At 71.4% G+C, this 115343-nt stretch carries 95 protein-coding genes and 2 riboswitches (2 of these 97 cut by a window edge); of the genes, 65 read left to right on the top strand and 30 right to left on the bottom strand.

Annotated elements, in window-relative coordinates:
• The 8 genes from pcrA to BGP79_RS15020 form a co-directional block, all read left to right on the top strand.
• Nucleotides 1-2296, top strand: the 3' portion of a protein-coding gene (pcrA, locus tag BGP79_RS15085; RefSeq protein ID WP_083701979.1) for a DNA helicase PcrA. Its footprint begins 317 nt before the window's first position; only the last 2296 of its 2613 coding nucleotides appear in the window; its start codon lies beyond the left edge, outside the window; the stop codon is at nucleotides 2294-2296.
• A gap of 338 nt (nucleotides 2297-2634) precedes the next feature.
• Nucleotides 2635-3798 carry an ADP-forming succinate--CoA ligase subunit beta gene (gene sucC, locus BGP79_RS15080; protein ID WP_076696832.1) on the top strand — a complete coding sequence of 388 codons (1164 nt, stop codon included), beginning with the start codon at nucleotides 2635-2637 and terminating at the stop codon, nucleotides 3796-3798.
• Between the two features lie 18 nt (nucleotides 3799-3816).
• The gene (gene sucD / locus BGP79_RS15075; protein ID WP_076696830.1) at nucleotides 3817-4731 is read left to right on the top strand and encodes a succinate--CoA ligase subunit alpha; all 915 of its coding nucleotides are present in this window, start codon (nucleotides 3817-3819) and stop codon (nucleotides 4729-4731) included.
• 205 nt (nucleotides 4732-4936) lie between these two features.
• Nucleotides 4937-7153, top strand: coding sequence for a M12 family metallo-peptidase (locus tag BGP79_RS16250; protein WP_083701978.1), 2217 nt, complete (start codon nucleotides 4937-4939; stop codon nucleotides 7151-7153).
• Nucleotides 7154-7296: 143 nt separating this feature from the next.
• Nucleotides 7297-7569, top strand: coding sequence for a hypothetical protein (locus tag BGP79_RS17135; RefSeq protein WP_369800242.1), 273 nt, complete (start codon nucleotides 7297-7299; stop codon nucleotides 7567-7569).
• A 60-nt stretch (nucleotides 7570-7629) separates the two neighbouring features.
• On the top strand, nucleotides 7630-8490 hold the full coding sequence (locus BGP79_RS15030; protein WP_076696826.1) for a fumarylacetoacetate hydrolase family protein: 861 nt from the start codon (nucleotides 7630-7632) through the stop codon (nucleotides 8488-8490).
• A gap of 183 nt (nucleotides 8491-8673) precedes the next feature.
• A riboswitch (SAM riboswitch) is annotated at nucleotides 8674-8790 on the top strand.
• Between the two features lie 36 nt (nucleotides 8791-8826).
• On the top strand, nucleotides 8827-10245 hold the full coding sequence (locus BGP79_RS15025; protein ID WP_076696824.1) for an MFS transporter: 1419 nt from the start codon (nucleotides 8827-8829) through the stop codon (nucleotides 10243-10245).
• On the top strand, nucleotides 10238-11620 hold the full coding sequence (locus BGP79_RS15020) for an LLM class flavin-dependent oxidoreductase (RefSeq protein WP_233121584.1): 1383 nt from the start codon (nucleotides 10238-10240) through the stop codon (nucleotides 11618-11620). The genes BGP79_RS15025 and BGP79_RS15020 overlap by 8 nt, the downstream gene beginning before the upstream one ends.
• A 77-nt stretch (nucleotides 11621-11697) precedes the next feature.
• Here the strand turns inward: BGP79_RS15020 and BGP79_RS15015 are convergent, their stop codons facing one another.
• Nucleotides 11698-13608, bottom strand: a complete 1911-nt coding sequence (locus BGP79_RS15015; RefSeq protein WP_076696823.1) for a BCCT family transporter — start codon at nucleotides 13606-13608, stop codon at nucleotides 11698-11700.
• Between the two features lie 81 nt (nucleotides 13609-13689).
• On the bottom strand, nucleotides 13690-14028 hold the full coding sequence (locus BGP79_RS15010) for a bifunctional 3-phenylpropionate/cinnamic acid dioxygenase ferredoxin subunit (protein WP_198928492.1): 339 nt from the start codon (nucleotides 14026-14028) through the stop codon (nucleotides 13690-13692).
• Nucleotides 14029-14268: 240 nt separating this feature from the next.
• Between BGP79_RS15010 and BGP79_RS15005 the strand changes: the two genes are divergently transcribed.
• The 3 genes from BGP79_RS15005 (at nucleotide 14269) to BGP79_RS14995 (ending at nucleotide 19458) form a co-directional block, all read left to right on the top strand.
• Nucleotides 14269-15645, top strand: a complete 1377-nt coding sequence (locus BGP79_RS15005) for an NAD(P)/FAD-dependent oxidoreductase (protein WP_233121582.1) — start codon at nucleotides 14269-14271, stop codon at nucleotides 15643-15645.
• Between the two features lie 127 nt (nucleotides 15646-15772).
• On the top strand, nucleotides 15773-16921 hold the full coding sequence (locus BGP79_RS15000) for an aromatic ring-hydroxylating dioxygenase subunit alpha (protein ID WP_076696817.1): 1149 nt from the start codon (nucleotides 15773-15775) through the stop codon (nucleotides 16919-16921).
• On the top strand, nucleotides 16918-19458 hold the full coding sequence (locus BGP79_RS14995) for an FAD-dependent oxidoreductase (RefSeq protein WP_076696815.1): 2541 nt from the start codon (nucleotides 16918-16920) through the stop codon (nucleotides 19456-19458). The genes BGP79_RS15000 and BGP79_RS14995 overlap by 4 nt, the downstream gene beginning before the upstream one ends.
• Nucleotides 19459-19502: 44 nt before the next feature.
• Here the strand turns inward: BGP79_RS14995 and BGP79_RS14990 are convergent, their stop codons facing one another.
• Nucleotides 19503-20147 carry a GntR family transcriptional regulator gene (locus tag BGP79_RS14990; protein ID WP_076696814.1) on the bottom strand — a complete coding sequence of 215 codons (645 nt, stop codon included), beginning with the start codon at nucleotides 20145-20147 and terminating at the stop codon, nucleotides 19503-19505.
• A 128-nt stretch (nucleotides 20148-20275) separates the two neighbouring features.
• On the bottom strand, nucleotides 20276-21415 hold the full coding sequence (locus BGP79_RS14985) for a VIT1/CCC1 family protein (protein ID WP_076696812.1): 1140 nt from the start codon (nucleotides 21413-21415) through the stop codon (nucleotides 20276-20278).
• A 147-nt stretch (nucleotides 21416-21562) separates the two neighbouring features.
• Between BGP79_RS14985 and BGP79_RS14980 the strand changes: the two genes are divergently transcribed.
• Entirely contained in the window at nucleotides 21563-22135 is a 573-nt protein-coding gene (locus BGP79_RS14980; RefSeq protein ID WP_076696810.1) for a helix-turn-helix domain-containing protein, read from the top strand.
• Nucleotides 22136-22238: 103 nt separating this feature from the next.
• Here BGP79_RS14980 and BGP79_RS14975 read toward each other — a convergent pair whose 3' ends face one another.
• Nucleotides 22239-23816 carry a sodium:solute symporter gene (locus BGP79_RS14975; protein ID WP_083701977.1) on the bottom strand — a complete coding sequence of 526 codons (1578 nt, stop codon included), beginning with the start codon at nucleotides 23814-23816 and terminating at the stop codon, nucleotides 22239-22241.
• Nucleotides 23817-24068: 252 nt separating this feature from the next.
• On the opposite strand from BGP79_RS14975, the gene speB reads away from it, so the two are divergent.
• Nucleotides 24069-25097 (top strand): agmatinase, encoded by a 1029-nt coding sequence (gene speB, locus BGP79_RS14970; protein WP_076696807.1) that lies wholly within the window; start codon nucleotides 24069-24071, stop codon nucleotides 25095-25097.
• Nucleotides 25087-26751 (top strand): thiamine pyrophosphate-binding protein, encoded by a 1665-nt coding sequence (locus tag BGP79_RS14965; protein ID WP_076696805.1) that lies wholly within the window; start codon nucleotides 25087-25089, stop codon nucleotides 26749-26751. The genes speB and BGP79_RS14965 overlap by 11 nt, the downstream gene beginning before the upstream one ends.
• Before the next feature lie 118 nt (nucleotides 26752-26869).
• Here the strand turns inward: BGP79_RS14965 and BGP79_RS14960 are convergent, their stop codons facing one another.
• On the bottom strand, nucleotides 26870-27583 hold the full coding sequence (locus BGP79_RS14960; protein WP_076696803.1) for an ABC transporter ATP-binding protein: 714 nt from the start codon (nucleotides 27581-27583) through the stop codon (nucleotides 26870-26872).
• Nucleotides 27580-28656, bottom strand: a complete 1077-nt coding sequence (locus tag BGP79_RS14955) for an ABC transporter permease (protein ID WP_076696801.1) — start codon at nucleotides 28654-28656, stop codon at nucleotides 27580-27582. Before BGP79_RS14955 ends, BGP79_RS14960 begins: the two co-directional genes overlap by 4 nt.
• Nucleotides 28657-28862: 206 nt before the next feature.
• Here BGP79_RS14955 and BGP79_RS14950 point away from each other — a divergent pair, with 206 nt between their 5' ends.
• Genes BGP79_RS14950 through BGP79_RS14940 form a run of 3 tightly spaced genes read left to right on the top strand, consistent with a single transcriptional unit; the run spans nucleotide 28863 to nucleotide 31609 of the window.
• Nucleotides 28863-30215 (top strand): sensor histidine kinase, encoded by a 1353-nt coding sequence (locus tag BGP79_RS14950; RefSeq protein WP_076696799.1) that lies wholly within the window; start codon nucleotides 28863-28865, stop codon nucleotides 30213-30215.
• Nucleotides 30212-30841, top strand: coding sequence for a response regulator transcription factor (locus tag BGP79_RS14945; protein ID WP_076696797.1), 630 nt, complete (start codon nucleotides 30212-30214; stop codon nucleotides 30839-30841). Before BGP79_RS14950 ends, BGP79_RS14945 begins: the two co-directional genes overlap by 4 nt.
• Nucleotides 30842-30901: 60 nt before the next feature.
• Nucleotides 30902-31609, top strand: a complete 708-nt coding sequence (locus BGP79_RS14940; RefSeq protein ID WP_143588448.1) for a hypothetical protein — start codon at nucleotides 30902-30904, stop codon at nucleotides 31607-31609.
• 19 nt (nucleotides 31610-31628) lie between these two features.
• Here the strand turns inward: BGP79_RS14940 and BGP79_RS14935 are convergent, their stop codons facing one another.
• On the bottom strand, nucleotides 31629-32420 hold the full coding sequence (locus tag BGP79_RS14935; protein ID WP_076696794.1) for an IclR family transcriptional regulator: 792 nt from the start codon (nucleotides 32418-32420) through the stop codon (nucleotides 31629-31631).
• A 61-nt stretch (nucleotides 32421-32481) separates the two neighbouring features.
• Here BGP79_RS14935 and BGP79_RS14930 point away from each other — a divergent pair, with 61 nt between their 5' ends.
• Nucleotides 32482-34089, top strand: coding sequence for a phospholipase D-like domain-containing protein (locus BGP79_RS14930; protein WP_076696792.1), 1608 nt, complete (start codon nucleotides 32482-32484; stop codon nucleotides 34087-34089).
• Nucleotides 34090-34110: 21 nt separating this feature from the next.
• Here the strand turns inward: BGP79_RS14930 and gdhA are convergent, their stop codons facing one another.
• From gdhA to BGP79_RS14905, 5 genes are all read right to left on the bottom strand, one after another.
• Nucleotides 34111-35451 (bottom strand): NADP-specific glutamate dehydrogenase, encoded by a 1341-nt coding sequence (gdhA, locus tag BGP79_RS14925; protein WP_076696790.1) that lies wholly within the window; start codon nucleotides 35449-35451, stop codon nucleotides 34111-34113.
• An 85-nt stretch (nucleotides 35452-35536) separates the two neighbouring features.
• A complete protein-coding gene (locus tag BGP79_RS14920; RefSeq protein WP_076696788.1) occupies nucleotides 35537-36793 on the bottom strand; it encodes an aminopeptidase P family protein in 1257 nt (418 codons plus the stop codon).
• Nucleotides 36790-37776, bottom strand: a complete 987-nt coding sequence (locus BGP79_RS14915) for a polysaccharide deacetylase (protein ID WP_083701976.1) — start codon at nucleotides 37774-37776, stop codon at nucleotides 36790-36792. Before BGP79_RS14915 ends, BGP79_RS14920 begins: the two co-directional genes overlap by 4 nt.
• Nucleotides 37757-39337, bottom strand: a complete 1581-nt coding sequence (locus BGP79_RS14910; protein WP_076696786.1) for a cytosine permease — start codon at nucleotides 39335-39337, stop codon at nucleotides 37757-37759. Before BGP79_RS14910 ends, BGP79_RS14915 begins: the two co-directional genes overlap by 20 nt.
• A 61-nt stretch (nucleotides 39338-39398) precedes the next feature.
• Nucleotides 39399-40751, bottom strand: coding sequence for an MFS transporter (locus BGP79_RS14905; protein WP_076696784.1), 1353 nt, complete (start codon nucleotides 40749-40751; stop codon nucleotides 39399-39401).
• A gap of 367 nt (nucleotides 40752-41118) precedes the next feature.
• Between BGP79_RS14905 and BGP79_RS14900 the strand changes: the two genes are divergently transcribed.
• On the top strand, nucleotides 41119-43332 hold the full coding sequence (locus BGP79_RS14900) for an HNH endonuclease signature motif containing protein (RefSeq protein WP_158067202.1): 2214 nt from the start codon (nucleotides 41119-41121) through the stop codon (nucleotides 43330-43332).
• A gap of 186 nt (nucleotides 43333-43518) precedes the next feature.
• Here the strand turns inward: BGP79_RS14900 and BGP79_RS14895 are convergent, their stop codons facing one another.
• The gene (locus BGP79_RS14895; RefSeq protein ID WP_076696780.1) at nucleotides 43519-44181 is read right to left on the bottom strand and encodes a GntR family transcriptional regulator; all 663 of its coding nucleotides are present in this window, start codon (nucleotides 44179-44181) and stop codon (nucleotides 43519-43521) included.
• 223 nt (nucleotides 44182-44404) lie between these two features.
• Between BGP79_RS14895 and glyA (BGP79_RS14890) the strand changes: the two genes are divergently transcribed.
• From glyA (BGP79_RS14890) to purU (BGP79_RS14860), 7 genes are read left to right on the top strand one after another with little or no spacing between them, the layout of a single operon-like run.
• On the top strand, nucleotides 44405-45760 hold the full coding sequence (glyA, locus tag BGP79_RS14890) for a serine hydroxymethyltransferase (RefSeq protein ID WP_233121643.1): 1356 nt from the start codon (nucleotides 44405-44407) through the stop codon (nucleotides 45758-45760).
• On the top strand, nucleotides 45757-46977 hold the full coding sequence (locus BGP79_RS14885; protein WP_076696778.1) for a sarcosine oxidase subunit beta family protein: 1221 nt from the start codon (nucleotides 45757-45759) through the stop codon (nucleotides 46975-46977). Before glyA (BGP79_RS14890) ends, BGP79_RS14885 begins: the two co-directional genes overlap by 4 nt.
• 30 nt (nucleotides 46978-47007) lie before the next feature.
• Nucleotides 47008-47439 carry a sarcosine oxidase subunit delta gene (locus tag BGP79_RS14880; protein ID WP_076696775.1) on the top strand — a complete coding sequence of 144 codons (432 nt, stop codon included), beginning with the start codon at nucleotides 47008-47010 and terminating at the stop codon, nucleotides 47437-47439.
• Nucleotides 47440-47443: 4 nt separating this feature from the next.
• Entirely contained in the window at nucleotides 47444-50398 is a 2955-nt protein-coding gene (locus BGP79_RS14875) for a 2Fe-2S iron-sulfur cluster-binding protein (protein WP_076696772.1), read from the top strand.
• Nucleotide 50399: 1 nt separating this feature from the next.
• A complete protein-coding gene (locus BGP79_RS14870; RefSeq protein WP_076696770.1) occupies nucleotides 50400-51047 on the top strand; it encodes a sarcosine oxidase subunit gamma in 648 nt (215 codons plus the stop codon).
• Between the two features lie 15 nt (nucleotides 51048-51062).
• The gene (locus BGP79_RS14865; protein WP_076696768.1) at nucleotides 51063-52436 is read left to right on the top strand and encodes an L-serine ammonia-lyase; all 1374 of its coding nucleotides are present in this window, start codon (nucleotides 51063-51065) and stop codon (nucleotides 52434-52436) included.
• Complete coding sequence (gene purU, locus BGP79_RS14860; protein WP_076696767.1) at nucleotides 52430-53308, top strand: formyltetrahydrofolate deformylase; 879 nt, start codon at nucleotides 52430-52432, stop codon at nucleotides 53306-53308. The genes BGP79_RS14865 and purU (BGP79_RS14860) overlap by 7 nt, the downstream gene beginning before the upstream one ends.
• Nucleotides 53309-53392: 84 nt before the next feature.
• Here the strand turns inward: purU (BGP79_RS14860) and BGP79_RS14855 are convergent, their stop codons facing one another.
• Nucleotides 53393-53800, bottom strand: a complete 408-nt coding sequence (locus BGP79_RS14855) for a hypothetical protein (protein ID WP_076696765.1) — start codon at nucleotides 53798-53800, stop codon at nucleotides 53393-53395.
• Nucleotides 53801-54015: 215 nt separating this feature from the next.
• Between BGP79_RS14855 and BGP79_RS14850 the strand changes: the two genes are divergently transcribed.
• From BGP79_RS14850 to BGP79_RS14810, 9 genes are all read left to right on the top strand, one after another.
• Nucleotides 54016-55095, top strand: coding sequence for a LacI family DNA-binding transcriptional regulator (locus BGP79_RS14850; RefSeq protein WP_076696764.1), 1080 nt, complete (start codon nucleotides 54016-54018; stop codon nucleotides 55093-55095).
• Between the two features lie 8 nt (nucleotides 55096-55103).
• Nucleotides 55104-56429 (top strand): extracellular solute-binding protein, encoded by a 1326-nt coding sequence (locus BGP79_RS14845; RefSeq protein WP_369800235.1) that lies wholly within the window; start codon nucleotides 55104-55106, stop codon nucleotides 56427-56429.
• A gap of 98 nt (nucleotides 56430-56527) precedes the next feature.
• Nucleotides 56528-57442 carry a carbohydrate ABC transporter permease gene (locus BGP79_RS14840; protein ID WP_083702014.1) on the top strand — a complete coding sequence of 305 codons (915 nt, stop codon included), beginning with the start codon at nucleotides 56528-56530 and terminating at the stop codon, nucleotides 57440-57442.
• Between the two features lie 185 nt (nucleotides 57443-57627).
• The gene (locus BGP79_RS14835; protein WP_083702013.1) at nucleotides 57628-58383 is read left to right on the top strand and encodes a carbohydrate ABC transporter permease; all 756 of its coding nucleotides are present in this window, start codon (nucleotides 57628-57630) and stop codon (nucleotides 58381-58383) included.
• 4 nt (nucleotides 58384-58387) lie between these two features.
• Nucleotides 58388-59497 carry a glycosidase gene (locus tag BGP79_RS14830; RefSeq protein WP_076696762.1) on the top strand — a complete coding sequence of 370 codons (1110 nt, stop codon included), beginning with the start codon at nucleotides 58388-58390 and terminating at the stop codon, nucleotides 59495-59497.
• A 202-nt stretch (nucleotides 59498-59699) separates the two neighbouring features.
• Nucleotides 59700-61748 (top strand): hypothetical protein, encoded by a 2049-nt coding sequence (locus BGP79_RS14825; protein ID WP_076696760.1) that lies wholly within the window; start codon nucleotides 59700-59702, stop codon nucleotides 61746-61748.
• Nucleotides 61749-62066: 318 nt separating this feature from the next.
• Nucleotides 62067-62633 (top strand): hypothetical protein, encoded by a 567-nt coding sequence (locus BGP79_RS16515; protein WP_143588445.1) that lies wholly within the window; start codon nucleotides 62067-62069, stop codon nucleotides 62631-62633.
• Nucleotides 62630-63700, top strand: a complete 1071-nt coding sequence (locus BGP79_RS14815; RefSeq protein ID WP_076696756.1) for a hypothetical protein — start codon at nucleotides 62630-62632, stop codon at nucleotides 63698-63700. Before BGP79_RS16515 ends, BGP79_RS14815 begins: the two co-directional genes overlap by 4 nt.
• Nucleotides 63701-63814: 114 nt before the next feature.
• Nucleotides 63815-64045, top strand: coding sequence for a hypothetical protein (locus BGP79_RS14810; RefSeq protein ID WP_076696754.1), 231 nt, complete (start codon nucleotides 63815-63817; stop codon nucleotides 64043-64045).
• A 19-nt stretch (nucleotides 64046-64064) separates the two neighbouring features.
• Here the strand turns inward: BGP79_RS14810 and BGP79_RS14805 are convergent, their stop codons facing one another.
• Nucleotides 64065-65300: a glycosyltransferase family 1 protein gene (locus BGP79_RS14805; RefSeq protein WP_076696752.1), complete on the bottom strand. Its 1236-nt coding sequence runs from the start codon at nucleotides 65298-65300 to the stop codon at nucleotides 64065-64067.
• Between the two features lie 196 nt (nucleotides 65301-65496).
• Between BGP79_RS14805 and BGP79_RS14800 the strand changes: the two genes are divergently transcribed.
• The 4 genes from BGP79_RS14800 to BGP79_RS14785 all read left to right on the top strand — a co-directional run bounded on the left by BGP79_RS14800 (nucleotide 65497) and on the right by BGP79_RS14785 (nucleotide 69392).
• A complete protein-coding gene (locus tag BGP79_RS14800) occupies nucleotides 65497-66828 on the top strand; it encodes a DUF6350 family protein (RefSeq protein ID WP_076697172.1) in 1332 nt (443 codons plus the stop codon).
• Between the two features lie 110 nt (nucleotides 66829-66938).
• The gene (gene purN, locus BGP79_RS14795; protein ID WP_076696750.1) at nucleotides 66939-67553 is read left to right on the top strand and encodes a phosphoribosylglycinamide formyltransferase; all 615 of its coding nucleotides are present in this window, start codon (nucleotides 66939-66941) and stop codon (nucleotides 67551-67553) included.
• A gap of 76 nt (nucleotides 67554-67629) precedes the next feature.
• Nucleotides 67630-68859, top strand: a complete 1230-nt coding sequence (gene manD / locus BGP79_RS14790) for a D-mannonate dehydratase ManD (protein WP_076696748.1) — start codon at nucleotides 67630-67632, stop codon at nucleotides 68857-68859.
• Nucleotides 68856-69392: a gluconokinase gene (locus tag BGP79_RS14785; RefSeq protein WP_233121579.1), complete on the top strand. Its 537-nt coding sequence runs from the start codon at nucleotides 68856-68858 to the stop codon at nucleotides 69390-69392. Before manD ends, BGP79_RS14785 begins: the two co-directional genes overlap by 4 nt.
• Nucleotides 69393-69503: 111 nt before the next feature.
• On the opposite strand, the gene BGP79_RS14780 is transcribed toward BGP79_RS14785, so the two are convergent.
• A complete protein-coding gene (locus tag BGP79_RS14780; RefSeq protein ID WP_076696746.1) occupies nucleotides 69504-70889 on the bottom strand; it encodes an MFS transporter in 1386 nt (461 codons plus the stop codon).
• Nucleotides 70890-71037: 148 nt separating this feature from the next.
• Between BGP79_RS14780 and BGP79_RS14775 the strand changes: the two genes are divergently transcribed.
• Nucleotides 71038-71739, top strand: coding sequence for a hypothetical protein (locus tag BGP79_RS14775; protein WP_143588444.1), 702 nt, complete (start codon nucleotides 71038-71040; stop codon nucleotides 71737-71739).
• Nucleotides 71740-71748: 9 nt separating this feature from the next.
• Here BGP79_RS14775 and BGP79_RS14770 read toward each other — a convergent pair whose 3' ends face one another.
• Nucleotides 71749-72684, bottom strand: coding sequence for a hypothetical protein (locus BGP79_RS14770; protein WP_076696742.1), 936 nt, complete (start codon nucleotides 72682-72684; stop codon nucleotides 71749-71751).
• Between the two features lie 281 nt (nucleotides 72685-72965).
• Between BGP79_RS14770 and purH the strand changes: the two genes are divergently transcribed.
• The 8 genes from purH to BGP79_RS14730 all read left to right on the top strand — a co-directional run bounded on the left by purH (nucleotide 72966) and on the right by BGP79_RS14730 (nucleotide 83290).
• Nucleotides 72966-74597: a bifunctional phosphoribosylaminoimidazolecarboxamide formyltransferase/IMP cyclohydrolase gene (gene purH, locus BGP79_RS14765; protein ID WP_076696740.1), complete on the top strand. Its 1632-nt coding sequence runs from the start codon at nucleotides 72966-72968 to the stop codon at nucleotides 74595-74597.
• A 128-nt stretch (nucleotides 74598-74725) separates the two neighbouring features.
• On the top strand, nucleotides 74726-76948 hold the full coding sequence (locus tag BGP79_RS14760; protein WP_076696739.1) for an NADP-dependent isocitrate dehydrogenase: 2223 nt from the start codon (nucleotides 74726-74728) through the stop codon (nucleotides 76946-76948).
• A gap of 100 nt (nucleotides 76949-77048) precedes the next feature.
• A complete protein-coding gene (locus BGP79_RS14755) occupies nucleotides 77049-77675 on the top strand; it encodes a histidine phosphatase family protein (protein ID WP_076696737.1) in 627 nt (208 codons plus the stop codon).
• A gap of 188 nt (nucleotides 77676-77863) precedes the next feature.
• Nucleotides 77864-79093, top strand: coding sequence for a branched-chain amino acid ABC transporter substrate-binding protein (locus BGP79_RS14750; RefSeq protein ID WP_233121577.1), 1230 nt, complete (start codon nucleotides 77864-77866; stop codon nucleotides 79091-79093).
• A 109-nt stretch (nucleotides 79094-79202) separates the two neighbouring features.
• Nucleotides 79203-80213 (top strand): branched-chain amino acid ABC transporter permease, encoded by a 1011-nt coding sequence (locus BGP79_RS14745; RefSeq protein WP_076696733.1) that lies wholly within the window; start codon nucleotides 79203-79205, stop codon nucleotides 80211-80213.
• Nucleotides 80210-81439: a branched-chain amino acid ABC transporter permease gene (locus BGP79_RS14740; protein ID WP_076696731.1), complete on the top strand. Its 1230-nt coding sequence runs from the start codon at nucleotides 80210-80212 to the stop codon at nucleotides 81437-81439. Before BGP79_RS14745 ends, BGP79_RS14740 begins: the two co-directional genes overlap by 4 nt.
• 299 nt (nucleotides 81440-81738) lie before the next feature.
• Nucleotides 81739-82590, top strand: a complete 852-nt coding sequence (locus BGP79_RS17015) for an ABC transporter ATP-binding protein (protein WP_369800241.1) — start codon at nucleotides 81739-81741, stop codon at nucleotides 82588-82590.
• Complete coding sequence (locus tag BGP79_RS14730) at nucleotides 82583-83290, top strand: ABC transporter ATP-binding protein (protein WP_369800240.1); 708 nt, start codon at nucleotides 82583-82585, stop codon at nucleotides 83288-83290. Before BGP79_RS17015 ends, BGP79_RS14730 begins: the two co-directional genes overlap by 8 nt.
• A gap of 123 nt (nucleotides 83291-83413) precedes the next feature.
• Here BGP79_RS14730 and BGP79_RS14725 read toward each other — a convergent pair whose 3' ends face one another.
• The 6 genes from BGP79_RS14725 to BGP79_RS14700 all read right to left on the bottom strand — a co-directional run bounded on the left by BGP79_RS14725 (nucleotide 83414) and on the right by BGP79_RS14700 (nucleotide 90726).
• Nucleotides 83414-84505 carry a Gfo/Idh/MocA family protein gene (locus BGP79_RS14725; RefSeq protein WP_076696727.1) on the bottom strand — a complete coding sequence of 364 codons (1092 nt, stop codon included), beginning with the start codon at nucleotides 84503-84505 and terminating at the stop codon, nucleotides 83414-83416.
• 187 nt (nucleotides 84506-84692) lie between these two features.
• The gene (locus tag BGP79_RS14720; protein WP_076697165.1) at nucleotides 84693-85796 is read right to left on the bottom strand and encodes a sugar-binding protein; all 1104 of its coding nucleotides are present in this window, start codon (nucleotides 85794-85796) and stop codon (nucleotides 84693-84695) included.
• A 42-nt stretch (nucleotides 85797-85838) separates the two neighbouring features.
• A complete protein-coding gene (gene mmsB, locus BGP79_RS14715) occupies nucleotides 85839-87113 on the bottom strand; it encodes a multiple monosaccharide ABC transporter permease (protein ID WP_076696725.1) in 1275 nt (424 codons plus the stop codon).
• Between the two features lie 47 nt (nucleotides 87114-87160).
• Complete coding sequence (mmsA, locus tag BGP79_RS14710) at nucleotides 87161-88708, bottom strand: multiple monosaccharide ABC transporter ATP-binding protein (RefSeq protein WP_076696723.1); 1548 nt, start codon at nucleotides 88706-88708, stop codon at nucleotides 87161-87163.
• Between the two features lie 172 nt (nucleotides 88709-88880).
• Complete coding sequence (locus BGP79_RS14705) at nucleotides 88881-90140, bottom strand: ROK family transcriptional regulator (protein ID WP_143588443.1); 1260 nt, start codon at nucleotides 90138-90140, stop codon at nucleotides 88881-88883.
• Nucleotides 90141-90207: 67 nt separating this feature from the next.
• Nucleotides 90208-90726 carry a gamma carbonic anhydrase family protein gene (locus BGP79_RS14700; protein WP_076696721.1) on the bottom strand — a complete coding sequence of 173 codons (519 nt, stop codon included), beginning with the start codon at nucleotides 90724-90726 and terminating at the stop codon, nucleotides 90208-90210.
• An 84-nt stretch (nucleotides 90727-90810) separates the two neighbouring features.
• Here BGP79_RS14700 and BGP79_RS14695 point away from each other — a divergent pair, with 84 nt between their 5' ends.
• Nucleotides 90811-91635 carry a nitrilase-related carbon-nitrogen hydrolase gene (locus BGP79_RS14695; RefSeq protein WP_076696719.1) on the top strand — a complete coding sequence of 275 codons (825 nt, stop codon included), beginning with the start codon at nucleotides 90811-90813 and terminating at the stop codon, nucleotides 91633-91635.
• A 54-nt stretch (nucleotides 91636-91689) separates the two neighbouring features.
• Here the strand turns inward: BGP79_RS14695 and purU (BGP79_RS14690) are convergent, their stop codons facing one another.
• Complete coding sequence (purU, locus tag BGP79_RS14690) at nucleotides 91690-92559, bottom strand: formyltetrahydrofolate deformylase (RefSeq protein ID WP_076697162.1); 870 nt, start codon at nucleotides 92557-92559, stop codon at nucleotides 91690-91692.
• 30 nt (nucleotides 92560-92589) lie between these two features.
• Nucleotides 92590-92677: riboswitch (ZMP/ZTP riboswitch) on the top strand.
• Nucleotides 92678-92728: 51 nt separating this feature from the next.
• Between purU (BGP79_RS14690) and glyA (BGP79_RS14685) the strand changes: the two genes are divergently transcribed.
• Entirely contained in the window at nucleotides 92729-94021 is a 1293-nt protein-coding gene (gene glyA / locus BGP79_RS14685) for a serine hydroxymethyltransferase (protein WP_076697159.1), read from the top strand.
• Nucleotides 94022-94055: 34 nt separating this feature from the next.
• Here glyA (BGP79_RS14685) and BGP79_RS14680 read toward each other — a convergent pair whose 3' ends face one another.
• Nucleotides 94056-95498: an FAD-binding oxidoreductase gene (locus tag BGP79_RS14680; RefSeq protein ID WP_076696717.1), complete on the bottom strand. Its 1443-nt coding sequence runs from the start codon at nucleotides 95496-95498 to the stop codon at nucleotides 94056-94058.
• A gap of 167 nt (nucleotides 95499-95665) precedes the next feature.
• Here BGP79_RS14680 and BGP79_RS14675 point away from each other — a divergent pair, with 167 nt between their 5' ends.
• From BGP79_RS14675 to BGP79_RS14645, 7 genes are all read left to right on the top strand, one after another.
• Nucleotides 95666-96640, top strand: coding sequence for an ABC transporter ATP-binding protein (locus BGP79_RS14675; protein ID WP_076697157.1), 975 nt, complete (start codon nucleotides 95666-95668; stop codon nucleotides 96638-96640).
• A 28-nt stretch (nucleotides 96641-96668) separates the two neighbouring features.
• Nucleotides 96669-97526 (top strand): ABC transporter permease, encoded by an 858-nt coding sequence (locus BGP79_RS14670; RefSeq protein WP_076696715.1) that lies wholly within the window; start codon nucleotides 96669-96671, stop codon nucleotides 97524-97526.
• On the top strand, nucleotides 97523-98356 hold the full coding sequence (locus tag BGP79_RS14665) for an ABC transporter permease (protein WP_076696713.1): 834 nt from the start codon (nucleotides 97523-97525) through the stop codon (nucleotides 98354-98356). Before BGP79_RS14670 ends, BGP79_RS14665 begins: the two co-directional genes overlap by 4 nt.
• Nucleotides 98357-98420: 64 nt before the next feature.
• Nucleotides 98421-99122, top strand: coding sequence for a hypothetical protein (locus BGP79_RS14660; protein ID WP_233121574.1), 702 nt, complete (start codon nucleotides 98421-98423; stop codon nucleotides 99120-99122).
• 135 nt (nucleotides 99123-99257) lie between these two features.
• Nucleotides 99258-100112 (top strand): exodeoxyribonuclease III, encoded by an 855-nt coding sequence (locus BGP79_RS14655; protein ID WP_076697154.1) that lies wholly within the window; start codon nucleotides 99258-99260, stop codon nucleotides 100110-100112.
• Between the two features lie 56 nt (nucleotides 100113-100168).
• A complete protein-coding gene (gene trpS / locus BGP79_RS14650; protein WP_076696709.1) occupies nucleotides 100169-101221 on the top strand; it encodes a tryptophan--tRNA ligase in 1053 nt (350 codons plus the stop codon).
• 2 nt (nucleotides 101222-101223) lie between these two features.
• On the top strand, nucleotides 101224-101742 hold the full coding sequence (locus BGP79_RS14645) for a 2'-5' RNA ligase family protein (RefSeq protein ID WP_083701967.1): 519 nt from the start codon (nucleotides 101224-101226) through the stop codon (nucleotides 101740-101742).
• Nucleotides 101743-101835: 93 nt separating this feature from the next.
• On the opposite strand, the gene BGP79_RS14640 is transcribed toward BGP79_RS14645, so the two are convergent.
• From BGP79_RS14640 to sdhC, 4 genes are all read right to left on the bottom strand, one after another.
• Entirely contained in the window at nucleotides 101836-102618 is a 783-nt protein-coding gene (locus BGP79_RS14640) for a succinate dehydrogenase iron-sulfur subunit (protein ID WP_076696707.1), read from the bottom strand.
• On the bottom strand, nucleotides 102618-104393 hold the full coding sequence (gene sdhA / locus BGP79_RS14635) for a succinate dehydrogenase flavoprotein subunit (RefSeq protein WP_076696705.1): 1776 nt from the start codon (nucleotides 104391-104393) through the stop codon (nucleotides 102618-102620). The genes BGP79_RS14640 and sdhA overlap by 1 nt, the downstream gene beginning before the upstream one ends.
• Nucleotides 104394-104481: 88 nt before the next feature.
• Nucleotides 104482-104964, bottom strand: a complete 483-nt coding sequence (locus tag BGP79_RS14630) for a succinate dehydrogenase hydrophobic membrane anchor subunit (RefSeq protein ID WP_076696704.1) — start codon at nucleotides 104962-104964, stop codon at nucleotides 104482-104484.
• Nucleotide 104965: 1 nt separating this feature from the next.
• Nucleotides 104966-105358: a succinate dehydrogenase, cytochrome b556 subunit gene (gene sdhC, locus BGP79_RS14625; RefSeq protein WP_369800233.1), complete on the bottom strand. Its 393-nt coding sequence runs from the start codon at nucleotides 105356-105358 to the stop codon at nucleotides 104966-104968.
• Between the two features lie 331 nt (nucleotides 105359-105689).
• On the opposite strand from sdhC, the gene BGP79_RS14620 reads away from it, so the two are divergent.
• From BGP79_RS14620 to BGP79_RS14585, 8 genes are all read left to right on the top strand, one after another.
• Nucleotides 105690-106859 (top strand): mannose-1-phosphate guanylyltransferase, encoded by a 1170-nt coding sequence (locus tag BGP79_RS14620; protein WP_083701966.1) that lies wholly within the window; start codon nucleotides 105690-105692, stop codon nucleotides 106857-106859.
• Nucleotides 106860-106925: 66 nt separating this feature from the next.
• A complete protein-coding gene (locus BGP79_RS14615; RefSeq protein ID WP_083701965.1) occupies nucleotides 106926-108254 on the top strand; it encodes an amidohydrolase in 1329 nt (442 codons plus the stop codon).
• A 218-nt stretch (nucleotides 108255-108472) separates the two neighbouring features.
• Nucleotides 108473-109588, top strand: a complete 1116-nt coding sequence (locus BGP79_RS14610) for a BMP family protein (protein WP_076697147.1) — start codon at nucleotides 108473-108475, stop codon at nucleotides 109586-109588.
• 199 nt (nucleotides 109589-109787) lie between these two features.
• Nucleotides 109788-111389: an ABC transporter ATP-binding protein gene (locus BGP79_RS14605; protein ID WP_076696700.1), complete on the top strand. Its 1602-nt coding sequence runs from the start codon at nucleotides 109788-109790 to the stop codon at nucleotides 111387-111389.
• Complete coding sequence (locus tag BGP79_RS14600; RefSeq protein WP_369800232.1) at nucleotides 111386-112804, top strand: ABC transporter permease; 1419 nt, start codon at nucleotides 111386-111388, stop codon at nucleotides 112802-112804. Before BGP79_RS14605 ends, BGP79_RS14600 begins: the two co-directional genes overlap by 4 nt.
• Nucleotides 112801-114111, top strand: a complete 1311-nt coding sequence (locus tag BGP79_RS14595) for an ABC transporter permease (RefSeq protein WP_076696697.1) — start codon at nucleotides 112801-112803, stop codon at nucleotides 114109-114111. Before BGP79_RS14600 ends, BGP79_RS14595 begins: the two co-directional genes overlap by 4 nt.
• Nucleotides 114112-114113: 2 nt before the next feature.
• On the top strand, nucleotides 114114-114533 hold the full coding sequence (locus BGP79_RS14590) for a cytidine deaminase (RefSeq protein ID WP_369800231.1): 420 nt from the start codon (nucleotides 114114-114116) through the stop codon (nucleotides 114531-114533).
• An 11-nt stretch (nucleotides 114534-114544) separates the two neighbouring features.
• Nucleotides 114545-115343 carry the 5' portion of a thymidine phosphorylase gene (locus BGP79_RS14585; RefSeq protein ID WP_076696693.1) on the top strand. Its footprint extends 542 nt past the window's final position, so 799 of the gene's 1341 nt are visible here — the first part of the coding sequence; the start codon lies at nucleotides 114545-114547; its stop codon lies off the right edge, out of view.

The following is a 115343-nucleotide window of genomic DNA, read 5'->3' as shown; positions in this document are numbered from 1 at the left end:
GGAGGCGGCGGTCACCCACGCGGGCGGCCCGCTGCTCATCGTCGCCGGTGCCGGCTCGGGCAAGACCCGGGTCCTGACGCACCGGATCGCCTACCTGCTGGCCACCCACCGGGCGCATCCCGGCGAGATCCTCGCCATCACCTTCACCAACAAGGCCGCCGCCGAGATGCGGGACCGGGTGGAGGAACTGGTCGGCGGCCGGGCGAAGATGATGTGGATCTCCACCTTCCACTCGTCCTGCGTGCGCATCCTGCGGCGCGAGGCGTCCTCCGTGGGCCTGAACTCCAACTTCTCCATCTACGACGCCGCGGACTCCCTGCGCCTGATCACCCTGGTGGCCCGCAATCTGGACCTGGACCCCAAGCGGTTCCCGCCCCGGTCGATCCAGCACCGCATCTCCGCGCTGAAGAACGAGCTGGTCGACGACGAGGAGTTCGGCGGCCGCGCGGACCTGACCAACCCGATGGAATCCGCGGTCGCCGAGGTGTACCGCGGCTACACGCAGCGGCTGCGCCAGGCCAACGCCATGGACTTCGACGACCTGATCGCCCAGACGGTCTACCTGCTGCGGGCCTTCCCGGCCGTCGCGCAGTCCTACCGGCGGCGGTTCCGGCACATCCTCATCGACGAGTACCAGGACACCAACCACGCGCAGTACGCGCTGGTGCGCGAGCTGGTCGGCGACAGCGAGCACGAGGGCGAGGAAGCGGGGGAGCTGACCGTCGTCGGCGACTCGGACCAGTCGATCTACGCCTTCCGCGGCGCCGACGTGCGCAACATCGTCGACTTCGAGAAGGACTACCCGCAGGCCCGCACCATCCTGCTCGAACAGAACTACCGCTCGACCCAGACCATCCTCTCGGCCGCGAACGCTGTGATCTCCCTCAACCCGGACCGGCCGGAGAAGCGGTTGTGGACCGCGGAGGGCGCCGGCCCCCGGATCATCGGCTACGCGGGGGAGAACGAGCACGAGGAGGCCCGGTTCATCGCCACCGAGATCGACCGCCTCCAGGACGAGGAGGGCATCCGGCCCGGCGACGTCGCGATCTTCTACCGCACCAACGCGCAGTCCCGCTCCATCGAGGAGATCCTCATGCGGGTCGGCCTGCCGTACAAGGTGGTCGGCGGCACCCGGTTCTACGAGCGCAAGGAGATCAAGGACGCGCTCGCGTACCTGCGGGTGCTGGTGAACCCCGACGACGACGTCAACCTCCGGCGCATCCTCAACGAGCCGAAGCGGGGCATCGGGGACCGGGCGGAGGGTGCCGTCGCGGCCCTGGCCGAGCGGGAACGGATCTCGTTCATGGCCGCGCTGCGGCGCGCCGACGAGGCGCCCGCGATGGCCACCCGCGGCGCGAAGCTCGTGGGCGAGTTCGTCCAGCTGATGGACGACCTGGCCGAGGTCGCCGCCTCCTCCGGTGCGGCCGCGGCGCTGGAGGCGATCCTCGAGCAGACCGGCTACCTCGAGGCACTGCGCCGCAGCCACGACCCGCAGGACGAGTCCCGGGTGGAGAACCTCGCCGAGCTGCTCGCCGTGGTGCGCGAGTACGAGCAGGAGAACCCCGAGGGCACGCTCGCGCAGTTCCTCGAACAGGTCTCCCTCGTCGCGGACGCCGACCAGATCCCCACCTCTCCGGACTCGGTGGAGGCGGAGGTCGCCGAGGCGAAGCGGCTCGGCGTCGTCACCCTGATGACCCTGCACACCGCGAAGGGCCTCGAGTTCCCCGTCGTCTTCCTCACCGGCCTGGAGCACGGCGTGTTCCCGCACCAGCGGTCCATGACGGACCCGGCCGAGCTGGCCGAGGAGCGCCGGCTCGCCTACGTCGGCCTCACCCGGGCTCGCCGCCGTCTCTACCTCACGCGCTCGGAGTACCGCAGCCTGTGGGGCCAGACCCAGTACTTCCCGGCCAGCCAGTTCCTCGAGGAGGTGCCCGCCGACCTGATCGACTGGAAGCGGCAGGGCTCCACCACGAACGCCCAGCGGATGGCGGCCACCACGTGGGACAGCGCCGAGAAGGCCGGCTCCTGGTGGGGAGCCGGGAGCTCGCGGGGAGCCAGATCCCGGTCCGCCGCCGGTAGCGCCGGTACGCCCCGCGCCGCCGCCGTCGGGCGGGTGCAGCCGGCCAAGGAGGTGCCGCACCTGACCCCGGGGGAGCGGGTGCAGCACACGACGTTCGGCCCGGGCACCGTGGTCAGCGTCGAGGGCGCCGGCGACAAGAGCGTCGCGAAGGTTTCCTTCGCCGTGGGCGAGAAGCGGCTGCTGCTGCGCTACGCCCCGCTGACGAAGCTCGACTGACCGGACTCGGCCGACGCCACTCGGCCGGTGAAGCTCGGCCGGTGACGCTCGGGCGGTGAAGCTCGGCCGGTGACGCTCGGGCGGTGAGCGTGACGACGGCCCGCGGCGCCCCGATCGCCGCGCCGACGCGCTGAGGCGGGCGTCGTCACACGGCTGTGAGACGGCTCACGCGCACCCGTCATCGAGCGGGGCCGTCCCCGCCCGGGCGATACACTGACCGACGGAGCACCTGAGTGCCACCGCTCCACCGCCCCGGTCGCCGGGGGCGCAATCCGCCCAGCTTCGTGCAGGTGACCGGTCCGGACCGCAGACGACTTCGACGTAGAAGGACACTTTCCGTGGACCTGTTTGAATACCAGGCGCGCGATCTCTTCGAGGCACACGGGGTTCCCGTGCTGGCCGGGATCGTGGCGCAGACCGCAGACGAGGCTCAGGCGGCCGCAGAGAAGATCGGCGGCGTGACCGTCGTCAAGGCACAGGTGAAGGTGGGTGGCCGCGGCAAGGCCGGCGGCGTCAAGGTCGCGAAGACCGCCGACGAGGCCCGGTCCCACGCGGAGCAGATCCTCGGCATGGACATCAAGGGCCACGAGGTCAAGCGGGTCATGATCGCGCAGGGCGCCGACATCGCCGAGGAGTACTACTTCTCCGTGCTGCTGGACCGCTCGAACCGCAACTACCTGGCCATGTGCTCCGTCGAGGGTGGCATGGAGATCGAGCAGCTCGCCGTGGAGCGGCCCGAGGCCCTCGCCCGCATCGCCATCGACCCCGCGGTCGGCATCGACGACGCCAAGGCCGCCGAGATCGTCGACGCCGCCGGCTTCGCCGCCGACATCCGCGACCAGGTGATCGCCACCATCACGAGCCTGTGGACCGTCTTCACCGAGGAGGACGCGACCCTCGTCGAGGTGAACCCGCTGGTCAAGACCGGTGACGGCAAGATCCTGGCGCTGGACGGCAAGGTCTCCCTCGACGAGAACGCCTCCTTCCGCCACCCCGGCCACGAGGCCCTCGAGGACAAGGCTGCCGCGGACCCGCTCGAGGCGAAGGCCAAGGCCGCCGACCTGAACTACGTCAAGCTCGACGGCGAGGTCGGCATCATCGGCAACGGTGCCGGGCTGGTCATGTCCACGCTCGACGTCGTCGCCTACGCCGGTGAGAAGCACAGCAACGTCAAGCCGGCCAACTTCCTCGACATCGGTGGTGGCGCCTCGGCCGAGGTGATGGCCGCCGGCCTGGACGTCATCCTGAACGACCCGCAGGTCAAGAGTGTGTTCGTCAACGTCTTCGGAGGCATCACCGCGTGCGACGCGGTCGCCAACGGCATCGTCAAGGCCCTCGAGATCCTCGGCGACGAGGCCACCAAGCCGCTCGTCGTCCGCCTGGACGGCAACAAGGTCGACGAGGGCCGGAAGATCCTCGACGACGCCGCCCACCCGATGATCACACAGGCCGCCACCATGGACGAGGGCGCCGACAAGGCCGCCGAGCTCGCAGCGAAGTAAGGGACGAGAACAACCACCATGTCGATCTTTCTGAATTCCGATTCCAGGGTCATCGTCCAGGGCATCACCGGCGGCGAGGGCACCAAGCACACCGCGCTGATGCTCAAGGCCGGGACCGCCGTCGTCGGCGGCGTCAACGCCCGCAAGGCCGGCACCACTGTCAGCCACACCGACAAGGACGGCAACGCCGTCGAGCTGCCCGTCTTCGGCTCCGTCGCCGAGGCCATGGAGAAGACCGGGGCCAACACCTCCGTGCTGTTCGTGCCGCCGGCCTTCACCAAGGACGCCGTCATGGAGGCCATCGACGCGGGCATCGGCCTCGCGGTGGTCATCACCGAAGGCGTGCCCGTGCAGGACTCCGCCGAGTTCTGGGCGCACGCCCAGGCCACGACGGACGAGAACGGCAAGCAGCGCACCCAGATCATCGGGCCGAACTGCCCCGGCATCATCACCCCGGGTGAGGCCCTCGCCGGCATCACCCCGGCGAACATCACCGGCAAGGGCGGCGTGGGCCTGGTCTCCAAGTCCGGCACCCTGACCTACCAGATGATGTACGAGCTGCGGGACCTCGGCTTCTCCACCGCCATCGGCATCGGCGGCGACCCGATCGTGGGCACCACCCACATCGACGCCCTCGCCGCGTTCGAGGCGGACCCGGAGACCAAGGCCATCGTGATGATCGGTGAGATCGGCGGCGACGCCGAGGAGCGGGCTGCCGAGTACATCAAGGCCAACGTCACCAAGCCGGTCGTCGGCTACGTCGCGGGCTTCACCGCCCCCGAGGGGAAGACGATGGGCCACGCCGGCGCCATCGTCTCCGGCTCCGCGGGCACCGCGCAGGCGAAGAAGGAGGCCCTCGAGGCCGCCGGCGTCAAGGTCGGGAAGACCCCGTCCGAGACCGCCGCGCTGCTGCGTGAGGTCTACTCCGCCTGACCTGCCAGCACCAGCACCGCACCACCACGGTCGGCCCGTCCCCGCTTCCCGGGGGCGGGCCGTCGTCGTGTGAGGGCCCGTCCGCGGGCCACCGGACGGTGCTGCCGCGATCGGTGGGAGTCGGGAAGGCGCCGATCACCTAACAGAGAGGCGCCGTCGTGCCGAGAGAGGGGGATGACACCTGTCCCCTCTCCGAGAGAGATCGATGCGTCACCTGCGCCGTTCCGCCGCCCTGCTCACCGCTCTGCTGCTGAGCCTGACCGCCGCCGGGACGGTGCCCGTCTCGCCGTCGTCGGCGGCCACGCCACCCGCTCCCGGCGTCGTGCCCGTCAGAACCGACCCGGGCACCCCCCACTCCGAGCACGTCTTCACCGGTCCCGTCGGCACCGCGCCCAAGGGCAGCACGACGGAGCAGGCCAGGGAGGCCGCCGGCACGACGGCGCCGCGGGCCGGAATCATCCAGGTCACCCTGGCGACCGCGCAGCTCGCGGACACGACCACCACGCAGGTGAACGCCATCGACGTCACGGCGGCGAAGAACGCGGTGGCGGCGGCGAGCGGCTACTGGAAGACCATGACCAACGGCCGGATCTCGCTGAGCGTGGCGTCCACGCTCACGGCCGTGAAGTCGGCGGCCCTGTCGACCCAGGGGTCCTACAACATCCTCACCACCGTGAGCAACGAGCTGGCGAAGGCCGGCAAGTGGACCGCCGGCGACTACCGCGCCCTCGTGGTGGTCGTCCCGGGTGCTCAACTGGAGAACGGCACGCTCGGCTTCGGCATGACCAGCAACGGCACCGGCGGCCGGGTGCTGTTGCCCAACCCGGGAACGTACACCTACACGAACAACGTGACCGCCCACGAATTCGGCCACACGCTGGGGCTGATGCACGCGGACGCGCTCCAGTGCGGCAGTGGCGCCCAGGACGTCGGCTCCAACGCGGACGGCTCCTACACCGACAGCAGCTGCTACATCCGCGAGTACGGCGACACCACCGATCTGATGGGCGCGGCCCAGAACTCCCTGCCGACCATCAGTTCCAGCTTCTGGGACTACGGGGGCTTCGGTCGCGGGGACGAGATCCTGAACGCCGGGGTCGCCACCGGCAGCAAGAGCTACACCCTGACGGCCTGGGCGGGAACCGCGGCCAACCGCGCCGTGAAGTTCACCGATCCGCGCAGCGGCGAGGTCTACTACCTGGAACTGCGCCTGCCCGTCGGATATGACGCCAACACCGCGGTCAACGGCAACCGCGGCGTCAAGATCGTCCAGCTCGGCGGGGCGACGGCGGCCAGTTCGCTGATCCTGATGCCGGACACTCACCCGTTCCCCGGTTACTACAGCTACAACGCCAGCCACGCCTGGCAGGCCGGCACGACCTTCACCACCCATGCCGGAACGAAGGTGACGATCGGCTCGATCGGCGCGACCTCCGCCACCGTGACGGTCACGGCTCCCGTCGCGGTCACGCCGACCCCCTCCCCGACCCTCACGCCGACCCCGGTTCCGACGCCGACCCTGACCCCGACGCCGACGCCGACGCCGACCCCGACCCCGGTTCCGACGCCGACCCCGACGCCGACGCCCACGCCGACCCCGACCCCGACGCCGACGTCGCCGGGCCTCTCCCTGATCTCCGCGGCCGCGGCGAGCAACAAGCTCGGTCCGGCCATCGGCGCCCCCGTCACCGGCCTGCGCAACGGCGGCGTGTCCCAGGCCTACCAGGGCGGGGTGGTCGTGTGGTCTCCGGCCACCGGCGCGCACGTGTCCAAGGGAGCGATCCGGGGCGCGTGGCTGCAGCTGGGGGCGCAGAACGGCAGTCTGGGCTACCCGTTGACCGATGAGGTCACCGGCCTGCGCAACGGCGGCGTGTCCCAGACCTATCAGGGTGGGGTGGTCGTGTGGTCACCGGCCAGCGGCGCGCACGTGTCCAAGGGTGCGGTCCGCAGCGCCTGGGGACGCCAGGGCTTCGAGCAGGGCCGGCTGGGCTACCCGATGACCGACGAGGTGGGCGGCCAGCCCGCCGGCGGCGTCCAGCAGACCTACCAGGGCGCGACGATCGTCTGGTCCTCCGCCACCGGCGCCCGCATCTCCGAGGGTGCCATCCGCGGGGCATGGGGCCGGCAGGGCTACCAGAGCGGGCGCCTGGGCTACCCGGTGACCGACGAGGTGCGCGGCCTGCGCAACGGCGGCGTCTACCAGACCTACCAGGGTGCGGGCATCATCTGGTCCTCGGCCAGCGGCGCGCACACCGTCCAGGGCGCCATCCGCGCCGCCTGGGCTAAGCTCGGTTCCCAGGACGGCCGTCTCGGTTACCCGTTGACCGACGAGTACCGCAACGCCGTCGGGCAGATCCAGCAGGACTACCAGGGCGGGCGCATCATCTGGTCCGCGTCCACCAGCACACGCGTGGGGTACTGACCGCACTCAGCACGCACGACGACGGCCCGCTCCCGGTCACCCGGGGCGGGCCGTCGTCGTCAGTGGGCTGACCTCGCCCGCGCCAGCGCGGGCTCGGGCCGCAGGGCGTCGTTGAGGCGGGCAGTGGCCGCGATGTCGCCTCCCTGTTCGACCTGCTGGGCACCGGATACACGCTCCTGAGCACCGACGCCGGCGGCGATCGGATCGACACCGAGCCCTGGCGGCGGGACGCGGACCGGCGCGGCCTGCCGCTGACGATCGTCGACCCGCGCCGGCACGGGTTCGCCGCGATCGCGGGCGATGCCGCCGTGCTCGTCCGGCCCGACCAACACATCGCCTGGATCGGCCCCGTGTCGGCCGACCCCGTCCCCGTCCTGGACGACGCCGTCACCGGCGTGCTGCCCACCGTGCCCTGACCACGCCGACCCGTCCGTCCCTGCATCACCATCTCGACTCACCCCAGCGGAAGGAACGCCATGCGCTTCGCCAACCTCGACGGTCGCGCCGTCCTGCTCCAGGCCGATCGCGCCCTCGACATCGCCACGGCGAGCGACGGGCGCTTCCCGGCGGACCCGAGCCTCGTGTTCGACCGGTGGGACGACCTGCGGGCGTGGGCCGACACCGTCGACGTCGCCGGTCACGAGGCAGCCCAACCATTCGACCCGCAGCGCCTGGCCGCGCCGTCGCCCCGGCCCCGGCAGGTGATCGGCGTCGGCCTGAACTACGCCGACCACGCCGCCGAGTCGGGTCTCGCCCTGCCCGAGAAGCCCGTCGTCTTCACCAAGTTCGCCTCCTCGATCGCGGGGCCCGACGTCGAGGTGTCCCTGCCCGGCGACACGGTCGACTGGGAGGCGGAGCTGGTCGTGGTGATCGGCCGCGGCGGCCGCGACATCCCCGAGGCCGAGGCGCTGGACCGGATCGCGGGCTTCACCGTGGGTCAGGACCTCTCCGAGCGGACCGTCCAGTGGGAGGGCGAGCCGGCCCAGTTCAGCATGGGCAAGTCCTTCGCCTCCTTCGCCCCGACCGGACCGGCCGTCGTGACGCTCGACGAGTTCGCGGACCCCGCCGCCCTGGCCGTCACCGCGACCATCGTGGGGGAGGACGGGCAGGAGAGCCGGGTGCAGGACGGCAACACGGACCAGCTGGTGTTCGGGGTCGCCGATCTGGTCGCCCGGCTGTCGGCGACGCTGGACCTGCTGCCCGGCGACCTCATCTTCACCGGTACGCCGCCGGGTGTCGGGGCCGGCATGAAGCCGCCGCGCTTCCTGCGCGCCGGCGAGACGCTGACCACCGAGATCGAGGGGATCGGCACCATCACGCAGCGCTTCGTGCGCTGAGACGTCGCCGTCAGCGGCCCGTCCCCGTGATCCGGGGGCGGGCCGTCGTCGTTCGCAGGGCTTGGCCGTTCGCAGGGCCTGGTCGTCGTTCCGGGGCATGGTGGCGGACGCGCAGCGAATGACGAAACGTGACGGGTGCCGGTCGCGGCCGGCCGCCGTCGGCGTCTAGCGTGGCGCACGAAGAATCATGAGTTCCAGCCACGCGGCCCTGGCCGGCTGGACGGCAACCCTCGCCGCTGTCGCGGGGTGCCCCAGGTGACGATTCGGCCCGCGCGCCAACGCCGTGGGCAAGGATGGCGGCCTGACGGGCACGCCCGGACTCCCCAGGGAGAAACCATGCTCCAGGCCAGCAGGAGCGCGCTCACCCGCAAGCGCGTCCTCGGATCGGCATTCGTCGGCACCACCATCGAGTGGTACGACTTCTACCTCTACGGCACCGCCGCTGCCCTGATCTTCTCCACCCAGTTCTTCCCGCAGGGCTCGGCGCTGGGCGGCATCCTCGCCTCCTTCGCGACGTTCGCCATCGCCTTCTTCTTCCGCCCGATCGGCGGCATCATCGCCGGGCACCTGGGCGACCGGATCGGACGCAAGTCGCTGCTCGTGATCTCGCTGCTCACCATGGGGGTCGCGACGACGGGGATCGGGCTGCTCCCGGCCTTCTCCGTCGGGGGCTGGTTCACCGTCGTCGCCCTGATCGTGCTGCGTCTGGCGCAGGGCCTCTCCGCCGGTGCGGAGTGGGGCGGCTCCGCCCTGCTCTCCGTCGAGCACGCCCCCGCCCGGCACCGCGGCTTCTTCGGCAGCTTCACCCAGATCGGTTCGGCCGCCGGGATGCTGCTGGCCACCTCGGCGTTCGCGGGCACCCGTGCGGCGGTCGGCGAGCAGGCGTTCCTGGTCTGGGGGTGGCGCCTGCCCTTCCTGGCCAGCGCCGTCCTCGTGGCCGTCGGCCTGTGGATCCGCCTCGGGGTGAAGGACGCCCCCGAGTTCGCGGAGCTGCGCGCCGCCGAGAACACCGCCCACGCCCCGGTCCGCGAGGTGCTGCGCCATCACCGCCGCGGCGTGCTCGTCGCCATCGGGCAGCGGCTGGTGCAGCCGGCCATCTACTCGATCCTGACCGTGTACACGCTGACCTACGTCAGCGCGAAGCGCGGCGACGCCGGCAGCGTTCTCGCGGCCGTGCTGATCTGCTCCGCGCTGGGGCTGCTGTCCGGGCCGTTCTGGGGCAACCTCTCCGACCGGTGGGGTCGGCGCCGCATCAGCCTGATCTCCGCGGCGCTGGGCGGCGTGCTCGTCTGGCCCTACTTCGTGTTCCTGGACAGCGGTCCGCTCGCGCTGCTGCCGCTGGTCTACATCCTGGCGATGAACGGCATCCACGACTCCATCTACGGGCCGCAGGCGGCATGGTTCGCCGAGCAGTTCCCGGTGCACGTGCGCTACAGCGGGGTGAGCCTGGGCTACCAGGTGGGCACGATCCTCTCGGGTGGCCTGACGCCGTTCATCGCGGCGGGCCTGCTCGCCCTCGGCGGCAACGCGCCGTGGCTGATCTGCGCCTACATCAGCGTGCTCGCGGTCGTCAGTGTCATCTCCGCGGTGGCCGCGGCGGATCCGGTCGGCGACGCCCGTCGCACCGGGCTGAGCCTGGACGCCGACGCACCGACCGACGCCGCACCGGTCGCCGTCCCGACGACGGCGAGCGCGACCGCGACACCGACCGAGACCGCCGAGACCGCCGAGACGAAGGGGTACAGCCGTGCCTGAGAGCTCCACCCGACCCATCCTGCTCAGCGCCTTCGACATGCCCACCCCGGTGCACCAGAGCCCGGGCCTGTGGCGCCACCCGGAGGACCGCAGCAGCGAGTACACCGACATCGCCTACTGGGTGCAGCTCGCGCAGACCCTGGAGCAGGGCGGCTTCCACAACCTGTTCTTCGCGGACGTGCTCGGCCAGTACGACGTGTACCGGGGCGACGCCGACGAGGCGGTTCGCGGTGGGGTGCAGTTCCCCCTGCTGGACCCGACCGTGTTGGTGCCCGCGCTCGCACAGGCCACCACGCGGCTCGGCTTCGGCGTCACCGCGTCCACCGGCTACGAGCACCCGTACCTGCTCGCCCGCCGCCTGAGCACCCTGGACCACGTCACCCGGGGCCGGCTGGCCTGGAACATCGTCACCTCCTACCAGGATTCCGCCGCCCGCAACCTGGGGCTGGACCGGCAGCTCGGTCACGACGCGCGGTACGAGCGGGCCGAGGAGTACCTCGACGTGCTCTACCAGCTGTGGGAGGGCACCTTCGACCCCGGCGCGGTGCGCCGCGACCGGGAGTCCGGCGTCTACACCGACCCGGCGGGCGTCCACGGCGCCACGCACGACGGTGAGGCGTTCACCGTCCCGGGCCCGGCACTCGTCGAGCCCTCCCCGCAGGGCACCCCGTTCCTGTTCCAGGCCGGCGCCTCCTCCCGCGGGCAGCGGTTCGCCGCCCGGCACGCGGAGGCCATCTTCCTGATCGGGCACACCCCGCAGGTCGTCGCCGGCTGGGTGCGGACCATCCGGGAGGAGATCGCCGCCGCCGGGCGCGACCCGCGCAGCGTCAAGATCCTCGCCGGTGTCACCGTGATCGCCGACCGCACGGACGACGCGGCCCGGGAGCGGCTGGAGAGCTACCGGCCGTACATCGACGTCGAGGCGGCGCTGGCGCTGTTCGCCGGCTGGACCGGGGTCGACCTGTCCACGGCCGACCCGGACGCCCCGCTGACGCACGCCGTCACCGACGCCAACCAGTCCGCGCTCGCCGCCTTCACGAAGCTGGACGCGGACGCCCGCTGGACGCCGCGCCGCCTGGCGGAGTTCGTCGGGATCGGCGGCCGCGGCCCGGTGATCACCGGGTCGGGCAGCACGGTGGCCGACGAACTGGAGCGGTGGGTGGCCGAGGCCGACGTCGACGGGTTCAACGTCATCTCCGCGGTGCGGCCGGCGGACACGGAGTCGTTCGTCCGCCGGGTCAGCCCCGAACTGTTCCGGCGCGGCCTGCTCGAGCCACCGCGGCCCGGGGCGACACTGCGCGAGACGCTCTCCGGTGCCGGCCCGTCCCTGCCCGCAGACCACCACGGGGCCGGCTTCCGGCGCGCCCGCGTCTGAGCACGGCAGCACCACCAGCACGAAGGGCGGTCACCTCGAGGGTGACCGCCCTTCGTCGTCCGTCGGATCCGCCGTTGTCAGTCCCGCTGCCAGGGGAAGCGGACGCGCCGGCTGCGCCTGGTGTAGATCGGCTCGCCGCCGGCGGTCGCGTCGACGGCGGGGAAGCTGCCGGTCTCCGGGGCATCGGACCGGCGGGTGACCAGGTCGAACTTCTGGTGCCCGTGCTCCTCGACCCCGTCGCGGATGGTCCGCCGCAGGATCGACTCGGAGAGCTGCCGGCGCAACCAGATCGGGTCCCGCTGGAGGTCCTTCACCAGGGCCACGCACAGCAGGATCATCACGATCACGAACGGCAGCGACGAGACGATCGTGATGTTCTGCAGGCCGGTCAGGGCCTCGTCGGGTTTGTCGCCACCGGCCAGGAGCATGACGGCCGCGACGGCGCCCATCAGCACACCCCAGAACACGACGAGCGGCTTCTTCGGCTCCATGGTGCCGTTGGAGGACAGCGACCCCATGACGATCGACGCCGAGTCCGCGCCGGTCACGAAGAAGATCGCGGTCAGGACCATCGCCAGGATGACCAGGGCCCCGAGCAGCCCGGGCGCCAGGTTCAGGTTCTGGAACATCACGTAGATCGTCGAGCTGGAGTCGCTGATCGCCTCGGCCAGGCCCCCGTCCGGGTTCTGCTGCAGCTGGAAGATCGCCGTCCCGCCGAAGATGGCGAACCAGATCACCGAGATCACCGACGGCACGAGCAGCACGCCGGTGACGAACTGCCGGATGGTGCGGCCGCGGCTGATGCGGGCGATGAACAGCCCGACGAAGGGCGTCCACGAGATCCACCACGCCCAGTAGAAGATGGTCCAGCCCGAGAGCCACGTGGCCAGCCCGTCGCCGCCGGTGGCGGAGGTCCGGGACGCCATCTCGGCCAGATCCCGAAAGTAGTCGCCGACCGCCGCCGGGATGAGGTTGAGGATGAACATCGTCGGGCCCACGACGAAGATGAAGACCGCCAGGATGACGGCGAGGACCGAGTTGGTGTTGGCGAGCCACTGGATGCCGCGCTCGATGCCGGAGACGGCCGACGCCACGAAGGCGGCGGTCAGCAGGGCGATGATGAGCACGAGCACCGGGGTGGCGCTCTCGCCGATCACGCCGTTGAACTGCAGCCCGGCGCCGATCTGCAGGGCGCCGAGGCCGAGCGAGGCGGCGGAGCCGAACAGCGTCGCGAAGATCGCGAGCATGTTGATCACCTTGCCGCCCCAGCCGTCGACGCCGCGGCGGCCGAACAGCGGCACGAACGCCTCGGAGAGCAGGTTCTTCCGTCCCAGCCGGAAGGTGCTGTAGGCGATGGCGATGCCGACGACGGCGTAGATCGCCCACGGGTGCAACGTCCAGTGGAACAGGGACGTGGCCATGGCGGTCTGGATCGCCGCGGAGGTCTGCCCGTCGACGGTGCCCGGTGGGGGAGTGACGAAGTGGGTCAGCGGCTCGGCGACCCCGAAGAACATCAGGCCGATGCCCATGCCGCACGCGAACATCATCGAGATCCAGGACCCGGTCCGGAACTCCGGGGCCTCCCCGTCGCGGCCCAGCGGGATCCGGCCGTACCGGCCGAGCGCGAGCCACAGGACGAAGACGACGAACAGGGAGGCCACCAGCACATAGAGCCAGCCGGCCGAGTCGAGCACCCAGGTCAGGGCGCCGGAGGCGACGGAGGACAGGCTGGTGGGGCTCAGGAAGCCCCAGACCACCAGGCCGAGGACGAACGCGCCGACGATGCCGATGATCCACGGGTCGAGCCGGCCCACCTCCTCCCCGTTGGCGAAGCCGCGGCGCGCCTCGCGCCGGGTCTGCTTGAGGGTGTCGAGCAGGTCGGTCTCCTGCTCGGCGACCGAGTCGGAGCTGTCCAGCAGGACCGGAGGCACGTCCTCCGGTGGGGCGTCACCCGGAGGCGACGTCGTCTTGTCGTGGTCGATACTCATCGAGGTTTCCTCTCGAGGGCGCGCTGCTGCACCCCGTGATCGCGGGTCCGTGACGTCCCTCGACGTTACGCCCCGGGGACCTCACAGGCTCAATCCCGGGGGAAGGTTGGGTGCCTCGGCGGACTCCTCGACCAGCACGACGCCGTCCACCACCTCGACGCGGTGGGTGCGGACGGGGCGCTTGGCGGGGGGTGCGTCGACCTCACCGGTGCGCAGGTCGAACCGGGACGCATGCAGCGGACACTCGACCTCGCATCCCTCCAGCCAGCCGTCCGCGAGGGAGGCGTCCTGGTGGGTGCACGTGTCGTCGATGGCGAACACGTCGCCGTCGTCGGTCCGGAACACCGCGATCGGGGGGCTGGTCTCCAGGCGCAGCGATTCTCCCGGAAGCAGCTCATCCAGTGAGCAAGCACGGTGCACGGTGACTCCCTTCTCGGGGCCGGCGGGAGCTCCCGATGACGAGACCAGCATCCGCGTCCGGGAAAGGGCCGTCAACCCCTGTCAGGTCAGCAATATGTGACAGATATACAAGATCGCGGAAACATCAATTCTACTTCGGAGAATGCTTGACAGCCGTGCGATCGCACCGGCACGCTGGACCGCATCGGCGGCCGGCGCGGGACCTGCGGAGCCGGCCCGTCGATCCCAGAGCACCAGTGCATGAAGGCGGGTCGTGTGCAGTCGATCATCATCGTCGGAGCCTCCCTGGCCGGACTGAGCGCGGCCCGCGCCCTGCGAGCCGGCGGCTTCGGCGGAGAGCTGACCGTGGTCGGGGCGGAGCACGCCCGGCCCTACGACCGGCCTCCGTTGACGAAGGACTTCCTGCGCGGCAGCTGCTCGACGGCGGACCTGGCGCTGGAGGCGGACGAGGACCTGGGAGCCCGGTGGCTGCTGGGATCGGCCGCGGTCTCCCTCGACGCGGCGACCCGCACGGTCGGGCTCGCCGACGGGACCACGGTGCGCGCCGACGGCGTGGTCCTGGCCACCGGCGCCGACGCCGTCGACCACCCCCTCCTGCCGGTCGGGCCGAACGTGCACACCCTGCGCACGATGGCGGACGCCGAGCGGCTGCGGGCCGAACTCGGCGACGGGCGCCGGCTCGTGATCGTCGGGGCCGGGTTCATCGGCACCGAGATCGCGGCCAGCGCGGCGGCCCTCGGCGCGGACGTCACCCTGCTCAGCCAGGACGCCGTGCCGCTGCGGCGCGCGCTCGGGGAACCGATCGGCGACTTCCTCGCCGCCGAGCACCGGGCGCACGGCGTCCGCGTGATCGCCCCGGCCCGCATCACCGACGTCGACCGTGCCGGCCGGGCCGACGAGCCTCCCGGCGCGGTCACCGCCCTGCGCCTGGCCGACGGGACGGTGCTGCCGGCCGACGTGGTCGTCGTCGGCATCGGGTCCCGGGCCGCGACCGGCTGGCTCGCCGGCTCGGGCCTGCGGCTCGCCGCGGACGGCGGGGTGCTGTGCGACGAGTCCGGCCGGGCGCTCGCCGCCGAGGACGCCGACACGGACAGGATCGATCCTGGAACCGTCGATGCTGGAGCCGGCGGTGCTGCAGCCGTCGTCGACGGGGTCGTGGCCGTCGGCGACTGTGCGGCCTGGTGGGACCCGTACCGCGGCACCCACCACCGGCTCGAGCACTGGACCGGCGCCGTCGAGCGGGCCGGCATCGTCGCGGGCGTCCTGCTGGACACGCCGGGACGTCCCTGCCGCGCCCCCTACTTCTGGTCCGACCAGTACGACCTGCGGCTGCAGGTGGCCGGGGTCGTGAGCGGGCACGACGAGCTGCGGATCGAGGAGGGCAGCGTCGCCGGTCGCTCCTTCCTGGCCCGCTACTACCGGGCGGGCGAACCGGTCGCGGTGCTCGGCGTCAACCAGCCGCGGCTGTTCACCCGCGCCCGGCGCTCTCTCGGTGCCGGCCCCGCCGCCGGGCCCTCCGCGGTCAGCGCGGGCGCCGGCATCGGCACGAGCGGCAGTGCCGCCGACGGCAGCGTCGGCAACACGGTCGACGGCACCGGAACCGCGCTCGCGTCCTGACCCGGACCGCCTGTCCACGCGTCGCACCCGACCGGGCAGCGTGGGCGGGCAGCGTTCCCGTCCTCCGTCGAACCGTCCCACGCCTCCCGTCACCTCCCGTCCCGTCACCTCCTGAGCGGAGCACCCCATGAACCCCCTGGCCCGGATCTCCGAGAGCCTGATCCCCACCCTGCCCGGCCACACCTACGTGGACCCGGCCGTCTTCGCCGCGGAGCAGGACCGCATCCTCGAGCAGATGTGGTTCTGCGCCGTCCGCGCCGACGACCTGGACAAGCCCGGCGCCTGGCGCACCGCCCAGATCGGCCGCGAGTCCGTCGTCATCACCCGCAACCGGAAGATGGAGCTGCGGGCGTACTACAACATCTGCCGTCACCGCGGGGTCAAGCTGTGCATGGAGGACGCCGGGCAGGCGAACCGGGCGTTCCAGTGCCCGTACCACGCCTGGACGTACGACCTGGACGGGAAGCTGATCGCCGCGCCCAACCTGACGAAGATGCCCGACATCGACCGGAAGACCTACGGTCTGGTCGACGTGCCGGTCCGGGAGTACCTCGGGTATGTGTGGGTGTGCCTGGCGGAGGAGCCGCCCTCGTTCGAGGAGGACGTGGTCGGCGCCATCGAGGAGCGGCTCGGCGACGCGCACGCCATCGACGGCTACGACGTCGAGCACCTGAGCCTCGGCCGGCGCATCGTCTACGACGTCAAGGCCAACTGGAAGCTCATCATCGAGAACTTCATGGAGTGCTACCACTGCGCCACCATCCACCCCGAGCTGACCGAGGTGCTGCCGGAGTTCGCCGACGGGCTGGCCGCCCAGTACTTCGTCGGCCACGGCGCGGAGTTCGGCGGGGACGTGCAGGGCTTCACCATCGACGGGTCCGCGGGCGTCGACAAGCTGCCCGGCGTCGACGACGACCACGACCGGCGCTACTACGCGGTGACCATCAAGCCGACGGTGTTCGTCAACCTGGTCCCCGACCACGTCATCATCCATCGCATGTTCCCGCTCGCCGTCGACCGGACGGTGGTCGAGTGCGACTGGCTCTACCTGCCGTCGGTCGTCGAGTCCGGCCGGGACCTGGACGCCTCCGTCGAGCTGTTCCACCGCGTCAACCAGCAGGACTTCGACGCGTGCGAGCGCTGCCAGCCGGCCATGGGCTCGCGGATCTACGCCGACGGCGGCGTGCTGGTGCCGAGCGAGCACCACATCGGCCTCTTCCACGACTGGGTGCTCGAGCGCCTGGCCGGCCTCGAGCAGACGACGGGATCGCGATGAGCCCGGCCGGCGCCCCTTCGCGCGGCAAGCGGGTCGTCATCATCGGCGCGGGCATCGTCGGCGCGAACCTCGCCGACGAACTCGCTGCCCGCGGCTGGACGGACGTGACCGTGATCGACCAGGGGCCACTGCCCCTGACCGGCGGCTCGACGTCGCACGCCCCCGGGCTCGTCTTCCAGATCAACACGTCGAGGACCATGACGAAGCTGGCCACCTACACCGTGGAGAAGCTGACCGGGCTGGACGCGTTCGCCGCGGTGGGCGGCCTCGAGGTGGCGACCACGCCGGAGCGGCTCGCCGAGCTGCACCGCAAGCACGGCTGGGGCCGTTCGTGGGGTGTGGACGCCACGCTGGTGGACCCGATCGAGGCCGGCCGGCGATTCCCGCTGCTGGACGCGGACCGGGTGCTCGGCGCCCTGCACATTCCCTCGGACGGGCTGGCGTCGGCCGTCCGGGCGGTGGACGCCCTGATCGCGCGGGCGGGCGCACGCGGCGTGCGCTTCGTCGGCTCGACCCGGGTGACCGGCGTCGACGTGCGCGACGGGCGGGTCCGCGGCGTGCGGGTGATCCCCGCCGGTGGCGCGCCCGGGGCAGGGGCCGCAGATCGAGCGTCCGGGGGAGTGGAGGACACCGTCGACGCCGACGTCGTCGTCTCGTGCGCCGGTTTCTGGGGTCCGCAGGTCGGCGACCTGGTCGGCCTGTCGGTCCCGCTACTGCCGATGGCGCACCAGTACGTCACGACGACGCCGCTGCCGGACCTGGCCGCGGTGCCCCGGCCCGCCGGGGTGGACGCCGTCCTGCCGATGCTGCGGCACCAGGACCGCGACCTCTACTACCGGCAGTGGGGCACGACGATCGGCATCGGCAGCTATGCGCACCGGCCGATCCCGGTGGATCCGGCGGAGATCGCCCGCACCGACCCTGCCGCCGTCACGCCCGACGCGATGCCTTCCCGGCTGGACTTCACCCCCGAGGACTTCGAGCCGTCGTGGAAGGAGAGCGTCGAGCTGCTGCCGGCGCTCGGTGCCGCCGGCATCGCGGACGGTTTCAACGGCGTCTTCTCCTTCACGCCCGACGGCGGGTCGCTGGTGGGGGAGTCCCCGCAGGCGCGCGGCTTCTGGATCGCCGAGGCCGTGTGGGTGACGCACTCGGCCGGCGTCGCCCGGTCCGTCGCCCAGATCCTCGTCGACGAGCACCCCGAGGTGGATCTGCACGAACTCGACCTCGCGCGGTTCGAGGCGGTGCAGCTCGACGCGGCGTACGTCCGCGAGACGTCGTCGCAGAACTTCGTCGAGGTGTACGACATCATCCATCCCCTCCAGCCGCGGCTCTCCCCGCGGGACCTGCGGCTCTCCCCGTTCCATCCCCGCCAGGTGGAGCTCGGCGCGGTGTTCCTGGAGGCCGGCGGGTGGGAACGGCCGCACTGGTACGAGGCGAACGCGGCCCTCGTCGACGCCCTGCCGGAGGACTGGACGCCGCGGGCGCGGGATCCGTGGGCGGCCCGGTTCCACTCGCCGATCGCGGCGGCCGAGGCGCACGCGACCCGCACCTCGCTGGCGATGTACGACATGACGCCGCTGAAGCGGGTCGAGGTCGCCGGGCCGGGGGCGTGTGCGCTGCTGCAGCACCTGACCAGCGGGAAGATCGACAAGTCCGTCGGTGCGGTCACCTACTGCCTCGCGCTCGACGTCACCGGCGGCATCCGCTCGGACCTGACCGTCGCCCGGATCGAGGACGAGCTGTTCCAGGTGGGGGCGAACGGCGGCATCGACGTCGACCTGCTGGTCAAGGCGGCCGCCGACGCGATGGCCGCCGGCGGGCCGCCGGTCACCGTCACCGACATCACGGACACGACCTGCTGCGTCGGGTTCTGGGGTCCGAACGCCCGGGCGTCGCTCGCGACCCTGACGGATGCGGACCTGACCAACGAGGGGATGCGCTACTTCCGCGGGGCGACGATCGAGATCGCCGGGATCCGGGTGCGGGCGCTGCGCCTCTCCTACGTCGGTGAACTCGGCTGGGAGCTGTACGCCGCCACCGAGGACGGGCTCGCCCTGTGGGACGCGCTCTGGGAGGCCGGCCGGCCGTTCGGCGTCGTGGCCGCGGGCCGGGCCGCGTTCAACGCCCTGCGCCTGGAGAAGGGCTTCCGCTCGTGGGGCACGGACATGACCACCGAGCACGGACCGGAGGCGGCCGGCCTGGCGTTCGCCCTCAGCCCCACGACGACGGCGGACTACGTGGGCCGGACGGCCGTGGCGGATCGCGCCGACCCGCTGCGCCTGACGTGCCTGACCGTCGACGACGGGCTGAGCGTGCCGCTGGGCAAGGAGCCCGTGCTCGTGGACGGGTCGCCGGCCGGGTACGTCACGAGCGCCGCGTTCGGTTACACCGTGGGCCGGCCGGTCGCCTACGCGTGGCTGCCGGACGGCCTGGCGGTGGGGGACCCGGTCGCGATCGAGTACTTCGGCCGGGCGGTCCCGGCGACGGTCGCGGCCGAGCCGCTGGTGGACCCGGCGGGGGAGCGGGTGCGCGGCTGACCGCGGACGGCGTCGTCGGTGAAGGTGGTGTGGTGCCGTCGTCCTCAGAGGGACGCGCGCACCGTGGCCTCGAAGTGGGTGACGTGCTCCTCGGCGAGCCGGGCGGCGGTCTCAGCGTCGGCGTCGAGGATGGCCTGCAGCAGGTCGGCGTGCTCGGTGACGTTCTCGTTCATCGGGGGCATCCGGTCGAGCACGTAGTTCCACAGCCGCAGGGCGACGTCGAAGTAGTGGCTGAGGGTGTCCTCGAGGTACGAGTTGCGCATCACCGCCCAGATGACCTGGTGCACCTCACGGTCGAACACCATGGCCTGCGCGGTCGACACCTGGGCCACCGAGGGCACCCGGTCGAGCAGGTCGGTGATGCGGGACCGGTCCCCGTCGCCGAGCCGGGTCGCCGCCGTGCGGGCCGCGAAGGCCTCCATCACGCGGCGGGCGTCGGAGATGGCCCGCAGGTCCAGCAGGCTGACCTCGGTGACGATCGTCCCGCGCCGCGGGTACACCTGGACCATCCGCTCGGCCTCGAGCCGCTTGACGGCCTCGCGCATCGGCGTCCGGCCGACCCCCAGCTCGGTGCGCAGCCGGTCCTCGTCCAGCGCGGTGCCCGGCGGCAGGCGCAGATCGATGATCCGGGCGCGCAGCTCGTGGTAGGCGCGCTCGGCCATGGATCCGGTCACTGACGGCGGGGTCATGCGGCTCCGATCGGCTCAGGGGCTGCGGTACAGAAGTCCACCGTACGCTGATATGTCTGTCCGCTCCCCGGCCTCGTCGCCCTTGTTCGCGACGTTCGCGACATCTCACCGACGCCGCGGATCGGGCGTCAGATGCCGGCCGCGCCGAACAGCAGGCCGAGCACGTAGGTGACCAGCGCCGCCCCGTACCCGATGGCCAGCTGACGCAGGCCGCGCAGCAGCGGGGACGCGCCGGAGAGCAGCCCCGTGATGCTGCCCGTGACGAGCAGGGCGAGGCCGACGAGGACGGCGGCGACGACGAGGGCCGCGAGCCCGGTGAGCCCGAGCAGGTAGGGCAGGATCGGGATGAGGGCGCCGGTCGCGAACAGGAAGAACGAGGACGTTGCCGCGGACCAGGCCGAGCCCAGGGCCTGCAGGTCCTCGGTCGGCAGGTGCGCCGGGTGGGCGGAGCGCGACGGGTCGCAGTCGCAGGCGTGCGCGCCGAGCCGCTCGGCCGCCCGGTGCTGGGCGTCCTCGGCGCTCATCCCGCGGGCGCGGTAGACCAGTTCGAGCTCGTTGGCGTCGATGTCCAGGTAGGGGGCGGCCTCGAGGGTGATCTGGGTGGGCCGGGACGCCAGCAGCAGTTCGCGCTGCGACTTGACCGACACGTACTCGCCCGCGGCCATGGACAGCGCCCCGGCGAGCAGGCCGGCGACGCCGGTGGCCAGGACGACGCCGTTGCCGACGCCGGTCGCCCCGATGCCCATGATGAGCGCGAGGTTGGAGACCAGGCCGTCGTTCATCCCGAAGACCGCGGCACGGAACGAGCCGGAGAGCTTGGCCCGGCCCCGGGTCGCGAGCGCCCGGACCACCTCACCGTGCACCTTCTCGTCGGCGGCCATGGAGTCCGTGGCGTGCTTGTCCGCCTCGTACGGGGAGCGGGCCTCCGCGTTCTGCACGAGGGCGAGGACGAAGACCAGCCCGAGATGGCGGGCGAGGAAACCGAGCAGCCGTGACCGCGGCGAGGGGCGCACGGCCCGGCCGGCGCGGTCACCGAGCAGTCCGGCCCAGTGGTCGGCGTGCCGCTGCTCGGCGCTGGAGAGGCCGAGCAGGATGTCCCGCTCCTCGCCCTGGCGACGGGCGGCCAGGTCGCGGTAGAGCGCACCCTCGGCGCGCTCCTCGGCGAGGTAGCGGCGCCACCGCCGGATGTCCCGCGGCGTGGCCTCCGCGGTCGGCAGCTGGTCGCTGCGCCAGAGGGGGTCGGAGGGCTGGGGAGCTCGGTTCGGCACCGCAGAATTCTACGCGGGCTCACCACGGCGTGGGCGGGTCTGTGGCCGACGTCATGGCCGGTGAGGCAGCTGGGTGCTTCCCCGTCCGCCGTGTACCTTGAGGCCATCCCCGGGACCTGCCGGGTTCCGTGACGTCGAGGGGCGCAGATGAAGAAACTGCCGGTGGCGCCGAGCAGCGCGCCCGTGCTGATCGGAGCGCGGCTGCGAGCGGTGCGGCAACGGCAGCGGCTGACCATCGAGGAGGTCGCGGCGGCCACGGGCCTGACCAAGGGCTTCCTCAGCCGGGTCGAGCGCGACCTCACGTCCCCGAGCGTCAGCTCCCTGGTGACCGTCTGCCAGGTGCTCTCCATCCCGGTGGGAGACCTCTTCACCACCCCGCACACGCACCACGTCCGGCTCGCCGACGCCCCGCGCATCTCGCTCGGCGGCGAGGGCATCGCGGAGCGGCTGCTGACCGACCGCGCGGAGCGGCGCGTGCAGATCCTGCACGCCACGATCGTCGGGCACGGCCGCGGAGAGTCCGAGCTCTACGCGGTGGACTGCGATCTCGACGTCATCCACGTCATCCGCGGGCGGCTCGTGCTCGTCCTGACCGACCGGCAGATCGAGTTGGACGAGGGGGACACCTACTCCTTCCCCGGTCGCGAGCCGCACAGCTGGTACAACCCCGATGCGGCCGAGGCCGTCGTGACCTTCACGCTGGTGCCCGCCGCCACCTGACGGCCGGCCCGCGCCGCCGGAGACGACGGACCCCGCCGGACCCGGGCCGGGAGGGGCCGGGTCCGACGGGGTCGGCGTAGCTGTCGGTGGGTCAGTGCGTCGGTCAGCGCGTGGGCCGATCGACGTCGGCCGCCGTGGCACCGGATGCGCCTGAGGCGTCGGCCGGCGTCGTCGTGCGCAGCGTCGCGGTGCGCGGGTCCGCCGCGGCGTCGAAGAACCCGCGACCGGCCCGACGCTCGTCCCAGTTCGTGAGGATGGCGTCCGGGGTGCGGGGCGTGAGCAGGGAGACGACGACGTAGCTGACGGCCGAGGCGATCAGGCCGTAGTAGATCGGCTCGTTGGCGTAGACCCCGTCCAGCGGCACGGCGGCGTTGATCTCGAGGATCGTCATGGTGCCGAGCGTGACCACGGTGCCGACGACCATGGACACGGCCGCGCCGGTCCCGGTGCCGCGGCGGAACACGAGGCCGCCGAGGATCGCGACGAGCAGGCCGCCGACGAGGATGTCGTAGGCGATGGTCAGGGCCGCGACCACCTCCGTCACGACGATGGCCAGCACGATGGCGACGACGCCGAGGATGAGCACCCAGGCCCGGTTGCCGCGCACGTCGTGCTCCGGGTCGGCCGTCGCGTCGACCTCGACGCGCTTGCCGAACCAGCTGGCCACGAACGGCACCACATCGGTGCGGGCCACCGTCGCGGCGGCGATCAGCGCGCCCGAGGCGGTGGACATCATCGCCGCGACGGCCGCGGCGAGGACGATGCCGCCGATGCCGATCGGCAGGATGTTCTGCGCGACCTCCGCGTAGACGTCGTCGCGGACCTTGATCTCCCCGAGCGCGACCTTCGCGGCCATGCCGATCAGCGCGCCGGCGATGCCGTAGAGCACGCAGTAGATGCCGGCGGTGGTGCCGCCCCAGCGGGCGACGGTGGGGGTGCGCGCCGTGAACACGCGCTGCCAGATGTCCTGGCCGATCAGCAGGCCGAACGTGTAGACGACGAACTGGGTGATGATCCACTGCACGCCGGCGCCGTCCCAGGCGAAGAAGGAGGACTCGAGACGGGCGGACATACCGCTGAATCCGCCCGCGGCGTTGAGGGCGAACGGCAGCATGAGGAAGAAGACGCCGATGGTCTTGATGACGAACTGCACCTGGTCGGCCAGGGTGATGGACCACATGCCGCCGATCGTCGAGTAGATCAGCACGACGATGCCGCCGACGGCGATGGCCAGCCACCGGTCCCAGCCGAACAGGACGACGAAGATGGTCGCGTAGGCGCTGGTGGAGGTCGCGCAGAGCATCACGGTGTAGGCGAGCATGACGACGGAGGAGGTCTGGGTGGCGACCCGGGAGCCGTAGCGCAGTTCGAGCATCTGCGAGACGGTGTAGACGCGCAGGCGCTGGATCGCGGGGGCGAACAGGAGGCTGAGCAGGATCACGCCGGTGCCGATGGCGACGACGAGCCACATGCCGGAGATGCCGTACTTGTAGCCCAGGCCCACGCCGCCCACGGTCGACGCGCCGCCGAGGACGACGGCGGCCATGGTGCCGGTGTAGAGCAGGGGTCCGAGGCGCCGGCCGGCGACGAGGAAGTCCGAACTGGTGCGGGTGCGGGTGCGTCCCCAGAACCCGAACGCCAGCATGGCGACCAGGTAGAGGATGACGATGGCGATGTTCATGAGGGCTCCGGATGACGGGCGGGCCTGCACGGCCCGGGAGGATCGGACGGATGAAACGCACCGGGCGCTGCCCTGCTCGTGCTGTCCCCACGATGACACTCGGGTGTTTCCCGGACGTATCGCTCGCGAAAATTCGCTCTAGGTGCAACGATTGTTACGCATGACACAACTACTCGTCCAGTGGTGCCGGTCCGGACGCCAGTCCGGACAACCGCCACGGCACGACGGGACGACCGGCCAGGAGGCACCAGCATGAACCCCGAACGCGTGATCGACAATGGCAGGATCGGACCGGTGAACGCGGCCCTCGTGCCCCGCTACGCCGGACCTGCGACCTTCGCGCGGCTGCCGCGCCTGGACGAGCTGCCCGGCGGGACCGGCAGCGCCGACATCGTCGTCGCCGGCGTCCCCTTCGACACGGGCGTCTCCTACCGGCCCGGCGCGCGCTTCGGCGCCAACCACGTGCGCGAGTCCTCGCGGCTGCTCCGGCCGTTCAACCCGGCCCTGAACGTCTCACCGTTCGCGACCGCGCAGGTCGCCGACGCCGGGGATCTCGCCGTCAACCCGTTCGACATCGAGGCGGCCCTGCAGACCGTCGACGAGGGCGTCACCGCGTTGATGGCCGACGGCGCGCGCGTCGTCACCATCGGCGGGGACCACACCATCGCGCTGCCGCTGCTGCGGGCCAACGCCCGCCGCCACGGCCCGGTCGCGCTGCTGCACTTCGACGCGCACCTGGACACCTGGGACACCTACTTCGGCGCGGCCTACACCCACGGCACCCCGTTCCGCCGGGCGTTCGAGGAGGGCATCATCGACACCGACGCCGTCTGCCACGTGGGCACCCGCGGGCCGCTCTACGGGACGGCGGACCTGGACGACGACGCCCGCTTCGGCTTCGGCATCGTCACCAGCGCCGACGTATTCCGGCTCGGGGTCGACGCCGTCGTCGCCCTGCTGCGCGAGCGGGTGGGCGACCGGCCGCTCTACGTCTCGGTGGACATCGACGTCCTCGACCCGGCGCACGCCCCCGGAACCGGCACCCCCGAGGCCGGTGGCATGACCAGCCGCGAGCTGCTCGAGATCCTCCGCGGCCTGCGCGGGATGAACCTGGTCGGCGCCGACGTCGTCGAGGTCAGCCCGCCCTACGACCACGCGGAACTGACCGGCGTCGCCGCCGCGCACGTCGTCTACGACCTGATCAGCGTGATGGCTCTCGGCGCCGGTGCGGCCCCGGGTGGCCCGGCCTACGGCGAGGCAGGCACCACCTATGGCAACTGAGGCCCCCGGAACCACCGACGCCCCGGTCTCGCGCCGCAACGGTGGCGACCTCGTCGTCGAGACCCTGTCCGCGCTCGGCGCCCGGACCGTGTTCGGCATCCCCGGTCAGCACGCCCTCGGCCTGTTCGACGCGCTGAGCCGGTCGGACCTGAGCTTCGTCAGCGCCCGGGTGGAGAACAACGCCGCCTTCGCCGCGGACGGCTACGCCCGCGCCACCGGCGAGGTGGGCGTCCTCTTCCTCTCCACCGGCCCGGGCGCCCTGACCGCGCTCGCCGGCCTGCAGGAGGCGTACGCGACCGGCGTCCCGATGATCGTCGTCGCCAGCCAGATCCCGCTGGCGGGACTCGGCGCGCGGCGCAAGGGCATGCTGCACCAGCTCGACGACCAGAAGGCCTCGGCCGCGAACGTCACCAAGAGCCAGCGCACCGTGCACCACGCCTCGGGCATCCCGTCCGCCATCCAGGACGCGTTCAGCGACGCGCTGACCGTGCCGCACGGACCGGTGTGGATCGAGATCCCACAGGACGTGCTTTTGAACGAGGTGTTCGTCCCGCCCGTGCACGACGCCCTGGCCGAGGTGCTCGAGCAGCCGGCCCGCGCCGAGCTGGTGGACGAGTCCGTGCACTGGCTCCGGGACGCCGAGCGGCCGGTGATCGTCGCCGGTGGCGGCGTGCGCCGGGCCGGCGCGGAGGCCGAGCTGCTGACCGTGGCCGAGGCCCTGCGCGCTCCCGTGGTCTGCTCCCCGGGCGGCAAGGGGGCGTTCCCCTGGGATCACGCGCTGTCCCTGCAGTCCTGGGTCGAGGACCGGCTCGTCACCGAGGTGCTCGAGGACGCCGACGTCCTGCTCGTCGTCGGGTCCTCCCTGGGCGAGGTCACGAGCAACTACTTCAGCCTCGCCCCGCGCGGGCGGCTGATCCAGATCGACGCCGAGCCGCGGGTGCTCGAGTCCAACCGGCCGGCCCTCGGCGTGCGCGCCGACGCGCGCCTGGCGCTGACCCAGTTGGCGGAGCAGCTGCCCGCCCGCCTGGCGGACGGCCGGGCCGAGGAGACGGTGCGGCAGACGCTCGCCGCCGTCCGGGAGCGGCTCGACGGGCAGGACCTGGACCGGGAGCAGGGCTTCATGGCCGGTATCCGGGACGCGGTGCCGGACGACGCGCAGACCTTCTGGGACATGACGATCGCCGCCTACTGGGCGTGGTCCTGCTGGGACGCGCGCACCGGCGGGTTCCACTCCGCGCAGGGCGCCGGCGGGCTCGGTTTCGGCTTCCCGTCCGGCATCGGCGGGGCGCTCGGCACCGGCCGGCGGGTACTCGCGGTCTCGGGTGACGGGTCCGCGATGTACTCGATCGCCGAGCTCGCCACCGCCGTCCAGCACCGCGCGCCGGTGACCTGGCTGATCGTCGACGACGGCGGCTACGGCATCCTGCGCGAGTACATGCAGGACACCTTCGGCAAGGCCACCGCGACCGAGCTGGCCCGGCCGGACTTCGTCGCACTCGCCGGTTCCTTCGGGGTGCCGGCCGAGCGGGTCGCCCCGGAGCAGGTGGGCGACGCGCTGCGCCGGGCCTGGCAGGCCGAGGGCCCGAACGTCGTGGTGGTCGAGACGCTGCTGCGCATGTTCGCCCCGACGCACCTCGTGGAGGACCTCGACTGACCCCGCTCTGACGCCAGCTCGTCAGTAGATGTCCTGGAAGGGCCCCCGGACGGGCCGGATGCGACATCTCTTGACGAGCTGGCGTGCGTCCGGCGGGCGTGAGGCTCGGGCGCCCGGCTCAGGCCGCGACGTCGGCCAGCTGCGCCGGGGTCATCGCGCTGAGCCGCCCGTCGACCATCCGCCACGCGCTGTCCATCCGGGGCAGGATGCGGGTCTCGTGGGTGACGAGCAGGGTCGCCGTGGAGAACCGCTGCGTCAGCTCGAGGATGAGGTCGACGATCTGGGCGCTGCGCTCGCGGTCCAGCGCGCTGGTGGGCTCGTCCACGACGAGCACCGCGGGGTCGTTCATCAGCGCCCGGGCCACGTTGACCCGCTGCCGCTGACCGCCCGAGAGCTGCGCGGGTCGCTTGCCGGCGTGCTCGGCCAGGCCGACGGCGTCGAGCAGGTCCTTCGCCCGGCTCTTCACGGCCGACCGGGCGGCCCGGCGGGAGCCGGACGTCGTCAGCTCGTTCATCACCTGCAGCTGTTCCAGCGCGGTCAGGGACGGCAGCAGGTTGGCCTGCTGGAAGACGAGCCCGATCCGGGACCGGCGCAGCTGTGCCCGCTCGGGCAGGCTCAGCGCGGTGGCGTCGATCCCGTCGATGGTCACGGACCCGCTGTCGGGCGTGATCAGCGTCGAGGCGAGTGCGAGCAGGCTCGACTTGCCGGAACCGGACGGGCCGGTGATCCCGGCGGCGGAGCCGGCCGGAACGGTCAGGCTCACGTCGTCGACGGCGGTGATGACACCGTCTCCGTCGGGGAAGGTCAGGGTCAGGTGGGACAGGTCGATCATCGGGCACTCCCCAGGGCGATCAGCGGGTCGGTTCGGGTGACGGAACGGGTGGCGACGGCGGCGCCGGCGAGGCCGAGCACCGTCATCGCGAGGGCGGGCAGCACGGTGGTGACCGGGCTGAGCAGGAACGGCAGGGCCGAGCCGGCGGCGATCCCGCCGAGCACGGTGATGCCGAGGCCCAGGCCGATGCTGACCAGGAGCACCAGCAGCGCCTGACCGAGGGCGTCGGTGACGAGCATCCGCGGGCTGGCGCCGAGCGCGGTCAGGACGGCGACGTCGGCGCGCCGCTGGATCGACCACACCGTGAAGAACGCGCCGACCACCAGGGCCGAGATGCCGAACAGCAGGCTCACCATCAGCAGCAGCGACCCCACCTCGGAGCGGAACGTCGACAGCGCGGTCAGCGAGCCGAGCACCGTGGTCGAGGTGGTGCCGGCGGCCGCGTCGGCGGCAGCGGTGTCGATGCCCGTGCCGTGCACGAGCAGGACGGTGCCGGCCGCGTTCGTCGTGCCGCCCGCACCGGGGCGGTTCCCGGTGCCGGTCGCGGCCAGGGCGCGCCAGTCGGCGGCGCCGAGGGAGACGACCGGCTGGTGCGAGTACCAGCGCTCGGGCCCGACCGCGGCCACCGTGAAGGTGCGCCCGGCGAGGGTCACGGTGTCCCCGGCGGTGACGTCGAGCCGGTCCGCGGTCTGCGCCGGGAGCACGACGTGCCCGGGGGCGAGGCGGGCGTCGGCCCCGCCGAACAGGGCGACCGCCTCGGTCCGGGCACCGGCGACCGCCCGGGCCGGGGAGATCCCGAGCGGCTCGACCGCGGTGACGCCGGGCCGGTTCTTCCAGGTATCGGCCTGGGCGTCCGTCACGGTCGAGTCGGCGTAACTGGCCTTCCCGTCCGCGTCGGGCGTGAAGACGACCCGGTCCGCGGTCAGCGCGGTGATCGCGGAGATGTTCTGCTGCACCAGGCCGCCGGTCAGGCCGCTGAGGAAGGTGACGAGCACGGTGATGAGGGTGACCACGGCGCCGATGAGCAGGAAGCGTCCTCGGGCGGCTCTGAGGTCGCGCCACGCGACGAACATGAGGATCCTTTCGGTCCGGGCGGTGCCGGACGGGTGGTGCGGTGCCCGTGCCGGGCCCCGCGTTTCTTCGGTGCCTCCAGCGTCCCGCGCGGCCGGGGGTGCGGGCATCGTGCGGACGGGCGTTCCTGCGGCGCCGTCGGGTGGAGATCCGGATCCACCTTTCGGACGATGCCCGCAGGCGGGTGTGCCCGGTACCTTGTCTCTTCATGGGGGAGATCGACGGAACGGGCGGCGGCGCGACCGCGGCCGATGTCCGCGCGGGTTCGTCGCTGACCCGCATCTCCGTGACGCTGGCAGTGGCCCTGCACGTGCTCGTCGTGGGCCTGTGCGTCGTGATCGTCGTGAACGCCCGCGACGACGGCCTGCCGGCGGTCGCCCTCGAGCTGGCCCTGGTGCTCGTGTTCCTGGCGGTGTGGTTCACCGGGGTCGCGATAGCCCGCGCCCGTCCCCCGGGGCGAGGGCGACCGGGGAGACGGCGACCGGGTCGACGGCGACGCGGGGCGCCGGCCGTCTGGCTCGCCGTCCTGTCCCTCGCCTGGCTGCTGCTGATCCTCGTCAGCGACGACGCCGTGTACCTGGCCTTCCCGCTCTTCTTCGTCCTCCTGCACCTGTTGCCGGTCGCGCGCGGGGTGGTCGCGGTGATCGTCGCGACCGTCGTCGCCGTGCTCGCCTTCGCCCGGCATCGCCCGGACGCCGGTTTCGCGGGGGTGCTCGGGCCGGTGATCGGGGCCGCGGTGGCCGTCGTCATCGCCTCCGCCTACCGGGCGCTCCTGCTGCAGATCCGCGAGCGGCAGCGGCTGATCGAGGACCTGACGGTGACGCGGAGCGCGCTGGCCGCCGCGGAGCGTGACGCCGGCGCGGCGCAGGAGCGGGCCCGGCTGGCCCGGGAGATCCACGACACCGTTTCGCAGTCGCTCTCCAGCATCATCCTGCTGCTGCACGCGGCGGACCGGGCCCCGGAGCCGGCGCGGGCGCAGCGCGTCGCGCAGGCGCGGGAGGCGGCGCAGGACGCGCTCGCCGAGACGCGGCAGTTCATCGCCGCCCTGCAGCCCGCGGCCCTGCACGGTCGTGGCGTCGCGACGGCGTTGACGCGGTTGGCGGACCGCACCCGGGCCGAGACCGACCTCGCCGTCACCCTGACGCTGCCGCCGGACCTGGCCGACCTGGCCGCCGTGCCCACGCCCGTGGAGGTCGGCCTGCTGCGGGTGGCGCAGAACGCCGTCGCGAACGTCGTCCAGCACGCGCGGGCCCGTCGGCTCGACCTCACGCTCAGTGCGCTCGAGGGGCAGATCGTGCTCGACGTCGTCGACGACGGCGTCGGCTTCGACGTGGATGCGGTGCTCGCGGACCGGCCCGGGGCGGACGACGCCGCCGACGCGGAGCGGGTGTCCTTCGGCCTGCGCGGCGTCCGGGACCGGGTGAGCGCCCTCGGCGGGGAGTTCGTCGTCGAGAGCGGACCCGGGCAGGGGACCAGCGTGGTGGCGGTGTTCGATGTCGACGGTGTGAGCCAGGACGGCGTGAACCGGGACAGCGGTCCTGGAGCGGAGTTGCCGTCATGACGCTGCGCGTGCTGATCGCGGACGACCATCCGGTGATCCGGGCGGGTCTCAGCGCTCTGTTCGACTCGGAACCGGACATCACGGTGGCCGGAGCCGTCGGTACCACCGCCGCAGCGCTCGAGGCGGCGCGGGAGCTCGGCCCCGATGTCGTGCTGATGGACCTGCAGTTCGACCACCGCTTCGAGGGAGCGGACGCGACACGGGCGATCCGGGCGCTGCCTCATCCGCCGGCCGTCCTCGTGCTGACCAACTTCGACACGGACAGCGACATCGTCTCGGCGATCGAGGCCGGGGCGGCCGGGTACCTGCTCAAGGACGCGCCGCCGGCGGAGATCGTGGCCGCGGTGCGGGCGGCCGCCGTCGGGCAGACGGCCCTCGCCCCGGCGGTCGCCTCCCGGCTGCTGACCCGGATGCGGCAGCGCCCGACCGCGCTGAGCGCCCGTGAGCTGGAGGTGCTCGACCTCGTCGCCGGCGGCCGGAGCAACACCGAGATCGCGCGGACGCTGCACGTGAGCGAGACGACGGTGAAGTCGCACCTCGCGCACATCTACCCGAAGCTCGGGGTCAACTCCCGGACGGCCGCGGTGGCCGCGGCGCGGGAGGCGGGATACCTCCGGCGCGGCTGAGAGCGTATTTCCAGCTCCGCCCACTGGTGGCCGGTGCCGTGGCGTAGCACGATGGTCGGCATGGATCATTGGGCGAACTTCCCCTGGTGGCTCATCTTCCCGATCTGGGCGATGGCCGGCGGCGGGTTCGCGGCGCGTCGGCGGGGCCGTCGGCGGACGCAGGAGCTGTCGCACGGCGGCGGTGCGCCGTCCCGGCCGCCCGCCACCGACGTCCGCGCCGATCGGCGCGCTCAGCAGGAGCGCCGGGTCGCGTCCGCGCGGCAGCTGATCGCCGACCACGACGCCGTCAACGGACGCTGGCTCGCGTACGAACTCGACGTCGCCCGGCTGATCGACTTCCCGATGATGACGGACGTGCGCGAACCGCTGACCGTCGACTTCATCCGCGCCAAGCGCGCGGCGGACGGGCTGCGGCCCGGCAGCCCCGAGGCCCTGCTGGCCGACGACGGGGTCGCGGAGTACCGGGAGGCGGTGCGCCGGTACGAGGTGGCGTTCGACCTCGCGGAGCGGGAGGCCGTGCGTCTGCGGGACGCCCACTACTCCGAGGGGGAGCAGCGCCGGCTGGCGCAGGCCCGGCAGCTGCTGCGCGTGGCGGTCGACCCCGGCGCCAGCGCCAACGAGCGCCAGGTGGCGTACACCCGAGTGCGCCGGGAGCTCGAGGGCATCATCGTGCTGCCGGTCGAGGCAGTGGCGGCGCTGGAACGCCGCGTCGTCCTCGGCCTCCCGTCCGGCTCCAGCGGCCGCCGTCCGACCGACGGCGCGGCCTGACGCCCCTGGCTGGTCCGCCCTACGGCCGCCAAGGACGGCCGCCGAGCCGTCCCGAGACGGCGTCGGCCGCCTCCCGGCACGTCAGCCCGAGGGCGGGGATCGCCTCCCGCGGCGTGCGATAGCGAGGGGCGGAGACCAGCACCGCGGCGACCACGGTGCCCCGGTGGTCCTGCACCGCGGAGGCGACGCCCACCTCGTCGTCCGACGTCATCCCGTAGTTGACCGCGTAGCCGTCCGCCCGGACCGTGGCGAGCAGGTCCGCCAGGTCGCCGAGCGCGTCGTCGTGCTGCGGCCCGGTCACCGCGCCGTCGCGCAGCAGCGTGCGCACGTCCTCGTCCGGCATCGCCGCGAGGAACACCTGCACACTCGCGCTGCCGGTGGTCGCGTAGCGGCTGCCGAGCGCCGCCGTGTGCTTGATCAGCCGGGTGCTCGGGATCTGTTCGACCGAGACCGAGCCGTGCCCGTCCCAGACCATCAGCGCCGCCGTCTCCCGGGTCCGCTCCGCCAGCTCGGTCAGCACCGGGTAGGCCACCTGCCGCACCTCGAGCCGGGCCAGCAGCGGCCCGGCGACGGCGATGATGCCCAGGCCCAGCCGGAACCGCCGCGTCACCGGGTCCCGCTCCACCAGGTCCTCCGCCTCGAGGTTGGCGAGCACGCGGGACACCGTGCTCTTGTGCACCCCGATCCGGGCGGCGATCTCGGTCACCCCGAGGCTCGGTTCGTCCACCGTGAAGCACCGGAGGGCGGCCACCGCATTCGTGATCGCCGAGGGCCCCCGGCCGCCCAGATCGTCGTCGCTGCCCATGCTCATCTGCCCATTGTGCTGTCCCGGCGTCCCGGAACCGCAGGTGGGCGGGGCATAGCATGGTCCCGTGTCGACGTCCTGGTATCTCACTGCTCATGAACGGGACAACCGGCACACCCTGCTGGACGACCCGCATCCGGGCCAGCAGGCCCATTCCTCCGGCAACCTGGTGCGCCCGCTGATCCACGGCGCGGTCTACTTCGCGGAGCTGTACGAGCGCATCGAGGCGATGCGTCCCGGGGACCTGCTGCTCTTCACCGACTGGCGGGGCGACCCCGACGAGCGGATGACCGGTGAGCCGGGCAGCGAGGTCTCCCAGGTGCTCGGCCGGGCCGACGAGCGCGGGGTCGACGTGCGCGGCCTGGTGTGGCGCTCGCACTGGGACAAACTGCACTTCTCCGCCGAGCAGAACCGGCACCTCATCCAGGCGCTGCAGGACCGTGGCGCGGAGACGCTGCTGGACATGCGCGTGCGCACCATGGGCTCGCACCACCAGAAGTTCGTCGTGCTGCGGCACCGGGACCGGCCCGAGGACGACATCGCCTACGTGGGCGGCATCGACCTGTGCCACTCCCGCCGCGACGACGCCCGGCACGGCGGCGACCCGCAGCCCCAGGCGATGGCCGACGAGTACGGGGACACCCCGCCCTGGCACGACGTGCAGCTGGCCATCCAGGGACCGGCGGTCTACGACGTCGAGACCGTGTTCCGCGAGCGGTGGGAGGACCCCACGCCGCTGACGCGCTCCCCGCTGCGGCGGCTGCGCGACGCGCTGGCCCGCGACGACACCACCCCGGATCCCCTGCCCGAGCGCACCCCCGCGCCCGCGCCGGTCGACGGCGGCACCCAGCACGTGCAGCTGTTGCGCACCTACCCGGACCTGCGCTGGGGCATGGACTACCCGTTCGCCGTCGGCGGCGAGCGCTCGGTGGCCCGCGGCTACACCAAGGCGCTGGATCACGCGCGCAAGCTCGTCTACATCGAGGACCAGTACCTGTGGTCCACCGACGTCGCCGACCGGTTCGACCACGCCCTGAACATCCGCGACGACCTGCACGTGCTCGGCGTGCTGCCCCGCTTCACCGATCAGGGTGGGGCGACGGGGCGCCTGCCGCAGATGGTCGGCCGGGAGCGGGCGCTCCGCGCGATGTCCGCCTCGGCCCCGGAGCGGGTGGCGTTCTACGGGCTGGAGAACCGGGCAGGCCGGCCGGTGTACGTCCACGCCAAGGTCTGCATCATGGACGACGTCTGGGCCTCCGTCGGCTCCGACAACTTCAACCGACGGTCCTGGACCCACGACTCCGAGCTCTCCGCCGCGGTGATCGACGATGCGGGGGAGGGCCACTCCGCCTACGCGCGCCGCCTGCGGCTGCGCCTGGCCGCCGAGCACCTGGACCGGGAGCTGCCCGACGGGGTCGACGACGACGGCATCGCCGAGATCATGGCGGACTGCGTCGACGAGCACGGCATGTTCGCCGCCTATCGGGAGGCCGTGGACCGGCTGGAGCACTGGCACGACGGCGGCGGGCGTGGGGAGCGGCCCCCGGGGCGCCTGCGCCGGCTGCAGGCGCCGCGCCTTTCCCCGCTGACGAAGGCGTGGGCCGAGGTGCTCTACCGCACGGTGCACGATCCGGACGGCCGCCCGCGCGGACTGAAGGTTCGCGGCCGGTTCTGACGGATCCGCCGCGCCCCCCGGTCAGATGACGCCGAGGGCGACCATCGCGTCGGCCACGCGCAGGAAGCCGGAGATGTTCGCTCCCACGACGTAGTCCCCGGGCGCGCCGTACTCGTCCGCCGTCGTCGCGCAGCGGTCGTGGATGTCCTTCATGATCTGCGCGAGACGGATCTCGGTGTGCTCGAAGGTCCACGAGTCACGCGACGCGTTCTGCTGCATCTCGAGCGCGCTCGTCGCCACTCCGCCGGCGTTGGCCGCCTTGCCCGGCGCGAATGCCACGCCGGCGCCGGTCAGGACGCGCAGTGCCTCCGGCGTCGTCGGCATGTTGGCGCCCTCGGCGACGTAGCGGCAGCCGTTGGCGACCAGGGCGGCCGCACCCGCCTCGGGCAGCTCGTTCTGCGTGGCCGACGGGAGCGCGATGTCGCACGGGACGTCCCAGATCGAGCCGCCCGTGACGAGCCTCCCGCGGTGCTCGGCGTAGGCACTCACGCGCTCGCGCCGCACCTCCTTGACCTCCTTGAGCAGCTCGAGGTCGATGCCGTCCTCGTCCACGAGGTAGCCGCTGGAGTCGGAGCAGGCGACGACGGTGCCGCCGAGCTGGTGCACCTTCTCGATCGCGTAGATCGCCACGTTGCCGGAGCCGGAGACGACGACGCGCTTGCCGTCGAAGGACTCCCCGCGGGCGCGGAGCATCTCCCCGGTGAAGTACACGGTGCCGTACCCGGTGGCTTCCGTCCGCACCAGCGACCCGCCCCACGTCAGGCCCTTGCCGGTGATGGCGCCCGACTCGTAGCGGTTCGACAGTCGCTTGTACTGCCCGAACAGGTAGCCGATCTCGCGGCCGCCGACGCCGATGTCGCCCGCGGGGACGTCCACCTCCTCGCCGATGTGGCGATGGAGTTCCGTCATGAACGACTGGCAGAAGCTCATCACCTCACGGTCGGACTTGCCCTTGGGGTCGAAGTCGGAGCCGCCCTTGCCGCCGCCGATCGGCATGCCGGTGAGGGAGTTCTTGAAGATCTGCTCGAAACCGAGGAACTTGACGATGCCGAGGTTGGCGCTCGGATGGAAACGCAGACCGCCCTTGTAGGGCCCGAGTGCGGAGTTGAACTGCACCCGGAAGCCACGGTTGAGCCGGACGCGGCCCGCGTCGTCGACCCACGGCACCCGGAAGATGACCTGCCGTTCGGGCTCGCAGATCCGCTGGATGATCGCCGCGTCGACGTACTGGGGGTGCCTGGCGACGACCGGGGCGAGTGACTCCAGCACCTCCTGCACCGCCTGGTGGAACTCGGGCTCGGCCGGGTTGCGGGCGAGGACCTCCTCGTGGACGGCGCGCAGGTGGGAATCGGTGATCGGCACGGGAAGCTCCTCGGGTACGGCGGTGTCTTCTCACCGTAACGACGACGCCCCGGACCGCGCGGTCCGGGGCGTCGTCGTGACGTGCTCAGGCGTCGACGATGTTGTTGTCCGGGCCGTAGCCGAACTTCGTGATGTTCTCGGCGCCGTCCTCGCCGACCACGAGGATGTCGTGCTCGCGGTAGCCGCCGGCACCGGGCTCACCCTCGGCCACGGTGATCATCGGCTCCATCGAGACGACCATGCCCGGCTCGAGCACCGTGTCGATGTCCTCCCGCAGCTCCAGGCCGGCCTCGCGACCGTAGTAGTGCGAGAGCACACCGAAGGAGTGCCCGTACCCGAAGGTGCGGTTGGGCAGCAGGCCGTAGCCGGTGTAGATCTTGTTCAGCTCGGCGGCGATGTCGCTGCACACGGCGCCGGGCTTGATCAGTTCCAGGCCCGCCTCGTGCACCTCGACGTTGATGTTCCACAGCTCGAGCGACTTCGCGTCGGGCTGGCCGAGGAACATCGTGCGCTCCAGCGCGGTGTAGTAGCCGCTGGTCATCGGGAAGCAGTTCAGGGACAGGATCTCCCCGCGCTGCAGCTTCCGCGTCGTGTTCCAGTTGTGGGCGCCGTCGGTGTTGATGCCGGACTGGAACCACACCCAGGTGTCGCGGATCTCCGAGTCGGGGAAGGTCCGGGCGATCTCGTGGGTCATCGCCTCGACGCCGATGAGGGCCACCTCGTACTCGGCGATGCCTTCCCGCAGCGCGGCCTTGATGGCCTCGCCCCCGAGGTCGCCGATGCGGGCGCCGTGCTTGATCACCTCGATCTCCTCGGCGGACTTGATCATCCGCTGGCGCATCGCGGCCTGGGAGATGTCCACCAGCGTGGCGTCGGCGAAGGCGTCCTGCAGGCGCTGCCGGTGCAGCACGGGCAGCGTGTCGTCCTCGACGCCGAGCCGGCGGGCGTTGATGCCGCGGGTGCGCAGCACCTCCTGCAGGGCGAACTGGAAGTTGTCCCGCCGCCAGTCCGTGTAGACGACGTTCTCGCCGTAGCTGCGCCGCCACGGCATGCCGGCGTCGATGTTCGCGGTCACCGTCACCTGGTCGGTCGGGGTCACGACGAGGGCGTACGACCGGCCGAAGTAGGTGAAGAGGAAGTCGCTGTAGTACTTGATGCCCTGGTAGCTGTTGAGGATCACCGCATCGAGACCCTGCTCGGCCATGATCTGCCGCAGCCCGGCCAGGCGACGCTCGAACTCGGCGTCGGAGAAGGTCAGCGGCTCCTTGGTGCCGTTGTGCAGGACCTTGAGGCGCTCCAGTTCGCTGACGTCGCTGATGGGGGCATTCGTGGTGGTGCTCATTGCTCTCCTGTCATGGTGCTGACGAACCGGGGGTCGCTGTCCGTGGCCGGCAGCTCCTGCGCTGCCGGCGCGACTGTGCCGGTCGTGGTGCTGCCGGGCTGGCCCGGCAGCGGTCCGGGGTCGGGCAGCCGCTGGTGCCGGTACACGTCGGTGATGACCGTGCGTGTGTGCTCCGCGATCTGCTCGAGGGTCGTGATCCACACGCCGTCCAGCTCCTTGACCCGTTCGATCAGGGTCTCCAGAGCGGTCAGGCGGGAGGGGCGGCCCGAGATGAAGGGATGGTTGGTCAGGACGAAGGCGCCGCCGGCCGCGTTGGAGGCCTGCGCCTCCAGGCTCCACAGCTCGAGCGCCTTGTTCGGCGACTCGATCACCCCGGACCCGGTCCAGCCGGGGTAGAAGGCGTACTGCTCCCAGTCGTCCAGGGCCCAGTCGATCGGCACCTCCACGAGGGCCTGCGCGTCGGTCATGCCCTCGCCGGCGAACAGGTAGGGGGCGTCGCCGTCGAGCAGGCTCGAGTCGTACCGGAACCCACGCTCGGCCAGCAGCTTCGTGGTGTGCCAGTTGTACTCCCACCACGGGGCCCGGTAGCCGACCGGCCGGACGCCGGCGACGGCGTCGAGCGCCTCCAGCCCCCGGTCGATCATGGCCGCCTCGTCCGCCTCGGACATGCCCTTCGTGTTCTCGTGCAGGTACCCGTGGTGGCCGATCTCGTGGCCGTCGTCGATCAGGGCCTTGACGACGTCCGGGTGCAGCTCGGCGGTGTAGCCGGGGACGAAGAACGTGGCCTTGACGTCCTGCCGGCGCAGCATCGCGAGCAGTTTCGGCACCGCCACCGTGGGCCCGTACTGCTGATGGGTCATCAGCGACATCCGGTCCACGTAGGTGTGGTCGAAGGCGATGGCCCCGGCCTCGGCGTCGACGTCGAAGGTGAAGGCGGCGGCGCTGCGGTGCGCGCCGGGCCACTCAGGCGTGGACAGGGGCATTGCCGGGTCCTTCCGTATCGGCGGGGGTGGCCCCGGCGGGCACCTGGTCCGGGCGGGGGACGATCGCGTTGCCGCGGGTGTTCAACACCTCGCTGTCGGACAGGTCCTGCCGGATGCCGATCGGCACGCCCGCGTGGATCCGGGACTTGAACCGGGGCCAGCCGAGCGCGAGGTAGAGGCCCGCGGCGACCACGGTGCCGGCCAGCCACGAGAGGTCCACGCCGCCCATCGCGGTGGCGATCGGGCCCTGGAACGCCGGGATGATGCCGTACATGAACAGCCAGGTGGCGATGATGCCGGCGAAGAAGGAGACGAAGGCGATCGGGTTGAAGGCCTTGAGGTGGGTGTCGGTGGGGGAGAGGAAGAGGTAGCTGAAGTCCTGGTGCTTCCGCTCGAACACGAAGTAGTGGACCGCGATGATGCCGCCCCAGGTGGCGACCCAGGCGACGATGCTGACCAGCCAGGCGTCGAGGGTCTCCCCGAAGTCCGGGGTGAGGGTGAACAGGTAGACGCCGGCCATCGCGAGCACGCCGACGACGACGGAGAGGGCCTTGCGGGAGATCTTCACGTCGAGGGCCTGCACCGCCACGGAGAACGTGTACATGTTGATGATGTTCGTGGCGATCGGGCCGTGGATGACGAGCAGGATCACCGGGATGGCCATCACGCCGAAGTTGGAGACGATGAGCTCGCCGGGGTCGGCCTGGCCGTTCTTGGTGGCCAGGCTCGCGCCGAGGATGCCGAGCCAGATGACGGGCAGGAACTGGCCGAGGGCGCTGACGGCGAACAGCTTCGCCGGCTTGACGGAGCGGCTGACGAAGCGGGAGTAGTCCGGCGCGTAGGTGAACCAGCCGATGCCCCAGCCGATGCCGATGGCGGTCATGATGCCGGACATGGCGGCGAAGCGCTCCCCGCCGGAGAGGACGGCGCCGGCCGGGCCCTGGTAGCCCCAGTCGATGTTCAGCTGGGTCCAGGCGATGATCGACATCACGACGAGGACGACCAGGGTGGGGGGCATCGTCCAGCGCTCGAAGCGGGCGATGGCCTTGTAGCCGCGGAAGCAGATGATGACCTGGATGGTCATGATGACGGCGGCGACGCCGAGGCGCCAGCCGAGGTTGGGCTGCGCGGGATCGACCCAGCCGATCAGGCCGAAGAGGGCCATCACGAGGTCGAGGATGATCCAGGTGTTCACGGCGGCCCAGCCGATGGCCACGATGGCCTGGATGGCGGCGGGCAGGTAGGCGCCGCGGCGGCCGAACGCGCCGCGGGCGAGCAGCATGCCGGTGGCCCCGGTCTTCTGTCCCAGCAGGACGAAGAAGCCGAACCCGGCCATGCCGATGAGGTTGCCGACGATGAGAACGGTCATCGTGTCGGCGAAGCTCAGGCCGAGCTGGATGCCCAGGGCGCCGAGGATCCAGTTGATCGGGGCGACGTTGGCGCCCGCCCAGATCCAGAACTGGCCGGACAGCTTGGTGGTGCGGGCGTGCTCGGGGACGGGCTGCAGGGTGTCCTCGACCTCCTGCGTGACGGTCTCCGAGCTGGAGGGTGCTTCCTTCATGATCGACCCTTCGTGAGGTTGCGGTGAACGCATCTGGGACGTGCGGGGTGGGGAGTGGGTTTCAGGATTCGCGCAGCGGTGTGCGCGAGGTCTCGCGTGCGCAGAGCACGGCGGCCAGGGACACGACGGCGGCGGCCATGAGGTAGAAGCCGGGCGCCAGGTCGTTGTGGGTCTGTCCGATCAACCAGGTGGCGACGAACGGGGCGGTGCCTCCGAAGAGGGCGTTGGACAGGTTGAAGCTGACGGCGAATCCGCTGTAGCGGACGGTGGTGGGGAACAGTTCGGCGAGGAAGCTGGGCAGGGTGCCGTCGTTCAGGGTGAGCATCGCGCCGAGGAACACCTCCACGACCAGGATGGCCAGGAAGTTGCCGGTCCCCAGCAGCATGAAGGCCGGCACGGTGAAGACCACGAAGCAGATGCTCGCGGCGATCAGCACGCGCTTGCGGCCATAGCGGTCCGAGAGGGCGCCGGTGAGGAAGATGAACCCGATGTAGGTCAGCAGCGCGATGCTGGTGGCCAGGAAGGACGCGGTGGCGTCCAACCCGATCTCCTCGGCCAGGTAGGTGGGCATGTAACTGAGGATCACGTAGAAGCCGACGGCGTTCAGCAGGACGGCACCGGCGGCCAGCAGGAGGGTCCGCCAGTGGTCCCGGAACATCGCACGGGCCGGGGCCTTGACGGCGTCGTCCTTCTCGGCCAGATGGCGGAAGGCCGGAGTGTCCTCGAGCCGGGTCCGGATGTAGCGGCCGATCAGGCCCATGGGCGCCGCGAGCAGGAACGGCAGGCGCCAGCCCCATTCGGAGAGCTGGGCCGAGCTCAGCGTGGCGGTCAGCAGCGCTGCCAGCAGGGACCCGAGCAGCAGGCCGGCCGCCGTGGACGCCGGAACGACGGCGGCATAGATGCCGCGCCGATTCGCCGGAGCGTACTCGACGAGGAAGGCGGAGGCACCAGCATACTCACCCGAGGCGGAGAAGCCCTGGACGACCCGGACGAGCAGGAGCAGGAGCGGGGCCAGCACGCCCACGAGCGCGTAGGTGGGGAGCAGGCCGATACAGAAGGTGGCCACCGACATGATGAGGATCGACCAGGAGAGGGCGGCGCGGCGGCCGATCCGGTCACCGATGCTGCCCCAGAAGAACCCGCCGATGGGCCGGACGATGAACGAGATGGCGAAGATCGCGAAGGTCGACAGCAGCTGCGTCTGCCGATCCGACTCCGGGAAGAACACGGCGCCGATGACTGCGGCCAGGTAACCGTAGACCGCGTAGTCGAACCACTCGACGAAGTTTCCGATGAAGCTGGCACCGACGACGCGGCGGCGCACGCCGGCGTCCACGGTAATGACCGCGGCCGTGTGCGGGCCGGGGCCGCTGGACGTGCCTGCGTCCGCGGGGCTGAGGGGTGAGGACGTCACGGGTGACCTCTTCCGGTTGTCGGTTCCGTCTCTTCCCGAGACGCTGGGAGAAACGTTGTTGCAGGCAACGCAACAGTGATGCGTCACACAGTAGGCACGTTGATGCGGCGGCGACAAGAGGGGAGCGCGGGTTTCTTCGTTCTGATCGCCATATTTCACACCACTGATATGTCAGGCAGGAGGAGGAAACCCGTCGGTAACGTCGCCCGCACCGCCCGCACCGCCCGGCCGCGCGGTCGTTCGGGGCACCCGGCGGGCGACGGGTGTCGGCACCGGACGCGCGTTCTGTCGGTGGTGGCTGGTTGAGTGAGGTCATGGAAGCCCCCTCGGGTTCGTCGCTTCTCCGGCCGCCGCCACAACGCCCGCCGTGTCGTGGCCGGTTCGCGACGTGGTGCTTTCTGGTACGGGCTCGTTCGGTGGCGTGCCGGTGGAAGCGGACCTGGTGGAGCTGCCGTCGTCGGCTTCGTCTCTCGTTTCTTCGACTGATCCGTGCGATCGCGGGACGAGTTCTGTCGGTGGCGGCTGGTTGAGTGAGGTCATGGAAGCCCCATCGGGTTCGTCGCTTCTCCGGCCGCCGGCCCACCGCCCGCCGGTGCTGGGGCACGCGCGCGACGTGGTGCTTCCCGGTACGGGGTCGTTCGGTGGCGTGCCCGCGGCTACGGACGTGGTGGAGCTGCCGTCGTCAGCTTCGTCTCTCGTTTCTTCGACTGATCCGTGCGATCGCGGGACGAGTTCTGTCGGTGGCGGCTGGTTGAGTGAGGTCATGGAAGCCCCCACGGGTTCGTCGCCTCTCCGACCGCCGGCACACCGCCCGCCGGTGATGGCGGCTGAGGAAGCGTTGTTCGTGCCGGCCGAGCTGCCCGGCGCTTCGCCTGTGGACGCCGTGCTGGACGTGAGCGATGAGCTGCCGGCCGCCGAGGTCGCGGCCCGGCTGACCCGGGCGGGGGAGAGTGGAGTGACGCTGGAGTCCGGCGCCGCCGCGCTGGAGGACGTGCGCCGGCTGGAGGCCTGGTTGCTGTGGGTGAAGCACCGGCTGGTGGCGAGGACGGCGAGTGCGGCCGCCGAGGAGCAGGCGCGCTGGGTGGAGCTCCATCCGATCGGTTTCGACGACGAGGTCGACGCCCTGCCGGGACGGCGTGGGCTGTCGCGGGCGGAGCGTCTGGGCGTGGGGGAGCGGGCCGGTGTCGCGGAGGTGGCGTGCGCCCTGCGCGCCGGTGAGGCCGAGGTCCACGGTCTGTTGCGGCGGGCCGAACGACTGACCGATCTGCTGCCGGCGACCGCGGGAGCACTGCGGGCCGGCTCGATCACGACGGCGGCCGCCACGGTGATCGCCGACGAGACCGACGAGTACGCCGACGCCCTCGCCTCGAGTGGCACGGATCGTCTGGGCGTGGAGCTGCTGACGACGGCGATCAACGCCACCGAACGGGGGCTGCTCGACGCTGCGAGGGCGGGTCGGACGCCTGCCCAGTTGCGGTCCCGTGCGAGGCGTATCCGCAACCGCACCCACCCGCAGACGTTCCCCGAGCGGGAGCGGGCTTCCCGCGCGAACCGGTATGTGCGGATCAGCCCGGACCGGGATGGGATGGCGCGGTTGAATGCGTTGTTGCCCGCGGCGGTCGCGTGGCGGATCGACGGCAGGCTCTCGTCCCTGGCTCGAGCGCTGCAGGAGTCCGTCCATTCGGCCGACAGTGCGGATGACGCCGCGTCGATTGCGGCCAGCACCGCGGTCGGTGATCGCCCCACGATCGGGCAGCTCCGCGCCGACGTCCTCGCCGACCTGCTGGCCGGCATCGGTGCGCATCCGTGCGCTCCAGGCGTACCGAAGGCTGACGGCGCCGACCAGGATGCACGGGTCGATGGCGTCTCTGACGGTGGCAGTGCGGCCGTGGCGTCGACGACCGGTGGGGCCACTGCACGGTGCAGTGGTGGTGATGATGAGCCGGTGCCGCGGGTGTTGGTGACGGTGCCGGCGGCGACACTGCTCGGTGGAGACGAGCCGGGGGAGTTGGGCGAGTTCGGGTTGATCCCGGCCGCTGATGCCCGGGAGTTGGCCGCCCGTGCCGGATCGTTCCTGCTCGGCGTCACCGCCGGGACGGTGCCTGACGGGACCGACTGTTCGGGCTGGGGCGTCGGATCCGGGGTCGGCGTCGGGCAGGTCGTGCCGGTGCTGGTGACGACGGGTCACCTGTACCGGATCCCGGCGGCGGTGCGGCGGGCGCTGCAGGTTCGTGATGGGACGTGCCGGTTCCCGGGTTGTCGGCGGAACGCGGCCGGTTGCGACCTCGACCATGTGACGGCCTGGGCCGAGGGTGGCACGAGTGAGGCGTCCAATCTGGCGCACCTGTGCCGGAAGCATCACGTCCTCAAGCACCACTCCGGCTGGACCGTCAGCACCGACCCGCCGCCGACATGGTCACCGACATCCGCAAGGCCGAGCACGACGATCGAAGGAGACTCCGGCCACGGAGCCGCGCTCCCGGGGTGCGGGCCGTCCGGACCCGGAACGACGAGCGTGTTGACCTGGACGTCACCGGCCGGCCGACGCTACGTCAGCGAACCGGACCCGCCACCCTTCTGAGTGGAATCGTCCTCGGAAGCGCCGTGATCTGAGCCGGACCGTGGTGCTCGGCGGCCCGTGGGCCGTGCAGCGCTGGGAGCCGAGCAGCGCCGGCGTGCTGACGAGCATCGTGCCGTGGGTGGCGCGGGTGGCGCGGGTGCCGTCGCTGTCCGGCTGCACCGGTCGCCGCACGGCCGGACGCGAACCTCAGAGCACCGCGCGGATCGACGCCTCGAAGTGCTCCACGTGCTCGCCGGCCAGGGCAGCGGCACGGGCGCCGTCACCCGCGGCGATCGCGTCCAGCAGAGCCACGTGCTCCCGGATGTGCTCCGAGACCGACGGCATCCGATGCAGCACCAGGCACCAGATCCGGGTGACGAGGTTGTCCAGGCGGACCAGCGTCTCCTCCAGGTGCGGGTTGTCGGACGCCCGGTAGATCAGCCGGTGCACGTCGACGTCGTACTCCATCAGCGCGCGGTTGTCCTCACCGGCCCCCGTCATGGACTCGATCTGCCGCGCCTTCGCCGCGATCGCCGCCCGCTGCTCGTCCGTTGCGTTCGACGCCGCCCGCTCGGCCGCCAACGGTTCCAGCACCCGCCGCAGATCCGAGATCGAGGCCAGGTCGGTGATGTCGACCCGTGTCGCGAACGTGCCCCGCCGCGGGTAGGAGACCACCAGGTGATCCGTCTCCAGGTTCTTCAAGCTCTCCCGCACCGGCGTGCGCCCGATGCCGAGTTCGGCCGCCAGTGCCGCCTCGTTGATCGCCGTGCCCGGAGGGATGTCGAGCATGATCAGCCGGTTGCGCAGCACGAGATAAGCCTGATCGGCCAGCGACAGATAGGGCGAGATCTCGGACTCGGCAACGCTCATCGGTGCCTCCTGGCGGCGTGATGACGGTGGTGACAGGCAGTGGTGGCAGGCAGTGGTGCTGATCGGTGGGGCAGACGGTGGTGACGCGCGGGTCGGCAGCAGATCGTCCGCCGGACGCGAGGGTGTTGACCACCGCCGTGACTCAGCATACTATCGGTGCACGCTTGATATATCAGTTACCGACAAGACGAGTTCTCGTCCGTCAGGAGGTCCCATGACTTCGATCACCGCCCCGGCCGGCGTCGGCGCACTCGACCGCGATGCCAGCGTCCTCGACAGCGACACCGCCGTCCTCGACGCGGACCTGGCGACCCTCGATCCCGAGGTCGCCGCCGCCATCGACGCCGAGCTGATCCGCCAGCAGTCCACCCTCGAGATGATCGCCTCCGAGAACTTCGCCCCCGCCGCGGTGATGGCCGCCCAGGGCTCGGTGCTGACCAACAAGTACGCCGAGGGCTATCCCGGCCGGCGCTACTACGGCGGTTGCGAGAACGTCGACGTGATCGAGAACCTCGCCATCGACCGGCTCAAGGCCCTCTTCGACGTCGGCTTCGTCAACGTCCAGCCCCACTCCGGCGCTCAGGCCAACGCCTCCGCGATGCACGCCCTGATCCAGCCCGGCGACACCATCCTCGGCCTCAACCTCGCCCACGGCGGTCACCTGACCCACGGCATGAAGCTGAACTACTCGGGCAAGCTCTACAACGTCGCCGCCTACGGCGTGGACGAGCAGACCCACCTCGTCGACATGGACCAGGTCGCCGCGCTGGCCCGCGAGCACGCCCCGTCCCTGATCATCGCCGGCTGGTCCGCCTACCCGCGCCAGCTCGACTTCGCCCGCTTCCGCGAGATCGCCGACGAGGTCGGTGCCCTGCTGATGGTGGACATGGCTCACTTCGCCGGCCTTGTCGCCGCGGGCCTGCACCCCTCCCCGGTGCCCCACGCCCACGTCGTCACCTCCACCACGCACAAGACCCTCGGTGGCCCCCGCGGCGGCGTCATCATGACCAACGACGCCGCCATCGCCAAGAAGGTCAACAGCGCGGTCTTCCCCGGCCAGCAGGGCGGCCCCCTCGAGCACGTGATCGCCGCCAAGGCTGTCGCCTTCAAGGTGGCTGCGAGCAAGCAGTTCGCCGACCGGCAGCGCCGCACCCTCGAGGGCGCCTCGATCCTCGCCGAGCGGCTGACCGGCGACGACGTCGCCGCCCGTGGCATCACCATCCTCACCGGCGGCACCGACGTCCACCTCGTCCTCGTCGACCTGCGCAACTCCGACCTGGACGGTCAGCAGGGCGAGGACCTGCTCCACTCCATCGGCATCACCGTCAACCGGAACGCCGTGCCCTTCGACCCGCGCCCCCCGATGGTCTCCTCCGGCCTGCGGATCGGCACCCCGGCCCTGGCCAGCCGCGGCTTCGACGCCGAGGCCTTCACCGAGGTCGCCGACATCATCGCCGCCGCCCTCACCGGGGACGGCAGCGAGGACGCCCTCGCCCCGCTGCGGGCGCGCGTCACCGCCCTGGCCGACCGCTTCCCGCTGTACCCCGCCCTGCCGCTGCTCTCGAAAGGCGACCGATGAGCGTCCGTGAACTGCCGGAGCATCCGGCCCACCTCTGGGACAACCCCGAGCCGAAGTCCGGCTACGACGTCGTCATCGTCGGCGGCGGCGGGCACGGCCTGGCCACCGCCTACTACCTCGCCAAGAACCACGGCATCACCAATGTCGCCGTGCTCGAGCGGGGCTGGCTGGCCGGCGGCAACATGGCCCGGAACACCACAATCATCCGCTCCAACTACCTCTGGGACGAGAGCGCGGGCATCTACGAGCACGCCCTCAAGCTCTGGGAGGGCCTGGAGGAGGAGCTGGACTACAACATCTTCTTCAGCCAGCGCGGCGTGATGAACCTGGCGCACACCCTGCAGGACGTGCGGGACAGCGTCCGCCGGGTCGAGGCCAACAAGCTCAACGGTGTCGACGCCGAGTGGATCGATCCGCAGCAGGTCAAGGACCTGTGCCCGATCATCAACATCGACGACGACATCCGCTACCCGGTGATGGGCGCGACCTACCAGCCGCGCGCCGGCATCGCCAAGCACGACTGGGTCGCGTGGGCCTACGCCCGCCGGGCCAGCGAACTGGGCGTCGACATCATCCAGAACTGCGAGGTCACCGGCTTCATCAAGGACGGCGAGCGCGTCGTCGGCGTCGAGACCACCCGCGGCCGGATCAATGCCGGTTCCGTGGGCCTGGCGGCCGCCGGGCACTCCAGCGTCCTCGCCGAGCTCGCCGGGTTCCGGCTGCCCATCCAGTCCCACCCGCTGCAGGCGCTGGTGTCCGAGCTGCACGAGATCGTCCACCCCACCGTGGTGATGTCCAACCACGTGCACGTCTACGTCTCCCAGGCCCACAAGGGCGAACTGGTGATGGGCGCCGGCGTCGACCCCTACAACGGGTACGGCCAGCGCGGCTCCTTCCACGTGATCGAGCACCAGATGGCCGCCGCCGTCGAGCTGTTCCCGATCTTCGCGCGGGCCCACCTGCTGCGGACCTGGGGCGGCATCGTCGACGTCACGCTCGACGCCTCCCCGATCGTCAGCACCACCCCGGTCGAGAACATGTATGTCAACTGCGGCTGGGGCACGGGTGGCTTCAAGGCGGTGCCGGCGGCCGGTTCGACCTTCGCCCACACCATCGCCACTGGTCAGGCGCACCCGCTGAACGCCCCGTTCGCGCTGGAGCGCTTCGTCTCCGGCGCCCTGATCGACGAGCACGGCGCCGCCGCCGTCGCCCACTGAGCGCACCGAGAACATCGCGAGAGGATCGACATGCTGATCATCGACTGCCCCTGGTGCGGTCCCCGTCAGGAGACGGAGTTCGGGTACGGGGGACAGGCGCACGTCGCCTATCCCGAGGACCCGCACGCCCTCGACGACGCCGCCTGGGCCGAGTACCTCTTCTACCGCGACAACCCCAAGGGCATCTACGCGGAGCGCTGGGTCCACTCCGTGGGCTGCCGCCGCTGGTTCAACGCCCTGCGCGACACCCACACCTACGACATCGTCGCCATCTACCGGATGGGCGAGCCGCGGCCCGACGTCGCCAGCCCGAACGGCCCGCAGGACTCCGAGCTCCTCCAGTCCACGGTCGTGCCCGGCACGCCGGGCAGCGGGGCCTCGGAGACCTCACCGGAGGCCGGGCCGGAGCTGCAGCCGGCCGCGACGACGACCACCACGTCCACCGAAGGAACGGGGAAGTAGAACCATGAGCACCCCTGCATCCCAGCCCGCACCGTCTCACCGCCTCGACAGCGGCGGCCGGATCGACCGGGACACCACCCTGACCTTCACCGTCGACGGCACCACCTACACGGGCCACCCCGGTGACACCGTCGCCTCCGCGCTGGTCGCCGCCGGTGCGCTGCGTGTCGGTGACTCGATCTACAAGGGCCGCCCCCGCGGCATCGTGGCCGCCGGCGTCGACGAGCCGAACGCCCTGATCCGTGTTCGCGGCGACGTCAACGAGTCCATGCTGCAGGCCACCGCGGTCGAGCTGACCGACGGCATGGAGATCGACCTGCTCGACGGCATCGGCATCCTCGATCCCCGGGAGGACAACGCCCGTTACGACAAGAAGCACGTCCACGCCGACGTCGTCGTGATCGGGTCCGGCCCCGCCGGCCTGGCCGCTGCCCGCATCGCCGCCGCGACCGGCGCCCGCGTCGTCGTGGCCGATCAGGACGCCTCGCTCGGCGGCTCCCTGCTCTCGCAGCCGCGCACCACCGTCGAGGGCACCCCGGCTCCGGCCTGGGCGGACGGCGTCGTGGCGGAGCTCGCGGCGCAGCCGGAGACCACCCTGCTGCCGCGCACCGTCGTCTTCGGCAGCTACGACAACAACTATCTGCTCGCCGTCGAGACGGTGACCCCGGGCCCGACCCGCACGGCGGAAACGCAGGGCTCGGCGATCCCGCGGCAGCGGCTCTGGCACATCACGGCGAAGCAGGTGGTCCTCGCGACCGGCGCCATGGAGCGGCCGCTGATCTTCGCGAACAACGACCGGCCGGGCATCATGCTCGCCTCCGCCGTGCGGTCCTACGTGGGCCGCTGGGCGGCGCTGCCGGGCCGCCGGGTCGCCGTGTTCACGACCAACGACAGCGCCTACGACACGGTCGACGAGCTGCTCGCTGCCGGCGTCGAGGTCGCCGCCGTGATCGACGCCCGGATCGAGCCGAGCGAGCGGGCGGCCGCGGCCGTCGCCGCCGGGGTGGACGTGCGGACCGGCTCGGCCGTGGTCGACACGACCGCCTCCGCCGACGGCTCCCGGCTCGCCTCCGTCACCGTGCGGGGCCTCGCCGAGGACGGCACCCTGACCGGCGAGCCGCAGACCGTGGACGCCGAGGTACTCGCGGTCTCCGGCGGCTGGACCCCCACGGTCCACCTGCACAGCCAGCGGCAGGGCCGGCTGACCTGGCGCGACGACGTCGCCGGCTTCGTGCCGACCGTCGCCGTGCGCAACCAGCACCTCGCCGGCGCGCTGAACGGCACCTACGACACGGCCCACGCCGTCGCCGAGGGCGCCGCCGCCGGTGCCGCCGCGGTCACCGCCGCCGGTTTCGAGGCGGGCACGCCCGAGGAGAAGGACAGCGCCGTCCCGAGCGACGCCGAGCGCTTCGCCGCGGCCGGTCCCGTCCGCCAGGTCTGGGTCGTCCCCGGCCAGGACGCCGACGCCGAGCTGATCGACCACGTCGTCGACCTGCAGCGGGACAACACGGTGCGGGACGTGCTGCGCGCGACCGGCGCCGGGATGCGCTCGGTCGAGCACGTCAAGCGGTACACCTCGATCAGCACCGCCGCGGACCAGGGCAAGACCAGCGGCGTCAACACGATCGGCGTGATCGCCGATGCGTTGAAGGTCGAGCTGGGCGTGGACGGCACCGCCCCGACCGTCGGCGAGATCGGCACCACCACCTACCGTGCCCCGTTCACCCCGATCGCCTTCGCGGCGCTCGCGGGCCGGGGCCGCGGGGACCTGTACGACCCGGCGCGCGTCACCGCGATCCAGCCGTGGCACGTCACCCACGGCGCGGAGTTCGAGGACGTCGGGCAGTGGAAGCGGCCCTGGTACTACCCGCAGGACGGGGAGGACATGGAGGCCGCGGTCGCCCGCGAGTGCCGTGCCGCCCGCACCGGCGTCGGTTTCCAGGACGCCAGCACGCTGGGCAAGATCGAGATCCGCGGCGCCGACGCGGGGGAGTTCCTCAACCGCGTCTACACCAACGGGTTCGCCAAGCTCAAGCCCGGCAACGCCCGCTACGGCATCATGTGCCGGCCCGACGGGATGGTGTTCGACGACGGCGTGACCCTGCGCGTCGCGGACGACCGGTTCGTCATGACCACGACGACGGGCGGCGCCGCGAAGGTGCTCGACTGGCTCGAGGAGTGGTCCCAGACCGAGTGGCCCGAGCTGGACGTCACGTTCACCTCGGTGACCGAGCAGTGGTCCACCGTCGCCGTCGTCGGGCCGAGGTCCCGCGAGGTGATCGCGAAGCTGGCGCCGGACCTGGACGTCTCGGCGGAGGCGTTCCCGTTCATGGCGTTCCGCGAGACGACGCTGGCGTCGGGCCTGTGGGCGCGGATCTGCCGGATCTCCTTCTCCGGGGAACTGGCCTACGAGGTCAACGTGCCGGCCTGGTACGGACTGGCCGTGTGGGAGCAGGTCGCGGAGGCCGGTGCCGAGTTCGGCATCACGCCGTACGGCACCGAGACGATGCACGTGCTCCGCGCCGAGAAGGGCTTCCCCATCGTCGGGCAGGACACCGACGGCACGGTCAGCCCGCAGGACCTCGGGATGGACTGGATCATCTCCAAGTTCAAGGATTTCATCGGCAAGCGTTCGTACAGCCGTCTGCACAACGCGGAGACGACGCGCAAGCAGATGGTCTCCGTCCTGCCGGTGGACCGCTCGACGCTGCTGCCCGAGGGCACCCAGCTGATCGAGCCGGGCACCCCGACGGACGTGTTCCCGGTCCCCATGGTCGGGCACGTGACGTCGAGCTACCGCAGCCAGACGCTGGAGCGCCCGTTCGGTCTCGCCCTGATCAAGGGCGGCCGCGAGCGCATCGGTACCCGGTTGCTCGCGCCGGTCGGCGCGGAACTGATCGAGGTGGAGGTCGGCGACACCGTGTTGTACGACCCCGAGGGAGCACGGAGGGATGGCTGAGATGAGCACAGTGACGGAGTCACGAACGAGCACGGCCGGAGCAGGCACGAGCGCGGCCACCCGGTACCGGCGCAGCCCGGGCGCCGCCCTGGCCGGGACGATGACCGCCGGATCGGGTGACGCCGTGCGGCTGCGGGAGATCCCGTTCCAGACCATGGTCGCCCTGCGGGTGGCGCCGGGCTCCGACGCCGCGGGCCGGATCGAGGCTGCCCTCGGCGTGCCCCTGCCGGCCGCGTGCGGGGACGTCACCGGCAGCACCGACGGCACCGGGACCGCGGTGCTGTGGCTGGGGCCGGACGAGTTCCTCGTCGTCGGTCCCGAGGAGTCCCTGCCCGCCCCGGCGGAGCTGACCGGACAGCTGGCGGACGCGCTCGGGGAGGACCCGGGCCAGGCGGTCGACGTCTCGGCCAACCGCACCACCCTGGAGCTGGCCGGCACGTCGGCCCGGGAGGTGCTGGAGAAGTCGGTGACGTTCGACCTGCACCCGCGGGCCCTCGCCGCCGGACGGGCCTACGCGACCCTGCTCGGACCGGTGCAGGTGCTGCTGTGGAAGACTCGGGACGAGCCCGCGTTCCGCATCCTGCCGCGGGGCTCCTTCACGGAGTACACCGTCACCCTGCTGCTGGACTCCATGGCTGAATACCGCTGAAAAGGTGATCCCTTCATGGCTCTGAGCGCCCTCGACCTGTTCTCGATCGGCATCGGCCCGTCGTCGTCCCACACGGTGGGGCCGATGCGCGCGGCCCATCGCTTCGTCACCCGCCTGGACGAGGCGGGCCGGCTGACCGAGGTCTCCCGCATCTTCGTCCAGCTGTTCGGTTCCCTCGGGGCCACCGGCCACGGGCACGGCTCGCCCAAGGCCGTCATCCTCGGCCTCGAGGGGGAGAATCCCGAGACCGTCGACACCGGCGACGCCGACCGGCGGGTCCTGCGGATCCGGCAGGACCGCACCATCACCCTGGCCGGGCACCACGCCATCGCGTTCGACCCGGACGAGGATCTGATCATGCACCGGCGCAAGTCCCTGCCGGCGCACCCGAACGGGATGACCTTCGCCGCGTTCGACGCCGCCGGGGAACCGATCGTCGAGCGCACCTACTACTCCGTGGGCGGTGGCTTCGTCGTCGACGAGCAGGCCGCCGGGGCGGACCGGATCGTCGAGGACGAGACGCCGCTGCCGTACCCGTTCACGACGGGGCAGCGGCTGCTCGAGATCTGCGAGCGCGAGAACCTGTCGATCGCCGAGGTGATGCTCGCCAACGAGCTCTCCTGGCGGACGGAGGACGAGTTGCGGGCGGAGCTGCTGAAGATCTGGGCGGTGATGCGCGAGTGTGTGACCAACGGCTGCGCCCAGGAGGGCGTGCTGCCCGGGGGACTGAAGGTCAACCGCCGTGCGCCGCGCCTGTTCGCCGAGCTGAGCGCGCGGACCGACGAGTCCGATCCGATGCGGGCGATGGACTGGGTCAACCTCTTCGCGCTCGCGGTCAACGAGGAGAACGCCTCGGGCGGCCGGATCGTCACCGCCCCCACCAACGGGGCGGCCGGCATCATCCCGGCCGTGCTGCACTACTACGAGATGTTCATCCCGGGCGCCGACGAGGACGGCGTGGTGACGTTCCTGCTCACCGCGGCGGCCATCGGCATCCTCTACAAGGAGAACGCCTCGATCTCCGGCGCGGAGGTCGGCTGCCAGGGCGAGGTGGGCTCGGCGTGCTCGATGGCGGCCGGTGCCCTGTGCGCCGTGATCGGCGGCGACCCCCGCCAGGTGGAGAACGCCGCCGAGATCGGCATGGAGCACAACCTGGGTCTGACCTGCGACCCCGTGGGCGGCCTCGTGCAGATCCCGTGCATCGAGCGGAACGCCATCGCCAGCGTCAAGGCGATCAACGCGGCCCGCATGGCCCGGCAGGGCGACGGCACGCACAAGGTGTCGCTCGACAAGGTGATCAAGACGATGCGCGACACCGGCCGCGACATGAAGGTCAAGTACAAGGAGACCAGCCGCGGCGGCCTGGCCGTGAACGTGATCGAGTGCTGACGCCGGTGGAGTACGTGCTGACGCTGGACTGCCCCGAGCGGCTCGGCATCGTCCACGCGGTCACCGGCTTCCTGCTCGAGCACGGCTGCGACATCGTCGACAGCAAGCAGTTCGACGACCGGCGCGACGGGCACTTCTGCCTGCGGCTCGAGGTGGCGGGCCCGGCGAATGCCGGAGAGAACGATGCGGTGCCGGAGCTGGCCCGCCTGCAGGAGGACTTCGCGCCGATCGCCGACGAGTACGGGATGACCTGGACGCTCGTGCCGAAGGGGACGCGGACCCGGGTGCTGATCATGGTCTCGCGGTTCGGGCACTGCCTCAACGACCTGCTCTACCGCACCCGCAACGGGGAACTGCCGATCGAGATCGTCGCCGTCGTCTCCAACCACGAGGACCATGCCGGCCTCGTGGGCTGGCACTCCATCCCGTTCTTCCACGTCCCGGTCACGGCCGCGACGAAGCCCGCGGCGGAGGCGCGGCTGCTGGACCTGGTGGACCGGTTCGACGCCGAGCTCGTGGTGCTGGCCCGCTACATGCAGGTACTCAGCGACGACCTCTCGGCGGCCCTGAGCGGACGCTGCATCAACATCCACCACTCGTTCCTGCCCTCGTTCAAGGGGGCCAAGCCGTATCACCAGGCGTGGGAGCGGGGCGTCAAGATGGTCGGCGCCACCGCGCACTACGTCAACGCGGAGCTGGACGAGGGGCCGATCATCGCCCAGCAGGTGATCGACGTCGACCACACGCACGCCCCCGAGGACCTGGTGGCCGTGGGTCGTGACGCGGAGGTCGCCGCCCTCACCCGGGCGGTGCGGTGGCACGCCGAACGGCGCGTCGTCCTGCGCGGTCAGCGCACCGTCGTCCTGCGCTGAGCGGACGTCTCCACTGATGACAGAGGTCCCGGCTGATCGCGGCGGCCGGGACCTCTGTCACTGCCGGGTGGTACCCGGGTGCGATTACTTGCGCTTGCTGCCGCCGAGGATCAGCGACGCGGCGATGCCGGCCATCCACACGTCCTTCGCCACCGCGGTGCCCTGCTGGCTCGGCCGGATGCCGTCCGCCTGGGTCATGCCCTCGGTGCGGAAGTACATGGTGAGCATGCCGGCGGAGAACGCGCCGAGGGCCAGGCCCGCCAGGCGTGCCGGCACAGCCGGGAACAGCAGCGCAGCGCCGACGGCGATCTCCGAGTAGCTGATGAACTTGCCGAAGGTCTCCGGCTTCATGTCCTTCAGCTCGGGGATGGCGTTGGCCGCCATGCCCTGCAGGCCGGCCGCGGAGTTGCCGTCCAGGTCCAGCTTGCCGATGCCCGAGTTGAGGATGAAGGCGCCGGTCGCCAGTCGCAGCGGAATGTTGCTCAGTTTCATGGCCGTCTCCCGGTCTCGTGAACGTGGTCGTGGGAACCCGCGGGCCCCTGCCCCAGCATAACGACCCACGTCCGCGGCGGCCCTCCGCTCATGGCGCCTCTTGACACCCGACTCACTGAACCGGTTAAGTGAGCCACATCACTGCGCCGCGGGGCAGCAACCGACACCAGCGGGACAGTGACCGGCAGCAGTCGGATCTCCAGCGGGGAGCGCACATGGGCGTGACCATCGCCGACGTCGCACGGGCGGCGGGCGTGAGCAAGGGAGCGGTCTCCTACGCCCTGAACAACCGCCCCGGCGTCAGCGAGGCGACCCGCTCCCGCATCCTGGCCCACGCCCGCGAACTCGGGTTCAAGCCCAACGCGCAGGCGCGCTCCCTCTCCTCCTCCCGGGCCTTTGCGATCGGTCTGGTGATCGCGCGGGATCCCGCCCTGCTCGGTTCCGACCCGTTCTTCCCCGGCTTCATCGCCGGCCTGGAGACGGTGCTCGCGGACGAGGACGTCACTCTCGTCCTCACCGTCGCCACCCGTCCGGGCGCCGAGGAACGCGCCTACCGGCGGTTGGCCGACGGCGGCCGGGTCGACGGCTTCGTGCTCAGCGACCTGCGGTGCGCCGACAACCGGATCGCGCTGCTGCGGGAGACCGGGCTGCCCGTGGTGACCCTCAACCGGCCGGACACCGACTCGCCCTTTCCCGCCGTCCTCGTCGACGACACCGCGGGGGTGCGCAACGCCGTCGAGCACCTGATCGGCCTCGGGCACCGTCGGATCGGGCACGTCGCGGGGCCGCAGGACCTGATCCACGGGCGCAGCCGGTTCCGCGCCTGGCGGGACACCATGACGGAGCACGGTCTGGACGCCGATCTGGTCGCGTTCACCGACTTCGGGGCCGGCAGCGGAGTGGCGGGGACCGAGGAGCTGCTCGCCCGGACGGATCCGCCCACGGCGCTGGTGTACGCGAACGACGTGATGGCGATCGCCGGCATGTCCGCGATCGCCGCCGGCGGCCGGTCCGTGCCCGGGGACGTCTCCGTCGTCGGCTACGACGACGCGCCCATCGCCGGCCACCTCAACCCGGGACTGACGACGGTCGCCACCTCGCCCGTGCACTGGGGGGAGCTGACCGCGCGGGTGCTGCTGCGCGCGATCGAGCACGGCCCGCACCTGCCGGACGTGACCATGGCCCCGCCCGCCCTCGTCGTGCGCGGGTCCACCGCACCGCCGCCGGCCCGCCGTCGTCCCGCGTCCAGCACCACCACACGTCACCGATCCGCATCCAGCACCGTTCGAGAGTGAGGACCGTCATGAAGAGAGCACTGAAGAAGGCCGTCATGAAGCACCCGCTGGCCACCCGGCTCGGTGCCGGGCTGGCCGTCACCGGGCTCGTCGCCACGCTCGCCGGCTGCGGCGGGTCGGGCGGCGGCCAGACGGGCGGCGGCAGCGACACCAGCGCGAAGGGCCCCATCACCATCTGGTACTCCAACAACGCGGCGGAGGTGAAGTGGGGCAAGCAGATGGTCGCCGCCTGGAACGCCGCCCACGAGGACCAGAAGATCACCGCGCAGGAGATCCCGGCCGGCAAGAGCTCGGAGGAGGTGATCGGCGCGGCGATCACCGCGGGCAACGCCCCGTGCATCGTGCTCAACACCGCACCCGTCGCGGTCCCGCAGTTCCAGCAGCAGGGCGGTCTGGTGGCCGTGGACTCGTTCCCGGACGGCGCCCAGTACATCAAGGACCGCACGGGCGACATCGCGAGCCAGTACACGTCCTCGGACGGCAAGTTCTACCAGGTGCCCTGGAAGTCCAACCCCGTCGTGCTCTTCTACAACAAGGACATCTTCACCAAGGCGGGCATCGACGCGGACAAGCCGCCGCTGGCCACGCGCGACGAGGTGCTCGCGGCCGCGCGGAAGGTGGTCAAGTCCGGCGCGGCGAAGACGGCGATCTGGCCTTCCCCGGCGAGCGACTTCTTCCAGTCCTGGTTCGACTTCTACCCGTTCTACGCGGCGGCCACCGACGGCCAGCAGCTGGTCAAGGACGGGAAGGCGACCTTCGACTCGACCGAGGGCAAGGACGTCGCGACCTTCTGGCGGACCATGTACCAGGAGGGCCTGTCCTCCAGGGAGGCGTACAAGGGCGACTCCTTCGCCGACGGCAAGGCCGCGATGGCGATGTCCGGGCCCTGGGCGATCGACTTCTACGGCAGCAAGGTCAAGTGGGGCACCGTGCCCGTGCCGGGTTCGACGGCGAAGGACTCGACCTACACGTTCTCGGACGCCAAGAACATGGCCGTCTACAGCGCCTGCAAGAACCCCGGCACCGCGTGGGACGTGATCAAGTTCGCCACCAGCAAGGAGCAGGACGGCAAGCTGCTGGAGATGACCGGGCAGATGCCGATGCGCAAGACGCTGACCACGGACTACGCCGACTACTTCACCAAGCACCCGGCCTACAAGCAGTTCGCCGACGAGGCGACCCGCACCGTCGAGGTCCCCAACGTCACCAACGCCGTCGAGATCTGGCAGACCTTCCGCGACGCGTGGAGCAAGTCGGTGATCTTCGGCAACCAGAGCGTGGACGACGCCGTCAAGGGCGCATCCGACAAGATCAACCAGCTCGCCGGCAGCTGACCGTGGCGACGGTGACGGCTCCGGGCACCCCGGGGAAGAAGGCGCCGGGGAGAGGTACGAGGAAGAAAGCGCCGGGGAAGGGCTCACCGGGCGGGCGCCTGCGACGGCCGCGGCCCTTCGTCGGGAGCACGGCGCACCCCCTGCGGCGGCAGCTGGCCGGCTGGCTGTTCAGCGCGCCGTACGTGGTGTTCCTGCTCGCGGTGTTCGCCTATCCGCTCGGCTACGCGGTGTACATCTCGTTCCACAAGTTCTTCTTCACCGCGCCGGGCGTCTCGGTGCCCCGGCCCTTCGTGGGGCTGCAGAATTACGTGACCGCGATGAGCGACCCGGCGGTGCTGCGGTCGTTCGCGAACATCGCCGTCTTCCTCGTCATCAACGTCCCGTTGACCGTGATCCTGTCGCTCGTGCTCGCCAACGCCCTGAACCGGGTGGTGCGGATGCGCACGTTCTTCCGGGTCGCCTTCTACGTGCCGTACGTGACCGCGTCCGTCGCCGTCGTCGGCGTCTGGCTGTTCCTGTTCCAGCAGGACGGCCTGGTCAACCGGCTGCTCGGCCCGCTCGCGCCGGACCCGAGCTGGCTGGTCAACTCGTGGCTGGCGATGCCGACGGTCGCCCTGTACGTGACGTGGAAGCAGCTGGGCTTCTTCATCCTGCTCTACCTCGCCGCCCTGCAGAACATCCCGGGGGAGCTGTACGAGTCGGCGGCCGTCGACGGGGCGTCCCGCTGGGGCCAGTTCCGGCACGTGACGGTGCCCGGGGTCCGGCCGGCGACGTTCCTGGTCACCCTGCTGGCGACGATCGCCGGGGCCAACCTGTTCACCGAGCCCTACCTCCTCACGGGCGGCGGCGGGCCGGACGGGGCGTCGTCGTCGCCGGTGTTCATCATCTACCAGAAGGGCATCCTGCAGCAGCGGCCCGACGTGGCGGCCGCCCTCGGCGTCGTCCTCGTCCTCGGCGTGCTCGTGCTCGCCCTGATCCAGCGCCGGTTCCTCGGCCGTGAGGAGGAGTCATGAGCATCCAGCAGCAACCGGTGGCCGGGCCCGTCCCGCCGCCGGGCGACGGGACCCTCGGCGACGGTGACGGCGACACCACCGGCCGCACCGCGGCGGGGCAACGATCCGGGGCCGGTGGCCTGCGGCCCGGCAGCGTCGTGGTGCTGGCCCTCGGCGCCGTCGTCTTCCTGTTCCCCTTCTACTACATGGTGGTCGGCTCCCTGCAGCGGGATCCGGACACGTCCGTCGGCGGCGCGTTCCCCGACCCGTCGAACCTGACGGGCGAGAACTACGGCGCCATCAACGGGTCCATCGACCTGCTCCACGGCGTCGTGAACTCGGGGATCTTCACGGGCGGGGTGATTCTGTGCACCGTGATCTTCGGCGTCCTCGCCGGATACGCGCTCGCCCTGATCCGGTTCCGCGGCCGCGGCTTCGTGTTCGGCATGATGCTGTTCGTCCAGATGATCCCGTTCCAGCTCCTCCTCATTCCGCTGTACGTGATGATCGTGCGGGACTACCGGCTCGGCGACACCTATGTCGGCATGATCGCGCCGTTCGCCATCAACTCCACCGCGGTGTTCATCTTCCGCCAGTACTTCCTCCAGCTGCCCTCCTCGCTGTTCGAGGCGGCGCGGATGGACGGCGCGGGGGAGCTGCGGATCCTGTGGACCATCGCCCTGCCGATGGTCCGGCCGGCCCTGGTCACCGCCATCCTGGTCACCTTCATCGGCCCCTGGAACGAGTTCCTGTGGCCCTTCCTCGTGACCAAGGACGCGTCGATGCAGCCGCTCGCGGTGTCGCTGGCGAACTACATCTCCAACATCTCCTCGGCGACGGCCAACCCGTTCGGGGCGATCCTCGCCGGGGCCTGCGTGCTGGCCGCCCCGGCCATCGCGCTGTTCGTCGTCTTCCAGCGCTACTTCGTCTCGACCGACATCGGCTCGAGCGTGAAGGGGTGAGGTCATGACCGCGATCGATCACGCCGGCCGGCCCGTGAGCACGGACGTGCCCTTCACCCTCGTGCGCTGCGGCACCGTGATGGTGCCCGAGGCCGGCAACCCGCTCGAGGCCGAGGGCGTGCTGAACCCGGCCAGCGGGCGGGACCCGGACGGCCGGCTCTACCTGCTGCCCCGGCTCGTCGCGGCGGGCAACGTCTCCCGGGTGGGGCTGGCGGAGGTCGTGCTGACCGACGGGGTCCCCACCGGGGTGCGGCGCGAGGGTGTGGTCCTCGCGCCCGACGCCGGGTGGGAACGCGGCCTGGCCAACGCGGGCACCGAGGACCCGCGCGTCACCTGGATCCCGGCGCTCGGCCGGCACGTGATGACCTACGTCGCGTATGGGCCACTGGGGCCGCGACTCGCGCTCGCCGTCTCGGAGGACCTGCGGCACTGGGAGCGACTCGGCCCCCTGCTGCTGGACTACCAGGCCGATCTGGACACGGACCTGAACCTGTTCCCCAACAAGGACGCCGTGTTCTTCCCCGAACCGGTGCCCGCGCCGGACGGCGTGCTCTCCTTCGCGCTGCTGCACCGGCCGATGTGGGACCTCGGCTGGATCCGCGACGGCGAGGGGGAGCACCTGCCGGCCGGGGTCACCGATCCCCGGCCGGGCATCTGGATCTCCTACGTCCCGGTCGAGGAGGTGGAGCGGGATCCACGCCACCTGGTCCGGCTCGGCCAGCACCAGCTGGTGGCGATGAGCCAGTACCCGTGGGAGAGCCTGAAGGTCGGGGCCGGACCCGCCCCGATCCGTGTCCCCGAGGGATGGCTGCTGCTGCACCACGGGGTCTCCGGGCACATCGACGGGTCCGCGTTCACCCCGCAGCAGGGGGTGCGGTACGCCGCCGGGGCGATGATCCTCGACCCGGAGGACCCGTCCCGCGTGCTGGCCCGCACGAGCGAGCCGCTGCTCACGCCCGACACCGACGACGAGCGGTCCGGCACCGTGCCGAACGTCGTCTTCCCGACCGCGATCGAGGAGATCGACGGCACGCCCTACGTGTTCTACGGCATGGCCGACGCCCGCATCGGTGTCGCCCGACTCGACCGCACGGCGCCCGCGCCCACGGTCTGACGACCCGACCCGGGTCCCCTGTCACCGATCCGGCCGACCCGGCCCGGCATGTCCGGTCCGGTCCCGGCCGATCTCGGCCCCTTCCTCCCGGCTCCGCCGGGCTGCCCGAGAGGTTCCCGCGATGCGCCCTGCCCCTTCCGGTTCCTGGTCCCGTCCGTCCACCCGATCCCGTCCGTCCCGCCCCTTCCTCCGCTCCCGGCTGATGCGCCTGCTCGCACCGCTCGTCTGCCTCCTCCTGGTGCTGCCGACGGGGGCGGCCACGGCCGCACCCGCCTCCTCCGCCGCTCCGGTGATCCCCGGCGCCGTGCTGGCCGCACCGGGACCGCTGACCAACCTCGCCCACCTGGACTTCCTCCTCGCGGGCGTCCCGTTGCGTCCGGTCCCCGGCCACACCACGTGGCGGATCGCGCAGCAGCCGACCGGGCAGGCCCCGTGGACCTACGCGAACCGGAGGAACGACGGCAGCTTCGAGCGCGTCGGCGGCGGCACGATCGACCCCGTCACCGGGTACTGGAGCCAGGGCGCCTTCAACGCCGACGACATCTCCCGTGCCGCCGTCGTCTACGTCCGGGACTGGCGCCAGAACCATCGCACGTCCAGCCGCGACCGGGCCGTGCAGCTGCTCCGCACCCTGACCTACCTGCAGACCAGCTCCGGTCCGAACGCGGGCAACGTCGTGCTGTGGCAGCAGGCCGACGGGACGCTGACCCCGAGCGCGGAACCGGTCGAGCTGCCCGACCCGTCCGACTCCGCGGAGTCCTACTGGGTGGCGCGCACCGTGTGGGCCCTCGGTGAGGGATACGCCGCTTTCGCCTCGGCCGATCCGGCGTTCGCGTCCTTCCTGCGGGACCGGTTGCACCTCTCGCTCGGGGCCCTCGAACGGCAGTCGCTGGCCCGGTACGGCACCTGGAACGTGTCCGACGGCGCCCGCGTGCCGGCGTGGCTGATCACCGGGGGCGCGGACGCGACGGCGGAGGCGGTCCTCGGGTTGAGCGCCTACCTGGCCGCCGCTCCCACGGACACCCGTGCGTTCCGTGGTCTGGCCCGGTACAGCGAGGGCATCGCCGCCATGGCCGCCGGCGGCCGCGCACAGTGGCCGTTCGGCGCGATCCTGCCGAGTGTCACCACCCGCAGCCTGTGGCACGCCTGGGGCGGGATGGCGCCCGCGGCCCTGGCGCGCGCGTCGACGGCCCTGCACCGGTCCGACCTGCTGGCGACGGCCGTGGCCGACGGCGCCGGCTTCACCGCCCAGCTGCTCGCGGCCGGCGGTGCGGACAACGCCTGGAGCCCCGTGCCCGCCGAGGCGCAGATCGCCTACGGCGTCGACTCGCGGATCGCCTCCCTGCTGGCCACCGCCGACCGCAGCCGGGCGCCCGGACTGGCGGTCCTCGCCGCCGCCTTCGGCGCCTGGTACTTCGGCGCCAACCGTGCCGGGGTGCCGGTGTACGACCGGTCCACGGGCGTCTGCGTCGACGGCATCGAGACCGACGGGCGGCTCAACCGGAACTGCGGCGCCGAGTCCGTGATCCACACGCAGCTGTCCATGCTCGCCCTCGACGCCCATCCGGCCGTCAAGGCGCTCGCGGTGTCCCTGGGCGGTCCGCACAGCACCGACGGGCTGCGGGTGGTCGAGGCCGAGTCGGGCACGCTGAGCGGAACCGCCACCGTGGTCGTCCCGCCGTCGCCGTGGACCGGGGAGGCCAACTGGTCCGGGAAGGCCTGGGTGCGGCTGGGTGTTGGGGGATCGGTCACCATTCCGGTCCCGGCGGCCTCCGGCACCGGCGGGGAGCGCCGCGTGTATGCGGTCGCCGAACGGCGGGAGGGTCCCGCCGGGCAGCTGACGGTGCGGACCGGTGGCGGTCGGCTGCTCGGCAGCATCGCCAACGGGGGCGCGGGCGCGCAGGGCGTCAGCGCCGCGCCGGGCATCCTCGCCCCGTGGGCCCTTCCGGCCACCCTGCGCCCCGGCGACACCACGGTGACGGCCACCGCGACGGGCGAGGGCCGGCTCGACGCCCTCCTGCTGCAGCCGCTCGTCTCCACGGTGACCCTGAGCGGTCCCGCCGGGACGCTCCGGCTGTTCATCAGCGCCGCGACGTCCACCCGCTCGGTGACGGTGCCCGGCTCCGGCCGGGCCGTGGCCGCCCGGTTCGACGACCACGGGCGGTTCGTGGGCGCCGGCATCCCGGCGCGCTCGCGCACGGTCGCGGTCCCGGCCGGCGGCATGACGGCGGTGTGGTCCCCGACCCGCTGAGGCTCTGACCGCTGAGGACCCGACCCGCTGAGGACCTGGCCGCTGGGACGGTCTCGGCCACCGACCGACGCACCGCCGGCTTCCCCCTGTCGGCGGTGCGTCGCTGTGTCCGGACACCGCGGGCGACGCGGTGGACCGGTGACGGGCCGGTGCCGAGCGGGGTGCGTCGCGGCGGTGTCAGCCGTCGGTCAGTTCTGTCGGTGGTGGACGGGATGCTGGTGACAGGCCCCGGGGACAGGGGCGACAGAGACCGAGAACAGACAGACCGAGAACAGACACGAGGGACACGGTGGGGGCCGGTGAAGGAGGTGAGCACCGATGCGCGCATCACTGGTGGGCGGGGGGCTGCTGCTGTCCGCATTCGGCCCGCTGGCCGCGCTCGTCCTGCTGGCCGGATCCCCGCTGCCGGTGGCCTGGTGGAACATGGCCGGCGCCGTCCTGATGCTCGCGGTCACGGCCCTGGCCGGGACCGTCGTGCGGGCAGCCCGGGGCAGCCAGGCGGTACCCCTGCGCTGCGTCGAGGTGCGGCAACGGGACAGCGACCTGCTCAGCCTGCTCGGTGCGCAGATGGTGCCGGTGGTGCTCGCGGTGTTCGCCGGTTCCGACCCCGCCCGGCAGGTGGCGATGGTCCTCTACCTGCTCATCTTCGCCGTCGTCTACGTGCGTGGCCGGCTCTACTACCTCAACCCCGTGCTCGCCCTGGCCGGCTTCCGGATCTGGGAGCTGGAGCTGGAGAACGGCGCCGCCGTCCGGCTGCTCAGCCGCGCCGAGTTCCTACCGCAGCACGGGGTCGTCCGCGCCCACCGGCTCGCCCCGGGGGTCTTCATCGCCTCGCGCCGGGACCGCCCCGGCCGCCCGACCGTCACCCAGGAGGACCGACCGTGACCAGCGCATCGACCCACGCGACGCCGACCACCGGCGCACCGACCCACGCTCCGCCGGCCCGCGCGACGCCGGAGCAGGCGACGCCGGCCGCCGGCCCGCACACCACGACGCCGGACGCCCTCGTCGCCGCCCGCGCGGACCTGGAGGCCCTGTTCACCGAACCGACCCTGAGCACCGCCCTGGTACGCCACAGCCTCACCGAGCCGATCGTGAGCGCAGTGGACTTCACGGTCGGCCTGGCCGAGGACGTGGTCACGGACGTGCAGGCCTACGTGCTGGGCCTGCTCGAGAAGGAACTCGCGCCCTACGACCCGTCGTACCGTCCCGGCAGCCACGAGGTGCTGGTCGACGAGCTCGCCAACGCGCCCGCGCTGGCCGACCTGCACGCCCGGCTGCTCACCGACGACCTGCCGCTGGACCGCGGTGACGCGCCCGAGCCGGTCGTCGCGATGGCGCACGTCCTGACCGGGGCGGACGGGGACCGGGTCGCGGTGTACCGGCTCAAGGGGGAAGGCATCGCGACGCGGCGGGTCCGCGGCGTCCGGGCGCTCCTGCCGCGGGACGGGTACTGGGAGCCGGTGCCGACGGACCGGTTGCTCTACTACTCGCCGCGGTTCGACGCCGCGGTCATCGGTGAGCACGTCCTGTTCACCGCCGTCACGACCCTGGCGCAGCAGCTGCAGGCGCCCGACCGGGCGCAGCGGATGGCCCGCACCACCTTCGCCACGGCGACGGCCGCGGTCGCCATCGAGGGCGTCGACCAGCTCACCGAGGCGGTCTCGACCGAGCCGGCGATGATCGCCAAGATGGCGCAGCTCTCGCGGCTGCTGACCGCCGACCCGGAGTACGCGAGCGCGCTGACCACCCCGAACCTCGTCTCCTTCGTCGACCGGAACCCGCAGTTCGGGGTGGAGACCACGGGGGAGGGGGAGCAGCGCCGGCTCGTGTACGAGGCCGCGCCGCAGACCCGGTTCCTCATCGTCAAGCTCCTCGCCGACGATCTGCTCCGCTCGGACCTGACGGATCGCCGCTACGAGGCCGGGACCAAGCACCGGGTGGCGGACTGAGCAGGGGAGAGCCGGGCCGCACTACGCTGGAGTCACCTCGTGGGGCGCCGGTGGGTGCCCCGCCGCGGCAGTGGCGCCCGGCACACGGCCGGGCCCCAGGGAAGGGAGCGAGCCATGAGCGAGACCCAGAACCAGTCCGGCCAGAACGAGTCCGGCCAGCGCGATCCGGACCCGTCGAACATCCCCGGCCACGAGGACGGCGTCGGCATCGGCGCGACATCCGAGGCGAACACGCACGAGCCGGAGGACGACCGGGAGGCCGCCGAGGCCGCGGCCCGCGAGACCGGCCGTGAACCCGAGCGCGCCGGGCGCACCGACGACGGGCCCGACACGCTCGACGACTGACGACTGACGGCCAGCGGCCTCAGCCGCGCCGGAGCCTCAGCGCGGGTCGGCCGGCCACCGGCCGCACGTCGTGGTGCATCGCGATGGCCTCCTCGTAGTGCCCGATCAGCTGGTCGGAGAGCACCGGCCAGGTGCGGCCCTGCACGGACGCGTGCGCGGCGCGCGCGAACGCGGCCCGCTTGGCGTCGTCGCCGACCAGGTCGAGCACCCGGTCCCGCAGACCCGCCAGGTCCCCGGGCCGGTAGAGCCATCCGGTCCGGGAGGAGTCGACCAGGTCGAGCGGGCCGCCACGTCCCGTCGCCACGACCGGCACCCCCGAGGCCATCGCCTCCTGGATGGTCTGGCAGAAGGTCTCGGACTCGCCGGGGTGGACGAAGACGTCCAGCGACGCCACGATCCGCCCGAGGTCCGCGCCCGAGCGGAAGCCGGCGAACCAGGCGCCGGGCAGCTTCTGGCGCAGCGTGTCCTTCAGCGGTCCGGAGCCGACGACGACGAGCCGCACGCCCGGCGTGTTTGCGAGCACGGCCAGATCCTCGACCTGCTTCTCCGCGGCCAGCCGGCCGACGTAGCCCACCAGCTTCTCGCCATTCGGCGCCAGCTCGGCGCGCAGCTCCTCGTCCCGCCGCCGTGGGCTGAAGCCGGTGGTGTCCACCCCGCGGCGCCACAGCCGGAGCCGGGGGATCCCGTGCTCCACGAGCTGATCGTGGGCGAAGGAGGAGGGGGCCAGCGTCACGGTCGAGGCCCGGTGGATGTCCTGGACCCGCTGCCACAGGCGGGGTTCCAGCCACGGCACCCCGTACCGGGAGGCGTAGGCGGGCACCTCGGTCTGGTAGACGGCCGCGGTCGGGATGCCGAGCTGGTTGGCGGCCTGCACCCCGCGCCAGCCCAGGATGAACGGAGACGCCAGGTGCACGACGTCGGGGGCGAAGTCGGCCAGCAGGCGCCGCACCCGTCCCACCGTCCCCGCCGCGACCCGCACGTTCGGGTACCCGGCCAGCGCGAACGACGGCAGCCGGTGGACGGGGAAGCCGTGCACCCGGGTCGGCCCCTCGTCCTCCATCACCACGGAGGACAGCGGTGCCGGCAGGAATCCGGCCAGCTGGTCGGGTATGTAGGGAGCCACGGTCGCGCCGGACGGCGCCACGACGAGCACGTCGTCGCCGCGTCGGGCGAAGTGCTCCAGCACGTGGAGGAGGGAGTTGGTGACGCCGTTCATGTGAGGCAGGAAGGATTCGGCCACGATCGCGATGCGCACGAGTCCAGCGTCACCGGCGGAGACGACGGGCCGGGCAGGAGCCGGCAACGCGTTCGTGAACGGCCCATGAATCCGCATCGATGGGTGTCGTGGCCGGTCGCCCGGCCACGATCCAGTTCCTCGGCGCACGGCGTTTCCACGGCTCGGCGGCGTTGCCTGCCCGGCTGCGGCGTCCGCTGGTGGGACCATGTACGCGATGAAGATGACACTGGGGCCGCGCGGCCACCGACACCTCCCGATGCCCCTGTGGCTGCAGGGCGCGATCGTGTTCCTCCAGGCCGCCCTGATCACCGCCGTGCTGGTGCTCGTGCCGGTCTTCGCGGCCTGGTTCGCCGGCGGTTTCGCGGACCGCTCCGCCGCCTCGACCGCCCGGCTCGCCGGGCAGGTGTGGCTGCTGCTGCACGGCACCCCGCTGACGGTCTCCGGCGGCGGGACCCCGGGGGTCTTCTCCCTCATCCCGCTGGGTGGCACCCTGATCCCGCTGCTGCTCGCGTGGCGCGGTGGCCGCCGGCTCGCCCGCGCCTCCTACACGGACCAGCTCTGGCAGGGCGCCGTCGGTGCCCTCGCCGTCTATGCGCTCGCGGGCATGGGCACGGCCTACATCTGCTCCACCCCGGAGGTCGCCGTGCCGACCCCGCTCGGCGCGCTCGTCCCCCTGGTCCCCGTCGCGATCGGCCTGGTCGCCGGTGCCCGGCAGGAGGCCGGCTCCTGGGCCCGGTTGATCGGAGTCGACGCGGCCGACTGGATCGCGCGCAGCAGCCAGCGCTCCCGCTGGGCCGGCTCCTACCTGTGGTCCGTGGCGCGGGCCGGCACCCTCGCCGTCCTGGCGACGCTCGCCGCGTCCGCCGTCCTGCTGACGGTGATGCTCGCGGTGCACTGGGCGGACATCATCACCATCGTCGAGGCCCTCCACCCGGGCGCGGTCGGGGCCGCCGCCCTCACCGTCGGCCAGCTGTGCCTGCTGCCCAACCTCGTCGTCTGGACCGCGTCCTACACCTCCGGTGCCGGTTTCGCGCTCGGCGCCGGCACCACGGTCAGCCCGTTCGCCACCGACCTCGGCCCCATGCCCGCCGTCCCCGTCCTGGGTGCGGTGCCGACGTCGACCCCGATCTTCGCCCTGCTCACCCTGCTCATCCCGGTGGTCGCCGGGATGCTCGCGGGCTGGTGGTTCCTGCGCGAGGCGGAGAACCACTTCGACGACTGGCTGGCCCTGCGGATCCGGGTGCGCTGGCTCTCCGCGACGCTCTCGACCCTGGCCCTCGGGGTGGCCGCCGGTGTCGTCGCCGGGCTGTTGATGGGCCTGGCCGCCTGGCTCTCCGGCGGCGGGATCGGCCTCGGCCGGCTCACCGACCTGGGGCCCCACGTCGCCCTCACGGCCGCCCTCACGGCCGCCGAGGTGGCCGTCGGTGTCGTCCTCGGCTACGTCGTCGGCCCGTGGCTCGAGCGCCAGCCGCCGATCGAGGACCTGCCGGCGCGCGAACCGGTCTCCGCGACGGTCGACGTCGAGGACCTGCAGCCCACGTCCTGAACACGGAGCTCAGGTACACCGCGCTCGTGACAGCGCTGCGGTCCCCGTCGACCTGTGGCGCCGACCCGGGCCGGCGGACCGTCGTCCGGGCGAACTCCTAGACTGGCCCCATGCGTCTGCTCGTCATGGTCTCCGGGTCCGGCACCGGGCTGCAGTCCGTCCTCGACGCGGTCGCCGCGGGCTCGCTGCCGCTGACGGTCGTCGCGGTCGGCAGCGACGTCCCCGGCTGCTCGGGCCTGGACCGGGCCGCCCGTGCCGGTGTCCCCACCTTCACCGTCGCCCGGAACGCCTTCGCCGACCGGGCCGCCTGGAACGACGCCCTCGAGGCGGCCATCGCCGAGCACGAGCCGGACCTCGTGCTGTTCGCCGGATTCATGCGTATCGTCGGGCCCGGCGTCGTGCGCCGCTTCCGCATCATCAACACGCACCCCGCCCTGCTGCCGGCCTTCCCGGGGGCCCACGGCGTGCGGGACGCGCTCGCGTACGGGGCGAAGGTCACCGGCGTGACCGTGCACCTGGTCGACGACGGCGTCGACACCGGCCCCATCCTGGCCCAGCGCGCCGTGGACATCGCCCCGGGCGAGGGCGAGGAGTCGTTGCACGAGCGCCTGAAGGCGGTCGAGCACCGGCTGCTCGTCGAGGTGCTCGCCGAGCTGGCCACCGGGCACGCCGACGCGTCGCCCGCGGAGACCGCGACCGGACCCGCCGACGTCTCCGTCCGCTGAGGGCCCGACCGTGAGCGACGACGGCCCGGAGCCGGCCCGTGCCCGCCGCCCCGCACGACCCTGAAGGAGAACCAGCATGAAGATCGTCGCGGTCGACGTCGTCGTCACCAGCCCGACCCGCAACTTCGTCACCCTCAAGGTGACGACGGACGAGGGGGTGACCGGTCTCGGGGATGCCACCCTGAACGGCCGTGAACTCTCCGTCGCCGCGTACCTGAAGGAGCACGTCGTCCCGCTGCTGCTGAACCGGGACCCGGCGAACATCGAGGACACCTGGCAGTTCCTCTACCGGTCCGGCTACTGGCGGCGCGGGCCGGTGACGATGGCCGCGATCGCCGCCGTCGACATGGCCCTGTGGGACATCAAGGGCAAGGTCGCCGGCATGCCCGTCTACCAGCTCCTCGGCGGTGCCTCCCGCCGCGGCCTGTCCACCTACGGCCACGCCTCCGGCCGGGACCTGCCCGAGCTGTTCGACTCCATCCGGCACGAGAAGGAGCACGGCTTCTCCGCGATCCGGGTGCAGACGTCCGTGCCCGGCATCACGGCGCTCTACGGGGTGGCCGCCCAGACGCAGGCCTCCGGCGAGCGGTACGACTACGAACCCGCCCAGCGCACCGCTCTGCCGGTCGAGGAGGACTGGGACACCCGGGCCTACCTGCGGCACCTCCCCGGCGTGTTCGAGGCGGTGCGCCACGAGTTCGGTCCCGACCTCGCCCTGCTGCACGACGGGCACCACCGGATGACGCCGCTGCAGGCCGCGAGGCTCGGCAAGGACCTGGAGCCCTACGACCTGTTCTGGCTGGAGGACTGCACCCCGGCGGAGAACCAGGAGGCGCTGCGTCTCGTCCGGCAGCACACGACGACGCCGCTGGCCATCGGCGAGGTCTTCAACTCCATCTACGACATCAAGGACCTGATCACCGAGCAGCTGATCGACTACGTCCGGTGCGCCTCCACCCACTTCGGCGGCATCAGCCCGCTGAAGAAGGTGATGGACTTCGCCGCCGTCTACCAGGTCAAGTCCGGCTTCCACGGTCCCACCGACGTCTCCCCGGTCGGCCTGGCCGCGCAGATGCACGTGGGCATGGCGATCCACAACTTCGGGCTGCAGGAGTACATGGAGCACTCGGAGAGGACGAACGCCGTCTTCGAGCAGTCGCTGACCTTCGTCGACGGTCTGCTGCACCCGGGCGATCAGCCCGGTCTCGGCGTCGAGCTGAACGAGGAGGAGGCCGCGAAGTACGCGTACCAACCGGCCTACCTGCCCTACAACCGGCTCGCCGACGGCACGGTGCACGACTGGTGAGCGGCACCGATTCCGCCCCGGCCGGCGGGCACACGGCCGTACCACGCGTCGTGGTGATGGGCGTGTCCGGGTCCGGCAAGACGACCATCGGCGCGCTGATCGCCGACGAGCTCGGCGTCCCGTTCGTCGACGGCGACGCCCTGCACCCGATCGAGAACGTCCGGAAGATGGCCGCGGGGACACCGCTGACCGACGAGGACCGCTGGCCGTGGCTGCGCCGGGCGGGGGAGGAGCTGGTGGAGGCCGGCGACGGCCTCGTCGTCGCCTGTTCGGCGCTGAAGGTGGTCTACCGCACGGCCATCGCCGCCGAGGCGCCCGGCACGGTGTTCGTGCACCTGGCCGGCACGGTCGAGGTGCTGCAGGAGCGGATGGAGGGCCGCAGCGACCACTTCATGCCGCCGAGCCTGCTCCGCTCCCAGCTGGCGACGCTCGAACCGCTCGGCGCCGAGGAACCCGGCTTCGTGCTCGACATCGCCCAGCCGGTGGACGGCCTGGTGCGGCAGGCGGTGGCCGGCGTGCGCGCCCGGCTCTGAGACCATCCGCTCTGACGGCGCCCCGCGAACTGCACTCGTATCGACAGCGACGACGGCGGCCCCGGGAATCACGCGATTCCCGGGGCCGCCGTCGTTCGTCGACCGGAAGTGTCAGTGCTCCAGCGTCGCCAGCTCGCGTCCGCGGGTCTCGGGCGCCCACACCGCCATGATGACGACGGCGACGACGACGAGCGCGCCGGTGACGGCGAACGTCAGCGGCAGTCCGAGGACCGGCCACAGCAGCGACCCGAAGATCAGCGGGACCAGCCCGGCGCCGACCCGCGACGCCGTCGACGCCCAGCCGAAGCCGGAGCCGCGCAGCTGCGTCGGGTAGAGCTCGGAGACGTAGGTGTAGAGCACCGGAATGGCGACCTGGACGATGAAGCCGAAGAACAGCAGCATCGCGTTGGCGGCGACCGGGGCATCGGCGTCGAGGAACAGGGCGAACACCACCAGGCTGAGGGCCGACAGCGGGCCCGCGACCGCGAGCATCCACTTCCGGCCGAGCCGCTCGACGAGGGCGGCCGCGACGAGCGCACCGACCAGGCCGATCGCCGTCATGCCCGCCGTGCGCAGGAAGGCGCTGGACTCGGGGTAGCCGGCCTTGACCAGGATGGACGGCATCCACGTCAGCGCGCCGTAGTAGACGAGCAGGATGGTGACGAACAGGCTCCACGCCGTCAGGGTGATCTTCCAGTCGAACCGCCACAGCAGGCCGACCTGCTTCGTGAGCGACCCGATCGCGAGCCTGGGCGCCTCCTCCGGGTCCGGCAGCCGCCACGGGCCGACGGTCGCGCCGGTGCGGGCGATCAGGCCGTCGATGACCCGCTTCGCCTCGTCCCGCCGGCCCTTGCTGACGAGGAACAGCGGCGACTCCGGCACGCCGGTGCGCACCCAGAAGACGAGCAGCGCCGGGATGATCATGACGAACATGAGCGGACGCCAGTCGTGGACCACGGCGACGAGCGCGGCGGAGACGACGCCGCACAGGGTCGCGCCGATCGGCCACCAGCCGTCCATGGCGGTCAGGACCCGGCCGCGTTGCCGGCGCGGGGTGAACTCGCCGACGAGGGCGTAGTCGACGGGGATGCAGCCGCCGAGCCCGAAGCCGGCGATGAACCGGAACACGCAGAACCAGAGCAGGTCGGGGGAGAGGGCGCCGAACAGCGTGAACACCGAGAAGATGAGCAGGGTCAGGGTGAACGCGCGCTTCCGGCCCACGGCGTCGGCGATCCCGCCCCACGCGAAGGCGCCGACGGCCATGCCGATGAGGTTGGCGGTGCCGACCCACGCGGCCTGACCCGGCGTGAGGTGCCAGTCGGCCGAGAGCAGCGGGATGAGGAAGCCGTTCAGGGTGACGTCCCAGGCGTCGAACATGAAGCCGAGGCCGCCGATGAGGAAGATCTTGCCCTGGACGCCCCAGCGCCAGGGAAGGTCCTGGACGACGGCGTCGCCCGCGGGGAGCGGGGCATTCTGGGTATGGGTAGGACTGGTCACGGTGGACCTCTTTCCTGGCGTGATTCCCGCGACGAGCGGGTGACCTCCGACCGGGATAGCATGCTGCGTCACCACGGGCCGCCGGAAGTGGACATCACTGTAGCGCATGTCCGGCGTGTTGTGCGCCACTCTCGCCTACGCTCTGATCATGACCGACGACGCGGGGGACGCCGATCGGCCGGCCGACGAGCCGGCACCCATCTCCGGAGGCACGACCGGCCGACACCGGTGGCCGTGGTCCCGGCTCGTGACCGCGCTCGTGGGCCTCGGCCTGCTCGTGGCGGGGATCGTGACGATGGTCGTGGCGAATGTGGCAGCGACCACGGGTACCGGGCCGCGTCGCTATGCCGAGTACGCGGTGTCCGACGAGCCCGCCGTCCTCTACTCCGGCTCCTCCGAGCCGCTGCAGCCCGGTGACTGGCTGCCGGGGTCCGGACCTGCCGACCTGGTCGGACCCCTGCTGGTCGTCGTGGGCGCCGTCGTCCTGGTGTTCACCTTCGGCTGGACACTGGCGCAGCATGCCGTCGCAGCGAGGGCGCGACCCGTACGGGAACTGCTCGCCGGCGCGGGCATCGGCTTCGTGCTCGTCGTCGCAGGTCTCGCCGTCGGTCTGCTGGCGGCCCCGCAGCGCACGTTCGGATGGTTCGCCTACGCGCCTCTGTCCAACGAGTACTTCGCCCCGGCTGTGCCGGAGGCGCCAGTCCTGTTCTCCCTCGCCCTGGTCACCGCGGGCCTCGGTGTCATCGTCGTCACCTGCGGCTGGTGGTTCGGCTGGATCGTCGGCACGGGCGCTGGGCGGCGTCACCCCCGCCGTCCCCGGACTCCCGGGTCCGACGCCGGTATCGCCTGAACCGGTCCCTCAGCCGTTGACGTGGTCGGCGTCGCGGCCGAGGTCGTCCTCGGGGCGGACGATCAGCGCCTCCACCTCGTCCGACCGGACGATCGCGGTGATCGCCTCCGCCGAGCCGGCCACCACGGTGCTGTCGACATCGATCTCACTGCCGATGCACCACGCCCGATCCGCCGGCCACACCAGCGCAGGCATCGGGCCGCCGTGTCCGATCCAGCCCGGTCCGGTCGTCCATCCCAGCCCTGCCCGCTCGGGCCAGGTCGGGTCGGCGAGCTCGTCGACCGTGGTGGTCAGCAGGACGTACTCCCGGTTCGGCAGCTCCAGCAGTCCACGTCGACGGCGCACGGCGCTCGCTACGGCGGGATCCAGCGCCTCCTCGCGCTCGCGGCGGGCCTCCTCCTCCGCCCGCAGCCGCTCGCGGCGGGAGACGCCCAGGGGGAAGTAGAGCGCGATGTTCCTGCTCCCCGCGTTCAGCTCGCCCCAGCCGACCCAGACGGCGATGGTCAGATCGTCCGGCGTCGTCGTCGGCAGCAATCGGACCAGGGCGGCGAGCTGTTCCGGCGGCAGGTGGCCCTCGCGCGTCTGGCCGACGCTGCGGCCGTCGGGCAGGGTGGCGAAACCGTCGGCGTTGCCGGTGATGGCCGCCCACTGGGCCGTGGCGTGCATGGTCGCTCCGAGCGCCTCGGCCGTCCGCGCCCAGGTCCACCGCTCCTCGGCATAGCGCGGAGCGTCAGCCAGCTCGCCGGCCAGCTCCTCGGGCAGTCCGGGGATCGGGGGCATCGCGGCGATCTCGTCCGGGTCGGTGATCATCCGTGACACCGGGACCGGGTGGAACACCCGCGCGTACCGCTCGAAGCCGTCCGGCACGGCCACCGTCACCGTCGAGCCCCAGTGCGTCCGCTCGCGGATCCAGGCCCCGCGCGCGATGTCGTCCGTCCACTCCATGCGCTCAGCGTCCCACGGGCGAAGCGGATCTCGTCCGGACACCCACGACCGCCCCACGAGGTCCCGACCAACGGCCACGACGAGTGGTGCGGATGGGATCGGTGCGACGACGGATCGACCACATCCGCCCCACGTGTCACACCCGCTGTGGCGGTCGGTCGGCCGGCCCGGTCGGCGGGGCCGCCTCGAGGCCGGGGCCCGTCGTCATCGACGTGCTCCCGCCCCTGCCCGGTGTCTAGGCTGAGGTCGAACCCACTCCCGACCGACCGGAGTCCACTCCCGTGAGCCTGCAGCAGCTCGACCGTGTTCCCTTCCACCGCGCCCTCATCTCGGTCTACGACAAGACCGGGCTGCCCGAACTGGCCGTGGGCCTGCACGCCGCGGGTGTCAGCATCGTCTCGACGGGGTCGACCGCGAAGGCCATCGCCGCGGCCGGCGTGCCCGTCACCGAGGTCGCCGACGTCACCGGTTTCCCCGAGACCCTCGACGGGCGGGTCAAGACGCTGCACCCCCGCGTGCACGCCGGCATCCTCGCGGACCGCCGCCGTCCCGAACACGTCGCCCAGCTGCACGAGCTGGAGGTCGAGCCGTTCGACCTGGTGATCGTCAACCTCTACCCGTTCGTCGACACCGTCGCCTCGGGCGCGGAGGCGGACGAGATCGTCGAGCAGATCGACATCGGCGGCCCCTCGATGGTGCGCGCTGCCGCGAAGAACCACGCGAGCGTCGCCGTGGTCGTGGACCCGTCCGGATACCCCGAGGTGGTCCGTGCGGCGGAGGCCGGCGGCTTCGACCTGGCCGCGCGCCGCCGGCTCGCGGCCCGCGCCTTCGCCCACACCGCCAGCTACGACAACGCCGTCGCCACCTGGACCGCCGGGCAGTTCCTCGACGAGGACGAGAACGGGACGGTCAGCTGGCCCGCCTACGCGGGGCTCGCCTTGGAGCGCTCCGAGGTGCTGCGCTACGGGGAGAACCCGCACCAGCAGGCCGCCCTGTACGCGGACAAGGCCGCCCCCGCCGGCATCGCCCAGGCCGACCAGCTGCACGGCAAGGCGATGAGCTACAACAACTTCGTCGACGCGGACGCCGCCCTGCGCGCCGCCTTCGACTTCGACGAGCCGGCGGTCGCGATCATCAAGCACGCCAACCCGTGTGGCATCGCCGTCGGCAGCCCCGACGCCGAGGACCCGATCGCCGACGCCCACCGCAAGGCCCACGCCTGCGACCCCGTCTCCGCCTACGGCGGGGTGGTCGCGGCCAACCGGGTGGTCACCGAGGCCATGGCGGCCACGCTGAAGGACATCTTCACCGAGGTCGTCATCGCGCCCGGCTTCGAGCCGGCGGCCCTGACGATCCTCACCGCGAAGAAGAACATCCGTCTCCTCGCCCTGCCCGAGGGCTTCGGCCGCTACCCGGCCGAGATCCGCCAGGTCTCCGGCGGCGTGCTCGTGCAGGTGACCGACCGGCTCGACGCCGAGGGCGACGACCCCGCCACCTGGACCCTGGTCGCGGGGGAGCCGGCCGACGAGAAGACCCTCGCCGACCTCTCCTTCGCCTGGCGGGCCTGCCGGGCCGCGAAGTCCAACGCGATCCTGCTCGCCCGCGACGGCGCGAGCATCGGGGTCGGCATGGGCCAGGTCAACCGCGTGGACTCGTGCAAGCTGGCCATCGAGCGGGCCCGCGAGCTCGCCCCCGAGGGGCCCGACGGCGCCCGCGTCGACCGGGTGACCGGTTCCGTGGCCGCGTCGGACGCGTTCTTCCCGTTCGCCGACGGCGCGCAGATCCTCTTCGACGCCGGCGTCTCCGCCGTCGTCCAGCCCGGGGGCTCCATCCGCGACGACGAGGTGATCGCCGCCGCGAACGCCGCCGGCGTGACCATGTACGTCACCGGGGCCCGGCACTTCTTCCACTGACCGGCCAGCTACCGCCCAGCCACCGGCCGCCCACCCACCCGCGACCCGCCGCGAACCCCGTCGGGTAGCATCGAACAGGCTGCATGCCAGCCATCCACCGCCCATCCACGCGAGGGAGATGCCTCTTCATGTCCACGATCATCTACACCCACACGGACGAGGCGCCGATGCTCGCCACGCACTCGTTCCTGCCGATCATCGAGGCGTTCGCCTCCACGGTGGGGGTGGACGTGGAGACCCGGGACATCTCCCTGTCCGGTCGCATCATCGCCGCCTTCGGCGAGCACCTGACCGAGGACCAGCGGACCGCGGACGCGCTCGCCGAGCTCGGTGACCTGGCGAAGACGCCCCAGGCCAACATCATCAAGCTGCCCAACATCAGCGCCTCCGTGCCGCAGCTGAAGGCCGCGATCGCCGAGCTGCACAGCCAGGGCTACGCCGTCCCGGGCTACCCGGACGAGCCGGCCTCGGACGAGGAGCGGGAGATCCGCGCCCGGTACGACAAGATCAAGGGCTCCGCGGTCAACCCCGTGCTGCGCGAGGGCAACTCCGACCGGCGTGCCCCGCTCTCGGTGAAGAACTACGCCCGCAAGAACCCGCACCGCATGGGCGTGTGGAGCTCCGAGTCGAAGACCAACGTCGCGACCATGGGCGAGAACGACTTCCGCTCCAACGAGCAGTCCGTCGTGATGGACGACGCGGACACCCTGTCCATCGTCTTCGTGGCCGCCGACGGCACCGAGCGCGTGCTCAAGGAGGTACCCGTCCTCGCCGGTGAGGTGGTCGACGGCACCGTCATGCGCGCCGCCGCGCTCGATGCCTTCCTCGCCGCCCAGGTGCAGCGCGCGAAGGACGAGGGCGTGCTGTTCTCCGTGCACCTGAAGGCCACGATGATGAAGGTCTCCGACCCCATCCTGTTCGGCCACACCGTGCGCGCCTACTTCTCCGAGCTGTTCGAGACCTACGGCCAGGACCTCGCCGCGGCGGGCCTGAGCGCCAACAACGGCCTCGCCTCGATCCTCTCGGGCCTGGACGACCTGCCCGACGACGTCAAGGAGGGCGTCGAGGCGCTCATCCAGAAGGGCCTCGAGGAGGGCCCGCGGCTGGCCATGGTCGACTCGGATCGCGGCATCACCAACCTGCACGTGCCCTCCGACGTCATCGTCGACGCGTCGATGCCGGCCATGATCCGCAGCTCCGGCCACATGTGGGGCCCGGACGGCGAGGAGGCCGACACCCTCGCGGTGCTGCCGGACAGCTCCTACTCCGGCGTCTACCAGGCCGTCATCGACGACTGCCGCGCCAACGGGGCCTACGACCCGGTCACCATGGGCACCGTGCCGAACGTCGGCCTGATGGCCCAGGCCGCCGAGGAGTACGGCAGCCACGACAAGACGTTCGAGATCACCGAGCCCGGCACCATGAAGATCGTCGGCTCCGCCGGCACCGCGCTGATCGAGCACGCCGTCGAGCCCGGCGACGTGTGGCGCGCCTGCCAGACCAAGGACGTGCCGATCCAGGACTGGGTCAAGCTCGCCGTCACCCGCGCCCGCGCCTCCGAGACGCCGGCCGTGTTCTGGCTCGACGAGACCCGCGCCCACGACCGCAACCTGATCGCGAAGGTCCACCAGTACCTCGCCGAACACGACACCGAGGGTCTACAGCTGGAGATCCTCGCCCCGGTCGAGGCCACCGCGTTCACCCTGGAGCGCATCCGCAAGGGCGAGGACACCATCTCGGTGACCGGCAACGTGCTGCGCGACTACCTGACCGATCTGTTCCCGATCCTCGAGCTCGGCACTAGCGCCAAGATGCTCTCGATCGTGCCGCTGATCAACGGTGGCGGCCTGTTCGAGACCGGCGCCGGCGGGTCTGCCCCGAAGCACGTCCAGCAGCTGGTCAAGGAGAACCACCTGCGCTGGGACAGCCTCGGCGAGTTCCTCGCCCTGGCCGTCAGCTTCGAGCACCTGGCCACGACCACCGGCAACGCGCGGGCCCAGGTCCTCGCGGACACCCTGGACCGGGCCACGGGCACCTTCCTGCTCGAGAACAAGTCCCCGAGCCGCAAGGTCAACGAGATCGACAACCGCGGCAGCCACTTCTACCTCGCGCTCTACTGGGCGCAGGAGCTGGCGCAGCAGGACGCCGACGCCGAGCTCGCCGCCGCGTTCACGGACGTCGCCGCGGCCCTGAAGGAGAACGAGCAGACCATCAGCGACGAGCTGCTCGCCGTCCAGGGTTCCCCGGTGGATCTCGGCGGGTACTTCCGGCCGAGCGAGGAGAAGGCGTTCTCCGTGATGCGCCCCTCGGCCACCCTCAACGGCATCCTCGAGGCGCTGACCACGCGCTGACGGTCACGCTCGACCGCTGACGCGCCAGCTGCCGATCCGGCCGGCCGTCCCAGCGGGCCCCGTCCCTCCCGGGCGGGGCCTGCTGGCGTAGCGTGAGGCCGTGACCACCTTCTCCCTCGTGCGGCACGGCCGCACCCCCTGGCAGGACGAGAACCGCTACGCCGGGGTCTCCGACATCGCGCTCACCGACACCGGGCGGGCGCAGGCCCGGGCGCTGGCGGCCTGGGCGACCCGTCGCCCGGACGGCGAGGCGTTCTCCGGCGTCTGGTCCTCGACCCTGCAGCGGGCGATCGACACGGCCACTCCGGCCGCCGAGGCGCTGGGCCTGACGCTCGGCACCGATCCCCGGCTCGGCGAGGTCGACTTCGGGGAGGGCGAGGGGATGACCCGCGCGGAGATGGACGAGCGGTTCCCCGACGCCGCCGCCGCCCACTTCTCCCATCCCGGCGTGATCCCACTGCCCGGTGGCGAGCCGGGGTCGACCGCCATCGCACGCGGTTCCGACGCGCTGCGCGAGATCGAGGCCGCCCACCCGGACGGCCACGTGCTCGTGGTCAGCCACGGCACCCTGATCCGGCTGTTGCTGTGTGCGCTGCTGTGGATCGACATCGACCGCTACCGCACCGTGTTCCCCGCCATCACCAACGGGTCGGTCACGACGGTGCGGTTCGAGGGCCACCGGGCCGAGCTGCTGGACCTGAACGTGGTGCCTCCGGCGGCTGGATGAGGCCGGGGAATCCGGTGTGAGCAGCGCAACACCGGTCGTCCGCCACGCAACACCGTGGAAATGTGAGGTTCACCACCGCGGCACCGATTTATGTGTAGTCTCAACCACACATATCGGGTGCAGCCACCGTTCGGAACGGCTGCCGATTCGTCGTGAGAGGCGGAATCACCATGGCGTCGAGGAAGACCTTGACCACTCTGGCTGCGGGGGCAGCCATTGCGCTGGCGCTGGCCAGCTGCGCCAATCCGGGTGCCGGAAGCGGGGGCGCTTCGGGCGGTTCCAGTGACGCCGGCGGCGGCAGCGGGCGGGTCAACCTGCCGGCCATCAGCTCCATCGACACCCCGAAGGACGCCGTCCTGCCCAAGGGCGACGGCAAGGCGACCTGTGACGCCGGCACGACGCTCGCGTACGTGGGCGCGCAGACCGGCCCCAACGCCCAGCTCGGCGTGAACATCTACAACGGTGTGCAGCTGGCCATCAACGAGCACAACGCGGCCAACCCGAACTGCCAGGTGCAGTTCAAGAAGTTCGACACCGAGGGTGACCCGAACAAGGCCACCGGCCCGGTCACCCAGGCCGTGAGCGAGAGCAGCATCGTCGGCGTCGTCGGCCTCCCGTTCTCGGGCGAGTCCAAGGCGACGGGCAACATCTTCGAGCAGAAGGGCCTCGTGCACATCACGCCCGCGGCCACCAACCCGACGCTGACCACCAACGGCTGGAAGACCTTCTTCCGTGGCCTCGGCAACGACGCCGTCCAGGGCCCGGCCGCGGCGACCTTCCTCACCGGCAAGCTGCAGGCCAAGAAGGTCTACGTCGTCCAGGACGACTCGGACTACGGCATCGGCCTGGGCGAGTCCACCTCGAAGGCGCTCGGCAGCGCCGTCGTCGGCACCGACAAGGTGACCACCGGCCAGAAGGACTTCTCGGCCGTGATCTCCAAGATCGTCAACGCCAAGCCGGACGCGGTGTTCTACTCCGGTTACTACGCCGAGGGTGCCCCGTTCCAGCAGCAGCTGTCGGGCAAGGGCTACACCGGTGTCTTCCTCGGCCCGGACGGCCTGAAGGACGACCAGTTCATCAAGCAGGCCGGCGACGCCTCCGACGGCGCCTACTTCACCTGCCCCTGCATCCCCGGTGAGCTGATCTCCAGCTTCGCCGACGGATACAAGAAGGTCAGCAACGGCGCCGAGCCGGGCACCTACTCGATCGAGGGCTACGACGCCGCGACCGTGCTGCTCTCCGGGATCGACGCCGGCAAGAACACCCGCCCGGCGCTGCTGGACTGGGTGAAGTCCTACGACAAGGACGGCCTGTCCAAGCACTACCAGTGGGATGACAAGGGCGAGCTCGCCAAGCCGGACGTCTTCGGCTACAAGGTCGAGGGCGGCAAGATCGTCCCGGTCGGCAAGATCGGCTGACACCCGTGACCCTGGTGCCGCGGGGACAGCGCCTGGCGCTGACCCCGCGGCACCGCTGCGTGCGGACCGCTGTTCCGCTGCCCGTTCCCGTCCTCCTCAAAGGATGTCCATGCTCGCAACCCTGACCGCTGTGCTGCCCATGGCCAGCGACTGGATCAACTTCGACGTCGACACGCTGGTCCAGAACTTCTGGCCCGCGACGTTCGACGGCCTGACCTTCGGCGCCATCTACGCCCTCGTGGCTCTCGGGTACACGCTCGTCTACGGCGTGCTGAACCTGATCAACTTCGCCCACTCCGAGGTGTTCATCGTCGGCTGCTACGCCATCGTGTTCACCCTGACGCTGGGCTTCGGCTTCGGCCCCTCCATTCCCCGCCTGGGTTTCTGGGCGATCGTCATCAATCTGTTCATCGCGGTCGTGGTCGCCATGGTGGCCTCGGCGATCACCGCGTTCCTGCTCGAACGCGTCGCCTACGGGCCGCTGCGCAAGCGCAACGCCCCGCGGCTGGTCTTCTTGATCACCGCGATCGGCATGTCCTTCGTCATCCAGTACATCTTCTTCATCTGGCGTGGCCCGTCGGCCGAGCCCGCGGTGATCATGTTCCGGCCGACGCCGGTGTTCGACGTGTTCGGCACCATCATCGACAGCCAGCAGATCGTCATCATCGTGGCCGCCGTGCTCATGATGGTCGTGGTCGACCAGTTCATCTCCCGGTCCAAGACCGGCCGCGGCATCCGCGCCGTCGCCCAGAGCCCGGACACCGCGACCCTGATGGGCGTGAACAAGGAACGCATCATCGTCACCACGTTCATCATCGGCGGCGTGCTCGCCGGGGTGGCCGCCCTGTTCTACGTCATGAAGGTGCCCTCCGGCGTCCAGTACAACGGTGGCTTCATCCTCGGCATCAAGGCGTTCGCCGCCGCGGTGCTCGGTGGTATCGGCAACGTGCGCGGTGCGCTGCTGGGTGGCCTGCTGATCGGCCTGATCGGCAACTACGGGCAGCTGCTGCTCGGTGACTCCCAGTGGACGGACGTCGTCGCCTTCGTCGTCCTCGTCCTCGTGCTGCTGGTCCGGCCGTCGGGCATCCTCGGTCAGACTCTCGGAAGGAGCAAGGCATGAGCATGGCCAGCAAGACCCCGATGCCCTCGGCCGAGGCCGCCAAGGACGCCGTCGACCGCGAGACCGGTGGACGTCGTGACCTGTTCGCCCCGCTGCGGACCCGCTGGGCGCAGCTGTCCCGGCAGCAGCAGTGGGCCTGGATGCTCGTCGTCCTCGCGGCCGCGTACGCGCTGCCGCTGCTGAACCCGCCGCTGATCTCCACCGAGCCGGGCACCAACTTCGCCCTCGCCTGCACCGAGATGGCTCGCTACGCGCTCGTCGCGGTCGGCCTGAACATCGTGGTCGGCTACGCCGGTCTGCTGGACCTGGGCTACGTCGCGTTCTTCGCGGTCGGCGCCTACGTCGCGGCGATGCTGACCAGCCCGGACTCGCCCTACGTCAAGATCCCGTACCTGTGGACGCTCCCGATCGCGATCGCCGTCGCCATGTGCTTCGGCGTCATCCTCGGGGTGCCCACCCTGCGCCTGCGCGGTGACTACCTCGCCATCGTGACCCTCGGGTTCGGCGAGATCATCCGCATCCTGGCGACCATCATCCCGGCCGCCAAGGGCCAGGTCGGCTTCCAGAACGTCGGGGCGCCCCCGGGCACCCAGGCCGACGGGACACCGCTGTTCTCCAACTCGAACGGCGTGCCCTGGTACTGGCTGATCCTGACGATCCTGATCCTCATCATGATCCTGGCCGGCAACCTGGAACGGTCCCGCGTGGGCCGGGCCTGGGTCGCCATCCGCGAGGACGAGGACGCCGCCGAGGCGATGGGCGTGCCCACCTTCAAGTACAAGGTGTACTCGTTCGCCCTCGGCGCCGGCGTGGGCGGTCTCTCCGGCTCACTGTTCGCCGGACAGATCGGGTTCGTGAACAACCAGCGGTTCGACGTGCAGACCTCCATCCTGTTCCTCGCCGCCGTCGTCATCGGCGGTACGGGCAACAAGGTGGGCGCCGTGATCGGTGGGGCGCTGGTGGCCTACCTGCCCCTGCGCTTCGTCGAGATCGCGAACTACAAGTTCTTCATCTTCGGCGTGCTCCTCGTGCTGATCATGATCTTCCGGTCGAAGGGCCTGCTCGGGGCCCGGCAGCATCTGCTGACCTACTCCCGGCAGGCGTACGGCCGGGTCGTCGCCGCGGCACGGAAGGGCGGCGTGCTGCCTCCCCGGCGCAGCGAGACCGGCATCATCCCCGCGGTGAGCACGTCGGAACGGACCAGGCAGAAGGGAGACCGGGCATGAGCCACGTGGCCGGCGGCGAGCCGCCGCACCAGCCCGAGCCGGAGCGCCGGACGACGACCGGCGGCACGGCCGCGAGCGACAGTACGGCCGCGAGCGACAGTACGGCCGCGAGCGACGGCACGTCCGCGAGCGACGGCGCTACGGCGTCGGCGGTGCCGGCGGGCACCGAGTCGGGCGCACGGCCGTCCACCGAGTCCGGTGGGCAGCACGTCGAGACGGCCGAGCCGCCCATCACGGGCGACACGGCCCGGCAGGAGGCGGTCCGGGCGCTGCGCGCCAACCCGGCCGTCGACACCGGGGTGCTGCGCGAGGCGGACCTCGACCCGGAGGTCGTCGAGGCCGTCGTCCCGGACCGCGACATCAACGCGCGGATCGGGGAGACCCTGGTCGAACTGCGGAACCTGACGATGACCTTCGGCGGGCTCACCGCCGTGGACAACGTCTCGTTCGACATCAAGCGCGGCGAGATCCTCGGCCTGATCGGGCCCAACGGCGCCGGGAAGACGACGTGCTTCAACGCCATGACCGGCGTGTACAAGCCGAGCGGCGGCGACGTCCTCCTCGAGGGCAAGCGGCTCAACGGCATGGCGCAGCACAAGATCACCCGCGCCGGGATCGCCCGCACGTTCCAGAACATCCGCCTGTTCGGGGAGATGACGGCGCTCGAGAACGTCGTCGTCGGCCTGGACGCGCGGCACCGCACGAGCGTGTTCGGGGCCCTGACCCGGCTGCCGCGGCACTTCCGTGAGGAGAAGAGCGCCATCGACCACGGCATGGCGCTGCTCGACTTCGTGGGCATCGCCGATCAGGCGGGCCGGCTGTCGCGGCACCTGCCGTACGGCTACCAGCGCCGCCTCGAGATCGCCCGCGCGCTGGCGACGGAGCCGAAGCTGCTCTGCCTGGACGAGCCCGCCGCGGGCTTCAACCCGGCGGAGAAGGAAGAGCTGATGGAGCTGATCCGCGTGATCGCCGCCGGCGGTTACACGGTGCTGCTCATCGAGCACGACATGAAGCTGGTCACCGGGGTGACCGACCGCATCGTCGTCCTCGAGTTCGGCAAGAAGATCGCCGACGGGACGCCGGCCGAGGTCACCTCGGACCCGCGCGTCATCTCGGCCTACCTCGGGGAGCCCGACGATGACGTTGCTTGAGCTGAAGGACGTCAGCGTCCACTACGGCCGGATCCGCGCGGTCGAGAACCTCTCCTTCTCGGTCGAGGAGGGGGAGGTGGTGTCCCTGATCGGGGCCAACGGCGCCGGCAAGACCACCACGATGAAGACCATCTCCGGTCTGCTCAACCCCTCGGGCGGTTCCATCACGTTCGACGGGGACGACATCACCCGCACCAAGGCGCACCTGCGGGTGGTCCGCGGGATCTCCCAGTCACCCGAGGGCCGGGGCGTGTTCCCGGGCATGACGGTGATCGAGAACCTCGAGATGGGCGCCTACGCGCGCAAGGACCGGGCCGGCATCGCGTCCGAGATGGAGCGCGTGTTCGACCTGTTCCCGCGGCTGAAGGAGCGGCGCAAGCAGATCGGCGGCACGATGAGCGGCGGTGAGCAGCAGATGCTCGCCATCGGCCGGGCCCTGATGTCGCGGCCACGGCTGCTGCTGCTGGACGAGCCCTCGATGGGCCTGGCCCCGCAGTTCATCCGGCAGATCTTCCGCATCGTCACCGAGATCAACCAGCAGGGCACCACGGTGCTGCTCGTGGAGCAGAACGCCAACCAGGCGCTGTCCCGGTCCCACCGGGCCTACGTGCTCGAGACCGGGGCGATCACCCGCACCGGGACCGGCAAGGAACTGCTCGCCGACTCGGCGATCAAGGAGGCCTACCTGGGCACGGCGTGAGCCGACCCTGCTCCACCCGCCAGCTCGTCAACAGATGTTCCAGGGGGCCTCCCGGAGGCCCCATCCTGGACATCCATTGACGAGCTGGCGGCGTTTCCGGGGTCGTTCGAAGCCGGAGAAGCCTCAGGCGTCGTCGGCGGGGTAACGCACCCCGAGCTGCTCGCGCACGGCGTCGTAGAGCTCCATGCTCGCGACCGAGTCGGCCACCGGCATGGTGGGGGACTCCGTCAGCCCCTCCTGGATGCAGCGGGTGACCTCCCGCAGCTGCCACACGTAGCCGCGCCCCTGACTTCCGGACGACGCGTCGTCGTCGTCGAACGTCTCGGTGCGCGGGTCCTCACCGGGTCGCTGCACGGTCAGCTCGGTGACGCGGTGCAGGTTGGGCCCGGCGCGCAGCCACCCCTCGGTGCCGGCCACGTGCAGCGCCCGCGGTCCGAACGCGGTCAGCGCATTGGTCACGTGAGCGTGCCGGCCGCCCGCGTACTGCAGAGTGATCGCCTCCTGGGCGTCGACGCCGTCGTCGGTCAGCAGCCCCGACGCCGTCACGACCTCCGGGCGCCCCAGCACCGTCAGCGGCCACAGGGTGCTGTAGGGGCCGAGGTCGAGCAGGGCGCCGCCCGCGAGTTCCCGCTTCCACAGCCGGTGCGTGGGCGGGGCGTCGGCGACGAAGCCCATGTCGCTGCTCATCCACCGCACCTCGCCGACGGCGCCGTCCGCCAGCAGGTCCCACAGCCGGTTCGAGCCGGGCTGGAAGCGGGTCCAGACGGCCTCCATCAGGAAGCGGTCGTTGGCGCGGGCGACGTCGGCGAGGCGTCGGGCCTGCGCGGCCGTCACGGTGAACGCCTTCTCGCAGAGCACGTGCTTGCCGGCCTCGAGCAGCACCTCCGCGTCGGCGGCGTGCTCGCTGTGCGGGGAGCCGATGTAGGCGACGTCGACCTCGGGGTCGGCGGCCATCCGCTCCAGGCCGGTCAGATCGTCCGCGCCGCCGTACCCGCAGGCGATGCCGTGCGCGGCGGCGAACGCGTCGGCGGAGTCCTGCGACCGGGAGGAGACCGCCTGCAGCTCGGCGTCCTCGAGCAGGGCGATCTCGCCGGCCATGGTGGCCGCGATGGCGCCGGTCGAGACGATGCCCCAGCGCAGGGAGCGCCCGGTGGCGGTCGTGGGGGCGGACGCGCCGGGGGCCAGCGACGGCGGGGCGGGGAAGTGTCGGTCCATCTGCCCATCATGCCCCGTCGCAGCGGCGGTCGGGGCTGCGGTCGGAGGTCGGGGCTGCCGGACCGGCGACGGTGCCCGGGAACGACGGAGGGCCCCGTCGCACGGTGCTGGACCGTGCGGCGGGACCCTCCGAGGAGTGCTGACGCGTCGTCAGCCGATCAGTGTGCTCCCCGTCAGGGGAGCAGCGTCACTGGGTCAGCTTGGACAGCGTCGGGTCGTTGGCGTACGCCTCCTTGGCGTTGGCCTTGGTGACGATCTGCGGCGGCAGCAGGTAGGCCGGGACGACCTTGACACCGTTGTTGTACGACTTCTCGTCGTTGATCTCCGGCTTCTGGCCCTGCTGGACGCTGTTCACCATCTTGATGGTGTCCTTGACCAGGTTGCGGGTGTCCTTGTTGATGGTCGAGTACTGCTGGCCGGCCATGATCGACTTGACCGACTCCACCTCGGAGTCCTGGCCGGTGACGACCGGGGTCGCCTTGCCCGCGCCCTTGACCGAGGTCAGGATCGCGCGGGCCAGGGTGTCGTTCGGGGAGAGGACGCCGTCCAGGGTGGCGGAGCCGTAGTTCGCCGACAGCAGCGTGTCCATCCGCTTCTGCGCGTTCTCGGCCTTCCAGCCCTGGGTGACGGCCTGCTCGAAGGACTTCTGCCCGGAGGCGATCTTCAGGGTGCCGTCGTCGATCTTGGGCTGCAGGACCGACATGGCGCCGTCGAAGAACACCTTGGCGTTGGCGTCGTCCGGCGAGCCGGCGAAGATCTCGATGTTGTACGGGCCGTTCGGCTTCTTGGCCTTCATGCCGTCGAGCAGGGCCTGGCCCTGCAGCTGGCCGACCTTGAAGTTGTCGTACGCGATGTAGTAGTCCACCGCGCTCGTGTTCTTCAGCAGGCGGTCGTACGCGATGACGGTGACGCCGGCGTCCTTCGCGGCCTTGATCTGGGTGGACAGCTGGGAGCCGTCGATGGCGCCGACGACGATGACCTTGGCGCCCTTGGTCACCATGGACTGGATCTGGTTCTGCTGCTCCGACACGCCACCGTTGGCGAACTCGACGTCGGCCTTGTAGCCGGCTTCCTTGAGGTCGGTGTTGAACAGGTTCTCCGCGAGGACCCAGTTCTCCGAGGTCTTCTGCGGCAGGGCGACACCGATGAGGGAGTCCTTCGCGAACCCGCCCGAGCCGCCCGACGCGCCACCGCTGGCGGAGGAGGAACCCGAGTCACTGCGACCGCAACCGGTCAGCGCGAGGGTGCCGATGGCCGCCGCGGCCGCCATCGCTTTGACGACATTGCGCATGTTCATCTCTTTCTGTTGTGTCCGCAACGGACGGGTGGGGCCTCAGGCGTCAGCTTTGACGACCTGAGAGGTTTCGGTGGTCTCCCGCTTCGCGTTGGTCCCCCCGAAGTTCTTGAAGAGCATGCCCGTGATCGAGCGCTTGCCCTGCGACTTGTTGTACACGTCGAAGGCGACCGCGATCAGCAGGACGAGGCCCTTGATCATCTGCGTGGCGTCCGCACCGACGCTGAGCAGCTGCAGACCGTTGTTCAGGACCGCCATCACCAGGCCACCGATGATGGAGCCGACCACGGTGCCGACGCCGCCCGAGACGGCCGCACCACCGATGAAGACGGCGGCGATGGCATCCAGCTCCCAGCCGACACCGTCGAACGGACCGGAGGCGCTGGAACGGGCGACGAACATCATGCCGGCGACGGCGGCCAGGACGGACATGTTCATCATGACCAGGAAGTTGACCTGCTTGGCCTTGACGCCGGACAGCTCGGCGGCGTGCCGGTTGCCACCGACGGCGTACACGTGGCGGCCGATGATGGTGCGGGTGGACAGGAAGCCGTAGATCAGCACCAGGACGCCGAGGATGACGCCGGAGATCGGGAACGAGGTGCCCGGCCGGCCGGTGGCGAACAGGTAGGTGGCGTAGAGGATGGCCGCGCAGATCAGCGCCAGGCGGACGACGACGACCCACAGCGGCTGCAGGTCCGCGTGGATGCGGATCTGGTTGCGGCGGGTGCGGAGCTCGCCGAAGACGATGAGGGCCGCGAGCACGATGCCGATCAGCAGGGTCAGGTTGTTGTACCCGGTGGACGGACCGATCTCGGGCAGGTAGCCGGCGCCGAGGAACTGGAACTGGTCGGAGACCGGGATGGTGTTGGACTTGCCGACGAACTGGTTGGCGCCGCGGAAGAGCAGCATGCCGGCCAGGGTCACGATGAACGCGGGGATCCCGACGTAGGCGACCCAGAAGCCCTGCCACGCTCCGATGAGCACGCCCACCGCGAGGCCGATCAGCACCCCCACGAAGGCGCCGCCGAAACCGGTGAGCTGCCAGTCGGACATGGCCTTCGCGGCGACGATGCCGACGAAGGCGGCCACCGAGCCGACGGACAGGTCGATGTGCCCGGCGATGATGACGAGCACCATGCCGACGGCGAGGACCAGGATGTAGGCGTTGCCGTTGAACAGGTTGATCACGTTCTCGGGCGTGAGCACCAGTCCGCCGGTGGTGAACTGGAAGAACAGGATCAGCACGACGAGCGCGAAGATCATGCCGAACTGGCGGAGATCGCCGCCGAAGATGTCCTTGAGGTGTTTCATCGAGAGTCCTTGCGTAAGGCGGTGCAGCGGGGGAGGGCGGTCGGCCGTCAGGAGGCCAGGGGGGCGCGGTTGGACGTCATGAGGCGCATCAGCGACTCCTGACTCGCGTCCTGGCGGTCGAGCACGCCGGTGATGGCGCCCTCGAAGATGGTGTAGACCCGGTCGGAGAGACCGAGCAGCTCGGGCAGTTCGGACGAGACGACGATGACGCCCTTGCCGGCGTCGGCCAGCGCCTGGATGATCCCGTAGATCTCGTACTTGGCGCCGACGTCGATGCCGCGGGTGGGCTCGTCGAGGATGAGCAGCTCCGGGTCCGTGAACAGCCACTTGGCGAGCACGACCTTCTGCTGGTTGCCGCCGGAGAGCTTGGCGACCCCCTCGTTGACGGTCGGTGCCTTGGTGCGCAGGGACTTGCGGTACTGCTCCGCCGCGTTGAACTCGGCGTTGCGGTCCACCACGGAGAGCTTCGCGATCTTCTGCAGCTCCGCCGAGACGGTGGTGGTCTTGATGTCGTCGAGCAGGTTCAGCCCGAGCACCTTCCGGTCCTCGGTCACGTACCCGATGCCGGCGTCGATCGCCTGGTGCACGCTCTTGAGGGTGACCGGCTTGCCGTTGAGGATGATCTCGCCGCGCTGGTACGTCCCGTAGGAGCGGCCGAAGATCGACCGCATCAGCTCCGTGCGCCCGGCGCCCATCAGGCCGGCGAAGCCGACGATCTCGCCGCGGCGGACGAAGAAGTTCGAGCCCTTGGCGACCAGCCGCTCGGGCACGGTCGGGTGGGCCACCGTCCAGTCCCGCACCTCGAAGAAGGTGGGGCCGATGTCGGGCGTGTGGTCGGGGAAGCGGGACTCGAGCGAGCGGCCGACCATGCCCTTGATGATGCGGTCCTCGTCCACCCCGCCGGCGCCGACGTCGAGCGTCTCGACCGTCTTGCCGTCGCGGATGATGGTGATCGCGTCCGCGATCTGCTCGATCTCGTTGAGCTTGTGGGAGATGATGATCGACGTGATGCCGCGGGACTGCAGGCCACGGATCAGGTCGAGCAGGTGAGCCGAGTCCTCCTCGTTCAGGGCCGCGGTGGGCTCGTCGAGGATGAGCAGCTTGACGTCCTTGTTCAGCGCCTTCGCGATCTCCACCAGCTGCTGCTTGCCGACGCCGATGTTCTTGATCGGCGTCTCCGGGTCCTCCCTGAGGCCGACCCGGGCGAGCAGCTCGATCGCGCGCCGGTTTGTCGCAACCCAGTCGATGCGGCCGCCCCGGGTCATCTCGTTACCGAGGAAGATGTTCTCCGCGATGGAGAGCTCGGGGATGAGCGCGAGCTCCTGGTGGATGATGACGATGCCCGCGGCCTCGGAGGAGCGGATGTCCTTGAACTGGACCTCCTCGCCCTGGAAGACGATGGTGCCCTCGTAGGTGCCGTGCGGGTAGACCCCGGACAGGATCTTCATCAGGGTGGACTTGCCGGCCCCGTTCTCGCCGCAGATGGCGTGGACCGTGCCCGCGGTGACGTCCATGGAGACGTCGGAGAGGGCCTTGACCCCCGGGAAGACCTTGGTGATGTTCTGCATCTGCAGGATGGTGTGGTTCTCGGACATGCTCCGGCCTAACCTCGAATGACCTCGTTGTCGAACGGCGACCCCCCGGCGCGTCCGCTCCGGGACGCACAACAGGTTCGAGAGATGAGTTAACTGCATCACCTCGCTGTCGTCAAGTAATGAACGCATACCGACGGGTAATACGCCAGTGGGTGAATGGAGTGGGGGCCGATCAGGCGGGGACGGCGGCCTGCTGGAAGGCCAGGGTGCAGGCGCCGAGCGCCTCCGCGCGATCGCCCAGCGAGGCCATCGCGAGCTCCGTCGTCGCGCTGACGGCGGGAATGGCGTGCCGGTGCATGCCCTGGCGCACCGGGTCGAGCAGGATGCCGTCGAGGGCCGCCAGGGGGCCGCCGATGATGATCAGCTCCGGGTTGAGGATGTTGGCCATCGAGGCCAGCGCCCGGCCGAGCGCCTGCCCGGCGTCGGCCACGACCCGCCGGGCCGCCGGGTCGCCCGCGGACGCGTCCGCCACCAGGTCCGCCGTCGTCGGTGGCCGGTCGGCCCGGCGCGTGCGGGCGAGCAGGTCCAGCATGTACGACGTCGAGGCGACGGTCTCCAGGCAGCCGCGACTGCCGCAGCGGCAGATCTGCCCCTGTTCGACGACGGTCGTGTGGCCGAGTTCGCCGGTGAGGCCGACGTTGCCGTAGTACAGCTCGCCCCGCAGGATCAGGCCCATCCCGATGCCCGAGCCCACCTTGACGAAGGCGAGGTCGTGGGCGTCCGTGTAGGGGCCCCAGGTGGTCTCCGCGAGGGCGCCGAGATTGGCGTCGTTGTCCAGGTGGATGGGGGTGCGCAGGGTGGTGCGCAGGCGGTCCAGGACGTGGATGCCGACCCACTCGGGCAGGATCGCGCCGTAGACGATCTCCCCGGTGCGTCGGTCGACCGGGCCGGGCACGCCGACCCCGCAGCCGAGCAGGTCCTCCCGCCGCCGGCCGGTCTCGTCGAGCATGCGCTGGAGCAGCCGGTCCGCCTCGTCGATCACCTCCGCGGCGCCCAGGCCCACGGGCACGTCCTGGAACCGCTCGGCCAGGATGGTGTGCCCCGGCGTGGCCAGGATGATGCGGATGTGGCGGCGCCCGAAGTCGATGCCGGCCGCGAAGCTGCCGTCCTCGCTCAGGCTGACGAGCGTGGCCTTGCGCCCCGAGCTCGTGGTCGGGGCCGTGGTGACGAGGGAGGCCGCGGCCATCCGCCGGACGATGTTCGAGATCGTGGCCGTCGAGAGCCCGGTGCGGCGGGCCAGCTCGGCCTGGGTGGCCGGGCCGGAGCCGGCGAGCACCTCGCGGATCCGCTGCTGGTTGAAGTCCCGGAGGGCGCGCTGGGAACCGGTGTTGCGCGAGCCGGGCCCGATGGCGATCGGGGCACTGACCGGGGAGGGGAGGGCGTGGTCGATGCCTGGTCGGCGGGCAGAGCGGACGTCGTCATCGACAGGCATACCGCACAGCGTGCCGCACCAGCCCGCTTGTCGTCAAGAAGTTAATGCATAAGCAATGAACGCGGGATCAGGCCGACCGGCCGGCATGACGCTGCGACAGCTCCCGGTAGCACTCGGCATTCGCCCGCACGCCGTCCCGCTCCTCGGCCGTCAACTCGCGCCGGACCTTCGCCGGGACCCCGGCCACCAGCGACCCCGGCGGCACCACGGTGCCCTTGAGGACGACGGCACCGGCGGCGACGAGCGAGCCGGCGCCGATCACGGCACCGTTGAGGACGGTCGCGTTCATCCCGATCAGGCAGTCGTCCTCCACGGTGCAGCCGTGCACGACGGCGTTGTGACCGACGCTGACGCCGCTGCCGATGGTGGCGGGGAAGTCCGGATCGGCGTGGACGACGACGTTGTCCTGCAGGTTGCTGCCCGCGCCGAGGACGATGCGGGCGGTGTCGGCCCGCACCACCGCGCCGTAGAACACGCCGGCCCCGGCGCCGACGCTCACGTCGCCGATCAGGGTGGCGTTGACCGCGACGAACGCGTCGGGGTCGATCTGCGGGGAGTGGTCGCCGTGCTCGAGGATGGTCGCCATGGACCCACGCTAGCGCGCCGCCCCTACGCTGGACGGAGAAGACCCGGCCGGCACATCCCGGCGGGGCGGAGGACGGGAGGCCGAATGCGGGTCGCAGCACTGCAGGAACGAGCCGAGCCCGGGGACCCGGCGGCCAACCTGGCCATGATCGCCGCGGCCGCCCGGCAGGCCGCCGACGCCGGCGCCACGGTGCTCGTGACCCCGGAACTGTTCCTGACCGGGTACGCACCCGAACGGATCGGCGCCTCCTTCGACGCCGCCGCCATCCCGGCCCTGCGGGAGGGCGCGGCGAGCATCGCTCGGGATGCGGGCATCGCCCTGGTGGTGAGTCTGCCCGGCACCGACGCCGACGGCGCCCTGACGATCACGGCGACGCTGGTCGACCGGAACGGTCGCGCGGCCCTGAGCTACACGAAGGTCCACCTGTTCGGCCCGGACGAGGCCGCCGTCTTCCGCCCGGCGGAGGAGGCCCCCGGCGTCGTCGAGCTGGACGGCGTGCCGACGTCCCTGCTGATCTGCTACGACGTCGAGTTCCCCGAGGCCGTGCGCGCCGCCGCGGACGCCGGCGCCGAGCTGGTCCTCGTGCCCACGGCACTCTCGGCCGGCTTCGAGGCGGTGCCGCAGGTGCTGCTCCGGGCGCGCGCCCTGGAGAGCCAGGTGGCGCTCGTGTACGCCAACCACTGCGGCACCGAGGACGGCCTCGATTTCCTCGGCCACAGCGTCGTCGTCGGTCCCGACGGTGCCCTGCTCGCCGAGGCGGACGCCGGGACGGCGCTGCTGGTGGCGGATGTCCCCGACGACGCGGTCCGGCGGGCCCGGGCGGCGGTGCCCTACCTGGCGGAACGCCGGACCGACCTCTACCGGCGGTGGCACGAGGACGCGTCCGCGGCGGGTCCGGCCTCGCAATGACGCGGCACCGGTCGGCGGGCCGTGGTGGTCCGGGTCAAGCGGAAGACGGACGCGTCAGCGGAAGACGATGGTGCGGTGCCCGTCGAGCAGCACCCGGTGTTCGGCGTGCCAGGCGACCGCCTGGCGCAGGGTCCGCGTCTCGACGTCCCGGCCCATCGCCACCAGCTGGGCCGCGGCGTGCTGGTGCTCCACCCGCACCACGTCCTGCTCGATGATGGGACCCTCGTCCAGGTCCGCGGTCACGTAGTGCGCGGTGGCGCCGATCAGCTTGACGCCGCGCTGGTGCGCCTGCGCGTAGGGCCGCGCCCCCTTGAAGGAGGGCAGGAACGAGTGGTGGATGTTGATGGCTCGGCCGGCGAGGTCCCCGCACAGCCGGTCGGAGAGGATCTGCATGTACCGGGCGAGGACCACGAGGTCGACGTCGTGCTCGACGATCAACTCCCGCAGCCGGTCCTCGGCGGCATCCTTCGAGGTGTCCTTCGCCGCGGCGTCGACCGGCACGTGCACGAACGCGACGCCGTAGAACGCGGCCAGTGGCGCGAGGTCGGTGTGGTTGGAGACGATCACCGGGATCTCGATCGGCAGCAGGCCGGCCCGCTGGCGGAACAGCAGGTCGTTGAGGCAGTGGCCCTCCTTCGAGACCATGATCAGCGTGCGGGTGGGGGCACCGGTGGGGAAGAGCTCCAGGTCCATGCCGAACCGCTCGGCCACGGGCGCCAGCTCGTCCCGCAGGGCCGTGATCCCGGCGCCCACCTGCGCGTCGACCCGCATGAAGAACCGGCCGGTGACCTCGCTGCCGTACTGCGCCGACTCGACGATGTTGCCGTCGGCCGCGGCCAGGGCGCCGGTCACGGCGTGGACGATGCCGGGGCGGTCCGGGCAGGAGAGCGTGAGGGTGACGGCGGTGGTGGTCTCGGCGGGCACGGGATCGACGATATCGGTACAGTGAGCGACGACGGGACGCGTGACTGGCGTGAGGTGGACGACCACCGGGGAGCGCTCCCGGTGAGGGGACCGGCCACCGTACGCCTGGGTGGAGTCCACGACGACCGCGACGCCGCGCGACCCGTCCGCCACCACCGCCCCGCAGGAGATCACCGTGAGCAACCGCACCGCCACCGCCCTGAACACCCAGCCCCTGGCCGAGGTCGACCCCGAGATCGCCCAGGTCCTCGCCGACGAGCTCGGTCGTCAGCGCGGCACGCTGGAGATGATCGCCTCCGAGAACTTCGTGCCCCGCGCCGTGCTGCAGGCCCAGGGGTCCGTGCTGACCAACAAGTACGCCGAGGGCTACCCGGGCCGGCGCTACTACGGCGGCTGCGAGTACGTCGACGTCGCGGAGAACCTCGCCCGGGACCGGGCGAAGGCCCTGTTCGGCGCCGAGCACGCCAACGTCCAGCCGCACGCGGGCGCGCAGGCCAACGCCGCCGCCCTCGCCGCGATGATCCAGCCCGGCGACAAGCTGCTCGGGCTCACCCTCGCCCACGGCGGCCACCTCACCCACGGCATGAAGCTGAACTTCTCCGGCAAGCTCTACGAGGTCGCCGCGTACGGCGTGGACCCCGACACCTACCGGATCGACATGGACCACGTCCGGGAGCAGGCCCTCGCCGAGCGCCCGCAGGTGATCATCGCCGGCTGGTCCGCGTACCCCCGCCAGCTCGACTTCGCGGCGTTCCGTTCGATCGCCGACGAGGTGGGCGCCCTGCTGTGGACCGACATGGCGCACTTCGCCGGTCTGGTCGCCGCCGGGCTGCACCCGAACCCGGTGCCGCACTCCGACGTCGTGACCTCCACCGTGCACAAGACGCTGGGCGGTCCCCGCTCCGGCCTGGTGCTCTCGAAGGCCGAGTACGCGAAGAAGATCGACTCGGCGGTGTTCCCGGGCCAGCAGGGCGGCCCGCTGATGCACGCCATCGCGGCCAAGGCCGTCGCCTTCAAGATCGCCGCGGGGGAGGACTTCGCCGAGCGTCAGCGCCGCACCGTCGCGGGCGCCCAGATCCTCGCCGAGCGGCTCTCGGCCGCCGACGTCGCCGAGCACGGCGTCTCCGTGCTGACCGGCGGCACCGATGTCCACCTCGTCCTGGTGTCCCTGAAGGACTCCGCGCTGGACGGCAAGCAGGCCGAGGACCTTCTGCACCGGGCCGGCATCACGGTCAACCGCAATGCCATCCCGTTCGACCCGCGCCCGCCGATGGTCACCTCCGGCCTGCGGATCGGCACCCCCGCGCTCGCGACCCGCGGCTTCGGCGACGCCGAGTTCACCCAGGTGGCTGACGTGATCGCCGAGGCGCTCAAGCCCGGCGCGGACGTCGAGGCGCTGCGCACCCGGGTGGAGAACCTGGCCGCGGACTTCCCGCTGTACGAGGGCCTCGAGGAGTGGTGACCGCCGCTGCCTGAGGCGGACCGCCCCGGCCGGGTCAGTGCTGGTTCGCCGGCGCCGCCTCGACCGGGGCGAACACCTTCCCGGGGTTGAGCAGGCCGTCCGGGTCGAAGGCGGCCTTGATCCGGCGCTGCAGCGCGAGCTGATCCGTGCCGAGTTCGTCCCCGAGCCACCGGCGCTTGAGCAGCCCGACGCCGTGCTCACCCGTGAGGGTGCCGCCGAGTTCGATGGCGTACTGGAACAGCTCGTCGGCGGCGTCCCACACCTGCTGCGGCACCTCGGTGCCCTCGAAGATGAAGGTCGGGTGCAGGTTCCCGTCACCGGCGTGCGCATTGGTCGGGATGACGACGTCGTGGCGCTGCGCGATCTCGGCGATCCGGCGGTACATCGCGGACAGCCTGTCCCGCGGCACGGCCACGTCCTCGATCAGGGCGGTGCCCAGCCGGGTCATCGCGGGATGCACCTGCCGGCGGACCTCGACCAGCCGCGCGGCGTCGGCCGGGTCCCGGGCGAACTCGACCCGCGCACCGTTCTCCTCCAGGACCGCGCGGATCTGCTCCGCCGTCGCCTCCGCGCCGGGCCCGTCCGTCTGGATCAGCACGTAGGAGCGGCCCTTCCCGATCAAATCGACACCGGTGTGAGCGCTGACGGCGGCCAGGATCTGCTCGTCGAGCAGCTCCATGATCGCCGGCTCCAGGCGGGCGGCGGTGACGGCCGAGCACGCGTGGGCGGCGGCCTCGACGTCCTCGAAGAACGCGGCGATGGTGGGCACCGGCCCGGTGATCGCCGGGCGGAGCTTGAGCGTGCACTCGACGATGACGCCGAGCACGCCCTCCGAGCCGATCATCAGCGCGCACAGGTCCAGTCCGGTGACGCCCTTGACCGTCCGGTGGCCCACGCTGATCAGGGTGCCGTCGGCGAGGACGACCTTCAGGGCCAGCACGGACTCCCGGGTGACGCCGTACTTGGCGCAGAGCAGGCCGCCCGCGTTGGTCGCGATGTTGCCGCCGACGGAGGAGATGTCCTTGCTCGCCGGGTCCGGCGGCCACCACAGGCCCTGCTCGGCCAGCACCGCGTTCAGAGCGCCGTTGAGGATGCCGGGCTGGACGACGGCGAGCCGGTTCTGCGGGGAGATCTCGAGGATCCGGTCCATCCGGGCGGTCGAGAGCACCACCTCGCCGGCGCCGCCGATCGAGCCGCCCGCCAGGCCGGTGCCCGCACCGCGGCTGACGATCGGGGTGCCCGTGGCCGTGCAGATCCGGCAGACGGCCTGCACGTCCTCGACGGTCTCGGCCTCGACCAGGGCCAGCGGCGGGGCGTCGGTCGCATGCCCCGACTCGTCGGTGCGGACGCGGGCGAGGGTCTGCTCGTCGGTGCGCACCTTCGCGCCGAGCGCCTCGGTGAGCAGGCGCACGACGTCGGAGGCCGGGGCAGGGCCGCCCGGGTCGAGGGGCCGGTCGGTGGTGTCGGGCGACGTCATCGTCGGAACTCCTTCGCAGCGGATCGGGAGGGCGGACCGGCCGCACCGCGGACCGGAACGGTCCGCGACACGAGCCGGCTCCGGTCCCGGGGACTGGGCTTTCGTCGGTGTGACTTCCTACACTGTCACGAGTGTCCACCGACTCGCCCGCCGGGCGTGGTGCCGCCGTGACCTCGGCGGCCCCCGACTCCCCGGCCCACCCCCCGTCCGCCACCGCCCCGGCCACCGTCATCTCCGCCCGCGACCTGACCAAGGTCTACGGCGAGACCCGCGCCGTGGACGGGATCAGCTTCGACATCCCCGCCGGGGAGTCCTTCGGGCTGCTCGGTCCCAACGGCGCCGGCAAGTCCACGACCATGCGGATGATCGGCGGTGTCACCGGGCGCACCGGCGGCGAGCTGACGATCATGGGCCTGGACCCGGAGAAGCACGGGCCGGAGGTGCGGGCGCACCTGGGCGTCGTGCCGCAGCAGGACAACCTGGACGAGGAGCTGAAGGTCCGGGACAACCTGCTCGTCTACGGCCGCTATTTCGGGCTGCCGTACCGGTACCTGCAGCCCAAGGTCGACGAGCTGCTCGAGTTCGCCCAGCTGACGGACAAGGCGAAGGCCAAGGTCGACTCCCTCTCGGGCGGCATGAAGCGGCGCCTGACCATCGCCCGGGCGCTGATCAACGAGCCGCGGATCGTCATGCTCGACGAACCGACGACGGGGCTGGACCCGCAGGCGCGGCACATCCTCTGGGACCGGCTGTTCCGGCTCAAGGAGCAGGGCGTGACGCTCGTGCTCACCACGCACTACATGGACGAGGCCGAGCAGCTGTGCGACCGGCTGATCGTCGTCGACCAGGGCCGCATCATGGCCGAGGGCTCACCCTCGACCCTGATCCGTCAGTACTCGACCCGCGAGGTGCTCGAGGTGCGGTTCGGCACCGACCGGAACGCGTCCGCCGCCGCAACCCTCGAGGGCGTGGGCGAGCGGATCGAGGTGCTGCCGGATCGGGTGCTGCTGTACACCGACGACGGTGAGGCGGCGCTCGACGAGGTGACCGCCCGCGGGCTGCGGCCCGTCACCTCCCTGGTGCGGCGCTCCTCGTTGGAGGACGTGTTCCTGCGGCTCACGGGCCGGAGTCTGATCGAATGATGGGCAGACGCATGAGCGGGGCAGGCGCATGAGCGCGCGTGTCGTTCCTGCCGCTCTGACCTACTCGGGCCGCGCGCACAGCCCCGCCGTCTCCGCCGCGAAGGCCCGGCGCTGGGGCGCGTTCTACTACGCCGAGCACGCGCTGCGCACCATGCGCGCCTACCTCGGCACGATCGTGCTCGAGAGCATCGGCTCGCCGCTGCTCTACCTGTACGCGCTCGGCGTCGGCCTCGCCGTGCTGGTGGACCGCAACGGGGTCGCCGCGAACGGGGTCAGCTACCTGCAGTTCGTCGCGCCCGCGCTCGTCACCTCCGCCGCACTGATGACCGTGGGGCTGGAGATGATGTTCCCGGTCATGGACGGCTTCAAGTGGCGCCGCGTCTACTACGGACCGAACGCCTCGCCGCTGACACCCGGGCAGATCGCCGCCGGCCACATCCTGGCCATCGGTGTACGCCTGACCATCCAGACCGTGGCCTACGTGGTGATCCTCTACCTGTTCGGCGCCGTGCCGTCGCTGGGCACCGGCTGGCTGATCGTGCCGATCACCGTCGTCGGCGCGCTCGCGTTCGGGGCGCCGGTGATGGCGTACTCGGCGTCGCTGGAGGGGGAGGGCTTCCAGTTCTCGATGATCCAGCGGTTCGTCATCACCCCGCTGTTCCTGTTCTCGGGGACCTTCTACCCGCTGGAGACGATGCCGGGCGGCCTGCAGTGGATCGGGTGGATCTCCCCGCTCTGGCACACGACGCAGCTGGCCCGCGTCGTCTCCTTCGGCCTGCCCGTGCCGCCCTGGATGCTGGTGGTGCACGTGCTCGTGCTCGTGGGCCTCGCCGTCGTCGGGATGGTCCTGGCCCGCCGGTTCTTCACCCGGAGGCTGGGCCGATGACCGCTCCCGCCGAGACCACCGCGCCCCGGCTGACCCCGTCGCGCCGGCCCCTCGCGGCCCTCTACTCCCGCAACGCCGGCGCCGTGATCGGGCGCGGCTTCCGGGTGATACGCACGCAGAACTGGGTGATCCTGGCCTCGGGCTTCTTCGAGCCGGTCTTCTACCTGCTCTCCCTCGGCGTCGGCCTCGGCACCCTCGTGGGCCAGGTGCAGGGCCCGGGCGGCTCAACCATCAGCTACGCCGCCTACATCGCCCCGGCGCTGCTCGCGGTGTCCGCGATGAACGGCGCCGTGTACGACTCGACGTGGAACGTCTTCTTCAAGATGAACTTCGGCAAGCTCTACCAGGGCATGCTCTACACCTCGCTGGGGCCGCTCGACGTGGCCGTGGGTGAGATCTTCATGGCACTGATGCGAGGGGCGATCTACGCCGTCGGCTTCACCGGGGTGATGCTCCTCTTCGGGCTCGCGCCGTCCGCCTGGACGCTGCTGCTGATCCCGGCGGCCGTGCTCGTGGCCTTCGGGTTCGCCAGCTTCGGCATGGCCATCACGAGCTTCCTGAAGACGTTCCAGCAGATGGACCTCGTGACGTTCGTGATGATGCCGATGTTCCTGTTCAGCGCCACGTTCTACCCGCTCTCGGTCTACCCGGAGCCGATCCAGTGGATCGTCCAGGCCCTGCCCCTGTGGCACGGGGTGGAGTTGATGCGCCAGATCAGCGTCGGGGTGTTCACCGGGGCAACCGCGCTGCACCTGCTCTACTACGTCGTCATGATCCTCATCGGTCTGACGCTGACCACCAGCCGGCTGCGCGCGCTCTTCCTGAAGTAGTCGCGCGCGTTCGCCTCCGGTGGAACGCCGCCGGGCCGGTGTCCGGGTACGGGAGAATGGGGCCATGGCTGGCTCGACGCGTCCTGATCCCCGTTCCGCTACCTCGTCCCCTGCGCCGTCCTCTCCCGCGTCCTCCTCCGGGGGGCTGCTGTCCGGTGGCGGCTTCGCGGGCCGCGCCTACGACGGTGCGGTGAACGGCGCACGCCGTTCGCCGCTGGGCGGTGGCGGACTGATGCTCGCCGTCGTCATGGTCGTCTTCCTCGTCGCAGTGGTGTTCGCCGCGAACCAGAACGACGTCGTCGGCTGGCTGGTGGCGATCGTGGCCGCGGGCTGGCTGGCGCTCGCCCTCGTGGTCTTCCTCGCGGTGCGCCGGGCCGCCCGCTTCGGAGCGACGCAGCTCGCCACCGCGAACGACACCCTGCGCTCCGCCGCGGGCCTCGCACCGTCGGGCTCCGGCGGCTCGAGCACCCGCGTGGTCGCCTCCGCGACCGCGGACCCCGTGCGGGACGAGAAGCTCGCCCACAGCCTGCGGATCGTCCAGGTGCAGGGCCGCGTCATCGAGGACCAGCTCGCCCGGCAGGCGCGCGACGCCGGATCAGGCAGCACCGCACCGCACGACGACGGTCAGGTGGCCCGGGCCCTGGAGACCATCCAGATCACCGCGCACAACGCCCTCGGCATGCTCGGCGTCGAGGAGCGTGCCTCGCGCCGGGACGGCGGCAGTGCTGCCGACGGCGGCCCGGTCAGCGGCACCATCGTCGACTGAGGCGGCCCCTGGACCGGACCCTGCACCGAACGCGGGCGGCCGGGGGACCGGGAGCCCGGCGGTAGAGTGGATCGGGTGACATCGCTGCCCGTGCCGACGACCACCGAGGACCCGACCACCGCGAGCGAGGCCACGATCGAAGCCGCCAGCGGCACCCGCCGGCTGCGGGTGGCCAGCGTCAACGTCAACGGCATCCGCGCGGCCTTCCGCACCACCGGCGTGCGGGCCGGTAACGGCGACGGGATGCGCGAGTGGCTCGCCGCCCGGGACGTCGACGTGCTGACCCTGCAGGAGGTCCGGGCGCCCGACGCCGTCGTCCACGACCTGCTGGGGCCCGACTGGTACGTCGCCCACGCCGAGGCCGGAGCGAAGGGCCGGGCCGGCGTCGCCGTCGCGACCCGCCTCGAGCCCACCGCGACCCGGATCGGCATCGGCGAGGACTACTTCGCCACCGCCGGCCGCTGGATCGAGGTCGACGTCACCGTGCCCACCGCTGCCGGCGACGCCCGGCTCACCGCGGTCAGCGCGTACGTCCACTCGGGCGAGGTGGGCACCGCCCGGCAGGAGGACAAGTACCGGTTCCTCACCGCGATGGAACGGCGGCTGCCGGAGATCCGGGACGCCGCGGACCTCGCGGTCGTCACCGGCGACCTGAACGTCGGGCACACGACACGCGACATCAAGAACTGGAAGGGCAACGCCACCAAGGCCGGCTTCCTGCCCGAGGAGCGCGCGTACTTCGACCGGTTCTTCGGCGAGCACGGCTGGGTGGACGTGCACCGCGCCCTCGCCGGCGACGTCGAGGGTCCGTACACGTGGTGGTCGATGCGCGGGGCGGCGTTCGACAACGACGCCGGATGGCGGATCGACTACCAGATCGCCACCCCCGAGCTCGCCCACGCGGCGACCACCGCCAGCGTCGACCGTGCCGCGTCCTGGGACACCCGATGGTCCGACCACGCGCCCCTGGTGATCGACTACCACCTCTGACCGCCCGCCCGACCCCTGCACCCCCACCTCCACCCCGACGAAGGGAACACCGTCCCATGGCCACCCCGCCGCGTCCCCGCGTCCTCTCCGGAGCCCAGCCCTCCGCCGACAGCCTGCACCTGGGCAACTACATCGGGGCGGTGCGCAACTGGGTGCGGATGCAGGACGACAACGACGCGATCTACTTCATCCCGGACCTGCACGCCATGACGGTCGAGCACGACCCGGCGACGCTCGCGGACCGGACCCGGCGCACCGTCGCCCAGTACATCGCCGGCGGCGTGGACCCGGACCGCTGCACCCTGTTCGTCCAGTCCCACGTGCCCGAACACGCCGAGCTCGCCTGGGTGCTCAACTGCATCACCGGCTTCGGCGAGGCGTCGCGGATGACGCAGTTCAAGGACAAGACCGCCCGCTACGGCGTCGACGCGGCGACCGTGGGCCTGTTCGCCTACCCCACGCTGATGGCCGCCGACATCCTGCTCTACCAGGCGCACCGCGTCCCGGTGGGGGAGGACCAGCGCCAGCACATCGAACTGACCCGGAACCTCGCCCAGCGGTTCAACACCCGCTTCGGCGAGACGTTCGTGGTGCCCGAGGGCTTCATCCCGCCGGCCACCGCGAAGATCTACGACCTGGCGAACCCGACGGCGAAGATGTCCAAGTCCGCGGCGTCGCCGGCCGGGCTGATCAACCTCCTCGACGAGCCGAAGGTCACCGCGAAGAAGATCAAGTCGGCCGTGACGGACAACGGCACGGAGATCCGGTTCGACCGCGAGGCCAAGCCCGGCGTCTCCAACCTGCTCGCCATCCACTCCTCGCTCAGCGGCCGCAGCATCGACGACCTGGAGCAGGACTACGCCGGCCGGATGTACGGGCACCTGAAGGTCGACGTGGCCGAGCTGGTCACCGCGTTCGTCGTCCCGTTCCGGGCGCGGACGACGGAGCTGCTCGCCGACCCGGCCGAGCTGGACGCCATCCTCGCCCGCGGCGCCGAGAAGGCCCGGTCGATCGCGGGAGCGACTCTCGCGGCGGTCTACGACCGGGTGGGTCTGCTGCGGCCCGCCTCCGGCTGGGTGCGCACGCCCGTGGCGGCCGGCGAGAGCTGACGATGGCGATGCTGACGGCGGGTTCGCTCGGGGTGGTCATCACCATCCCCGGGCCGCTCGCGCAGCAGTTGCACCACTGGCGCGCCGGGTTCGGCGAGGTCGCCGCCGAGCTGGTCCCGCCGCACGTGACCATCCTGACCCACGGCGTGACCGACGACGTCGACGCCGCGGTCGGTGCGGTGGCCGCCGTGGCCGCGCGGACCGACCCCTTCACCATCGTGCTGCGCGGCGCCGGCAGCTTCCTGCCGCGCTCCCCGGTGGCGTTCCTGCGGCTGGCCGCGGGAGCGGGGGAGTGCGTCGGCCTGCACGAGGGCATCCTGGCCGCCGGGATCGGCAGCGGCGCCGTCTTCCCGTACCACCCGCACGTCACCCTCGCCCAGGGCGTCGACCGGCAGTCCCTGGACGAGGCGCTGATCCGGTTCGCCGGTTTCGCGGCGCGGTTCCCGGCGAGCTCCCTCGGCGTCTACCGGGCCGGAGAGGCGGCGTGGGAGCAGGTCGGCGAGGTCCCGCTCGGCGGCTGAACTGTCACCGCACGCACGCTCACACCGCAGACGACGAAGGCCCGGACGGTTCCCCGTCCGGGCCTTCGGTGTCTCTCGGTCGAGCGCGTCCGGTCAGATGGCCCGGGCGAGCACCGCCTGCTTGACCTCGGCGATCGCCTTGGTCACCTGGATGCCACGGGGGCACGCGTCGGTGCAGTTGAAGGTGGTGCGGCAGCGCCACACCCCCTCCTTGTCGTTGAGGATCTGCAGCCGCATGTCGCCGGCGTCGTCACGCGAGTCGAAGATGAACCGGTGCGCGTTCACGATCGCGGCGGGGCCGAAGTACTGCCCGTCCGTCCAGAACACGGGGCAGGACGACGTGCACGCGGCGCACAGGATGCACTTGGTCGTGTCGTCGAACCGCTCGCGCTCCTCGGCGGACTGCAGGCGCTCCTTCGTCGGCTCGTGGCCCCGGTTGATCAGGAACGGCATGATCTCCCGGTACGACTGGAAGAACGGCTCCATGTCGACGATCAGGTCCTTCTCCACCGGCAGACCCTTGATGGGCTCGACCGTGATGGGCTTGGACGTGTCGAGGTCCTTGAGCAGCGTCTTGCAGGCGAGGCGGTTGCGGCCGTTGATCCGCATCGCGTCCGAGCCGCACACGCCGTGGGCGCACGAGCGGCGGAACGACAGCGTCCCGTCCTGCTCCCACTTGACCTTGTGCAGCGCGTCGAGCACGCGGTCCGTGCCGTACATGGTGACGGCGAACTCGTCCCAGCGGGGCTCGGCGGAGACCTCGGGATCGTAGCGGCGGATCTTCAGGGTCACGTCGAAGGTGGGGATCTCCCCGCCGCCGCCCACGGAAGCGGGAAGCTCGACCTTGGATGCCGGTTCGGCTGTTTGCGTCGTCATCAGTACTTGCGCTCCATCGGTTCGTAACGGGTGAAGATCACCGGCTTGGTGTCGAACCGGATCCCCTTGACGCCCTCCATCTCGGAGGTGGGGTCCCGGTACACCATGGTGTGCTTCATCCAGTTCTCGTCGTCACGATTCGGGTAGTCCTCGCGGTAGTGACCGCCACGGGACTCCTTGCGGTGCAGGGCCGAGACGGTCATGACCTCGGCCATGTCCAGCAGGAAGCCGAGTTCGACGGCCTCGAGCAGGTCCAGGTTGAACCGCTTGCCCTTGTCCTGCACGGAGATCGCCTTGTAGCGCTCGCGCAGGGCCTCGATGTCGTCCAGCGCCTGCCGGATCGACGTCTCGGTGCGGAACACCTGCATGTTGGCGTCCATCGTCTCCTGCAGATCCGACCGGATCTTCGCGACCCGTTCGGATCCCTCACCGGAGCGGACGACGTCGAGCAGGTCCTCCGTGTAGGCGGTCGGGTTCTCCGGCAGCTCCACGAAGTCCGCACCGACCGCGTACTCCGCGGCGTTGATGCCCGAGCGCTTGCCGAAGACGTTGATGTCCAGCAGCGAGTTGGTGCCCAGCCGGTTGGAGCCGTGCACGGACACGCAGGCCACCTCGCCGGCGGCGTACAGGCCCGGCACCACGGTGTCGTTGTCGGAGAGCACCTCGCCCAAGATGTTCGTGGGGATGCCACCCATCGCGTAGTGGCAGGTCGGGAACACCGGCACCGGCTCCGTGTAGGGCTCGACGCCCAGGTACGTGCGGGCGAACTCGGTGATGTCCGGCAGCTTCGCGTCGATGTGCGCCGGCTCCAGGTGGGTCAGGTCCAGGAGCACGTAGTCCTTGTTCGGACCGGCGCCGCGACCCTCGCGCACCTCGTTGGCCATGGACCGGGCCACGATGTCGCGCGGGGCCAGGTCCTTGATGGTGGGGGCGTACCGCTCCATGAACCGCTCGCCCTCGGAGTTGCGCAGGATCGCGCCCTCGCCGCGGGCGGCCTCGGAGAGGAGGATGCCGAGGCCCGCGAGGCCGGTCGGGTGGAACTGGATGAACTCCATGTCCTCCAGCGGCAGGCCGCGACGGAACGCGATGCCCATGCCGTCACCGGTCAGGGTGTGCGCGTTCGAGGTGGTCTTGAAGACCTTGCCGACACCGCCCGAGGCGAACACGACGCTCTTCGCCTGGAAGACGTGGATCTCGCCGGTGGCCAGCTCGTAGCTGACGACGCCGGCCACCCGCTTGCGGGGGACACCATCGCCAGCGCCGTCGTCCAGGAGCAGCAGGTCGAGGACGTAGAACTCGTTGTAGAACTCCACGTTGTGCTTGACGCAGTTCTGGTAGAGCGTCTGCAGGATCATGTGCCCGGTGCGGTCCGCGGCGTAGCAGGCGCGGCGCACGGGCGCCTTCCCGTGGTCACGCGTGTGGCCGCCGAAGCGCCGCTGGTCGATCCGGCCCTCCGGGGTGCGGTTGAAGGGCAGACCCATCTTCTCCAGGTCGAGGACGGCGTCGATGGCCTCCTTGGCCATCACCTCCGCGGCATCCTGGTCGACGAGATAGTCGCCACCCTTGACCGTGTCGAACGTGTGCCACTCCCAGTTGTCCTCTTCGACGTTGGCGAGTGCCGCACACATGCCGCCCTGGGCGGCACCGGTGTGGGAGCGGGTCGGGTAGAGCTTCGTCAGCACCGCGGTGCGCGCCCGCTGACCGGATTCGATCGCCGCACGCATCCCGGCGCCGCCGGCGCCGACGATCACGACGTCGTACTTGTGGACCTGCATTCTTCGATGACTCTTTTCTCTCGTGGTCGCCAGGTCGTCGGCGACGGCGACCGCTCGTCAGGAGCGGACCGCCGGGGCCGGTACGGCGTCAGGGGGCGGGGCAGAAGCTGCTGACGGTGGAGACCCCGTCGATCACCGGGCAGGGATCGAACGTGAAGATCACCAGGGTGCCGAGCACGATCATGGTGCCCGAGGCGATGTAGAGCACGGTCTTCAGGGTCAGCCGGGTGGCGTTCCGCTCGGCGTAGTCGTTGATGATCGTGCGCACGCCGTTGGTGCCGTGCAGCAGGGCGAGCCACAGCATGGCCAGGTCCCAGACCTGCCAGAACGGGCTGGCCCACTTGCCGGCCACGAAGCCGAAGTCCACGGCGTGCACGCCGTCGCCGACCATCAGGTTGACGAACAGGTGCCCGAAGACGAGAACGATCAGGACGACACCGGACAGGCGCATGAACAGCCAGGCCAGCATCTCGAAGTTGCCGCCCTTGCCCTTGCTGCGCTGGTACTGCGGCGCGAGCCGGCCACCGGAGTCACCGGGGGAGCGGGGTGATTCGACGACGATGCCGGACATGTCAGTGACCTCCGAAGGCGAACGTGAGGGAGAGCGACAGGTGGCGCACCAGGAACGGGATCATGATGACGAACCAGCCGATGACGACGGCCCAGAGCATCTGCCGCTGGTACTTGGTGCCCTGCTTCCAGAAGTCGACCAGGATGATCCGCAGGCCGTTCAGGGCGTGGAACACGATGGCGCCGACCAGGCCGGCCTCACCGAGCGCCATCACGGGGTTCTTGTACTGCGCGATGATGGCGTTGTATGCGTCCGGCGACACCCGCACGAGCGAGGTGTCCAGCACGTGGACGAGGAGGAAGAAGAAGATCACCACACCGGTGATGCGATGTCCGACCCAGGACCACATGCCTTCACGGCCGCGGTAGAGGGTGCCCATGGATGTTTTCGGCACTGAAGAACCTCCCTGCAGGTCCGAGTGCGGACGCCGTCAGCGGTGTCACGTCCGACTCGGCCGGGCACTGCGAACCCGATCGTCTTTCCCAGCAACTGCCGGTGCGCGTGGCCGTCCGGGTGGGCGATCAGCGGCAGCGTCGACGGGTGGTCGCAGAGCCCGCCCCGTCGAATCCACAATAGACCTGATCGGCGCCGCGCCGTGACCGCGACCGCGCCCGTGACCGCGGGTTTCCGCGCCGGACCGCGGTGCGGCTCGCGCGGGTGTGGCCGACGCCACACGGCGGGCGCACTCCGGGGGCCGACGGCGACCCTGCACTAACGTGGGCACAATGAGCGAGCAGGACCATCCTTCTTCCGTGCCCGGTGACGCGCCCTCCGAGGTGCGTGCGTCATCAGCCGGCGACGCCCTGGCCCGGTTCCACGCCGTCATCCCCGCGGGCGGGGTCGGCACCCGGCTGTGGCCGCTCTCGCGTGCGGCGACGCCGAAGTTCCTCCACGACCTGACCGGCAGCGGCCACACCCTGATCCGGGCCACCTACGACCGGCTGGAGCCCCTCGCGCCCGGCCGGGTGATGGTGGTGACCGGGCAGGCGCACCGCGACGCCGTCGTGGGCCAGCTGCCCGAGGTGGACGAGAGCGACGTCGTGATCGAGACGGAGCCGAAGGACTCGGGGGCCGCCATCGGGCTGGCTGCCGCGATCCTGCACCTGCGGAACCCGGAGACGATCATGGGGTCCTTCGCCGCGGACCACGCGATCAGCCCCGACTCCCTGTTCCGCGAGGTGGTGCGCGAGGCCGTGCACACCGCGGCGACCGGCCGGATCGTCACCATCGGCATCAAGCCGACCTACCCGTCCACCGGATTCGGGTACATCCAGCTCGGCGAGCCGCTGACCGTCGACGGCGCCCCGCACGCCCTGACGGTGCGCACCTTCGTGGAGAAGCCCTCCGAGGAGGTCGCCACCGAGTACCTGGCCTCGGGGGAGTACTGCTGGAACGCGGGCATGTTCGTCGCGCCCACCGCGCTGATGCTCCACCACCTCGAGCGCGCCCAGCCCGGGTTGTACGCCGGGCTGATGGAGATCGCCCACGCGTGGGACACCCCCGAGCGCGACGCGGTCGTGGCCCGGGTGTGGCCGGGGCTGCCGAAGATCGCCATCGACTACGCGGTCGCCGAGCCGGCCGCTGCCGCCGGGGACGTCGCCGTCGTGCCCGCCGAGTTCCGCTGGGACGACGTCGGGGACTTCGCCGCGATCGGCCGGCTCAACCCGGCCGGGTCGGGTGTCACCGTGCTCGGCGATCACGCCCGCGTGGTCACCGACAACGCCACCGGCGTCGTCGTCACCGGCACCAACCGGCTGATCGCGCTGATCGGGGTGCAGGACATCGTCGTCGTCGACACGCCGGACGCCCTGCTGGTCACGACCGCCGACAACGCCCAGGCCGTGAAGAAGACCGTCGAACAGCTGAAGGCCTCCGGCGCCGACGACGTGCTCTGAGGTGCCTCCGTGTCGGCCGGCGCCCGCCCGGCGCCGGACGCCGCCGGGCTGGCTAGAGTGGATGGGGTGGATCGCGCTCCCTTCGGTTTCTCGTCCGACTCCGACCAGCTGCCCGTCGTCGGGCCGTTCCTGCGACCGCTGCTCGCCGAGCTGACCGCGTTCCGCCGCGACCTGCACGCCCACCCCGAGCTGTCCACCCGCGAGGTCCGCACCACGGGGAGGATTGCCGACCGGCTGATCGCCGCCGGCCTCACCCCGCACTTCTTCGAGGGCACCGGCCTGTACGTCGACATCGGGCACGGTCCCATCGCGACGGCGCTGCGCGGGGACATCGACGCGCTGCCCGTGCAGGAGGAGACCGGGCTGCCGTGGACGTCGACGGTCAAGGGCGCCTGCCACGCCTGCGGGCACGACATGCACACCACCGTCATGGTCGGCGTCGCCCTCGTCCTGGCCGACCTGAACCGGTCCAGCCCGCTGGCCGGCACCGTGCGGATCGTCTTCCAGCCGGCCGAGGAGACGATGCCCGGCGGCGCCCTGTCCTGCATCGAGCAGGGCGTGCTCGACGGCGTGCCCCGGATCTTCGCGCTGCACTGCGACCCGCGCATCGACGTCGGGCAGATCGGCACCCGGATCGGCGCCATCACCTCCGCCTCGGACACCGTACGGATCGAACTGACCGGCCGCGGCGGCCACACCTCCCGGCCGCACCTGACCGAGGACCTCGTCTTCGCGCTCGCGGAGATCGCGGTCAACGTGCCCGCGGTGCTCTCCCGCCGCATCGACGTGCGCAGCGCCGTCTCCGTGGTGTGGGGCCAGATCCACGCGGGGGCCGCGCCCAACGCCATCCCCGCCACCGGTTTCATGTCCGGCACCATGCGCTGCCTGGACGGCGACGCCTGGCTGGCGGCCGGCGAGCTGCTCGACGACGTCGTCAACCAGGTCGCCGCCCCCTTCGGGGTGGCGGTCGAGCTCGAGCACGTCCGTGGGGTGCCGCCGGTGGTCAACACCGAGGTGGAGACCGCGATGATCGAGGCCGCGGCCCGCGCGGAGCTCGGCGAGGACGTCGTCGTGCTGACCCCGCAGTCCATGGGCGGGGAGGACTTCGCCTGGTTCCTGCAGGAGGTGCCCGGCTCCATGTTCCGGCTCGGCACCCGTACCCCGGGCGGGGAGACCTTCGACCTGCACCGCGGGGACTACGTGATCGACGAGGACGCCCTCGCCGTGGGGGTCCGCGTGATGGCGGCCACCGCGCTGCGGGCGCTCGCCGAGGCGGTCCAGGAGTTGCCCGCGTTCCCGCCGGCCGCGTCGAGCCGCCGGGGGAACGGGCGCGTCACCGGCCTCGCGGAGGGGGACCGGGCCGCCTCGCGTTCCGCGGAGGCTACCGGCAGGTAACAAATGGGGAACGGCGTCGGCGTGGCGCTGTGAAGTGGCTCAGGTCACCCCGCGCGGCGGGTTATCGTATGGGCGTACAGCCCGTCGCCGCGCAGCGGCGAGCACCACCGTCCGGCATCGCGGACGGACCGCCACGACGACCCCGCATCGGCCGGTCGCGGGAGCGGGGGCAACTCTTCTGGGAGGAACCGTTGAACACCACCACCATCGGCACCGCCATGCTCAAGGGCCGTCGTCTCGCCGTCGGCACCGCCGCCCTCAGCGCCGCGGCCCTGCTGCTCGCCGGTTGCGGCGCCGCCCCGTCCGCGAGCTCGAGCGGAGGGGCCGCCTCGGGCGGCACGCAGAACGCCGCAGCCAAGAACTACACCGGCTGCATCGTCTCCGACTCGGGCGGATTCGACGACCGGTCCTTCAACCAGTCCTCCTTCGACGGGTTGATGAAGACCAAGAAGGACCTCGGGATCAACACCAAGCAGGCCGAGTCCCAGGCCGCGACCGACTTCGGGCCCAATCTGAACTCGATGATGCAGGGCAACTGCAACCTCACGGTGACCGTCGGCTTCAACCTCGGTGACACCACCAAGGAGGTCGCGGCGAAGAACCCGAAGAAGCACTTCGCGATCATCGACTACTCGGACCCCAAGTTCACCGAGAACGTCAAGCCGATCGTCTACGACACGGCGCAGGCCGCGTTCATGGCCGGCTACCTGGCCGCCGCGACGACGAAGACCGGGAAGGTCGCCACCTACGGCGGCATGAACATCCCGACCGTCACCATCTTCATGGACGGCTTCTCCGACGGCGTGAAGTACTACAACGAGAAGAAGTCCAAGAACGTCCAGCTGCTCGGCTGGAACAAGGACAGCCAGAACGGCACCTTCGTCGGCAACTTCGAGGACTCCGGCAAGGGCAAGCAGAACACCGTCAACTTCATCAACGAGGGCGCCGACGTCGTCATGCCGGTCGCCGGTCCGGTCGGCGCGGGCACCATCGACGCCGCCGTGGACGCGAAGAACGCGGGCAAGGACGTCAAGCTCATCTGGGTCGACTCGGACGGTTACGAGACGAACACCAAGGGCAAGGACCAGATGCTCTCCTCGGTCATGAAGCTGATGGGCGACGCCGTGGAGAACGTGGTCAAGGACGACCTGGACGGCAAGTTCAGCAAGACCCCGTACGTCGGCACCCTGGACAACGGCGGCGTGGCCCTGGCCCCGTTCCACGACCAGGACAAGAACGTCTCGGCGGACACCAAGTCCGAGCTGGACCAGATCAAGAAGGACATCGTCTCCGGGGCCATCAAGGTGACCTCGAAGGGCAGCCCGCAGAGCTGACGGACCTTCCGACCAGCACGGTCGACCCGGTCGCACCAGCACCGCCGGTCCCGCCCGGACCGGCGGTGCTGTGCGTCCGGCACCGCCCACGGATGGCAGACTCACCCGTGAGCGCAGCACTCGACGACGCGAGACGTCGTCACCAGAACCAGAGCGTCACCGGACCGGGAGCGTCCGACGGCGAAGGACAGGATGAGGCATGAGGCTCGAGCTGAAGGGCATCACCAAACGGTTCGGCACGTTCACCGCCAACGACGCCATCGACCTGGTGGTCGAGCCCGGCCAGGTGCACTGTCTGCTGGGGGAGAACGGGGCCGGCAAGTCCACCCTGATGAACGTCCTCTACGGGCTCTACCAGCCGACCGAGGGCGAGATCCTCGTCGACGGGACGCCGGTGGCCTTCTCCGGTCCCGGCGACGCGATGGCCGCCGGCATCGGCATGGTGCACCAGCACTTCATGCTCATCCCGGTCTTCTCCGTCGCCGAGAACGTGGCCCTGGGCAACGAGTCCACCCGCGGCGGCCTGCTCGACCTCGCGGCCACGCGCACCCGGATCCGGCAGATCTCCGAGCAGTACGGGTTCGACGTCGACCCCGACGCGCGGGTCGAGGACCTGCCGGTCGGGGTGCAGCAGCGGGTCGAGATCATCAAGGCCCTCGTCCGGGACGCGAAGGTGCTCATCCTCGACGAGCCCACCGCCGTCCTCACCCCGCAGGAGACGGACGAGCTGCTCGCCATCATCGACCAGCTCACCGCCGACGGCACCTCCGTCGTCTTCATCAGCCACAAGCTGCGCGAGGTCAAGGAGGTCGCGGACCGGATCACCGTGATCCGTCGCGGCAAGGTGGTCGGCAGCGCCGACCCGTCGGCGTCCACCACCGAGCTGGCCTCCCTCATGGTGGGCCGCTCCGTCTCCCTGAACCTCACCAAGGACGCCCCGCAGCGCGGCGCCACCACCTTCACCGTCCGCGACCTGACGGTCACCGCCCCCAACGGCACCCGCCCGCTCGACGGGGTGAGCTTCGACATCGCCCAGGGCGAGGTGCTCGCCGTCGCGGGAGTGCAGGGCAACGGGCAGACCGAACTGACCGAGGCGATCCTCGGCCTGCAGGAGCGGGTGACCGGCACCATCACCCTGGACGGGACCGAGCTGCTCGGCCGCTCCGTCAAGGACGTCCTCGCCGCCGGCGTCGGCTTCGTGCCCGAGGACCGCACCGTCGACGGCCTGGTCGGCCCGTTCTCCATCGCGGAGAACATGGTGCTGGACCTCTACGACCGGGCCCCGTTCGCCCGCGGCATCGGCATGAGCCCGGTCGCGATCCGCCGCCAGGCCGAGCAGAAGGTCGCCGAGTTCGACGTGCGCACGCCCAGCATCGGCGCGGCCGTCTCGACCCTCTCCGGCGGCAACCAGCAGAAGGTGGTGCTCGCCCGCGAGCTGTCCCGGCCGCTCAAGCTCTTCATCGCCTCCCAGCCCACGCGGGGCCTGGACGTCGGCTCCATCGAGTTCGTCCACCGCCGCATCGTCGCCGAGCGGGACCAGGGCACGCCCGTGCTGATCGTCTCCACCGAGCTGGACGAGGTGATCCAGCTCGCCGACCGCATCGCCGTGCTCTTCCACGGCGCCCTGATGGGCATCGTCGCCGCCGACACCCCGCGCGACGTGCTCGGCCTGATGATGGCCGGCTCGACCGCGGAGGAGGCGCTCGCCCAGGTGGACGCGTCGGCACCGTCCGCGCCGGCGACCTCCACCCCCGCATCGTCCACGCCCACGTCCGCCCCCGACGAAGGAACCCGGCAGTGACCTCGCACGACCCGCACGAGCCGCGCACCGGCACGGATCCCACCCCGGAGCCCACCGACCGGACCGCCGGCCCGGATGCCACCCCGACGGCCACCGACCGGTCGACGGCGACCGCCACCGCGCCGGTCGCCGCCGCCGAGGGCGGCGAGGGCGCCGCTCCGCCGCCGATCGCCGCGCCCGCGGGCGGGGGCCTGGTCAAGGATGACGCGTCGGCGACCGTGATGCGCCGGATCTTCTCCGGCAACGGGCTGGTGGCCGTCCTCTCCGTCGTGCTCGCCGTCATCCTCGGCGGCATCCTGATCGCCGCGACCGACGAGACCACCGCGACCGCGGCCGGGTACTTCTTCGCCCGTCCGATGGACACCATCTCGGCCGGCTTCGCGGCGGCGATGAACGCCTACGCCGCGCTGTTCACCGGCGCGATCATCAACCCGCAGGCCGAGGGCCTGACCGGCATGCTCTACCCGATCAGCGAGACGCTCACGGTTGCGACGCCGCTGATCCTCGCCGGGCTCGGCGTGACGCTGGCGTTCCGCGCCGGCTTGTTCAACATCGGCGCCCAGGGCCAGATCCTGCTCGGCGCGACCTTCGCCGCCTGGGTCGGCTTCACCTGGCACCTGCCGGTGGGCCTGCACATCGTCGTCGCCGTCATCGCGGCGATCGTCGGTGGCGCCATCTGGGGCGGCATCTCCGGCTTCCTCAAGTCCCGCACCGGGGCGCACGAGGTGATCGTGACGATCATGCTCAACTACGTCGCCATCTACCTGGTGCAGTACCTGCTCACGCAGCCGGCCTTCCAGCGGCCCGGGTCCTCGAACCCGATCAGCCCGCTGGTCGACGACTCGGCGATGTTCCCGCAGCTGCTCGGGCCGGACCTGCGGCTGCACGCCGGCTTCCTCGTCGCCGTCGCCGCCGTGATCCTCGTCTGGTGGCTGCTCGGCCGCTCGACGATCGGCTTCGAGTTCCGCGCCGTCGGGGCGAACCCGCACGCCGCCCGCACCGCCGGCATCAACGTCACCCGCGCGACCGTCCTCGTCATGGTCATCGCCGGCGCCCTCGCGGGCCTGGCCGGTGTCGCCCAGGTCTCCGGCACCGAGCGGGCGCTGACCAGCGACATCGCCGCGAGCTTCGGCTTCGACGCGATCACCGTCGCCCTGCTCGGCCGCTCCACCCCGTGGGGCACGTTCTTCGCGGGCCTGCTGTTCGGCGCGTTCCGCGCCGGCGGCGTCGCGATGCAGACCCAGACCGGCACCCCGATCGACATCGTGCTCGTCGTCCAGTCCCTCATCGTCCTGTTCCTGGCCGCACCGCCGCTCGTGCGGGCGCTGTTCCGGATCCCGGACCCGGACATGCCCCGACGGCGCAGCGCGCGTCGCCGGGCCGCCGCCACCACGAGCACCGGAGGTGCAGCATGAGTACGACCGTCACCGCCTCCGCTCCCGGGGCCCCGCAGGCACCGGAGTCCGCCACGGGCACCCGGGCCGCCGTCCGCTCCTGGCGACCCGTCATCGTGTTCGGCATCGGCGCCCTGCTCGCGCTGATCGTCTTCGCCATCGGTGCGCCGAACGCCACTGCCACGTTCCGGTTCTCCGAGACCGGCGACGCGTTCGGGCTGCCCGATCTGGCCCTCTCCGCCGTGGTGCTCGGCTGGGTGTGCGCACTCGTGTGCGTCGCCGTCGCCGTGCTCGCGTTCCTCGCGGTCCGCGCCGGCCGGCCCCTGAACCGGTGGCTCACCGCCCTGTTCTGGGTCGCGTTCCTGATCGGCTTCCTCACCTGGGTGGTGGGCAGCGCGAAGACGCCCAACGTCTCCCTGGCGGGGTTGCTGGCCGGCTCCGTGACGCTGGCCGTGCCGCTGATCTTCGGTTCCCTCTCCGGGGTGCTGTGCGAGCGGGCCGGCGTGGTCAACATCGCCATCGAGGGGCAGCTGCTCTTCGGGGCGTTCAGCGCCGCCGTCGTCGGTTCCGTGACCCAGAACGCGTATGCCGGTCTGGTGGCCGCCTGCGTCGCGGGCGCCCTGGTGGCCCTCGTGCTCACGGTGTTCTCCATCAAGTACTACGTCAACCAGATCATCGTCGGTGTCGTGCTCAACGTGCTCGTCTCCGGGCTGACCGGCTTCCTGTTCTCGACCGTGCTCACCCGTGACGCCGAGCTGTTCAACTCGCCGCCGCAGCTGCCGCACTGGAACATCCCGGTCCTCGCGGACATCCCCGTCATCGGGCCCATCCTGTTCCGGCAGACCCTCGTCGGCTACCTCATGTACGTCGCGGTGATCGCCGTCTACATCGGCCTCTTCCACACGCGGTGGGGCCTGCGGGTGCGGGCCGTCGGCGAGCACCCGAAGGCCGCGGACACCGTGGGCATCAAGGTCAACCGCACCCGGTTCACCAACGTGCTGCTCGGCGGCGTCGTCGCCGGGCTGGGCGGGGCGTTCTTCACCCTCGTCTCGGTCAGCCAGTTCACGAAGGACATGACGGGCGGGCAGGGCTTCATCGCCCTCGCCGCGCTGATCTTCGGGCGCTGGAACCCCATCGGCGCGTTCTTCGCGGCCCTGCTGTTCGGCTTCGCCACCAACCTGCAGTACGTGCTCTCGTTCCTCGGCACCCCGGTGCCCAGCCAGTTCCTGGCCATGCTGCCGTACCTGGTCACCATCCTCGCCGTCGCCGGCCTAGTCGGGCGCTCGCAGTCCCCGGCCGCCAGCGGCGTGCCCTACCTGAAGAGTTGACCGTGAGCACCACCGGCACCGATCCCGCGTCCACCGACGACGTCGACTGGGACGCCCTGACCGCCGCCGCCACCGCGGCGATGGGCCGCGCGTACGCGCCGTACTCGCACTACCCGGTGGGGGCGGCCGCGCTCACCGAGGACGGCCGCACGGTGACCGGCATGAACATCGAGAACGCGTCCTACGGGGTCACCCTGTGTGCCGAGTGCTCGCTGATCTCGGCGCTGTTCGCCTCCGGCGGCGGCCGCCTGCGCGCGTTCGTGTGCGTGGACGGCGCCGGGGCCGTGCTGATGCCGTGCGGCCGGTGCCGCCAGCTGCTGTACGAACACCGCGCCCCGGGCATGACCCTGCTGACCGTCAGCGGGCTGCGGTCCATGGACGAGGTGCTGCCCGACGCGTTCGGCCCCGAGAACCTGGTCTGAGGGCCGCGGGTATGAGCACCGAGAGCAGCACCTTCGACGTCGTCGACGTGATCCGCACCAAGCGGGACCGCGGCCGTCTCGACGACGCCGCGATCGACTGGGTGGTCGACGCCTACACTCGCGGCGTCGTCGCCGACGAGCAGATGTCCGCCCTCGCCATGGCCATCCTGCTCAACGGCATGGACCGGGCGGAGATCGCCCGGTGGACGGCCGCGATGGTCGCCTCGGGAGAGCGGCTCGACTTCTCCGGGTTGCGCCGGGACGGGCGGCCCCTGCCCACCGTCGACAAGCACTCGACCGGCGGGGTGGGCGACAAGATCACCCTGCCGCTCGGCCCCCTGGTCGCGGCGTTCGGTGTGGCCGTCCCGCAGCTGTCCGGCCGGGGCCTCGGCCACACGGGCGGCACCCTGGACAAGCTCGAGGCCATCCCCGGCTGGCGCGCCGGGATGACCAACGACGCGCTGCTGGCGCAGCTGCGCGACGTCGGCGCCGTGGTCGCCGCCGCCGGCTCCGGGCTCGCTCCGGCCGACGCGAAGCTCTACGCCCTGCGCGACGTGACCGGCACGGTCGAGGCGATCCCGCTGATCGCGTCCTCGATCATGAGCAAGAAGATCGCCGAGGGCACCGGCGCCCTCGTGCTCGACGTCAAGGTCGGCTCCGGGGCCTTCATGAAGACGGTGGACGACGCGCGGGAACTCGCCCGCACCATGGTGGACCTCGGCGCCGACGCCGGGGTCTCCACCGTCGCGCTGCTCACCGACATGTCCACCCCGCTCGGGCGCACGGCGGGCAACGCCCTCGAGGTGGCCG

Origin of the sequence: Tersicoccus sp. Bi-70 (genome assembly GCF_001968825.1) — a bacterium.
In the GTDB taxonomy this organism is placed as follows: domain Bacteria; phylum Actinomycetota; class Actinomycetes; order Actinomycetales; family Micrococcaceae; genus Tersicoccus.
Note: the sequence above shows the minus strand (reverse complement) of the source record. Positions and strands in the feature narration are given on the sequence as shown.

What these genes read in the sequence shown, in the direction of transcription:
- BGP79_RS14640 (WP_076696707.1), bottom strand. Translation starts at nt 102,618, where the DNA reads ATGACGACGCAAACAGCCGAACCGGCATCCAAGGTCGAGCTTCCCGCT.
- BGP79_RS14850 (WP_076696764.1), top strand. Translation starts at nt 54,016, where the DNA reads ATGGGCGTGACCATCGCCGACGTCGCACGGGCGGCGGGCGTGAGCAAG.
- BGP79_RS14920 (WP_076696788.1), bottom strand. Translation starts at nt 36,793, where the DNA reads ATGAGCACCACCACGAATGCCCCCATCAGCGACGTCAGCGAACTGGAG.
- BGP79_RS14965 (WP_076696805.1), top strand. Translation starts at nt 25,087, where the DNA reads ATGGCAACTGAGGCCCCCGGAACCACCGACGCCCCGGTCTCGCGCCGC.
- BGP79_RS14885 (WP_076696778.1), top strand. Translation starts at nt 45,757, where the DNA reads ATGAGCGTCCGTGAACTGCCGGAGCATCCGGCCCACCTCTGGGACAAC.
- trpS (WP_076696709.1), top strand. Translation starts at nt 100,169, where the DNA reads ATGGCCACCCCGCCGCGTCCCCGCGTCCTCTCCGGAGCCCAGCCCTCC.
- BGP79_RS14870 (WP_076696770.1), top strand. Translation starts at nt 50,400, where the DNA reads ATGAGCACAGTGACGGAGTCACGAACGAGCACGGCCGGAGCAGGCACG.
- BGP79_RS14955 (WP_076696801.1), bottom strand. Translation starts at nt 28,656, where the DNA reads ATGTTCGTCGCGTGGCGCGACCTCAGAGCCGCCCGAGGACGCTTCCTG.
- BGP79_RS14725 (WP_076696727.1), bottom strand. Translation starts at nt 84,505, where the DNA reads ATGGACCGACACTTCCCCGCCCCGCCGTCGCTGGCCCCCGGCGCGTCC.
- BGP79_RS14775 (WP_143588444.1), top strand. Translation starts at nt 71,038, where the DNA reads ATGACCGACGACGCGGGGGACGCCGATCGGCCGGCCGACGAGCCGGCA.
- BGP79_RS14830 (WP_076696762.1), top strand. Translation starts at nt 58,388, where the DNA reads ATGACCGCGATCGATCACGCCGGCCGGCCCGTGAGCACGGACGTGCCC.
- BGP79_RS14875 (WP_076696772.1), top strand. Translation starts at nt 47,444, where the DNA reads ATGAGCACCCCTGCATCCCAGCCCGCACCGTCTCACCGCCTCGACAGC.
- BGP79_RS14910 (WP_076696786.1), bottom strand. Translation starts at nt 39,337, where the DNA reads ATGAAGGAAGCACCCTCCAGCTCGGAGACCGTCACGCAGGAGGTCGAG.
- BGP79_RS14660 (WP_233121574.1), top strand. Translation starts at nt 98,421, where the DNA reads ATGGCTGGCTCGACGCGTCCTGATCCCCGTTCCGCTACCTCGTCCCCT.
- BGP79_RS15000 (WP_076696817.1), top strand. Translation starts at nt 15,773, where the DNA reads ATGAACCCCCTGGCCCGGATCTCCGAGAGCCTGATCCCCACCCTGCCC.
- BGP79_RS14940 (WP_143588448.1), top strand. Translation starts at nt 30,902, where the DNA reads ATGGATCATTGGGCGAACTTCCCCTGGTGGCTCATCTTCCCGATCTGG.
- BGP79_RS15025 (WP_076696824.1), top strand. Translation starts at nt 8,827, where the DNA reads ATGCTCCAGGCCAGCAGGAGCGCGCTCACCCGCAAGCGCGTCCTCGGA.
- BGP79_RS14945 (WP_076696797.1), top strand. Translation starts at nt 30,212, where the DNA reads ATGACGCTGCGCGTGCTGATCGCGGACGACCATCCGGTGATCCGGGCG.
- BGP79_RS14665 (WP_076696713.1), top strand. Translation starts at nt 97,523, where the DNA reads ATGACCGCTCCCGCCGAGACCACCGCGCCCCGGCTGACCCCGTCGCGC.
- BGP79_RS14835 (WP_083702013.1), top strand. Translation starts at nt 57,628, where the DNA reads ATGGTGGTCGGCTCCCTGCAGCGGGATCCGGACACGTCCGTCGGCGGC.
- BGP79_RS15015 (WP_076696823.1), bottom strand. Translation starts at nt 13,608, where the DNA reads ATGAGTATCGACCACGACAAGACGACGTCGCCTCCGGGTGACGCCCCA.
- purN (WP_076696750.1), top strand. Translation starts at nt 66,939, where the DNA reads ATGCGTCTGCTCGTCATGGTCTCCGGGTCCGGCACCGGGCTGCAGTCC.
- BGP79_RS14740 (WP_076696731.1), top strand. Translation starts at nt 80,210, where the DNA reads ATGAGCATGGCCAGCAAGACCCCGATGCCCTCGGCCGAGGCCGCCAAG.
- BGP79_RS14880 (WP_076696775.1), top strand. Translation starts at nt 47,008, where the DNA reads ATGCTGATCATCGACTGCCCCTGGTGCGGTCCCCGTCAGGAGACGGAG.
- BGP79_RS14995 (WP_076696815.1), top strand. Translation starts at nt 16,918, where the DNA reads ATGAGCCCGGCCGGCGCCCCTTCGCGCGGCAAGCGGGTCGTCATCATC.
- BGP79_RS14800 (WP_076697172.1), top strand. Translation starts at nt 65,497, where the DNA reads ATGAAGATGACACTGGGGCCGCGCGGCCACCGACACCTCCCGATGCCC.
- speB (WP_076696807.1), top strand. Translation starts at nt 24,069, where the DNA reads ATGAACCCCGAACGCGTGATCGACAATGGCAGGATCGGACCGGTGAAC.
- BGP79_RS14630 (WP_076696704.1), bottom strand. Translation starts at nt 104,964, where the DNA reads ATGTCCGGCATCGTCGTCGAATCACCCCGCTCCCCCGGTGACTCCGGT.
- BGP79_RS15030 (WP_076696826.1), top strand. Translation starts at nt 7,630, where the DNA reads ATGCGCTTCGCCAACCTCGACGGTCGCGCCGTCCTGCTCCAGGCCGAT.
- BGP79_RS14980 (WP_076696810.1), top strand. Translation starts at nt 21,563, where the DNA reads ATGAAGAAACTGCCGGTGGCGCCGAGCAGCGCGCCCGTGCTGATCGGA.
- mmsB (WP_076696725.1), bottom strand. Translation starts at nt 87,113, where the DNA reads ATGAAACACCTCAAGGACATCTTCGGCGGCGATCTCCGCCAGTTCGGC.
- sdhA (WP_076696705.1), bottom strand. Translation starts at nt 104,393, where the DNA reads ATGCAGGTCCACAAGTACGACGTCGTGATCGTCGGCGCCGGCGGCGCC.
- BGP79_RS16250 (WP_083701978.1), top strand. Translation starts at nt 4,937, where the DNA reads ATGCGTCACCTGCGCCGTTCCGCCGCCCTGCTCACCGCTCTGCTGCTG.
- manD (WP_076696748.1), top strand. Translation starts at nt 67,630, where the DNA reads ATGAAGATCGTCGCGGTCGACGTCGTCGTCACCAGCCCGACCCGCAAC.
- BGP79_RS14935 (WP_076696794.1), bottom strand. Translation starts at nt 32,420, where the DNA reads ATGAGCATGGGCAGCGACGACGATCTGGGCGGCCGGGGGCCCTCGGCG.
- BGP79_RS14845 (WP_369800235.1), top strand. Translation starts at nt 55,104, where the DNA reads ATGAAGAGAGCACTGAAGAAGGCCGTCATGAAGCACCCGCTGGCCACC.
- BGP79_RS14700 (WP_076696721.1), bottom strand. Translation starts at nt 90,726, where the DNA reads ATGGCGACCATCCTCGAGCACGGCGACCACTCCCCGCAGATCGACCCC.
- BGP79_RS14705 (WP_143588443.1), bottom strand. Translation starts at nt 90,140, where the DNA reads ATGCCTGTCGATGACGACGTCCGCTCTGCCCGCCGACCAGGCATCGAC.
- sucD (WP_076696830.1), top strand. Translation starts at nt 3,817, where the DNA reads ATGTCGATCTTTCTGAATTCCGATTCCAGGGTCATCGTCCAGGGCATC.
- BGP79_RS14605 (WP_076696700.1), top strand. Translation starts at nt 109,788, where the DNA reads ATGAGGCTCGAGCTGAAGGGCATCACCAAACGGTTCGGCACGTTCACC.
- BGP79_RS14990 (WP_076696814.1), bottom strand. Translation starts at nt 20,147, where the DNA reads ATGACCCCGCCGTCAGTGACCGGATCCATGGCCGAGCGCGCCTACCAC.
- BGP79_RS14810 (WP_076696754.1), top strand. Translation starts at nt 63,815, where the DNA reads ATGAGCGAGACCCAGAACCAGTCCGGCCAGAACGAGTCCGGCCAGCGC.
- BGP79_RS16515 (WP_143588445.1), top strand. Translation starts at nt 62,067, where the DNA reads ATGCGCGCATCACTGGTGGGCGGGGGGCTGCTGCTGTCCGCATTCGGC.
- BGP79_RS14595 (WP_076696697.1), top strand. Translation starts at nt 112,801, where the DNA reads ATGAGTACGACCGTCACCGCCTCCGCTCCCGGGGCCCCGCAGGCACCG.
- BGP79_RS14645 (WP_083701967.1), top strand. Translation starts at nt 101,224, where the DNA reads ATGGCGATGCTGACGGCGGGTTCGCTCGGGGTGGTCATCACCATCCCC.
- BGP79_RS14620 (WP_083701966.1), top strand. Translation starts at nt 105,690, where the DNA reads ATGAGCGAGCAGGACCATCCTTCTTCCGTGCCCGGTGACGCGCCCTCC.
- BGP79_RS14915 (WP_083701976.1), bottom strand. Translation starts at nt 37,776, where the DNA reads ATGCCCCTGTCCACGCCTGAGTGGCCCGGCGCGCACCGCAGCGCCGCC.
- BGP79_RS14680 (WP_076696717.1), bottom strand. Translation starts at nt 95,498, where the DNA reads ATGACGTCGCCCGACACCACCGACCGGCCCCTCGACCCGGGCGGCCCT.
- mmsA (WP_076696723.1), bottom strand. Translation starts at nt 88,708, where the DNA reads ATGTCCGAGAACCACACCATCCTGCAGATGCAGAACATCACCAAGGTC.
- BGP79_RS14695 (WP_076696719.1), top strand. Translation starts at nt 90,811, where the DNA reads ATGCGGGTCGCAGCACTGCAGGAACGAGCCGAGCCCGGGGACCCGGCG.
- BGP79_RS14825 (WP_076696760.1), top strand. Translation starts at nt 59,700, where the DNA reads ATGCGCCTGCTCGCACCGCTCGTCTGCCTCCTCCTGGTGCTGCCGACG.
- BGP79_RS14770 (WP_076696742.1), bottom strand. Translation starts at nt 72,684, where the DNA reads ATGGAGTGGACGGACGACATCGCGCGCGGGGCCTGGATCCGCGAGCGG.
- BGP79_RS14855 (WP_076696765.1), bottom strand. Translation starts at nt 53,800, where the DNA reads ATGAAACTGAGCAACATTCCGCTGCGACTGGCGACCGGCGCCTTCATC.
- BGP79_RS14975 (WP_083701977.1), bottom strand. Translation starts at nt 23,816, where the DNA reads ATGAACATCGCCATCGTCATCCTCTACCTGGTCGCCATGCTGGCGTTC.
- BGP79_RS14760 (WP_076696739.1), top strand. Translation starts at nt 74,726, where the DNA reads ATGTCCACGATCATCTACACCCACACGGACGAGGCGCCGATGCTCGCC.
- BGP79_RS14610 (WP_076697147.1), top strand. Translation starts at nt 108,473, where the DNA reads ATGCTCAAGGGCCGTCGTCTCGCCGTCGGCACCGCCGCCCTCAGCGCC.
- BGP79_RS14720 (WP_076697165.1), bottom strand. Translation starts at nt 85,796, where the DNA reads ATGCGCAATGTCGTCAAAGCGATGGCGGCCGCGGCGGCCATCGGCACC.
- BGP79_RS14670 (WP_076696715.1), top strand. Translation starts at nt 96,669, where the DNA reads ATGAGCGCGCGTGTCGTTCCTGCCGCTCTGACCTACTCGGGCCGCGCG.
- BGP79_RS14865 (WP_076696768.1), top strand. Translation starts at nt 51,063, where the DNA reads ATGGCTCTGAGCGCCCTCGACCTGTTCTCGATCGGCATCGGCCCGTCG.
- BGP79_RS15005 (WP_233121582.1), top strand. Translation starts at nt 14,269, where the DNA reads ATGAAGGCGGGTCGTGTGCAGTCGATCATCATCGTCGGAGCCTCCCTG.
- BGP79_RS14745 (WP_076696733.1), top strand. Translation starts at nt 79,203, where the DNA reads ATGCTCGCAACCCTGACCGCTGTGCTGCCCATGGCCAGCGACTGGATC.
- BGP79_RS14895 (WP_076696780.1), bottom strand. Translation starts at nt 44,181, where the DNA reads ATGAGCGTTGCCGAGTCCGAGATCTCGCCCTATCTGTCGCTGGCCGAT.
- BGP79_RS14950 (WP_076696799.1), top strand. Translation starts at nt 28,863, where the DNA reads ATGGGGGAGATCGACGGAACGGGCGGCGGCGCGACCGCGGCCGATGTC.
- BGP79_RS14960 (WP_076696803.1), bottom strand. Translation starts at nt 27,583, where the DNA reads ATGATCGACCTGTCCCACCTGACCCTGACCTTCCCCGACGGAGACGGT.